Origin of the sequence: Streptomyces sp. NRRL S-340 (assembly GCF_000720185.1) — a bacterium.
Classification (GTDB): domain Bacteria; phylum Actinomycetota; class Actinomycetes; order Streptomycetales; family Streptomycetaceae; genus Streptomyces.
Genome location: NZ_JOIY01000014.1, coordinates 1 through 115,343 on the forward strand (window position 1 = coordinate 1; position 115,343 = coordinate 115,343).

Genomic DNA, 115,343 nt, shown 5'->3' on the forward strand with positions numbered 1-115,343 from the left:
TGGGCTGAGCGTAGGGCTGGACCGTGGTGGGATGACCACTGGATGCGGCGGACGGCCCGGTGAAGACACCGATGCCGCTGCTACCGGCACCGGGCATGCCCAATGGAGAGTCGTGGCGCCCGGAGTTGGTGATGGCGAAGCGGTCACTTGGCGCGTGTTCCGGTACTGAGGCCTCTGTTTCCGCGCCGGACTGGGTGAGAAGCGCGAAGACACTCTCGGCTCGCGCTCCGTCGCTCTGACGGGTGTCGTCGGACGGGGCGTCGCTGCCCCTGCCTGCGACGCCCGGCCCGGAGGCTTGCTCGGCGACCGCCATGGGCGGCGGCGTTCCGCCCTCCGGCTCGGCTGAGGAGCGCTCGACGCGCTCCGGGGGAACTTCAGGGAATCCGATCGGTGCCGGTGTGCGAGGGGCATCGCTCACGGCAGACACATCACCGTCCGCAGGGGAGGGCTCGGATGTCTGCTGGAGGCCGGTCATCAGGGCCTGGGCTGTGCGCTCCGCGAGGCTGAGCACCTCCTCGGCCGGTTCCGGCGTGCCAAGCACGTCTGCGGAGCCCTCGTGCGCCTCGCGATCGGCCGTCGTCCGAGGGAGCTCGTCGTGCCCGGCATCCGGTGTCCGCCTCGGGAGTGTCGCTCCTTCGGCGGGCGGTACCGGCAAGCCATCACCGCCGGGAAGTCGTTGCCCCGGCAGCCGGTCCAGTACGAACTGGGCAGCCTCAGCCCGCCGCGAGCGCGAGAAGGGCAGGCCGCGGGCCAGGTCGCGGAGGACCGCCAGGGCTTCCGCGCTGTCCGCGGAGTGCTCTTCTTCCGGTGTGCGGCCGAGCGTGTCCAGGGCCTCCGGGAGCCTCGGGTCGGTGGAGGCGAGCACCGAGTGGCGGCTGTCGATCTCCTCGCGCAGGAGGCCGGCCAAGTCCGCGCCGGTTCTCGTGGAGGTCTCGTAGAGCGCGCCCCACTCCTGGTCGTCCAGGCCCAGGAGGTCCGCCGCCGCGCGCTCCTGCGGCGTGATCAGGCCGGCGTCCTCGGCCTGTTCAGAGGTCAGTCCGCCGGGGCCGGCGACCGCCGGGGTGAGCGGGTCGAAGGCGTGGATCCGGCCGGAGGGTTCCACCCAGCGGGTCACCCGGCGGGTTCCGCCCTCGCCGTCCTGAAGCGTGAGGTCGGCCCGCAGGTGCGTGCCCAGTTCCTGGGCGACACCCCGGATCAACTGGTGGTGGTCCAGCGCCACCGAGCCCAGCACGGCGGGCAGTTGCGCCGGACCGAGTCCCGTGTCGCCGCTGATCTGCTCGCGTGCCTCGTTGACCCGGTGGATGATGGCGGTGACGGTCTCCGTGAAGGACTCGCCGGCCGGCGGGGCCAGCTCGGAGGGGCTGGCCGCCAGGTAGTCCCGGTAGCGGCGGAGGAACCGCGGTTCCTCGAACGTCGGGTCGGTGGACCGGGCCTCCCTGACCAGCGGGGTGAGGGTCCGCACGGCCCAGCGGTAGGTCTCGGCCAGCGCGCGCCGGTGCAGCGTGTCCTCGTCGAAGGTGAGGACCAGGTGCCGCGGTGTGCCGCCCTCGGTCTGCCGTACGGAGTCCGCGATCAGTTCGTGCAGGCGGCCGGGGGTGGCGTACGGCAGCCGGGCCGCCTCCGTGATCAGCTCGGTGAGGTCGTGCCCGCTGACGTCCTCCGGTGCGAACCTCTCGGCGCCCCGCAGGTCCCGCCACGGGGTGAGGGCCGAGTCGGCGAGGTGTTCGGAGGCGGCGAACCGGCGTTGCAGCTCGGCCACTTCGCTCTCGAACACCTCGGCGTACACGTCCCCGGTGAACGTCCGGCTGCGGTACTCGCCCTTCGCGGTGTCCGCGCGGAACAGGTGGCGGTTGAAGCGTTCGGCCTGAAGCTGCCCGCGGAAGCGGAGCCGGACGAGCTGGACGGGGCCCTGCTGCTTGATGTGCTCCTCGCGGCGGTAGTTCTCGGTGCCCGTCGCGGACCCGGAGGCACCGGTGGTCCTGGACTGCTCGGTGTCCGCTCCGGGGGACACGGTGTTCACGTGGTTCTCGCCCACGTGCAGGGTGTCGGAGCCCGAGTCGCTCAGTGCCTCCGTGAGGCGCGGGTGGTCCTGGGAGGCGCTGTGGGAGGTGCCGCTCTGGTGCTTGCTGTAGCGGCCGGTACCGGTGTTCTGGACGGGGCCGATCACCTGGAGGTCGAAGAGGTCGCCGGTGAGCCAGACGCGGGCCCGCCTGCGGGAGTCGCCCGGCACGAACAGGTTCTCGTCGAGCAGGTCCCGCTTGCCCGCCACCGCGTCCCGCAGGTGGTTGCCCATCTGGGTACGGCTGAAGAGCTGGCTGACGGGCAGCGCGCTGCGGGTGGTCAGGCCGTCGGCGTTCTTGCCGAACATCCGCACGAGCAGCTCGCGCATCGCGGGCAGCGCGTCGTCCACCATGGCGCTGCTGATGTACGCGTCGTTGGGCAGTTCGGGCAGGGGGCGCAGGTCCGGTCGCGGCTGCGGGCCGGAGAGGGGCTTGTGCTCGGCCAGTCCGCGGGGGATCTGGAGCTCCAGGACGCCCGGGACGGTCTCGCTGGTTCCCTCGGCACCCACGGCGTCGTCGTGGTGGAGCACCGCCTGCGCGAAGTTGTTCAGCGGCCGGCGGGCCATGGCCAGGCGCCGCACCCGCACGGTCATCGACTCGTCGACCTGCACCCGGTAGTGACCGGTCCAGTCGTACACGGTCTGTTCGGCGACCGCCGACTCGGCGCGGGTGACCCCGTGGTGCAGTCCCGCCCCGACGCCCAGCCGGGCGCCGTGGGAGCTGTGGCTCTCGCCGCCGCCCAGCCGCGCCAGGTTGGCCGACATCCCGCGGTCGTGCGAGACGCCGCTCCAGGTCTCGACGTAGTTGTGGCTGTAGTTCTCCAGACCGGTGCCGGGAATGAAGTCGACCACGCGGGGCGCCGACGTCAGGAGGGACTTCAGATTGACCTCGACGACGTCGGCGAGGAGCCAGCCCCACTTCCCCCTCTCCGGGTTGACGAAGTACAGCTTCCAGCCCTCGCGGTGCAGCAGGTCGTCCATGAACGACAGGTCGCGGCCCTTGGCGAGGAGGGCCTGCAAGGTGTTCACCCCGCCCTGCATCCGGCCGATCCGCCGGCCGTCCCCGACCCACACCTCCGCGTCGGAGAAGAGGCCCGGGGCGACCTGCTCCACGTGTGCCCGCACGATGTCGTACGTGGTCCGGCCGTCGTCATGGACCAGGTCGCGCACCCCGCTGTGCCCGAGCGCGCGGCCACTGGGGTCCTCACGGGTCAGGTACTCGGGGAAGACGAGGTCCGCGTACGGGTCGCGGGCTTCGGCCAGGTCGATGCCGAACCGCCGGCCGAACGCCTCCCGGACGGCGTCGTCGCGGATGATGAGCGCCCCGTCGCGGTGCAGGTCCGCGAGGACCGCCGCCAGTTCCTCCCTGGACGCTCCCATTCGGTCCGACAGCTCGGCAGGCAGTTCCGGGGTGTCCTCGGCCCACCGGGTGAGCACCGCAGCCAGGGTGTCGCCGCGCAGCCGCAGCTCCTCCCGCTCCCAGCGGTGGAGCGCGTCGGCGAGCTGCCGGTCGGGCAGGGGCAGTTCGCCCTGGCCGTACAGGTCGAGCGCCTCCGGCTCGGACAGCAGGAAGAGCATCGTCCTGCCGCCGACCGACTCCTGCGCCGACGCGTGCGCGGACGGAAGCAGCTTGCCGTGCTCCTCCCAGCGGGTGCGCACGGCGAAGTCCGCGGTCGTGAGGAAGGCGTAGGCGTGGTTGAAGTCGAGCTGGATGAATTCCTTCGCGCCGGTCCGTCCGCCCTGCTCGCGCACGTTGTGCTGCCGCGAGTGACTGATGTCGATACCGCCCTGGAGCGATCCGGGATCGTGGGCGGCCGGGTCCAGCGGGCCGCCGGCGGTGACGGAGACCGCCGGGACGGCCAGCCCGCGGGAGGCGGTGTCGGCCGACCGGACCTGGCCCATCGCCAGTTGGATGATGCCCAGCACGAACGGGTGGTCCGTGGCCCCCGCGAACCGCGAGACACCCATTTCACCGGAGATGTCGACCCCGGCGAAGGTGTCCCGCAGCAGGCCGCTGTCGAAGAACTGGTCGCTGCTGTACTGGCGGTTGAAGATCTCCTTGGCGAAGGCGCGCACCAGGATGGTGCTGGTGAACGACCTCAGCTCCTGGTCGGCGTTGCCGTGCGGTCCCGTCAGGCCGCCGAGGATGCCGGTGGCCGCCTCGTGCAGGCCGCTGGCGTCCAGGAAGAAGACGACACCGTGCTTGAGCACGTCCGGCGAGGTGTGGTCCGAGCGGTGCAGGCCGGGGTCGCTGTCGTCGCCGAGCGGCAGCAGCTGGGTGAGCGCGCGCTGACGGGGCAGGGTGATCGGCTCGGGGTCGCGGGCCCCCGGGCGCACCGTGCCCCGCACACCGCTGTGCTCGTACTCCACGGTCACCGTGTAGTCGCTGTACAGCTCGTGCTCGTGCAGGAGCCCCCGGTACTCCAGCAGTTCGGGCCGGTTGTGCAGGTAACTGACCTCCTGCGAGGCGCCGACCTGGCGGAACAGGTCGATGCCGAGGGCGCCCCCCTTGAGCTGGTCGTGCGCGGTCCTGACCCGGAAGGACAGGGAGACCCGCCTGCTGCCGCCGGCGCCCTGCCCGGCGGTGCCCATGCCCATGCCCAGGTTGACGGCGGCGTAGTTGTCCGTCGACCCCTTGTACGTGTCGGCGTCGCCCGGGGACCGGGTGGCCTTGATCGTGACCCGCGCCGCGTCCGAGGTGAAGTGGCGGGTCTTCCTGAACAGCGTGAAGCTGAGGCCGCTCTGGTGGATCTGGTCGTAGTGCGAGTCCAGACCGCGGTCGGAGACCAGCTTCTCGAACAGCTTGACGTTGTCCAGCAGGCTCTCCAGCTCGGTGTGGTCCGAGTACCAGTGCGACCGGGAGAGCGCCGCGGCGGGATCGGACGGCAGGAAGCCCTGCCGCACGAGTTCCTCGCGCAGCCCGTTCCGGATCGACTCGACGGTGCCGGTGTCGACGGAGACCAGCCCCATGCCGATGCCCTTGCCCTGCTTGATGTAGGAGGGCAGCGGGCGTTCGAGCGGGTCGCCCTCGCGGCGGCCGGTGCGGCGCAGGGCCTCGTCGGCGTAGGGGACGGTCCGCACGAGCGGTCCGCCGTCCGTTTCCGGCGGTTCCTCGACCCTGGCGGCGTGCTCGGGCTTGAGGGCCTCGGCCACCACCGGGAACCCGTGCCGGAACGCCTCGTGCTCCGGCATGCGCACCAGGCCCCGGCCGCGCACGGGACCGGACTCCACCGAGTCCATGCCCCGGGGCGTCACCCGTACGGTGTGCTGGAACCCCACCTCGTACGCGGCCGTGTAGCCGATGAAGCGGGGGACGAGCACCCACAGGCCGTTGCGGCCGGAGCTGAGGGTGTCGGAGGTCGACCCGCTGAAGCCGACCTCGGCGCTGATGCTGAGCGCCGTCACGTCGTCCGTGACGCCGACGTTGGCCCCGGCGACCAGCGGGGTCACACCCGAGGTCTGCGACAGGGTGTGGCTGCCGCCCCCGCCGTCGATGGCGGTGCGGACGTTCTCCACGGGGGCCTTGTCCGTCGTCGCGCCCACCGGCACGGCACCGGGCAGGCGTCGGGAGCGCAGTTCGACGAGCACGGTACGGCCGTCGGCCTTGATCTCGAAGCTGTAGCCGTTGGCCTTGTTGACGGCCTCGTCCAGGTGGGCGTCGAGGTTCCACAGCTTCTGGATCAGCTCGTTGCGCGCCGTCGAGCCCAGCGGCAGGCCGATGCCCTGCCTCTCCAGTTCACCGGCGACGGTGTCCAGCAGTGTGGGCAGCCCGGTCAGGCCCGAGGCGTAGTGGAACTGGGGCAGCCGGTCCGGCAGGACGTTCTCGCCCGTGGCGGTGACATGGGACCCGGCGTCCTGGAGGTAGTGCTCGGGCACGTACAGCATCAGGCGTTCGTCACCGGTGGTCCGGATCCGGGCGGGCGGCGTGTCCGCCCACTGCCGCGCCGGGTCGGTACGGAGCTTCACCGACCACTCGGCCTCGTAGGCGAGCAGCTGGGACTCGGCGTCGCTCACCTCGACGTGGCCGCCCTCGGCGTCCGCGATGTGCGTGGTGGAACGCGAGGACGCGTTCGCCGTGCCGGTGAGCCGCAGACCGCCGTAGAGGCCGTTCGGTCCCATCGGGAGGAGACCGACGTTGTACGTCACGGACGCGCCGAGGCGGGTGGCGCTGGTGTTGCCCGAGTGCGTCTGCGCGTGCGCGCCGGTGAAGTACGTGCCCTTGATGCTCTGGTTGGCGCGGAAGCGGCTGGAGGAGTCCGTCCGGGGACCGAACAGACGCTCCTGCAGCCTTGTTTCCTGGCCGTCCTGAGCGGGTGTGCCGTGCGCCGCTCCGGCGGTGCCCCCGTCGCCCTCCTCCGGGATGGTCTCCAGCCGCGGGGGGCGCGCCAGTCGGGCCGGCTGCTCCGGGCGGCCCACCGGTTCCGGCCGTGCCAGAGGTTCCGGCCGTTCCGGCCGTGCCTCGCCGGGCGCGTCGGTGCCGGTGCTCTGCGTCAGCGGGCGGTCGTAGGACCCCGCGGGGTCGAGGACCGCGCGCGGGGCGGTCGGGTTGAGGGTGATCAGCGCCTCGGCCGGGCCGAGCGGGACCACGAGACCGCTGCGCCAGCCGGCGTCCGGGGCCGGCGTCTCGCCCGGGGCGGGCAGCAGGTAGCGGTAGTTGCTCAGCAGCCGGTGCGGCAGGAGCGTCCACACCGACTCCTCGACCGTGAGGCCCTGCCCCTCCACGAGGTCCCGGAGCTGTCGCACGACCTGTGCCACGTGCGGCAGTTGCGACCGGGGGACACCGGTGGAGCGCACCGCGGGCGGCGCGTCGACCGCGTCACCGAGCACCAGGTTCCGCCGCGCGGGGCCGCCTTCGCGCAGCGGGGAGCCGTCCTCGGCCTGCCACGGCGCGATCCGTATCTGGTGGTCGACACCGAGGTCGAGGGGAAGGTCGTCGCCCCGCGTCTCCTGCGGGGTGTACACGCGCAGGCCGGTGCCCTCGCGGATGCCGTCCGGGTCGGGCCGCTCCGACAGGGTGCCCCGGGCCGGGTCCGCCGTCACGCCGAAGCGGCTGCCGATCACCGGCCGTCCCAGGTGGTGGGTCAGGCGGGCGGCCAGGACGTCGCCGTCCGGGCCCATCAGCACCGGCGTCTTGCCCTGGGCTTCGACGGCGAGGAACGTCGCCAGCTGGTCGACGGGCACGCCGGGAGTGTCCGGGCGCGCGTCGGGTGTGAAGACCAGGACGTGGTCCGGGTCCGAGAACCCGGCCGCCTGCTCCCACGCAGCGCGGTCGGCGCCGGGCAGCCGGATCGCCTCCGCCCGTGCCTCGAACCCGTGGCGGACGAAGGACGACTCGTCCATCAGCCGCTTGATCGCCGGCCAGTTGCCCGGCGCGGCCGCGGCGGAGTCCGGCCGTGCCGGGGACGGTGGCAGGAGATCCGCCGCGGTGTCCACGAGGGAGACGAGAGCCTCGCGCTCCGGCGGTGACTGCGTACGCACCACGGTGAGCAGTTCCGCCAGCGGATGGCGCGGCATGGTCTCCGGCGTGGCGGTGCCCTCCCCGGTCGTACCGCCGGGCTCGTGCGGCGCCTCCCCGGCGGCGCCGGCCGCCAGGGCCTCCCGCGCCCGGGACAGCAGGGCGGGCAGGCGCCGGTCGAGGGCCGCCAGCCGCTCGTGGCGGCTCGCGGTCTCCAGCCCGACGGCCTCGTCGAAGGTGCGGCCCGCCTGCCAGGAGGTCCGGTAGACCGTGGCCAGGTCCCGCTCGTCGAGGCCCAGCTCGTCCACCAGGGCCCGTCGGGCGGGGGACAGCAGGCCCGCGTCCTGCGCCTGCTGGGCGGAGAGGCCCGCGGCGCCGGGTGCCCGCTCGTCGAGCGGGTCGAAGGCGTGGACGCGCCCGTCGGGGCCGGCCCAGCGGGTGTGCCACGCGCCGTCGGGGAGGCGGACGTCCAGGCGCAGGTGGGTGCCCAGGTCACCGGCGAGCCGGTGCAGGAGGTGCTCCGCCGAGGCGAGGTCGCGGGGCATGCGCAGGACCGGGGGCCGCAGCGGTGGCAGCGCGCCGTCCGCGTCGATGCGCGAGCGGACTACGCCGAGGTCGCCGAGGACCGTGGCGAGCAGTTCCCCGGGGTCACCGGAGAGCGGTCCGCGCGCGGTCCGCAGGTCCTCGTAGGCGGCGAGCTGTTCGAGGATCGGCGCGTCGGGTTCGGTGCTGGTCTGCTCCAGATCCGAGCGCAGGGTGCGCTCCGCCCAGCCCGCGATGTGCCGCAGGGCGTTCTGCTCCAGCCGCCGGGTGTCGAGGGTCAGGACGGTGCCGTTCGTGCCCTCCCGGGCCGGCCGCCCGTCGGTCCGCTCGCGCAGCGCCTGGGCGACGAGCCGGTGCGGCGGCGCGGTGGCGGCGTTCGGGCGGTCCGAGACGTCGACGAGGAGGGCGGCGAGGTCCGCGCGGGGGGCGCGAGGTGCGTCCTCCGTGCTGTCGTGCGGTGCCCGAACGTCCGGCGCGAACGGCGCCAGCGGGTGCGGGAGGGAGCGGACGACCGGGCCCGAGTCCATGACGGCCTGGAGATCTGCCAGGTCCGTTGGGGAGATCAGAGGCCGCCCGTCCGGACTTGACGACATGATCGACCCGTCGTGGTGCACGGCGGACGACGCGGAGGTGTTACGGAAGGCGTGGCCGGGATCCTCGTAATGGTCGCCCAGTCCGGCGAAGTGCAGAGCCTCGTGCACGTGCTCGGCGGGAGAGGATTCCAGGTACCAGTCGGTGGTGGAAGTGGGCCCGGTACCAGGACGTACGTTCACCACATGGTGCGCGGCTGTCGGGTTGCGTACGAATTCGAGGTTCAGCCGCAGCAGGTCCCCGTTCGGCAGGCGGAAGTCCGGGTCGTTCAGGGCGCGCTCGTTGACGTGCTGCTCGATGACCCTGACGGCGCCGCCGGCCAGCAGCCGTGTCTCGTCCGTCGTCACGCCCTCGGCCGGCCGCAGATGCAGCCGGATGGTCACGTCCCGCATCCAGGCCCCCGACGCGAACTGGAAACGGCGCAGCTCGAACCGGGTGTCCCACTGCGCGCCCGCCAGGGTGCCGTCCCCGGTGCGCCCCTCGGTCCGTGGGTCGAACCTGGGCGTGTCCACCAGGGAGGGGCGGGCCGTGTTCCGCAGTTCCTCGTACGCGGCGTAGGCACCGGAGCCCACACGCTGCACCGGTTCGGGGCCACCGGCGGCCGTGTCGTCGTGAGCGGTGCCGGGAGATTCCTCGTGCGGTCCACCGGTCGTGTGGTCCTGCGCCGGCCAGGCCCGGGGAGCGTGCCACCCGCCCGACGGGCCCGCCACCGGCTGGTGACTCATCGAACTGCCGCTGTCCGAACCGTCGTCGGAGTCGTCGGACGAGAGGTCCACGTCCTCGAAATCCGACTCGGCCTCGGGGAACAGCCGGGCGAAGCTGCCGTAGTAGTCGGGGGTGAGGTAGTGGTGGACGGCGCGCGCGAGTTCGGTGTGGCCTTCGAGGAACCTCGGTGCCGCGGTGGCGAACGCCGGATCGGCCGCGTAGCGGGCCACCAGCCCGTTGAGCCGGCCGAGCAGTTCCCTGCGCGAGTAGCGGGAACCGAGGCCTCCCAGGTGATCCCACAGGTCACGGGCCAGGGCGCGTCGCACCGCGCGCACGTAGTGGCGGTGCAGCTGGTCGTCTCTCTCGCGCACCAGTGCGTCCGTCTCCTGCCAGGAGCGCGGCTGGGTCTCCGTGGGGTGCGGGAAGCTGTACGCGTGCCCCTCGGTGAGCAGCAGGACGGGGCGGAGGGGCAGCTCCCAGTCGCCGGTGGTCCAGCCCGCACGATGGTGCTGGTAGTCGGCTGTCAGGTCGTCCTGGACCCGCTCCAGGGTTCCCTGGAAGAAGGAGTACGTCGAGGGCAGACCGATGGCTTGCGCCCACTGGGCCACGGTGAGCGGTCCTCGGTCCAGGGCCGGGTCCAGCACCATGGGCACGGTACGGCCGTCCGCGCCGACCGCGTTGACGACAGGAGCGACGTGATTGTCCCACTCCACGGTCACGGGACGCCCATGGGTGGCGCCGCGGGCCGTGTGGCTTCGGGTGAAGAGACCGGGGTCGCCGGCGCGCGCCGCCATCACCTTCGAAGGCAGGGTGCCCCAGCGCATCAGCTGAAGCGCCCACAGGTGGGCGCGCAGGAAGCAGCCGCCTTCCGGGTGCCCCGCGGTGACGGGCACCGAACCGTGGTCGGGGTGATCGAATCTCACTGCGGACAGCCGCTGGTACCAGGAGGTCACCTGGCTCATGGGCACCGGTGAGTCGTCGACGCTGCCCAGTGCGTGCGACAGGGCCGGGGCCAGACCGGGCCAGCGCTGTGTCACGGCCAGGTTCAGGTCTTCCGGGCCAACGGGCAGGTGCCGGCTCCCGATGCGGGCCCGCCAGGCGTTCTGGACGGCCCAGATCTTGCGCATGTCCCGGTCGAGGGACTTCAGATGGGCGAGGGCGGCCCCGGCGTCGTTGGACTGATAGGCGTCGACGAGCCGGCTGACGAAGTGCTGCACCGACTCCGTCTGGTGGTCCGGCTGGTTTTCCCTCGGCGCCAGGTGGGGGATCGGGTCCGCGAAGCTGACACCGTCGATCAGACCGATCAGGCGCTTCGCCTCCAGCGCGTTGCCCAGGGACAGGCGGCCCGTCTGCACGGCGTGGTCGACGGTGGCTTCCAGCCCACCGCCGCGGGTGACGTGGTGGAAAGCCCGGGACAGGGTCAGCGCGCTGAAGAACTCCGGTGTGGAGGAGCGGCGTTGCAGCAGGCGCAGGAGGGCCGGCGCGTCCACCGGGCGCCCGCCCAGCAACTGGTGCACGCGCTGCGCGTAGCCGGTCTCGCCCGCCGCCCCGGCCGTCTGGTCCGTGGGCGCCTTGGGGGCCGTCCAGCCCGTGGCGGGCCGGTCCGTGTCATGGGGAACGGGCGCGGCCAGGACCTCGGCGACGGCGCGGGCGGCTCGTTCCTCGCCCGCCGTCCACGCCGTCACGAGGACGTCCAGATGCCATGCCGCATCGGATCCGGGCCGTGCCAGGTCCGCGTCGGAGGCCGTTCCCGCCGGGTGCAGTTCCTCGTGCAGGGACCGCACCGGCGCCGGGACGCTGGACGCGCCCGCGCCGCGGCCGGCGGTGACGTCGGCGCCGAGATCGCGCAGCGTCCGGGCGGCGGACACGAGCGCGGCCGCCGGCTCGCGCAGGGACTCGGGGGACCGGGCCGACGAGCCGGAGGCGGCCAGGGCGTCGAGCGCCGTGAGGTACCCGGCGGTGGCGGAGGCGAGCCGGTGCGCCCGGTCCACGACGGCCGTCTCGACGGCCGTGGGTGAGGTGAGAGCGGGCGCCCATGACGAGGACGGTCCCGGCTGTTCCAGGGTGTTCTGCCGTACCTGGCGCACGAGGTCTTCGGAGCGCAGCAGGTGGGGGTTGTTGGCGATGTGCTCCAGCTTCGGCGGTCCGGCGATCAGGTCGCCCGCCCCGTTCCACCGGTAGTCGTTGCCGCTCGCGCCGCCCCGGTCCGTGCTCTTCGCGTACACGACGGTGTCCACGAGCCCGTCGGGGGCCAGCGCGTAGAAGAACGCGACGCCGCCGCTGCCGCCGTTCAGGTGCGCGTGCAGGGGCCTGTTGACCGCCGGGGCCCCGCGTTCCCGGATGCCGCTGCGGTCGGCCAGCCTCCTGACCACGCCGAGTTCGAGCTCGGTGAAGCCGATCTTCTGCACCGTGTCCGTGAGGTGCACCCGGTCGCTCATGCTCCAGGTGGCGGGCAGGTGCGGGCGGAACGAGGCGAAGCGGCGGGCCCGTTCGCCGTGTGCCTCGTCCCATGCCGCCAGCCGGCCGCGGACCACCTCGCGCCAGCCGTGCCTGGCCGCGCCCTCGACCTCCCGGATCACCTCGTCGTAGACCCCGGGGTCGAGGACCATGTCGAGCTGCGAGACGAAGCTGCGGAAGTGCTGCTGGAAGGCGGCCGGTCCCAGCATCCGCTGGAGCGCCGGGATCTCGTGGTCGAGCAGGTGTGCGTCGGCCGCGGGAAGGTGGTGTTCGAAGTAGGCGCGGGCACTGTGCGCGGTGGAACCGCCTTCTGCGACCGTCCGCCAGTCCAGCGCGCCGGACCGCAGCAGCGGAAGCAGTGAGGGATCGTGCGCCAGGCGTTCGGCGACGGCCTTGCCCTGGGGACCGGACAGGGCCTCGGCCAGCTCTTCGGAGTGCTCGATCGGCTCGGGCCGGTCCTGCGGACGCGGGGGCCGGGGGGCGTCGGCAGGGGCGTTGCGCTCCGCCGGGACGGGCTGGGGCTCCTGGGCCTGCGGTGGCGTGGGACCGGTGACCGGTTCCGCTGCGGCCGCGGCCGGCGGGACGCTCGTGGGCCGGTCCAGCGCGGTGATCAGCCGCGCGGGATCGGTGCCGGCCAGTACCTCGTCGAACTCGGCGCCGGAGCGCATCAGGTTCCGCACGTCGGAGGCGAAACCCGGGTCGGTGTGGGCGCGCGTCTGCCAGGCGGGTTCCCGCAGGAAGCGGTGGGCGAACAGGGCGGCGCGCTCGTCCTGCTCCGCCAGCAGGTGCGCCAGGGCCGACCGCCGCAGCAGCGGCGCCAGGGAGCGGGCCTCCTCCTCGCCCATCCGTTCCATGCCGAGGACACGTTCCGTGAGCACCGGGCGGCGCAGCAGTTCCCGGCGGACCTGCCGGGTCAGCAGTCCGCCCAGTGCGGGGTGCCGCTGCACCAGCGACCACAGGGCGGGTTCCTCCTGCGCGACCTCGACCAGGGCGCGGTTGGCGTGGAACGCCCGGGCGAGTTCCGGCGTGGTGCGGACCGCGTTCAGTACGTCTTCGTTCCGCTCCAGCAGCCGCACCAGGCGCGGCTGGTCGATCAGCGCGCCGCGCAGGTCGTCCCCGCGGGCCAGTTCCTCGGCCAGGGCCGGGTACCGGCTGATGAGGGGGAGGACGCGGGAGGCGAGCAGCGCCTCGCGCGACTCCTGCGGGGTGCGGGCGAGCACGTCCACCAGGGCGGGGGCTGCCTGGGCCGTCGGCAGTACGTCCGGGTCCAGGACGCGGCTGATGAGTTCGGGGTGTGCCGTGAGCCGGCTCGTCAGGGCCCGGTTGCCGACCAGGTGGGTGAACCCCGTCTCGTCGGCCGCCACGTCCACGCGCGTCCCGAGGGCCGTGACGAGTTCCGGCAGGTCGCTCAGGGAGCCCACCAGGTAGCTCATCTCGGTCACGGCCGCCAGACGTCCCGGCGTGGCCATGATGGCCTGTACGACCGGCTCTCCGGCCTCCTCCAGCGCCGCGATGGTCTCCGGGGCCTCGGAGAGCGCCAGGATCTCACGGGGCCACTTGAGCATGGCCTTCGTCGCGGCGGGACTGTGCTTGACGAATTCACGCAGGAGGCCGTTCTCGTTCCGGCTCAGTTCCCCTCTTTCCACCGAGGCGTAGTCGGGGTTCTTGGTGAGGAAGTCGATCCGGCTCCGCTGGTAGGTGGACCATACCGACGAATCTTTTGTGAATTCGGCGAAGACGACGTCCTGCTGAGCCAGAAGATGGGGGAGACCGGAGAACTTCAGCAGATGCGGCAGGAGGGCCGGGTTCCCCTGGATCCGGCCCAGAAGCGACGGACGGACGGAGATGAGTTCCCGTATTTCCGAGTGGAAAAGCAGTGCCTCGGCCACGCCGGGGTTGGCGATGGCCGCGTTTCGCATGTTCTCGTCCGCCAGCACAGCGGAGTAGTTGCTCCGTACCTCTGTGGTGTCAGTGGTGCTGTCTGGTGGAAGCTGGGGTACGAGTTCTTCTGCGGGCGTTCGCGCGGACAGGCCGGCCGTGAGAAGCCGGACATGTTCGCTGCGTTCTAGGGTGAGCGGGAATCCCTCGGTCGTCAGGTGCGCGGGACCGCTCGCCTCTATCGCGGACAGCAGGTCGCCGCGTCGTGAAGGGTCTGCGAGGGCGGCCTGCGCGAGTGACTCCGCGTCGGTGGTGCCAAGGTCCCATGCCGTGGTGAACCCGGGGCGGGCGATGGCCTCGCGCAGCGCCTCGGGGAAGGTCAGAAGGGCTTCGGTCAGCGCGCTGTCCTGCCGCTCCGCCATCAGGACGTACATTCGCCCGCTGGTCAGGAGTCTGTCCCAGTGCTCCGCCGGGATCTTGCCGAAGGAAGGAGCCAGCTGTTTCAGCATGTCGGGTGCCGAAGCTATGTTTCTCACGTAATCGGCGAATCGGTCCACGATGCTGGGCCAGATGTTCGGGTGGCGGTACAGCAGCCGGATCAGCCCTGAGTCCCCGGCGGTCAGAAGCCTTGAGAAATCGGCGGGCATGGGGATGGCGATGGTGGGGGTGAAGCGGGCAGCCGCGGCCCACCAGGGATTCTCGTCGATCAGCGCCACGCGCTCGAGGAAGTTCGAACTGATGGAGATCCAGTAGCTGGCGGCGGGGCTGTTGTAGGCGGCCGTGCGCGTCCTGTTCGTCTCCAGGGCGATCATGTGGTGCTGGAACGCGTAAAGATGGGTGCCGCGGAACGCGTGGGCCGCCATTTCGTTGCGGGCGGCGTTCTTGAGGGCGAAAGCGGCCTGGGAGCCGTCCGCGGGCAGTCTGAGATCGCCCAGCGGGCGGTTGAGGATGCGGCGCAGGTGGTGAGGCCACAGCGGAGTGGGATCGGCCGGGTCGGGCTGGAGCTGCTGCACCGCTGTCATCAGCGGTCGCAGAGCGGCGGAGCGCGACTGCCCGGAGTTCTCCCTGAGTACCTTGGTCAGTGCGGCCTTCGCCGGTTCCAGAGCAGGGGCGACGGTGGCGGCGAGCCGGGCCGGCAGGTCTTCGTCGGCGACGTCGTCGTAGCGGTGCGGATCGTGTGACAGCGCGACGGCCACCTGCGGGTTGCGCGCCGCCACCGTGATACGGCTGGGGTCGGAAAGCAGCCGCAGCGCGAGGTCCGGAAGATCTTCGAGCACGTCTGTCAGACGCGAGTCAGGATCGAGGTTCTTCAGCTGGGTGAGAGCTGAAGGGTCCCTCATGACGGTCCTGAGAATCCTGATGTCCGACAACGCCAGAACGAGCTGACGCGGATGGTGCGCGAGTTTCTCGTCGACGTACTGGCCGTCGATTCCGGCGAGGACCGCGCGGAAGAGTTCGGGGGTCGCCCTCTCGGGGAAGCGTGCCACCACCGAGTGCAGCGCTGCCGGAACGGCCGTCACCTGGTGCAGCTGCCAGATGCGTTCGACGGGATCGTCCAGGCTCATCAGCACATCGGTGAATTCCCTGGAGTCGTTGACCAGATGGGCCATCACGCTGATGTGGTTGGCGACCTGAACGAGGGCGGAAAGGACGTCGATATTTCCGCCCGTACGTGCCAGCAGCCGAGGAGGGTGAGTGATGGTGGGGAAAGCGAACTCGCGGATCGTGGGGTCGGACTCGAGCCTTGATGTCACGTCATCGCGCAGGAGGACGCGCACGAGGTCGCGATAGCCGTTCTCCTGGGCGGCATGCCAGTCCGCCGGCACCCGCTCCAGGGCGTCCAGCACGTTGGGAGCGTTCTCCAGTACGCGAACGAGCGCGGGCTCGGTGCTCAGGATCGGCCACAGGAACCGCCCGCGGCGAGCGAGCGAGTACATGATGGGAGGGGATTCGAGAAAAACCTCGGGCCGGAATCCGGTGCCTTGGTTCCTGCTGGCGTGGTTGATGATATGGGCGATCATCGACAACAGGTGGGTGAATTCGACGCTGTCGGGCTTCGCTTGCTTCCGGACGATGTCGAGAGCCGCTCTCTCCATCTCGTTCCGGAAAGCGACCGGAACGTTCGTGAATACCCTGAACGCCTCCTGGATCTCGGCCAGAGTGGTGCTGGGGATCTCGCTCTCGGCCGGCCGTGCGGGCTGGGCCGGTGCGGCGGCGGACTGGGTCGCGGCAGCCGGGGCCGATGAGTTCGCGTTCTTGGCCTTGCCCTTCTTCTTTTTCTTGGTTCCGCTCTGGTGCTCCTGCTTCTCGGGCTGGTCAGGTGCCTTCTGGTCGGAATCTCCCGACGGCCGTCCATGAGTGTCGAGAACCTGTTGGATCCGGTCCCGTTCCCCGGGGGAGATGTCCTCTCGCCTCAGTTCCCGTTCGAGTACCTCCCTCTGCGGGCCCTGGTCGATGCGCGAGGCCATGACGGTGACGGTGCTCTGCCTCGCGCGGGAATGATGATGCGCGGCGGTCCATGCCTGAGCGATCAGGGGGAGCGCCTGCTGAAGACCCGCCCGCACCTCGGGCGGAACGGGGGTGGCGGACGGCCGGGGCCGGTCGAGGAGGGAACGGACGCGTTCGTGCAGCTGCTGCAGCCGGCGCGGCACCGACGAGGACAGTCCTCCGCCCTGGGCGACATACCTGGCGGTGAGTCCCGCGAGTTCGTTCCACTCGACGTTCGAGATCAACGGCTGGATCGGGTGGTCCGGATACGGGTGGAGTTTGTTGATCGCTCTGGCCACGGTGACCAGGGAGCTCACGAGGGGATGGCGAAGGATGTGCTCGGCCTGTTGCACCGTGAGCGGGGCGTACTGATTCTGTTCGACCTGCCTGTATGACTGTCGGGATACGTCTGCCATCCGGTTGACGACGTGGGCCATCTGGTCGTTGTCGAGGAGGTGGTCCGGATGCTTCAGGTGCCGGAGTTCCAGGAGGACCAGGGGGAAGCGGATGTTTCCGTTGTTGTCGTCCAGGGCGCGATCATGCATCCCCACCGAGCCGAACTGGGTGACGGGTCCTCCTCTGGAGGGCGCTCCCAGTATTCCGGTTCGGAAGTAGTCTTCATGCGTGGATCCCCAGTCCAAGTACTGGTTGAGGATGTCCTGTGTGTCGTCCGAGAAATTGCCTGAATAAACGCGTCGGTACTCGGCGATGGTGGCCTGGAGGTGTTCCTCGAATCTGGTGCGCAGCAAGTCAAAGTTCTGCCACAAGAAGACCTGGGCGGTCAGGTCGAGTGATTTCAGGACTTCGTTCACTGGTGTGCGCAGTGCTGCGGGGAGAAGGTTCTTGATCAGGTCGTTCTTGAAGAAACGCGACTGCAGGGGGCTGGCAGTGACGTGACTGGACAGGAGCCACAGGTGGCCGCGGAGACCGTCCATTCCTGGAAGGCCTGAGAGGAAGGGCAGTTCCTCGCTCGCTGCGCGGCGGCTCAGCCCGAGATGTTGCGCATAGTGTCCGGCGACCTCATCGGCGAATTCCTTGGCGGAGCGGAAGGCGTAAGCGTTCTGGGAAAGGAGGTTGTATTCTTCCGCGGCCAACTCGAGAGTCGAGATCATGCCTTCTGCGGGAAGACCGACGGTGAGCTGGGTGTATGCGGGGTGATGGGCCCCGTCGGTCGACGGGAGTACGGAGACGGAAGCGGCATCCGGGTGGAGACGCCAGTCCGGGTGGTTCAGCAGTTGCCGTAGGGGTATCGGCCTGTTCTCCGCGTCGGCCCGCCCGAGCAGCGAGCGGACCCATCTGTTCATTCTCAAGCCGTCATCTATGGTCATCCTTCCGTGATCACCCGGAATTGCGGCCAAGGGCGGCAGTATGATTTCCAGGATCGGGGTCGTCACCGATTCCGGCCGGAAGCCCGGTGTGGCACGCAAGGCCTCCGCTTCAGAAGAGTAGAGCCGACCGTCTCCGGCTCTGAAGAAGTAGCTGTAGTCCACTGCGATGACCACACCGGGTCCCTCGGGAGACGTCGGGGGGCCGACGTACTCCGCCAGTTTGGTGTCGCCGTGAAGATGGACCCCGGGGGCGACCAGGAGGGGGTGCTGGTCTTCGACCTCCGTTCCGACAGCCCCGTACTGATGGCTGAGCGCGGGGTCGGTCAGCGCCTCCGCGAGGGAGGCCGAGCCGGACTCCCGGCGGGGCGGCAGCACCTGGCCCGAAGGGTCGACGAAGAGCGCGCGCGCCTCCACCGGGGTCCACGGCGGCAGGCCCTCCGAGAGGATGCGCTGCGGTGCCGTCAGGTCGACCCAGACGACACGGGGGGCGCTTCCCGGGTTCTCGGGCGCCAGCGCGTAGGCGGCCCAGGCGTGCCCCACGCCGGCCAGGTGCCGGTTCAGGACGAACGCGGTGGTGCCCGGTTCGAGACCGACCCTGGCCGACACCGACTGCCAGGAGTCGACCGCCTGCCACCCCGGGCCGAGCGCCAGGGGGCTCTCCTGGGGGCGGACGCCGAGCACCGAGTCGTCGACGGTGCCCGACGGCCTGATTCCGCGCGGGAAGAGGTGGGCCCTCAGTTCGTGCAGCAGCGTCAGGCATTCCTGCACGGACATGTCGTAGGGGGACTGGGAGGACCACTGCGATCCGGGGGCGCCCTCCGGCGCGGCCGGTGTCCGCTGCTCGTGAACGGTCCGGATCGCGGTGAGCGCCGCCGTCGCCAGGCCGTCGGCGTCCAGCACCCGGTGGCGGACGGGGGCTACGGCGTCGTGTCCCGGCCGCGGTGTCACGGCTTCTTCTCCGGCGCCAGCGTGCTCCTGCGTCGGTGAGGCGGAGAGACCCGAGGAGAACCACGTGACGGAGTTCTTGCGGGTGTAGTGGTTCTTGTAGACGGGTTTCTGATGGGGAAAGACGACGATGACCTTTTCTCTCCCCTTTTCGATTGGGCTGTTGATCTTGTCGCGGATCGCTATTTCTTTAGGATTGTCTGTCTCCCACTGGCGGTGCGCCCCGTGCTGGACCTCGGGAACTGCGTTCATGGTCTCACTCAGAACATGCTGGTATGTTCCGGGTGTGAGCGGCGATCCAGTCGGCTTGTAGATGTCGAGCAGATCGATGTCGCTCGCGATGGGACGGAGAGTCCTGTCCTTGTCGTAGCCGTGGACGATGCCGCCGATCACGGGGAAATCCTCGGCGATCTCCTCCATGTGCTCGTGGAACTGCCTGAACTCCTGCTTGCGTTTGTCGTGATGCTTGCTGATCGCATCCCGGTGTTCGGGAGAGTGGTGCGAGAGGTCCGGGAGTACCGGGTCATAGAAGCCGGTGAGGCCGAGGTGTTTCGAATTGAAGCGCGACCGGACGGTTTCACCGGTGGTTGTATCGATTTCCTCGTACTCCAGGAAGAGATCGTAGGCAGAGATCGACTTCGACTTGATCTGGAGCGGTTTGGGCAATGCGCCTTCCTTTAGGCGCCTGTCGGCGAACTCATTGACCTCCCGGATGGCGAAGGCGATTTGCAGATCGCTGCTCAGCCGGCGGAATCGCGTCATGTTCTCTGCGGAGATGCCGCCCATACCCTCGGATTCGTCGTCCTGCGGAGACTTCCATCCGTCCCAGTCGGTGCCGAACCCGCTGCCGGTGGCCACGCTGAGACCCCTGGTGTTCCGCCGGGAACCGCCCTGCGCCGGTGGTGGCGTGAGAACCAGGTCGGGAGCTGCCGGTCGCGGCGTGAGAGCCGGGTCGGAGTCCACCGGCCGCGGCTCCGTCTCCAGCGGTGAGATCATTTCCCAGTGGAACGGTGCGGGTGCCCGGCGGGCCCGCGTCACAGGAGTCGTGGCCTCCTGCGGGCCGGCGTGTGAGTCGGTGCCGAAGGCGGAACCGAACTCCACGGAACCGGCCTCGTCGGCCGAGGGCGTTCCCTGGCCGCCACGGCTTCGCGACGCGAGAGCCGTGCGCAGGGTCTCGATGTTCTCGGGGCTGAGGTGCCTCGTGACATCCGAGCTGTTCAGGACGTTCGTGATCCCCGTTTCCATGGTCTCTTCGGCATCTGCCATGAAGACCTGTACGTCGGTGGGGCGCTGGACGGCGGCGGAGCCGTTGCTCTGCCGGACAGGGGCGGATCCGGCGGAGTCGTGCACCGCGTCGAACCCTTCCAGCGTCGTCAGCAGCTCGTGCAGGAGGCCGCGGTCCGGGGTGAGCGCGCCCCTCACGATGTCGGTGAGGTGGAAGACGGGCTCGCCCGGGAGCACGTGTTCCGCGTCGACGAGTTCCGTGGTGACGACGACGGGCACCCGGCCCGCGAGCGCGCCGACGCCGTTGAGGTAGGCGGAGAAGGCGCGGCTGATGTCCGTCTCGATGTCGTCGAGGCGGGACCAGTGCTGGGCGGCCCAGCGTTCGGCGGCCCAGTCGCCCAGGCGCGCGTCGTACCTGGGGCGCGCGACCTTGAGGTGGACGTGCGCGTGGGAGGTCGCGCCCTCGGTGACGTAGGTGTGGACCGTGTAGGGCCGGCTGAGGAGGGGGGCGAGCACGTCCCGGTCGAAGCCGGCCGTGTTCAGGTGGGTGTGCCGGCCGATGAGGTCGGCGTAGTCGGCGGGGGTGGCGTCCACCGGCCAGGCGGACGGCCGGGGCGCCTGGAGGAGGAGCATGCCCGCGCCGTCCTGCGGGTGACTCGTGTCGGTGAGGTCGAGCGTGAGGTGCGGGCGCTCGTCCGGGGTGACCTGACGCAGCGCGACATAGAGCTGGTCCGGGCGGTGGTTGAAGCGCCGTGCGACACCTGCGCGGGCCTGGTCCAGCACCGTGGCGGCGTGGGTCCCGGCCGCGTCGCCGGTGAACGCGACGCGGACCTCCAGCTCGGTGCGCTCGTGCCCGGTGGCGGTGTGGACGCGGCGCGCGTCGAAGAGGGGGCCGGGGGTGAAGGGCCCGCGACGTACCGGCGGCGGCGCGTAGGACCGGGCGGAACGGGAGGGAACAGCGGTCGGGGGAGCCGTCCGGTGGCCCGTGTCCTGGGCGTCGGCGGGGCGCGGGAGCTGCTCCTGGAGCTGGACGCCCTCCTGTTCGTCCACCGGTCCGCGGACGGTGTCCTCGTCAGCCGGTACCACGCCGGCGGTGTCCCGTTCCGGCGCGGGCTCGGGTGCCGGGGAGGGGGAGGGGGCGGTGGCCGTCGTCGGGGCGGTGACCTGGTCCTCGGCGGTGCCCGGGTCCGGTGAGGTGCCCGGACCCACGTGTCCCGGGGATTCGGTGATCAGGCCGTCGACGGGCCGGGGGGCGGGCTGTTCGACAGGCTGGGGGCCCGGGGCTCCGTCGCCGGGAGCGGGGCGCGGCGCGGGCTGCGGGGCGGCGGCCGCTGCGGCGGTGGCGGCGTCCAGAGCGGCGACGGTGGTGGTGAAGGTGTCTTCGTTGTCCTTGTCGTGGGTGAGCCAGGCGGTGATGTCGTGGTCGACCTGGGCCCAGATGGTGTCGTAGGCGGTGAGGGTCTTCTCGCGGAAGTCGTCGGCGAGCCGTTCCCGGGTGGCGTCGTCGAGGGTGTGACCGGGGTTGTCGCGGTGGTGGCCGGACAGGAGGGCGTGGAAGTCGCGGGCGGCGTCGGCGGCGGCGTCCGTCAGCCCGTGCTCGTGCTGGATCCGGGAGACCAGCGTGGCGTTGAGGTAGGCGGCCGCCTCGTGCCAGGGCCGGTTCTCGGGCGCGCGCCGGGGGCGGGCGCCCCCGGACGCCGGGGCGCCGGCCAGGTGCAGGGCGGCGGCGCGGAAGTCACGGTGTCCCAGGTGCCCGAACCAGTGGTCGGCGACGGCCTGGTCGACCGCCTGCTCCCACTGGAGGCGCAGCCGCCGCTCCATCTCGTCGCTGAGCTCCAGGCCGTTGCGCAGCCCGTCGAAATGCTCTGCGAGCGCTTCGGTCAGGACGGCGTTCTGTTCGTCCAGGCGGGCCTGGCGGAAGGCGGTGTACTCCAGGCGCTCGCGGAGGGCCTCGGGGCTGGTGTACGAGGCCGTGAGCCGGGCGATCCGGTCGCCCGGACCGTCCGGGGACGCCGAAGGCCCCTCGCCGTCCCGCTCGAAGAGGGTGTGCAGGTCCCGGTCGAGTTCGTCGCGCAGCAGGTGCCGTGTGCGCTCCGGCAGGTCCCGCGCACCGGTGAGGGCGGAGTCCTCCAGGTTTCGGTCGAAGGTCTCCAGTCCCTGGCGCGCCCATCGGGCCCGCACGTTCAGCCGGGAGACGGCGGGCCGGACGTCGGCGAGCAGACGGTGGTAGGTGTTCTCCAGGACGTGCCAGTCCGGCTCGGTGCGTTCGCCGCCGCGGCCGGTGTCGTTGACGTGCAGCCCGTCCGTCGCGTCCGGGTCCCAGCCGGCGGCCTTGTCCACCGCCCGGCCGGTGATCGCGTCCAGTTCCCTGGCGAAGTGCTCCTGGAGGGCGCGCACGTGGCGCAGCATCATGCGGTCGCGCAGCTCGGTCATCGTCCGGGGGACCGTGTGCGGTTCGCCTTCCCCGAGCGCCTCCCAGAACCGTTCCGAGCCCACGAACAGGCGGCCCTCGTCCGCGTCGGCGCCGTCGTGCCGGGCGCCCGACCCGTCCCGGCCCCCCTCGGGACCGGCGTCGGCCACGGCCCGGCGGAAGTCCGCGTGGAAGGCGTCGGCCCAGCGCACGGTCTCGGCGAGCTGGACGGCGTGCCAGCCCAGGTGCGTGCGCAGCTCCTCGGTGACCGTCCGCCACTCGTGCTCCGTCACCACCACGTCGCGCGGGTCGGTGCCCAGCCGCTGGGCCAGCCGGACCCGCAGCCTGGCGTGGGCGTCGGCCAGTTGCCGGCGGAACGACTCCTCCACCCGCACGGCCGCCACCTCGTGCGCGGCCTCCTGGGCACGGCTGTCCTCCCGCTGCTCGCCCAGCAGCGTCCGGGCGCCGAGGAACTCCTCGAACCGGGTCCCGCGCAGGGAGTCCACCGCCCCGCGGGTCTGCTCCCGCAGCGCGTCCCCGTCGAAGATCTCCGCCTCGTCGAACAGATCGTGCCGGGTCAGCTGCTCGTGGAGATCGGCGTCCCGCGCGGTACGGAACTCCTGCCACAGCCCATCGAGCCGTTCGCGCTCCGCCCGGCGGGCCCCGCGCAGCAGCTCGCCGCCCGCGTCCACGACGTCCGCGGGGCGCTCGTGCAGGTCCCCGCCGGGAGCGGCGCGCCGGGCCAGTTCCGCCAGGCCCGCCGTCACCTGGCGGCGCACGCCGTCCGACCCGTCCCCGGCCCGGTCGGCGAGCGCGCCCGCCCGTACGTCGGCCTGCCGGGCCGCCACCTCGTCGCCGCCGGCGTGGGCCTGGAAGTCGAACACCTTCGCACCGGAGGCGGCCGAGTCGCTTCCGGCCCACTCGAGGCCCCGGGGCAGCCCGTTCTCCGCCGCCGGGTCCACCAGTGTCTCCTGGGAGGCCAGGGCTGCCGGAGCGGGCGGAGCCGGTGCCTCGTCGTGCACCAGTGTCTCCTGGGACTGCGCAGCGCCGGGGAGCGGACCGGTCGCGGGGTCCTCGGAGACGGTCGGGAACAGGGCGGGGCCGGACCCGCTCCCGGCCGGCTGGTGCCGGACGTCGTCGGACGGGCCGGTGGACGTGTCGTCCGTGCGGACGGGGCCGGTCTCTGCCTCTCCCGGGACGGGTCCCCCGTCGGCCGGAACGGCACCCGCTTCGGCCGGGCGGGCCGTGCCACCGGTGAGGACGCTGGCCGTCGTGTCCGTGACGGAGGACGTCGTGCTGTGGGACGTCGCGTCCGGCGCGGTGCCGCGCTCTTCCGTGGAAGGAGCCTCCTGGGTGGCCGGTACGTGTTCCTGGCTGTCCTGGCTGTCCTGGCTGTGGGTGCGTATGGGGCGGCCGGACGCCGCCGTGGTGTCCGTGCCCGCGGGGGACACCGGGGCGGGTGTGCCGGACGCGGGTGTGCGGGGGACGGCGGGGCCGGCGTCCAGGGTGGTCCGTATGTGGTCGCGGAAGGCGGTGAGGTGGGTGGCGGCCTGGGGCCAGTCGCGGCGGGCGACGGCTCTGTCGGCGCCGGCGAGGAGACGGCGCTGTTCGGCGGGCGCGATACCCGCCTCGGTGGCGAGCTTCCGCAGGTGCTGCACCGCCTCGAAGGCCGCCGCCGGGCGTTCCAGGAGGAGGCGGGCCCGGTCGGCGTCGTCGGTGTCGTGCCGGGTCAGTTCCTCGGGCGCCTGCCAGCGGTGCAGCGACTCTTCCAGCCGGGCCCGCCGGTCGGCCCCGAGCGGCGGGCGGGCGGCGCCGGACTCGGTGGCCAGGCGCGGGGCGGGGGACGAGGACGCGGACTGGTCGCCGCCCGCCCGTACCGGGTCGGGTGTGTGGCCGACGGTGAGCCGCTCGGGGATGTCGAGGCGGACCTGCCCCGACCGGGGGAACTGGGCGGCCGGGGACATGGGTGACCCCGTGTTCCCGCCGGTGGTGGGCAGCACGTGTCCCGCCGGGAGTGTGCTCTGGCCGGGGCCGGGGGCGGCCCGGTAGGGCGGGGCCGTGCTGGAGCCGGCCTGCCTGGAACCGCCGTCACCGGGCAGGTCGCCGCCGCCCCCGGCGGGCCCGTGTCCGGGTGTCTTGTTGATCTGTGTGAGGTCGAGGTCTCCGAGGGAGGGTTTGTGCTGGGGGAGGTCGAAGCCGAGGCGGCCCTTGATCCAGTGGCCGAGCTTGGTGGCGCCGATGTGGCCGACCGCGCTGCCGAACGCGGCGCCCGCTCCTCCGGCGGTGGTCATCCAGGAGGTGGTGAACTTGCCCTGCTCGTCGAGGTTGAAGAAGCCTTCGGCGAGGTTCATCGCGCCGGCCTGCAGCCCGGCCTCCGGGAAGGCCCGGACGAACTTCATCCAGGACGACGACGGCAGCGCCCCGGCCAGTTCATGGGAGAGCGCGTTGCGCACGCCGCCCATACCCGGCGGCATCCAGTGCAGCGTGCTCTCCAGCTCCCGGCCCAGCGCCTTGGGACCGCGTCCCGCGTGCGCCATGAAGGTGTCCGCCCACCCCCGGCCCGCCTCCCGCGCCTGGCGCCAGCCCAGCCGCTCGCCGAAGGCCCGCGCGAACTGGTCGCCCACCGCGTTGCGGAACGTCTGGCGCCCCGCCCGCCCCACCACCTCGTTCTGCAGGCGCACGGCCATCGGGACCGTCAGACGCCCGATCTCGCGCCCGAACCAGTTCCCGCTCACCAACTCGCGGTTGAGCGGATCGTTCCACAGGTCGCGCAGCGCCTTCTCGTCGAAGGACTTCGCAGGACCGAGGAGGGCCTGCTTCCCGCCCAGGGCCGCCTTCCCCCCGCCGACGGCCGCCTTCTGCCCGCCCAGGGCCGCCTTCCCGCCGCCGGTGAGGGCGTTCTCCCCGCCGGAGACTGCGGCCTTGCCACCGGTGCGTGCCGGGGTCGCGGCGGGACCGTGCAGGCTCTCCCCGATGATCTGCTGGATGTTCTTGATCGCCTTCGGCCCGAAGAAGGGCAGCTTCCCGATGCCCTTGCCGATCGGTCCCATCACGAACGGCACCAGCGAGGACACCGCCCCCTGGATGGCGCCGAACTTCAGCGACTGGTTGCGGTACTCGTCCCCGTGGGCGGTGTGCTTGCCCTGCGCCGCCAGCACCCACCGCGTCAGGCCGTCCAGAGCCGCGGCGAGCACCACGTTCATCGTCATGATCGACGCGGTCTGCGCCGCGGTGCGGGCCAGGAACTGCGTCAGCTCCGTCGTGAACAGCTCTCTGAAGAACGTGTCCAGAGCCAGCTTCTCGAACGCCGCCTGGACCGGGTTGAAGATCTCCAGGACGGCGATCAGCGCCAGCTCCGCGAAGAACAGCACCACCTGCTCCACGATCATCATGTTCGTGTAGTCGAGCTGGTAGGCGAACTCGTTGCCGGCGTCCGCCAGCTGCAGCGCGGTGTCCTTCAGACCCTTCACATAATCGGTGCCGTTCCCCGAGGTGAGCTGCGAGACCGCCTGCGCGTACGCCTGCATCGCCTCACCCTGCGCCCCCTTGACCGTGGCACCGGTGATGTCCCCGAGGGCGCCCTCCAGACCGGTGAGGAAGCGTACGAGTTCCAGGTGCGGGACCACGATCTCCGCCCGCACCCGCTCGGCGGACCCCTCGGGGATCGACATCCCCGACAGCGCGATCACCAGACCATTGACCACCGGGTCCACAGCCACCGAAAACCACCCGCAAGCACACATCAGCCGACGGAACAGGCCGTCGCGTGATCGCGTCCACAGCGCCTGTGCCGTGGAGGGTAAGCACCCTCTTCACCTCACACGATTCTCGCCGCGGAAAAGTTCACGGCGGGGACACGCATGGATCGAGCCACGCCGCGAGCGGCGGTTCCACGGGGCGGTGGACATGTGTCCGGAGGAACGGCGAAGGGCGTGTCCCGGCGCGCGCGGAGCGGCGCCGGGACACGCCCGAACGAGCGTGGGCGGAGGGGTCAGCCGCGCGAGGCGCCTGCCTCGTCCGCGGTCGCGTCCTGCCGCTCCACCGGTTCGACCAGGGAGTACATCACCGACCGCTGCTGCTTGTGCCGCCGGATGCGGCCCTTGGCGACGAGCGCTTCGAGGGTGTTGCGCACCACCTGCGGCGTCGGGTTGCGGTCCGGGTGCTTCTCCAGCAGTTCGTCGCGCAGTTCCTTCGCGAGGCGCGGTTCCTCGTACTGGCCGAGCAGCTCCCGCAGGAGATCCCCCAGCAGAGGCTGACGCGACTTCCCCTTCGCGGCAGTCCTCGGGGCGGTGCGGCCGGTGCGTGCGGCGGGGGCGCCGCGCGAGACGGTACGGCGGGCCGGTGCGCCCGTCGCGGCGGGAGCGGGGCCGCTGCCGGACTCCTCGGGTGTGAGGGCCGGTTCCCCCTGGGCCTGCTCGGGCAGGCGGGACGGGTCCGACGTCGCCTCGTACCGCTCGGCGAGGGTCAGGATGTCGACCAGGAGCCCTTCCTCCTGCTTCAACATCTTGATCTTCTCGGCAAGTTCCTGCTGCCGACGGCGATTCTCCTCGAGGTCCGACGCGGCCTGCTCGACGTACCGCGATCGGAGGGTGGCGGCTGATTGGCTGGTCACAACCGTTCACTCCTTCGTATGTGGATGATGTTGCGCATGGTACCCACGCCGGGGGACCTGTGCTCTGGAGTGCGCCTCACGGAAACCGGGCGGACGACGTGTCGACCGTGTGAACCGGTGTGCCGTCCCGGGGGAACGGCCCCTGTTCCGCTGCCGCTGCGGTGTACTCGCCTGTGATTCGGAAAACCTCCTCCGGGAGAAACTTTCCCCCGAACGATGTCCCGGAACCAGCCTGCTCCGCCTCGCGCCCTCGGTGCCCCGTACCGGGCACGACCGTTCAGCGCCGCGCGCGCTCGTACGCCTGACCTGCGGCTTCCTTGGCGGATCCGTGGTGCACCGGGCCGTGACCGGGCACGACGGCATCCGCGTCGACACCTTCGAGTGCGGTCAGGGCGGCAAGGGCCGCGGCGCGGTCCGTGTGGAACATGTCGGGCAGCAGCTGGGGTCCGGCGGTCCTCGACGTCGGGTGCGCGGTCACCAGTGCGTCGCCGCTGATCAGGATGCCGCTGCGGGGCAGGTGGTAGGCGCAGTGACCCTTGGTGTGCCCCGGAGTGTGCACGGGAACCGGGGAGCCGGGCAGGTCCAGCCGCCCCGGCGCGGGAAACGCCAGGGGCCCGGCCACCGGGACGTGGTCCGTTCCGCCGGCCCGCAGCGCGTGCACCGCCCACGGAAGCACACCCGGACGCCACGCCTGTGCGAGCACCTGGCCGATGGACACCTGGTCCAGGAAGTCCCGGCGGGCGTGCGGCACCTCTTCCTCGTGCATCAGGACGGGCACGCCATGGGCTGCCCGGAGCCGTTCGGCTGCCCCGATGTGGTCGTTGTGCGCGTGCGTGACGAGCACGGCGGCCACCGCCTCCGGACGCAGTCCGAGCATGCCCAGCGACGTCAGCACGGCGTCGTGGTCGCCGGGATATCCGGAGTCGACCAGGACGCAGCTGTCCCCCTCCTTGACGATCACCCAGTTGGTGTTGCTCCCGGTGACCGCGTAGACCTCGTCACCGACGTGCACGACGTCCTCGTCGCGCAGTTCCTTCGGCACGTCTTCCCTTCCTCGGTGGGGCCGGCGGATCCGCGTGCGGTCCCTGCGGCCCGCCCCGCGGGAATCCGGCAGGTGGGCAGGGCCCGTCGTGCAGCCCGGCGGCCGGGGCGTGTGCCCGCCGCGGTCCTCGCGGCGGGCACGGGTCGTGCCGCACGTGGGCTCGGCGAGCGCGAGCACCGCATGCGGGGTGTGTCATGCGCGGTCCGGACCGGCGTGGCCGGCCGGGTTCTTCTCCAGGTCCGCGGGGACGGCCCCGGGCGGGCCGAGGATGATGTCGCCGAGTTCCTCGGTGACCGCCTGGAACAGGCCCATGTCCCATTCGGTCTCGGAGGTCGCCAGGTGTGCGGGGGTCCCGCTGCGGCGGATGAGTTCCGCGAACGCGGCCGGGGAGGTGATGTTGAGGGACCGCGCGCCCTCCGGGCCCGCCTTGATCGTGTGCGGGGTGTTCATCGGGATGGCGTAGAAGTCGCCGGACCGCAGCGTGAACGTGTCAGGGCCGGCCCACACGGTCAGACTGCCCTCGACGACCCAGATCCGCTCCTCGTAGCCCGTGTGCAGGTGCAGCGGCGTGCCCGCGTCGGCGGGCAGGACGATGTCCGAGAGGTCGTGCCGGCCGTCCGTCTCCTCCGCGGACGTCAGGATGGACATGCGCAGGTGCTGCCCGAGGACGAACTGGCGGTCCTGCGGTACCGGCGGCGGCGAGGGGAAGTTGTTCACGAGGACGGTCCTGACGGAGTGCGAGGATGACTGGAGGTCCCGACGGCGCGCGGAGTGTGCGCGGACGAACGTCCGGACCGAGTCGCTGATGACAAGGGACCCTATACCCCGGACACACCTCGCGGGGCGGAGAGGTGTCGAAGACACATATTTCCTGACCCGGAGAAACCTGGCAGGGTGTCTCCGGGACACGGTGGAGGATGCCCGGCCGGCCCGTGGTCCGGGCGGCGGCCACACGTCTCCCCTGGGACGCGGAGCGTGCCCGCGGCGCCGCCCAGCCGGATCCCCCGATTCCCGCGGGTCCGGGGTGCCTGCGGTTTCTCGGCCCCTGGGTGCCTGCGGTTTCTCGGAGGCTTGACCTTGCGGCCCTTCGGTCCAACCGGTGGTCCTTCGGGGCCAGGGTCCCTCCGGTCCCTCGGTCCTTTGGTGCCTGCGGTCCCACGGGTCCTTGCGGTCCCACGGGTCCTTGCGGTCCGTCGGGTCCCTGCGGCCCCCGGGCGCGTCGGCGGCGGTCCGGTCCCGCCATCGGCCGGGGCCTGGCCGGGGCGGGCAGCCGGGACCGGGGCCGCCGCCGGGGCTGCGGTGTGGCCGGTGGCGGACCTGGTCCGGCACATGCCGTCGCGGTCGTGAAGCCGACCGACCGCACGTCGGCGGTGCACCCGGTTCCGCCAGCTCAGAGTCCGCCGCACGACCGGCTCGCACCCGTACGCTCCGGCAACGAGCGCGCCGGACCCGAGCGCCGGTGAACCGGCCGCGCGGTCCCAGCTCTTGACAGATGCCCCGCCTCGCCACAGCCTATGGCCACACCTATGGCAACGTTGTCAGACCCGGGCGGGGCAGCCCCGCGCCAGGCCGCTCGTGCCACCCGCCCACCCTGTGATTGGACGACTCACATGGCCGACCAGGCGAGTCCATCGCACCGCCCCTCCCGGCGCACCGTCGTGGCCACCGGCTCGACACTGCTGGCCGGGTTCAGCCTCGGCACGGTGTTCCCGGCCGCCGCGGCCGGCGCCGAGCGCGCCGGGCAGCCGGCCGCCTCCGCCGCCGCCCCCGCCTCCGGTGAACTCGCCGCGTACCGCCCGGTCGAGGTCTCCTCGCAGGCGTACGCGCCCGCCCCGGCCGAGTTCGCGGTGGACGGCATCGGCGCACAGGGTGTGCGCGGCACCGGCTGGCGTGCGGCGGCGGGCGACCCGCAGTGGATCTCGGTCGACCTCCAGGCGGAGTGCCGGGTCGACTGGATCCGGCTGACCTTCGAGGCCGACGCGAGCGACCCGGTGTTCACCCCGCCGAGCGACGGCAACCCGCACCAGGGCACCACCGGCACGGAGATCCAGTCGAGCTACGCCACGGAGTTCGTCGTGGAGACCTCCCGGGACCGCGCGTCCTGGACGAGCGTGTACCGGACCACCGCGGGCACCGGCGGCCGGGTCGACATCCAGTTGCCGAGGCCCGTCACCGCCCGCTGGGTGCGCATGACGGCCCGCAGGCGTTCCAGCCCCAACCCGCTGGGCGTCAACGGCTTCGAGGTGTACGGCGCCGTCCACGGCAGGCGCCCCGACGCCACCGGCTGGACCGACTGGGGCACCCACCACACCCCCGCCCCGCCGCTCACCGTCGCCGCCGACGGCACCGTGCCCCTGGAATCCGGCTGGACCCTCACCCTGGACGACCGGGCCGGCGGCGACGGCGCCCACCTGTCCACCACCGGCGTCGACACCAGCCGCTGGCTGCCCGCCACCGTGCCCGGCACCGTCCTCGGCTCCCTCGTCGACCAGGGCAAGCTGCCCGACCCGGTCGCCGGACTGAACAACCTGCACGTCCCCGAGGCGCTTTCCCGCCACTCCTGGTGGTACAAGCGCGACTTCGAGCTGCCGCGCGGCCTGCGCACCGGCGCCGGACGGCACATCTGGCTGGAGTTCGACGGCGTCAACCACCAGGCGGACATCTGGCTCAACGGACGGCAGGCCGGCACCGTCACCTTCCCCTTCGCCCGCTGCGCCCACGACGTCACCGCGCTCCTCACCCCCGAGGGCCGCAACGCGCTCGCGGTGAAGATCACCCCCATGCCGGTCCCCGGCAGCCCCGGCGACAAGGGCCCCGACGGCTCGGCCTGGGTGGACGCCGGCGCCGACCAGATGAACCGCAACTCGCCGACCTACCTGGCCTCCTCGGGCTGGGACTGGATGCCCGCAGTCCGGGACCGCGGCGCGGGCATCTGGAACCACGTGCGGCTCAGATCCACCGGGCACCTCGTCATCGGTGACCCGCGCGTGGACACCGTGCTGCCGGAGCTGCCCGACCTTTCGGTCGCCGAAGTGACCGTCACCGTCCCGGTCCGCAACGCCGACACCGCCGACCACAGCACCACCGTCACCGCCGCCTTCGACGGCATACGTGTCTCGCGTACGGTCACCGTCCCCGCGGGCAGGAGCGTCGACGTCACCTTCGCGCCGGACGCCTACTCCCGCCTGCGGATCAGGAACCCCCGCCTGTGGTGGCCCAACGGCCTGGGCGAACCCACGCTGCACGACCTCACCCTCACCGCCGAGGCAGGCGGCACCGTCAGCGACCGGCGCACCACCCGCTTCGGCATCCGCCAGTTCGGCTACGAGCACCGCACCCCGCTGCCCTTCACCCCCTCCGCCGACGCCTGCACGCAGTCCGTCGACCTCGGCGCGCAGCACGCCCGGTACGTACGGATCCGCTGTCTGACCCGGGCGACCGACTGGGGCAGCTCGCTGTGGGCGCTGTCGGTGTACGACCGTGCCCGGCCGGGCACCGACCTGGCCCTGCACGCGCCCGCCGACGCCTCCAGCCAGGACCAGGACGACCACGGCGCGGGCAACGCCACCGACGGCGACGCCGGCACCCGCTGGGCCTCCGCCTGGCAGGACGACCAGTGGATCCGCGTCGACCTCGGCGCGTCCCAGGACTTCGACCGCCTCGACCTGGTGTGGGAGCAGGCGTACGCGCGGACGTTCGTCGTGCAGGTCTCCGACGACGGCACCGACTGGACGGACGCCAAGTCCGTGGACAACACGGCGGTGCCGCTGCCCTTCAACAGCGGCGACGCCAGTCTGCGGGTCACCGACTTCGCCCCGCGCACCGCCCGGTACGTGCGCCTGGAGTGCGGGCTGCGCAACACCAGCTGGGGCAACTCCCTGTGGTCGCTCGCCGTCGTCGACAGCGCCGCGCCCGGCACCGACCTCGCCCTGCACCGCACGGCGAGTGCCTCCAGCGAGGAGGACGGCCACCCGGCCGCGCACGCCACCGACGGCAACCCCGGCACCCGCTGGTCCTCCGCCTACGAGGACCACCAGTGGATCCAGGTCGACCTCGGCTCGGCCCGCCGCTTCGACCGGGTCGCGGTCCTGTGGGAGCAGGCGTACCCGAAGACGTACACCGTCAAGGTGTCCGACGACGGGAACACCTGGAGCGACGTCACCACCGTCTCCAACACACCCGAACCGCTGAAGATCAGCGTCAACGGGGTGCGGGTGCTGGTGCGCGGCGGCAACTGGGGCTGGGACGAACTGCTGCGCCGCATGCCCGCGGAGCGGATGGACACGGCGGTGCGCATGCACCGCGACATGAACTTCACGATGATCCGCAACTGGGTCGGCAGCAGCAACCGCGAGGAGTTCTACGCCGCCTGCGACGCGCACGGCATCCTGGTGTGGAACGACTTCCCCAACGCCTGGGGGATGGACCCGCCGGACCACGACGCCTACAACGCCATCGCCCGCGACACCGTCCTGCGCTACCGCATCCACCCGAGCGTGGCCGTGTGGTGCGGTGCCAACGAGGGCAACCCGCCCGCCGCGATCGACCAGGGCATGCGCGAGGCCGTCGAGAAGGGGGCGCCCGGCATCCTCTACCAGAACAACTCCGCCGGCGGCATCGCCACCGGCGGCGGCCCCTACGGCTGGGTGGAGCCCGCCCGCTACTTCGACCCGGCCACCTACGGCAGCAAGAACTTCGGCTTCCACACAGAGATCGGCATGCCCGTCGTCTCCACCGCCGCCAGCACCCGCCGCATGACCGGCGGCGAACCGGAGTGGCCCATCGGCGGCGCCTGGTACCACCACGACTGGAGCGAGCACGGGAACCAGGCACCGCAGAACTACAAGGCGGCCATCGAGGCACGCCTGGACACCGCCCGCGACCTGGACGACTTCACGGCCAAGGCGCAGTTCGTCAACTACGAGAACTTCCGCGCCATGTTCGAGGCCTGGAACGCCCACCTGTGGGACGACGCCAGCGGCCTGATGCTGTGGATGTCCCACCCGGCCTGGCACAGCACCGTATGGCAGACCTACGACTACGACTTCGACGTCAACGGCGCCTACTACGGGGCACGCACCGCCTGCGAGCCGCTGCACGTCCAGGCGGACCCGGTCAAGGGCGAGGTCATCGCGGTCAACCACACCCGCGCGGCGCTGCGCGGTGCCACGGTCACGGCCGAGACGTACGGCCTCGACGGCCGCCGGACCGGCCCGGCCCGCAGCACACGTGTCGACGTCCCGGCCGCCGCCACCACACAGGCCTTCACCGCTGCCTTCACCGACGACCTGCCCGGCCTGCACCTGCTGCGCCTCACGCTGCGGAGCGCCGGGGGAGGGACGCTGTCGCGCAACACCTACTGGCGCTACCGCACACCGGAGGCGATGCGCGCGCTCAACCGGCTGAAGCAGGTCAAGCTCGCCGTGTCCGCCTCCCACGTCTCCCGCCACGGCGACCGGCGCGAGGCGACGGCCACCGTCCGCAACCAGGGGTCCGCCGTGGCCGCGATGGTCCGGCTGTCCCTCCTGGACGCCCATGGGGACCGGGTGCTGCCCACGCTCTACGGCGACAACTACCTGTGGCTGCTGCCCGGGGAGGCGCGGACGGTCACCCTGTCCTGGGCCGCCCGGGGCCGGTCGTCCGGGTGGGAGCTGCGGGCGGAGGGGTACAACACGGGGCCGGTCGGAGTCCGCGTCTGAGGGGGCGGCCCGTTCTGCCGACAGTAAGACACATGCCAGGGAACCGGACTCCTTGTCTGTCGATCATGTGTTCCCTAGCATGTGTCTGCCCGGCAGCCCCTTCACCCCAAGAGGTGTATTTCCTTGTCTGTCAGATCCGTTTCCCTGCGTGCCGCCGCCACCTTCGTCGGAGCGGCGGCCCTGGCTTCCGGTGCCCTGCTGTCGAGCGGTCCGGCGCAGGCGGCGACCGCCTCGATCGGCGCGGGGCGCGTGCAACTGTGCGCCCAGGGGAACTACGCGGCCTACCTGGTGTTCAACACCGCTGAGCAGGACCAGTCGGCGACGGCCACCGCCACGGTCGCCCAGGGGACCTGCCAGACCTTCGACATCACGAACTACGGTGGCCACAGGCAGACCGGCATCAGCGTCTTCGGAAAGTTCAACACCAGCAACAGCTCCTTCTACGTCGACGGATTCAACGTCGACCCCACGGGCAGCGGCTGGAAGCTCTTCGCCAGGGGGACGACGGCCGACGGCGCCGCCGCCGCTTACCTGGTGATCGAAGCCCAGCCACGCAGCTGAGCCGGAAGCAGAGATCCCGCTCGGGCCGGGGGGCCGGGCGGGATCTCTGCTTTCTCCCCGTCAGCGGACGTGCTCGACAGGTGTCCGGTCCGCCGTGCCGGGCGTGCCCGCGGGCAGGTCCTCGGGCAGCAGCGTGGTCAGTGCCTCCAGGTCCGGCGCGGACAGGGAGGCGAGACGGCCCGCCTGACGGGTCATCATGGTCTCCATCAGCTGCCGGGCCAGGCGGGCGTTGCCGAAGGACCGGGTGCGCGGCAGGGCGTCCAGGTGGGCGCGCAGCGCCTCGCGGGTCGCGGGCGCGCAGACGTAGCCCGCCGCGGTGGCCTGTTCGTCGATGATGGACAGCAGTTCGTCGGTGGAGTAGTCCTCGAAGGAGACGTGGCGGGAGAAGCGGGACGCCAGGCCGGGGTTGGAGGCCAGGAAGCCCTCCATCTCCTCCGGGTAGCCCGCGACGATCACCACGACCTCGTCCCGGCGGTCCTCCATCAGCTTCAGCAGGGTGTCGACGGCCTCCCGGCCGAAGTCCTGCGGGGAGTTGGCCGGTGTCAGCGTGTACGCCTCGTCGATGAACAGCACACCCCCGACGGCCTCCTCGAACTTCTCCGTGGTGAGCTGCGCGGTGTGTCCGATGTAGCGCCCCACCAGGTCGGCGCGGCTCACCTCGACGAGCCGGCCGCTGGAGAGGACGCCGAAGGAGCGCAGCAGCTCGGCGTACAGGCGGGCCACCGTGGTCTTGCCCGTGCCGGGCGGCCCGGAGAACACCAGGTGGTGGCTGATCGCGGGCGTGGGCAGACCCACCGCCGCGCGCTGCCGGTAGGCGGTGAGCAGGTCGACGATCCCGCCGACCTCCCGCTTGACCGCCGCCAGACCGGTCATGGCGCGCAGCCGGGCCAGCGCGTCCGACTCACCGGGTCCCTTCCTGACCTCCGTGCGCACCTCCTCGGCCTCGTCGGCGCCCACGTCCTCGGGGACCATGAGCATCAGATCGGCCTCGCTCGCCTCCTGCTGGGTCGCCAGCCGCAGCGACTGCCGGTCGATCATCTCCTCGAAGACCTGGCGGGCGGCCCGGCCGTTGCCGAACGTCGCGTCCCGCCGCATCCGGGAGAAGCGGATGCCGAGCGCCTCCCGGGTCAGCGGATCCAGGACGTACCGGTGGGAGGCGCACATGTTCTCGGTGATGGTGACCAGTTCGTCCACCGAGTAGTTCTCGAACTCGATGGTCCGGGTGAACCGCGAGGCCATGCCCGGGTTCGCGGCCAGGAAGTCCGTCATCTCCTTGGGGTAGCCCGCGACGATGACCACGGTGTCGTCGCGGTGGTCCTCGATCAGTTTGACGAGGGTGTCGATGGCCTCCTGCCCGAAGTCGACGGAGGAACCCTTGCTGTCGGACAGCAGGGTGTACGCCTCGTCGATGAAGAGCACGCCGCCCTGGGCGCGTTCGAACACCTCCGTCGTCTTGATCGCCGTACCGCCGATCACCTGGGCGACCAGGTCGGCGCGGGACACCTCGACGATGTGGCCCGAGGACAGCATCCCGAGGCTCGCCAGGATCCCGCCGTACAGCCGGGCCACCGTCGTCTTGCCCGTGCCGGGCGGACCGGCGAAGACCAGGTGGCGGCTCATGGGCGGGGCCGGGATGCCGAGCCGGGCCCGCCGCTGGGCGAGCTTGCCCAGGCTGACGAGCATGCTGACCTGTTCCTTGACGTTGTCCAGGCCGATGAGCGCGTTGAGCTCCGCGACCAGCGCGTTCTCCGGCTCCTGGTTCTCCTGCCCGCTGCCGGTGGCCGGCTCGCCCGCGGTGGACGGGGTGTCCTCGGCGGGCGGTTCCGTGCCCACGTCGGGCGTCTTGTTGTCGAGGCTGGTCAGACCGGACAGGGTGAAATGCGCACCGGGACGGGCGTGTTTGACTCCGGCACCCCTGTTGGACCGCACGGTGCAGTCGGTCACCTCCACCGGGCCGTCCGACTCGATCCGGACGCCGTCGCCGGTGTTCCCGCTGAACTCGCACGCCTTGAGGACCGCCCGGCCGTCCGCCGCGACCAGCGCACCGTGCCCGCCGGACCCCAGCACCCGGGTCCTGACCAGGTGCAGCTCGCCCTTCGCCTCGACCGCGGCGCCCGACGCGGAGGAACCGGAGATCTCGCAGTCGCGCAGGGTGCCCTGACCCTCCGCGCCCACCGAGACACCCGAGCCGCCCGCGCCGCGCAGCGCCGAACTGCCCATGTGCGGGTTGCCGCCCCCCTCGATCCGCAGCGCGTGCCCGGCGCAGTCACCGACCTCGCAGTCCTCGAACCTGCCCCGGGCCTGCCCCGAGACCTGGATGCCCGCCCCGCGCGCCTCGGTGACGCGGGCGCGGCGCAGCAGCGGGTTCGCCCCCGAGGCCACCGACACCCCGGTGCCGCCCGCCCGCACCACGTCCAACTGGTCGAACTCGGCGGCGGACTCCCCCTCCAGCAGCAGGCCGGTGCCCTTGCTGCCGGTGACCCGGGCGCCGGTGAAGGACGGGGTGCTGGACTCCTCGACGTGCACGGCCGCCGCTTCGGCCCCGTCGAAGGCGCAGTTCACGAAGTAGCCGCGGGAACGCCCGGTGACGTACACGCCGCTGCCCTGCGTCGCGGAGGTCTCGCAGTACGACAGCTGCGGATCGGAACGGTCGGCGACGACGAAACCGTGGCCGCCCGAACGGTGCACCGCCACGTGGGACAGCTCGGTGCGCACCGAACTCGACACGTGCACACCGAGCGTGCAGTCCCGCAGCGTGGTCCGCACCACCCTCAGCGACGTGCCGCCCTCCAGCGCGATGCCCGGCTTCTCGGTGGTGGCGATCTCGCAGTCCTCGACGACCCCGCGCGACTGGCCGTTGGCCAGCACGCCGTTGCCCCGGGCGTCGCGCATGCGGCAGTTGCGCACGGTCACCCGGCCCTCCTCGCTGACCACGACCGCCGACGTGCCGAGGTTCTCGATGAGGCAGTCCTCGATGACACTGCCCGTCGAACCGGCCTCCACGATGCCCGCCCCGGTGGGGTTGGTGACCCGGCACGACCGCATCGCCAGGGAGCCGCTGCCCCGGCTGAGCAGTGCCGTCCAGCCCGCGCCCAGGACCTCGCAGCCGTCCAGGGCGACCTGCCCGCGCACCGCGTCGATCACCGGCAGCTCCCCCTCACCGGCCCGCAGCAGCAGGTCGGTGAGCATCACGGCGTCCGCCGCGAGGGTCACCGCCGCCCCCTTGGCGGGGGCGATCTCGACGCTGCCGCGCGGGCCGTCGGCGACGATCGTCACCCGGTTCTGCACGACCAGGGTCTCCTGGTAACTGCCCGGCCGGACGCTGATGATCGCTCCCGGACGGGCGTTGAGCAGAGCCGCGCCGATCGTCGCGTGATCGCAGCCGCCCTCCCGGCCGACGGTGATCAGATGGCGGGCCACGACTGCTCCTTCCCGTCGGGTGCGGACGGCCGGGACGCCCGGTCAGGGGCGCCGGCGGGCGGCGCGGCGGGACCCGCGCCGCAGGCACGGCGGTGCGCGCTCTGCATGGTGATTACCTCTTCGGGGTGGGGTACCCGGCCGGGCTGGTCGGCCGGGCCGTACTCAGTGCTGCGTCCCGGCGGCCCACAGAACGCGGCCGTCGGTGGCGAGGATCGTGACGTTGCCGTCGTTCTGGAGGACGAGCCGGGCGCCGTCGTGGCCGCCCGAGCCGGACGACCAGCGGGTCTGCTGCGCCGCCGTACGGACGACGAGGTCGCCGTCGGACTGGAGGACGGCGTAGTCGCCCTGGCCCGAGGTCTGCGAGGACCAGCGGACCGTGCCGTTCTCGTCCGTGATGACGAGGTTGCCGTCGGAACGCATCGTCAGGTGCGTCCGGTTGGAGGCGAGGCTCTGCCCGGGGCGCAGGACGTGCGTGCCGCTGAAGACCTCGGTGCCCCATCGAGGGGCGGGCTCGGGATCGGGGTGTGCGGCCGGCTTCGGGTCGGCGGCGGTGCCGTCGCCCTGCGCCGGGGCGCCGGGGTCGGTGCCGGTGTCGGGGGTGGTGGTGTGGTCGGGGGTGGTGGCGACCGCGCTCGAACCGGTGGCGTGGTCGTGGGGCGCGTCAGGGTCGGTCGTGGTGGGTTCGAGCGGGGTGAGGGGAGTCTCCGCGGGCGTGGCCGTGGAGGCGGAGGCGGCGGCGCGCGCCTGGGGCGCGGCGGGCTCGGCCGCGGACGCGGCCGTGGCACCGGCCGCGGTTGCTGTCGCGGCCACGCGCGCGCGGGCCGTGGCCGTCGCCGGTTCGGAGCCGGCCTTCGCCGGCGTGCCGGCCGCCGCCTTCGCGGTGGCGTTCTTCACGGCCGCGGTCTTCGTCGCCGCGGTGTTCGCGGCGGAGGCGGCGGTGGTCGTGCCGTCCGGCTTCCTGGCGGCAGCGGTGCCTGCGCCCGTGCCGGCACCGGTGACCGCGGTTTTGGCGGTCGCGGTTCCGGCCGGCGTGTCCGGGTGGGCCGCGGCCGGTACGGTCTGCCGCGCCGCTCCCTTCCCGGGAGCCCCGGCGGCCGTAGCGGTGTGCTGCGGCACGGCGGAACGGACCGGGGAGGAGACGTCCGCCGCCACTGCGGGCGGGGTGTTCGACGATGCCGTTCCCGTTCCCGCCGGGACGTTCCCGGCCCGGTCGGCGGTGTCCGCGGCGAGCGCCTGGGGCACGGCGGCGGGGGAGTTCGCCGCCGTCCGGCCGCCCGACGAGGCGGCCGGAGCGTGCCACGCGCCCGCCCCCGGGTCCAGCAGACCACCGGCGGAACCGTCGCCGTCGGACTGCGCGACCGGCATCTGGCCGGCGTAGGCGTCGGTGTGCCGGTCCGGGGTGCCGCCCTGGCGCTTGGCGACCGGGTCCCCGGCGCCCATGCCCTCGTAGTTGCGCATGTGGTCCTTGCCGTGGGAGGCGACGAACGGCGTGGCGGCGATGACGGCGCCCGCGACGGCGGCGGCCACCAGGAAGGGCCGTTCGGTGACCCGGGCGGCGAAACCCGTGCCCGGTGTCCGGCGGGGCCCCGACGGCGGGGCGGACGCCGCGGCCTCGCCGGCCGCCTCGGCGCCGGCCTGCCGGGCGTCGTCGCCCGTGCCGCCAGGCCGCCAGGCCTCCGGGTCCGCCTCCGGCGCCGGCTCCGGGCTCCGGGGCGCGGACAGCGCCGTGGCCAGCGCCCGCGCGGTCTTCTCGTCCTGGCCGGCGCCCAGCGGGTCGGCCGGGGCGAACGGGCTCATGCTGGCCCCGTCGGGCATCGGCAGTGCGGCGGCCCGCCGGATCCGCGGCGCGGTGGCGGAGGCCGCGTCGGCCGGGGCGGCCGGAGTGGCTGCGGTCCTCGGGGTTCTGGGAGACATGGGACTCCTTGTACGGGGCGGGCCGGTGCCGGAGCACCGGCGTGATGGCCGGGAGGGCAGGAGGGGGGCGGGTTCAGGCGGTGCCGGTGTGCGGCGGCACCGCCGTGCCCGCCGCCGCGGGTCGGGTCGTCGGTGTGCGCGCGGCCGTGCCGGCGGACAGATCCATGGCGGCGCGCAGCCGTTCGAGGAGGGCGACGTCGGAGGCGGTCAGCTCCGTCGTGCCGGACGAGCGGTCGTGCGGGGGCAGTTCGCGCAGCAGGCCGACCGTGGCCGGACCGCGCCGCGCGACACCGAGGAACCGGAAGCCGGAGTGGCGGGAGAACACGACCTCCCTGCTCTCCTCGTCCAGGAGGACACCGGCGCGGCGGCCCGTCACCGACCAGATGAGCACGTGATCGGTCGCCGGCGGTGGACCGGCGGCCTCGGCCGCCGTACCGCGGACCGGGAACTCGCCGTCCAGACGGGCCCCCACCAGGTCGGGCGTCAGGCGGGCGGTGAACTGCGGGCCGGCGCTGACCACGGCACCACGGTAGGAGGGAAGTCTGCGCAGCCCCCACTCCACACAGCGCAGCAACGCCAGCGTCGACTCGTCCCCGTCGGTCACGGACGTGCCCAGTTCCGACTCGTCCACGGCGGTCAAGTACACGTGTACGGCCGCCAGATGAGTGAGCGCGACGTCACCGGAGTCCTGCGCGCGCATGCCGGGCAGCCGCGTCATCGCCTGCAGGGCGGCCCTGGTGTGGCGCTCCCAGAACGGACCCAGGGAGGCCCGGAGCCTGTCGTGGTCGCTCCGCGCGTCCGGCGGCGGCTCCTGGGGGCGGGGCGTCGGCGCGGTCCGCCGGGGGGCGGGCCCGTGCTGCGGGGAGGAGGCCTGCGGAGCCGGCGGCCGGAGCCAGGTCTCCCTCGTCGAAGCGGGGGAGGGCGTCTCGCGCGGCACGGGCGGGGGCACCGCGGGCACGGCCGCCGACGTGGCTCGTGGAGGGGCCGCCTCGCCCGGGGTCTCCGTGGCGCCGGTGCCCGCCGTGGCGTACGCGGGCCGTCCGGAAGGCGCGTCCGGTGCGGCCGGGCGGTGGGGGGTGTCCGGTGAACCGGGCAGGTCCGGTGCGCTCGGTGCGGCCACCGCGCCCGGCGTGGGGGCGGACGTGGTCGCGAGCGGGACCCCCGGCGTGGACGGCTCCGGCTCAAGCACCGGTTCAGGCACCGGCTCCGGTTCAGGCACCGGCTCCGACTCCGGGTCAGACACCGGCTCAAGCACCGGTTCCGGCTCCCGTTCCAACTCGGGCGATGGGACGGGACGGCCTGCGGCCCCGGGCGCGTCGTCTCGCGCGGACTCGTCGTCAGGTTCCATCCCCGGCACCGCCCCCGGCCCCGCTGCTTCCACGGCACCGGCCTCCTCCGCCGTCCGTGCCGACGGATCCTGGGCCAGCAGCGAGAAGCCGTGCCGCACGGCCAGCCTGCGCAACTGGTCCATCCCGTTGGCGCCGAGGACACCGTGGACCCGCACCACCGCACGTTCCCGTTCCTCCGCCTCCATGTCCCGGAGGATCCCGTCGAGGTGCGGCCAGAGGGAGTCGTCCAGCGCGCGCCGGGGCGCGCCGAGGTCGACGGCCACGACGTCGGGCGCGACCGGCCGGTGCGCGGCGGCGTGCGGCGGACGGGTGCTGCGCGGACCGATCCACAGGCCCGCCGGGGTCACCGCCGCCTTCCAGCGGCCGTCGAGCACCAGCGCGTCCGGCTCCGCCCCCTCGCGGCGCAGCCCGGCCGGAGCGCGCCAGGCGGCCACCCGGACCGGCGGCCGGACCCCGTTCGCCATGGGCGGGCAGACCACGGCCTCCACGTACGGACGCCAGGAGGGCGTCCCGTCGGCGCCGACCATGCGGAGGGAGACGGACGCCTCACCGGGCGAGGCGCCCTCGGTGATCACCGGCACGCCATGGGCCACCTGCGTGTCGGCGCCGATCAGATCGGCCACCGCCTGCCCGGTGCCGATCAGGTCCCGGCCGTCGAGGGACAGCAGCCGCACCGACCGGCGCAGCCGTCCCGGCAGCGCGGCCAGCACGTCCGCCAGCGCTTCGGCGGGCACGTCCGGAGCGCCGAGCAGCACCTGCGGCCGGTCCGGGTCGGGCGGTACGGCGTAGGGCAGGGCGTGCACGACGGGAGCGGTGGCCTGGGCCGGGCGGACCAGCAGGCCCGCCGGGACCGGTTCGACGACGTGTCCGCCGGCCGCTTCCCTCCCCACCCGTTCCAGGGCGGACTCCCAGTCGGGGACCGGCAGCCGGCTGCCGACCCGGCGGGGCACCTCACCGGTGGAGAAGTGCCACCAGCCCCCGGGCGCACCGGGCAGGTCGGGCGAGAACAGGGAACCGTCCGGTACGACGACGGCGGCCCCGGCCGTGGCCAGTACGTCGAACCCCCAGCGTTCGCACAGGAGCCGGGCCACCGAGGGCCGGCCGCCGGCCTCGTCCGCACCCGCGGACATCACCAGGCGCAGCACACGTATGTCGGCCTTACGGCTCTTCTCCAGCGCCGGTGCCAGCTGTTCGCACAGGGCGTCCGCGCCGCCGTCGCCCAGGGACGAGCCGACCACGACGGCGACCTCCCCCTCCCCGGCGGGCCCCAGACAGTCGGCGACGTCCTTGAGCGGCGCGGGCGGGCGGTCGCCCCGGTGCACGAGATGGACCCGTTCGCCGCCGGTGGTCACCGTCAGCGGCCCGGCGGCGCGGGCACCGGTACGCCCGGCGCGCCTTCCGGCACCGCGCCGGATCATCGCCTGCTCCCTGCACGGCTGACGGTCATGCGGTCCTCGCAGCTCTTGGTCGCGTCGGTGGGGTCACGGTCACACCGGAACCCGTGTGTTCTTGACACATGGGTGAGTCCGGTACGGTGCTGACCGGCCGCGCCAGGCCGGAGGGACGGAGCGGGAAACACGGAGGTGTTCCGTCCGCTCCGGTGTGACATGTGGTGTCCGGTGCCGACCCGTCGCCACATGTGCTGTGCTGGACAAGAGTTTACCCGTCGCCGCCGAGACCGGCGACGGATGTCCCACGACCCGGAACCAACGGTCCACCACGCTCAGGGGTTTCAGCCTGTGAACGACGAGAGCACTTCATCCCACCTCGCCCCCGGACGTGTCCGCCGGCACACCCTGCGGTCCGCCGCCGTGCTGCCGCTCCTCGGCGGGCTGCTGGCCCTGACCCCGCCCGTACCGGCGGCCGCGGCACCTGACTCCGGTGCGGCCGTCGCCGACGCGTCGGCCGGGCCGCCGAAGCTGCCCCTGATGCCGCCGGCGCTCACCTCCGGCGCGACCGCGTGCACCAGACCCTCGAAGGTCCAGGTGAACGCGGTGCCCTGGGCACAGCAGAGCCTGAGCCTGGCACGGGCCGCGCGCTACAGCCAGGGGGCCGGCGTGGCGGTGGGCGTGGTGGACACCGGTGTGTCGGCCCACGCGCCGCTGCTCGCCGGGCGGGTGCAGGACACCGGGGACGCCGCCCAGGACTGCGTGGGGCACGGCACCTTCCTCGCCGGGATCGTCGCGGCGGCGCCCGCTCCCGGGGGCGGTTTCAGCGGTGTGGCACCCCTGGCCCGGATCATCGGCGCGCGAGGAACCGACCAGAAGGGCACGGCGAGCGCGGCGCGGGTCGCCGAGGGCATCGAGGCGGTGGTGGCGGCGGGGGCGAAGATCGTCGTGGTGTCGGCCGCGCTGCCCGGGTCCGGTGCCGCGCTGAAGCCGGCCCTCGCGGCGGCGAAGGCCCACGACGTGCTCGTCATCGCCCCCGCCGCACCCGACACCGCGCCCCCCGGCTCCGGGCAGGGCGCGAGCCCTTCTCCCACCGCATACTGGCCGGCCGCCGCTGACGGGGTGCTCTCGGTGGTGGACACCGACATCGACGGCGGCCGGCCCCAGGGCGCGGTTCCCGTCCCCGGGCACGCCGATCTCGCGGCCCCCGGCAACGGCATCACCGGCATCGGACCGTCCGGTCAGGGCTCCTACGTCGCCAACGGGCCGTCGGTCGCCGCCGCGTTCGTCGCCGGCACCGCCGCCCTGGTCCGTGCCCAGCGGCCCGGCCTGAGCGCCGAGGAGACGGCGGCCCGGCTGACGGCGACCGCCGCGCACGCGCAGGTGCCGCTCCTCGATCCCGCGGCGGCGCTCAGCATGGTGCTTCCTTCGGGGGGACCGGCCGCCGCACCGGACGAGACGGCCGTCCGCCTCCCGGCCCCGGCCCCCCGCAGCGGTGTCGTACGGCGTGCGGGGGTGCTCGCGGCGGGGTGCCTGCTGGTGACGGCGGCGGCGGTGGCCGCGATGGCCGTGGCCCGGATCCGCAGGACGCGGCGTGCCGCAGGACGCGGACCGGCCTGAGCGGACGCCGCCCCCGGCCCGCACGGGGCCGCCCCAGTGCCCGCACGGAGCCGTCCAGGCCCGCACGGAGCCGTCCAGGCCCGCGCGGAGCCGTCCAGGCCCGCGCGGAGCCGGGGCGGTCTCTCTCGCGGAGATCCGTACGGAACAGAGCGGGGCAGGGGCCCGGACGCGTCCGGCTCCCGGACCTCGTCCGGTCCCGCTCGGGCCCCGTCGTCCCCCCCGCCGCCGTTCCGCTCAGGGGGCCTCGGCCTACCCCATGCCGTCCTCCTCCGTCCCGTGCAGCAGTCCCAGCTGGATCTGCGTCGCACTGCGGCGCGTGACGTAGCTGCCGCGGCCGGGCGGCAGGATCCTCGGCCTGATGTTGTTGAAGAGGTATCCCTCGCTCGGCGGGCACGACATCAGCAGACCGGGCGTGTTCACCTCCAGCATGCGCCGGACCAGCGGGTCGTTGAGGCCGCGCATCGCGCCCGCGGCGGCCCGGGTGACGACCATGTGCAGACCCACCTCGTACCCCAGCGGCAGGTGTTCCAGCAGGGGCTCGAAGACCGGCCGCATCGGGTTGGCGACGAGGTCGTAGTCGTCGACGAGGACGAACAGCCGGGGGCCCGCCCACCAGTCGGCCTGCCGCATCTGGGCCGGTGAGATGTCCGGCCCGGGAGTGCGGGTCTTCAGGGCCCGGCCCACCCCGTCCACGTACTCGGCCAGTTGGTCGACGGACACCGCGTGGCCCAGCTGGTACTCCTTGGGCACCGCCTCGACGAGTTCGCGGCGGAAGTCGACCACCAGGATCCGGGCCTCGGCCGGTGTGAACCGCTCGACGACCCCCTTCGCCACCAGGCGCAGCAGGTTGGTCTTGCCCGACTCGCTGTCGCCGAAGGCCACCAGGTGCGGGGTCTCGGCGAAGTTGTGCCAGGCCGGTTCCAGCTGCGTCTCCTCGACACCGAGCGCGATGTGGAAGCGGCGTCCCTCGGGCGCGGACGGCAACTGGGCCGCGTCCAGTTCGGTGGGCAGCATGCGCACCGGCGGTGCGGACGGGCCCTGCCAGCTCTCCGCCACGGCCGCCACCAGGTCGGCGACGCCGTCGCTGAGACTGGCCGCGTCGTCGATGCCGTCGATGCGCGGCAGGGTGGTCAGGAAGTGCAGCTTGGAGTCGACCGTCAGACCGCGGCCGGGCACGGTCGGCACGGTCCTGGCCCGCCGCATGTCGATCGTGGAGTCCAGCGGGTCACCCATGCGCAGTTCCAGCTTGGTCCCCGACTGGTCGCGCACGGCCGTGGCCAGTTCCGCCCAGCGGGTGGTGGCGGTCACCACGTGGATGCCGTAGTTCAGACCGCTGGTGGCGAGCTGGGCGACCGTCTGCGTGTGGTCCTGGAACTCCTGCCGCATCGTCTGCCAGCCGTCGATCACCAGGAACACGTCCCCGTGCCGTTCCTCGGGGAACTCACCGGCCGCGCGGCGGCGGCGCAGCGTCGCCATGGAGTCGATCGAGTGCTCCAGGAACAGCCGCTCCCGGTGGGCGAGGAGCGTGGTCATCTCGGCCAGGGTCCGGCCCACCCGTTCGGTCTCCAGCCGGCCCACGACCCCGCCCACGTGCGGAAGGCCGGACAGCGAGGAGAGGGTGCCGCCGCCGAAGTCGAGGCAGTAGAACTGGACCTCGCGCGGGGTGTGGGTGAGGGCCAGGGCGGTGATCAGGCTGCGGACGAGGGTGGACTTGCCGCTCTGCGGGCCGCCCGCGATGGCCACGTGGCCGCCCGCGCCGGCGAGGTCCACCGTCAGCAGGTCGCGTACCTGCTCGAAGGGCTTGTCGACGATGCCGAGGGGGACCCGCAGCCTGCCGCGGCCCTCCCAGTCGGCCGTGGTCAGACCCAGTTCCGGATCGGGGATCAGCGGCGGCAGCAGCGCGTCCAGGGTCGGCGGCTCGCCCAGCGGCGGCAGCCACACCTCGTACGCCGGCGGCCCGGAGTCGCGGAGCCTGTCGAGGGCCACCGCCATCAGGCTGTCCGCCTCCTCCTCGTCCGCACCGGCCGTCGTCGCGGCCGCGGGTTCCTCGGCGGCGGTGTCGTCGCGTCCGCCCACCCAGTCCCCGGTCCACGGCACCACCTGACCGGCGATCTTCTCCTGGGCCAGCGCGCCCACCTTCTGCCGGTAGGGCCCGGAGACGTACGCGGCCCGGAACCGGGTCAGCGGCTCGACACCGCTCTTGAGGAATCCGGCGCCCGGCTGCGACGGCAGCTCGTAGGCGTCGGGCACCCCGAGCACGCCCCGGCTCTCCATCGCCGAGAACGTGCGCAGACCGATGCGGTAGGAGAGATGGCCCTCCAGCTGGTGCATCCGGCCCTCGTCCAGCCGCTGCGAGGCCAGCAGCATGTGCACACCCAGCGAGCGGCCCAGCCGGCCGATGGCCACGAACAGGTCCATGAACTCCCGGTGCGCGGCGAGCAGTTCGCTGAACTCGTCCACGACCACCAGGAGACTGGGCAGCGGCTCCAGCGGAGTGCCGGCCGCGCGCGCCTTCTCGTAGTCGAGGACCGAGGTGAAGTTGCCCGCGCTGCGCAGCAGTTCCTGCCGGCGCTGGATCTCACCGCGCAGGGCGTCCTGCATGCGGTCCACCAGCGACACCTCGTCCGCCAGGTTGGTGATCACCGCGGAGGTGTGCGGCAGCTCGTCGAAACCGAGGAAGGTCGCACCGCCCTTGAAGTCGACGAGCACGAAGTTGAGCGTCTCCGACGAATGGGCCAGGGCCAGTCCCAGCACCAGGGTGCGCAGCAACTCGCTCTTGCCGGAACCCGTGGCGCCGATCAGCATGCCGTGCGGTCCCATGCCGTCCTGGGCGGACTCCTTGAGGTCCAGCTCGACCGGCCGCCCGTCCGCGCCCACCGCGATCGGCACCCGAAGGCGCTGCCGCTGGCCGCCGCGCCGCTCCCAGTACTCGGCGGGGGAGAACCGGTGCAGGTCCGGGATGCCCAGGAGGGCGGTCAGCTGGATGTCGGTGGACAGCGGCTGCGCGGCCTCGGCGGTCGCCCCGGTCCGCATCGGGGCGAGCTGGGCGGCCAGCGCCCGCGCCGCGGCCGGACCGAGGCGGTCCGCACGGCCCAGCGGGATCGTCGTCTCCTTCCGGTCCCGGTCGGTGCGTACGATCTTCAGCTCGTCGTACGCCGGCTGCCCCGGCTCCGCCGGCTCGCCCTCCTCCACACGCAGCCGCAGCACCGTACGACCGGGCCGCCAGGGCAGCCCCCCGCCCAGGTCCACGACGACGGCGTTGCGGAAACCGGCCCGGGCCGCGCGATGCCCCTCGGGCACCTGACCGCCGTCCAGCACCACGACCACGTAGGGCTCGTCGGCGGTCGGCGAGGCACCCGCCTCGAAACCGGAGCGCTCGGTGAACTCCTCACCGAGCAGGTCCTCCAGTTCGGTGAAGGCCGAGGTGATCAGCCGGGCCGGGCCCGCGCCGTCCGTCTCGTCCGGGTGCAGCGCGTGCGGCAGCCACTTGGCCCACTCCCAGTCCGGGCGGTGCTCGGGAGCCACACAGAACGCGATCATCAGGTTCTGCGGGGTGTGGGCCACCGCCAACTGCCCCACCAGGGCGCGCGCGGCAGCCAGCACCTTCGCCCGCTCGCCCTGGAAGAGCACGCGGGCCCAGGCGCGCAGGAACAGCGCGATCGGCTGCTCGGGCACGGTCGAGTAGGCGTTGATGAAGGCCCGCAGCGCGTGCGCGGTCAGCGGGTCGAGGTCCTCCACGGGCTTGGTCGCCTTGTTCACCAGCTGGAGGGAGAGCCGCTGGTCACCGACGGCCAGCCGCACCTCCGCGAAGTCGGCGTCGGAGGCGCGGCGCTCCCACAGCCGGGTGGTGGCGGCGAACGACCACAGCTCCTCCGGCTCCGGGTGCCTCCAGGCCAGGGCGCGCTGCTGCTCGGCCACGGCCGCCCGTGCCTTGCGCCGCATCCCGCCGAGGTAGCGCAGGTAGTCGCGGCGCACCCCCTGCATCTTCTGCTTGCGTTCGGAACCGGACTTCACCAGCTGCCCGACCAGCATCGTGATCATGGACAGCAGCATCAGCCCGACCACGAGGTAGATGACCGGCCCGGTGCCGCTGCCGATACGTGTGTACAGCAGCACCATGCCGACGGACATGCCCGCCATCGGCAGATACGTCAGCAGGCCGGCCGACGAGGAGGGTGTGGCCTCCGACAGGGTCGGTGGCTCCTGGAGAGCCAGTTCGCCGTCGGGCAGGTCCGGGCCGCGCCGACGGACGGGCCTGCGGAAGAAAACCACGCTCAACTGGGTCTCTCCTTCACGTGTGCACGGGGCGGAAGAACCGGGGCCCCGGTGCTGAGGGGGGAGGGGCCTGGGCGGGGCTCACCGCGAGAGCGCCGCACCCGGTCCGCCCCGGCTGGGAACGGCGTGTGCGCCACGTGTCGCCGCGGCGGCACGCGCCGGTGCCGGGCACGGTCCCGGAGACTCACGGTGAAAACACGTTTGTGGCCATGAGAGTATCTGCTGTCAGGCACTGTTGGCGAAGGCACCCGGCATGCCCTCGACCGCCTCACGCTCCGCCCCGGCCCGCTGGCGCCCGCGCCGGGACGAAGCGGCTTCCCAGACCACCTCGCCATGCCCGGCGGCAGGCCCGCCCGCGGTCCGGTCATGGCCGTGCATGTCCCCCGGAAGGCTGTTGCCCTCATGAGCGAAGGCTCGATGAACGGGTTGTGCCGTCTCACGGTGCGCGCCCCTGAGAAGACCCTGGACCTCGCCGTACCGGCCGACGTCCCCATCGCGGACCTGCTGCCCGTGATCGCCACGCACGCCGGTGAGGACCTGGCCGAACAGGGCCTGGAGAACGGCGGCTGGGCCCTCCAGCGCATCGGCGGCAGCCCCCTGGACCTGGAAGGCACACCCGCCTCGCTCGAACTGCGCGAGGGCGAGACGCTGTTGCTGCGCCCCCGGCGCCAGGAGCTTCCGCCGGTCCGCTACGACAGCCTGCTCGAAGCCGTCTCCGCCGCCGTGCGGGGCCTCCCGCACGCCTGGACACCCGACGTCAGCCGCTGGGTGCTGCGGGCCCTGATGGGCGCGGCGCTGCTCGGCTGCCTGGTCCTGCTGGCCACCTCCGGCGGGGCGGCGGGCGACCGGGCCGTGCTCGCCGCGGGTGCCGCCCTGCTGGCCCTGTCCGGCGCCGGTTCGGCGGCGCGCGTCCTGGACGACCGCCCGGGCGGGGTGCTGCTCGGCCTGTCCGGCGCCGCCTTCCTCGCCGTGGCCGGAGCGCTGCTGACCGGCGCCGGACGGCCCGGGGACGGGGCGGCGCGCACCGTCGGCGCGCACCTGGTCGCGGCGGGCGCCGCCGGGGCGGTCGGGCTGGTGCTCGCCACCGCAATGGTGGCCGGGTACCCCGTGGTGTTCGCCGCCGCCGGCGTCGTCTGCGTGGCGGGGGTCCTCGGCGGCGGCGTCATGCTGGGGCTGGACGTGACCTTCCCGCAGGCCGCCTCGGCCGTCGCGGTCGGCGTCGTGCTCTTCGGAGCCTTCATCCCGATGATGTCCTTCTCCCTGTCCGGGCTGCGCCTGCCACCGCTGCCGACCAACCCCGACCAGCTCCAGGAGGGCATCGAACCGCGCACGGAGGAGGACGTGGCCGCCGGAGCGGCCGCGGTCGACCAGTGGATGACCGGCCTGTACGGTGCCGTCGGCCTGGTGTGCGCGGCCTGCCTTGCGGCCATGGCGACCCGGCCGGGCCTTCCGGAGACGATCACGTCCCTGCTCCTGGCTCTCCTGCTCGCCCTGCACGCGCGCACCCTGGGAACCTCCTGGCAGCGGATCGCCCTGGTCCTGCCGGCCGGTGCGGGAAGCGTGTTCCTCGCCGTCGAGCTCGCCCGCGCCCACGGCACCCGCGGTGAACTCCTGGGCACCGCCGCCCTGCTCGCCGCCGCCGCGCTCGCCGGAGTCGTGTGCTGGACGGTTCCCGGGCGCCGGCTGCTGCCCTACTGGGGCCGCGCCGGCGACCTGCTCCACTCCGCCGCGGCCCTCGCGCTGCTCCCGATGACGCTGTGGGTCCTGGACGTCTACCGAAGCCTGCGCGGCCTGAACGGCTGAACTTCCGAGGAGTGTCACCATGCAGTCCCGACGCGACCAGGTCATGGCGCACCAGTTCCTGGTGTCCCGGCTGACCTCCGGCTTGCTGCGCGCCGACCCCGACCTGGCCGAGCCGCCCGCCCGGCGGACCAACCGCGGCATGACCTACGGAATGGTCGTCGCCGTCGTCCTCGCGGCCGGTTTCCTCCTGTTCGGCTTCATCAAGCCGGGCGGCAACACCTCCTGGCGCAGCGGCAAGTCGCTGATCGTCGAGAAGGGGACGGGCACCCGTTACGTCTACGACGGCCGGCTCCACACGGTGCTCAACTACCCCTCCGCCCGCCTGCTGCTCGGCCCGGACATGTCGACCGTCTCGGTGTCCGCGCAGTCCCTGGCCGAGGCCCGTCACGGCAACCCGGTCGGCATTCCCGGAGCCCCCGACTCGCTGCCTGACGCCGCCTCCCTCAACGCGCATCCCTGGCAGGTGTGTGCCGCGACCGAGGTCACCGCGTCCGGGGCGCACAAGCCGCTGACCGTGCTTGCGGTCGACGCGGAGCACGACGGCGTGGGGGTGGGCTCCGACCAGGGTGTGCTGGTGAAGGGGCCGGACGGGGACCCCTACCTGCTGTGGCAGGACAACAGGTTCCGCATCCCCGGGGGCAAGTCCGCGCTGGCAGCGCTCGGTTACGGCGGCACCGACCCGCTCACCGTCTCGGCGGCCTTCCTGGACGGCGTCCCGGCCGGAGCCGACCTCACGGCGCCCGCGCTGGCCGGTCTCGGCTCGGCCGGACCGCATCTGGACGGACACGCGACCAGGGTGGGCCAGGTGTTCACCGTCCAGACACCTGGTTCCGCGCAGCGGTACTACGTGCTCGGCCGCGACGGTCTGGTTCCCCTCACCGCCACGCAGGCGGCCCTGGTGCTCGGCGACCACCGCACCAAGGAGAAGGCGTACCCGGCGAGCGCCCCCGCGGCCGTCGCGCTCTCCGCGCAGGCGCTGGGCGGCACCCTCGCCGCCACGGGCTCGGCCTCCGCCGAGGCCGTACGGCAGTCCGGAGCCCGGCTGCCGCAGCGGCCCCCCGCCCTGCTGACGGTGCCCGACTCCGCCGGCGTCTGCGTCGGCCTCGACGCACAGGGCACCCAGGCACTCCAGGTGACGCTCGCCCTGGTGCCGGTGCGTTCGCTCACCGACCAGGCCCTGCCCCCGCTCAAGGCGTCCGCGCCCGCCTGCCTCGCCGTCGACGGCATCGCCGTGGCCCCCGGCGGGGGCGGTCTGGTGCGTGCCCTGACCAGCTCGGGCGGCGGCACGGGCACCGCGACCTACCTCGTCACCGACAGCGGGGTGAAGTACCGCCTGCCCAGCGCGGACGCCGCCAAGGACCTCGGCTACGACCTCACCGCCGCCGAGGGCCTGCCCGCCGCGCTGCTGAACATGCTTCCGACCGGCCCCGATCTCTCCCCCGCGAGCGCCGCCACCGGCCATGTGTCGGTCACCGGCACACCTACCTGCGGCCGGGACGGCCGGGCCGCCGGCAAATCCGCCTGAGAAACGGTCCGTTGATGTGAACCCCAACCGCATGTATCTCGTGTTAGATATGTGGTGGGAGGTCTGTCGGCGCCACGACGTCTCCCGCCCCCATCCCTGCTCGTGGTCCGGTGTCACTGCCGAAGGACCGGACGGACGAGCCGTACGTTCGAGGTGAGGAGACGGTATGAGCCCGGTCCCGATGGACGCAGGTAAGAAGTCGTCGGACGAGACGTACAGCAGTATCCACTCGGAGCTGACCACGGCGAAGAGCACGCTCGACGGCGTGCACCAGGCCGTGGAAGGGCTCCGTGCGCAGCTCTCCAGCGGTTACGGCGGCGAGGACGGCCAGGCGTACCTCCAGGTCATCAACGGCTGGCTCCGCGAGTTCGAGCAGATCAACGCCGCCACCCAGAAGATCATCACCGTGGTGGAGCACAGCAGCGCGACGGACCGCAGGGCCCTTGCGGCCAACATCGAGGAGACCAACGCCTCCGGGCGGACGTCCGCGCTCGACGGGTCCGACTACTCCACGCACTCGTTCCACACGCTGGCGCCGGAACACGCCTGACCCCGTTGCCCGTGCCGCAGCCGCGTGGGTGCAAGAACAAGAGTGACGACACACTGGGAGAAGAAGGCAAGCCATGGGAATCGACGCGAATTTTCCTGCCGTTCAGTCCGTCGTGCAGCAGATGGAGGAGCAGGCGGCGATCATGAACAGGACCATCGACAATCTTCAGGAACACCTGGCCGGGTACACCCGAAGCTGGATCGGTGAGGACAAGGCCGCGTACGACGACGTCAACCGGACCTGGGAGCGCTGCCAGAGGAACGCCAAGGCGCTTCTGGACCGCCACACCACCACGCTGAACAACAACATGGTGACGCTCGCCCGCGCTTCGGCGTCGAACCGGGACGGCTTCCAGAGCATCACGATCTGACCCGACGGCAGTGTGCGATCGGCACCGGGAGGCATGAGTGGCAGCCGACGACTACCATCTGGAGCGGCTTGACTTCGCCGCTCTCCAAGCATTCATCGACGGCGGTGTCGCGAAGTTCCAGGAGGAACTGAAGAACATACGGCTCTCGGACACCAAGTCACCCAGTCTTTTCGAGCTCTCGACCAGGACCCCCGTCATGCGCCTGGGCTTCCTGGAGCAGGACGAGAGCACCGGCATGCAGGCGTTGTCCGGGCGGATGAAGAACGCCGCCGGCGCCGTCGACAAGGTCCTCAACAAGCACGTCACGGCCTTCGGGGAACTCCACCTCAAGCTGGATGACGTCATCACCACGATGAGGAAGGCGCAGCAGCACAATCTCACCGAGGTCGACGCACAGAAGTTCCTGACCGCCCTCGGTGGTTACGAGGCGGCGCTGGGCGGTGGCAACAGCAACGCGAGCCAGACGCCGCCGACCTCCAAGAACTGAGCACGTGACCGTCTGGACGGAGTAGGGGCATCATGCCGACGGACAATTGGGAACACACCATCACCCAGATGACCGGCTGGCGGATGCCCGAACGCAAGGACATCCAGCAACGCAACGGTGACAGCAATGCCGTCTGGGTGAACGTCGACGTCAAGAAGATCGGCGACGTCAAGCCGTCGGATCCTCTCGTGCTCCACCAGGAGGAGAAGGAAGACGGGTACCACCTGGAGTTCTTCCACGTCGAGAACTTCAAGCTCGGCAAGCTGGAGGGGACGGGGATCACCAAGTGGCAGGTGGAGATCCAGTACGTCGCCAACGACGCGGTCCATGACTACTTGACGAACCCGCTGCGCGCCCTGACGAACCTGGTGTCCCGGCACACCTCCGTCGAGGAGAACCCGTCCGTCTCCGGTGCTCCCACCGCGGACGAGGGTGTCGATCTGCTGAACTTCGTCAGGCTCGCGGAGGCGTTCGACAAGACGGGGCGATTCTTCAAGGATCACACCGACACGCTGGACAGGTGGAAGAAGGACCTCGGCGACGAGCAGGCCGCGTGGAAGGGGACTGCCGCCGGGGCCTTCTACCATCTGCTGGACGGCCTGCACGCGAAGTACGAGAACTACACCCGGCAGCTCATGCTCCCCGAGGGGGCACAGAGGTACAAGGCGGCGTCGGACCCGACCTTCGAACCGGCGACGCTCCACGCGAATTCGCTGATCGCGGCGGAACGTGCTGTCTACGAGGCGTTCTGGGAACTCTACCAGGCCTACTACAAGTTCCTCTGGGGGCAGGCGGGTGAGGTACCCGTGGTCTGGCCGGACAGCCGCGTCATCGGATACCGTCTGCCGGCCGACCCCAAAGACGTTCTCAAGATTCATTATCGGTCCATGGCGCAGTGGATCAACACGGTCAACGCCCACACCGTCGCCACGAACGGCAAGAAATTCGCGGTGGACACCGCCAACTACTCGGAGAGCTCCTATTACGGGGCTTTCGTGGACACGAGTACGTGGGCCAATGTGGCGGCATCGGCCCGGGACGCGTGGACGAAGAACCTCGAGATGAATCTGGACGAGCCCGCGCACCGGGTCGTCACCTCTCTCCAGCAGATGCTCAACCACGAGCTGGACCCCAACTGGAACACGGCGTTCGCCTTCGAGGACACGTCCAACACCTCGCTGACCAACGACGTGAACCAGGAGATCCAGGAGAAGAGCGGGAACGACCTCAACGAGAGCTTCAAGAAGCTCAACGACAACTTCAACACGGGGCTGAGTGATCTCGGTGGCGGGATCAAGGACGGGTTCGACAACTTCAACTCCGGGTTGAGTGATCTCGGTGGCGGGATCAAGGACGGGTTCGACAACTTCAACACCGGCCTGAGTGACCTCGGTGGCGGGATCAACGACGGGTTCAACAATTTCAACTCCGGGTTGAGTGATCTCGGTGGCGGCATCAGCGACGGGTTCAACAACTTCAACTCCGGCCTGGGCGACTTCAACAGTGGGCTGACCGGTGGCCACGGCGACCTCACCGGTGGTGGCGGCGACCTGACCGGCGGTGGCGGTGACCTGTTCAACGGACTGAAGGGGCCCGACGGTGGCGGTGCGTTCACCAACGGGGCGTCCGACCTCCTCGGCGGAAACTCACCCACGGGAAACCCGTTCCCGAACGGTCTCGGTCTCGGCCTCGGCACCGGTCTGCCGATCAGCAACATCGACGGCAGCACCACCACGCGTACCGGCACGGGTGTGACGACGACATTCCCCGACGGCACTTCCACGACACGCAACGCCGACGGCAGCCTCACCACGAAGTTCCCGGACGGCACCGTCCGCACGGTCACACCCGACGGCGCGGTGAAGACCGTGGACCCGAACGGGCACACCGTCACCAGCCACCTCGGTGTCGGGGAGTCGGTGAAGAACCCCGACGGCACCAGCATCACCCGCAACGCGGACGGCAGTCTGACGCAGACGGCGGGGGACGGCACAAAGACCACCACCTTCACCAACGGCTCCTCGGAGATCGTCAAGCCCGACGGGCAGATCCAGCTCACCTCTCCGGACGGCACGGTCTCCCACCTCAACCCCGACGGCAGCCTGACCACGAACGGCGCCAACGGCTCCCACGTGACGGTGCACCCCAACGGCGACGTGACCACGACCGACGCCCAGGGGCACACCACCACGAGCCACATCAAGCCGGGCCAGAGCATCACCAACGCCGACGGCAGTACCACCACCGTCGACAGCAAGGGCGACATCATCACCCGTCACCCGGACGGCAGCACCACCACGGTGCACCGGGACGGGACCGTCACCACCACGAACCCCACCGGCCCCGGCAAGGGCGGCAACACGCTGACGGGCCACTCGGACATCAAGGTGCCCGACCCCTACAGGTTCCCGACGATCGGGACCGGGGACCGGGTGACCCACCTGCCCAACGGCACGGTCGTGACCGACCGGCCCGACGGCACCTCGCACACCCGCTTCACCGACGGCAGCGCCATGGTCACGAGTTCCGACGGCCAGTTCCAGGCGCTGCCCAGTCCGGCCGGCGCGGCGGCCTCGGCGGGACTCGGCGCCGGTGCGGGCGAGGGCCTCGGCGCCGCTGCCGCCGCGGGAGCCGGGTCGTCGGCGGGGGGCCCGGCCGGTGCCGGCGTCTCGGACAGCCAGAACGCGCTCGGCCTCCTCTCACCGATGATGATGATGGCGGGCATGAACCGCATGGGCGGCCAGCAGCAGGGCGGCGGCGGCTCCGGCGGCGGCGAGCGCAACCGTGAGACGTACGACGACCAGAGCATGGACGGCGCCGTCTTCCAGCACGGGATGCCCGGCCCCGCCCCGGCCGGCGCCCAGGACGAGGCCGAGGACTGGGAGGAAGAGGAGAGCGACTCCGAGGAGCTGCTCGCCCCGCGGCGGCCGGCCACGGAATCCCCGTACGGAATGCCGAGCGCGTCCCGCATGTCCACGCAGAGCGGGACGTCCTGGTCCTCGGACGGCAAGGACGTGTGGGGAACCGAGGGCGGCGGGCTGCCCGCCTCCATCGGACACTGACCGGAGACCGGGATCACACGTCGGGAACACGTGTGGTCCCGCCGCCGGCCGTCCGCCGATGGCACCGGCCGGCACAGACACACAGGAGCGATCATGGACAGGCCCACGGGGAGCGAACTGCAGGACGCACTCTCCGCGTTCACCAGGAAACACGAGTCCCTGCTCAAGGCCAGGGAGGAGATGAAGACGATCTCCGTGACGGCCCGTTCCAAGGACGGCTCGGTGGAGGCGACGGTCGGGATCAGCGGTGAGGCGTCGGCGCTGCGGTTCCCGAACAACAAGTTCAAGGAGATGACCGGCAAGGCCCTGGCCACCAGCGTGCTGGAGGCCCTGACGAGGGCCCGGTCCGAGGCGACGGCCCGCGCCACCGCCATCCTCCAGGCAGCGGGCGGCTCCGCACCGGGCGAACAGGGAGGCAGCTTCCTGGACCGGCTCGACCTGGACCGGCTCCTGGACCCGAAGTCGTTCGCGGACGCGCTCTCGCCGCGCCGGGACGAGGGCAAGAGCCGTGGCTGACAGCGAACTGAAGGTCGAACCCAACCGGCTGCTGGCCGGCGGCGACGCCACCGACGAGATCGGAGGCGCGGCCCTCAAGGCGGCCGACACCTTCGCCACGGAGACGGCCTACGATCCGCAGGACCCGCCCTGGGGGAACGACCACTACGGGCACGAGTTCGCGGTGAACTACATCCCGGTGCACACCCAGCTCCGCGATGCCGTCGTCGCGCTGGCGAACGCGATCCACTCCGCCGCCGCTCTCACCCGGGGCGCGGGCGAGGACTTCAAGAAGGCCCAGGAGGACGCGTTGCGGCGCATCCAGGACGCGTTGAACGAGCCGCTGCCCACCTACGGCGACGGGCTTCCCGGCTACGGCGACGTGCCCCCGCCGTACTCGGGCCCGCACCACGGCGGCCGGGGCTGATCCCGTCCCCCGACTCGCCCACCGGGTCCGTGCGCCGCCGGACGGCGCACGGACCCGGCGTCGTTCAGGACGCCCGGTCCCTCACCGCTTGGACCACTTCTGGTTGGACGTGCCGGCGCACGACCACAGCTGCAGACGGGACCCGTTCGCCGTCTGCTTGTCCCGCACGTCCACGCACTTGTCCGCGAGTACGCTGACGAGGTCGTGCCGCACGTTGAGGCGGAACTGCTGCGCGGGGCCGCCGTTGCACCAGGCCAGCTGGACGGTCGTGCCGTCGGAGGTCGAGGCGCCCGCCGCGTCCATGCACAGGCCGAAGGCCCGTACCGTTCCGTCGGCGGCGAACGTCCACTTCTGCGAGGCCGCGCCCGAGCAGTCCTGGATGTCCAGCGGGGAACCGTCCTTGCCCCTGCCTCCCACGACATGGATGCAACGGCCCGACGCGTGGCCGAAGATCCCGACCCCGGAGACAGAGGCGGACGAGGACCCGGACGAGGACCCCGAGGAGGACGAAGTCCCCGACGAGGAGCCCGGCTTCGTGCCCCCCGCGGTCCCGGAGGAGCCCGAGGTGTGCTGGGACGAGTGGGCCGCCGGGGAGGACTTGGTCCCGCCGCCCTTGGCCGGCGCGCCCGCCGCGGGCCCGGAACCCCCGCCCTTCCCGGCCTTGCCGCCGCCGGACACGACGGCCCCACCGCCGGGCCCGGAACCCTTCCCCGAGCCGGCGGGACCCGTGACGGACTGCGGACGGGCCTGTCCCGGCGGGGAGCTGCCCGGGACGCCGGACGCGTGGGCGGACGGACTCGTGTCGGGCACCGGCAGGACGCCGGGGACGTCCGCACGAGGCCCGTCCCCGGCGTCGGGCGCCAGGACCGAGGCGGCGGAGTCCCGCGCGGCCGTGGTGTCGGTCGAGCCTGAGCCGCGCAGGCTCACCACCACACCGGCCACCAGGACGACGCCCGCGACCGCCGCCGCCGTGAGGACGCCGCGGTGCGTGCCGCGCAGGACCGCGCGGGGGGTGCGCCGCACGCGTGTGCCGGCCGGCGACGCGGAGCCGGCGGGTGTGCCGCCCGCGGCTGCCGCGGCCCCGGCCTCGGGCCCGGGACGGCCGGTGTCCGCCCCGCCGCGCTTCTTGTCGCCTCCCTCGCCGGAGCCGGCCTGGCCGGCAGCCCGGCCGGAGGCCGGCGACTTCGTGCCGGAATTCGTCCCGGCAGCGGACGAGGAGGCGGCGCCGGGCGTGGGAGCAGCGGCACCCTCGCCCGCCGCCGGGGTGTCCGGTGCGGCCTCTCCGGCCTTCGGGCCGGTGGCGCCGCCGGACCCGGCGGTGTTCGCCTCGGGGCGTCTGGCCCCGGCGCGTTTCGCGGAGCCGCGCTTCTTCGCCGCCGGTGCGGCGCCGTCCGGGGCGGCGGCGACCGGCACGCTCGCGGGCACCGCCCGAACCGGCCGGGACGGTTCGCTAGCTGTCATGAGCTTCCTTCCGGGGAGCACAGAACCCGTGCGGCGTACCGGGTCGCCCGGCAGCCCGGGAGCGGGGCTGCACACATGTATGGGGTGTTTCCGGATGGTGGTTCCGAGTCATGTGACATACGACTCATTCCGTGTGATGTGTTTCGGCCGCGGGTAGGGGAGGCGGTGCGCCGCGCGGGCGGTGGACGCCATGTGTGGCGGCGCCGTTCCCCCTGTGCGCTCCGCTCCCCGACCCGGATGCCGTGTCATACGTATGGCACGGCATGAAGGCGTCACAAAAGCGACAGTCTTCTGGCACCTTGGCTTGTTTATATGCGTATGCGGGGACCAGATCCGGTCCCCGGTCGCTGCATGACACAGAGCCAGGATGGTTCAGAAAATTATGGCTACGCCCCCCACGGCTGTAAACCGAGCAGACCTGCTCCGGGCCATTATGACGGAACACCGCGACGGACTCGTCTCCTACGCGGAGAAGATGCTGGGTGATCACGGGCTCGCCGAGGACGTGGTCCAGGAGGCCGTCATCCGCGCCTGGCGGAACATCGACCGACTGCTGGGGATGGAGGGCTCGATCAGGGGGTGGCTCTTCACCGTGACGCGGCACCTGGTCATCGACTGGGTGCGCAAGCCGCACGCCCGCAGAGAAGTGGTCGGAGCAACGTACAACGATCCGACAACCGGCGCCGACGGCACGGAGTCGGTGCACGACACATTGGTCGCCAGACCGCTGCTGCGCAGGCTGTCGCCCGAGCACCGTGCCGTCCTGGTGCACATATACCTGTGTGACCGGACCATCCAGGAGACGGCGGGCCTCCTCGGCGTACCGGCCGGAACGGTCAAGTCCCGCCAGCACAACGCGTTGCGCAAACTGCGCAGCGTGGCCCGGGCCGAGGCCGCCTGAGGGCGCCCGCCGCGGGCGGGGTGTCAGGGGGCACCGGGGGGTAAGGAGACTCCGAGGGCGTCGGTGAGCTGCTTGCGCAGCGACTCGTCCCGGGGACTTCGGTCGGGGTCCCGTACGAGCGCGAGCAGTGCCGGGCGTTCGGCGGCCGTCCAGGCCGCCGCGTCGGCACGCCCGGAGAACCGCTGCGGGCACACCCCGGGCAGTGGCGGCGGCAGGTCCGCGAGGCCGTGCCCGGGGGCGAGCAGCGCCACGGCCGCCTCCACCGTGTGCAGGTAGTGCTGCCAGATCCTGGTGTGCGCCGTGGAGCGTTCCGCGGGTGTGTCGCGGGTGCGGGCCAGCTCGGTGGCGTGGGCGCGCAGCAGGGGGTGCAGGGCGTAGTGCCCGAGGGCGGTCTCGGCGAGGAGGTGGTGATCGGCCAGCTCCGTGAGGTGCTGGTGGGTGGTGCCGGGGTCGGTCGCGGCCAGGCTGGCGGCCGTGGCGACGGTGATGACGGGCGCGGGGTGCAGGCTCAGGAGGCGGAAGAGGGCGGCGGCACCCGCGGTGAGCAACTGGTGGGTGCGGTCGAGGGCCTGGCGCAGATCGGTGTGCGGGTCCGGTCCCGTGAAGGCGGCGAGGGTGCCGGCGTGGGCTTCCAGGTGTGCGGCGAGCGCGGTGAGCGGGAAGTGCGGGTTGGTCTGGGCGCGGGTGGCGGCGAGGGTGAGCGCGAGGGGGTGACCCGCGCACAGGCCGGCGATGCGGTGGGCGGCGTCGGGTTCGCTACGGGTCCGGTGGGTGCCCAGTCGCCGGGCCAGCAGGCGCAGGCTCTCGGCCGGGCTCATGGGGTGCACGGGGATGATGCGGGCGTTGTGGGTGACCGCGAGACCTTCGAGGCGGCGTCGGCTGGTGATGACCGTCAGGGTGCCGGGGGTGGCGGGGAGCAGCGGTCGTATGTGTGCGCAGTCGCGGGCGTCGTCCAGGACGAGCAGGAGCCTGCGTCCGGCCAGGGTGGCGCGGTAGAGGGCGGTCAGCGCGCTGGTGCTGGTGTGGTGGTCGTGCGGGGTGCCGAGGGCGTCGAGGATGCCGCGCATGGCCTGCGGGGTGTCCAGGGGGTCGCGGGTGGGGTGGTGCCCCTGGAGGTCGAGGTGGACCCGGCCGTCGGGGAAGCGGTCGGCCAGTCGGTGGGCGAAGTGGAGTGCCAACGTTGTCTTCCCGATGCCGGCCATGCCGCACACGACCGCCGCGGCGCCCGGCGGGCAGTTCTCGCCGGCCGGTCCGAGCAGTTCGTCCAGTTGCGCCAGTTCCGTCTCCCGACCGGTGAACACCGCACTGTCGGCCGGGAGTTGAGCGGCACGCACGGCCTGTTCGCGCGGTGCGGGAAGGGGCAGGTCACGCGGGCCGGCACCGCGGATGTCGCCACCGCGTATGTCGCCCCCGCGGGTCTCGCCCCCGCGGGTGTCCGCGCCGCGGGTGTCCGCACCGCCGTCGCGCCGCAGCAGCCGCTGCCGGGCGGCACGCAGGACGGGCCCGGGTTCCACACCGAGTTCCTCGGCCAGCACCGTGCGGACCGCCTCGAAGTGGCGCAGCGCCTCGGCCTGCCTGCCGGTGGCCGCCAGCGCCCCGATGATCCGTGAGTGCAGTGCCTCGTCGAAGGGATGGCAGTCCACCGCCACCCGCAGCACGGTCAGCACCTCCTCCGCCCACTCCGGGGCCGAGGCGAGCACCACGTCCGTGGCCTCCTTCACCGCCGACACGAACTCGTGCCCCACCGCCACGAACGCCGGGTGCGCCGCCACCGGTGTCCCGGCGGCCACGACCGGGCCCCGCCACAATCGCAGCGCCTCCACCAGGCATCGCGCCGCCCCTGCCGGATCCCCCTCCCGCAGCGCCCGTCGCGCCTGGGCGCGCAGGTCCCGGAAACACAGCAGGTCCGACGTCGAGGCGTCCACCAGCAGCCGGTACCCGTCCGCCGCGCGCACCAGGTGTGCCGCCTCGGCCCGGCTGGACAGCCCCGGTTCCAGCACCCGCCGCAGCGCACCGATGTGCCGGTGCACCACATTGGCCGCGCTGGCCGGCGGATCCTCCTCCCACAGGACGTCCACGGCCTCGCTCAGCGTGAGCGGACCCGGTGCGCGCAGCAGCAGCAGGGACAGCAGCGCCAGCCGCTTGGGCGGGCCCACCATCAGCTCCGCCTCCCCGCGCACAGCGCGGACCGTCCCGAGAATCGAGTAACGCACCGCCGCGTTCATCCCGTCGCCGTCCTCGCCCTTCCTCGTCCGCCCGGCCGTACCGGCCAGCTCGTCGTCACCGCTTTAATCGGTGACGAAACGGTCCCACTGGTGGGTGCCGGCTGTCAACCGACCGGGGTGTGACGGATGTATGTGCCAATGGCTGCCGTTTCACTTTCCCCGCGCCGGGCGGTCGAGGCATCAGTCACTTGACCGTCAGTGGTGGAGCACTCATTCGTCACTGGCGAAACGGCGCCTGTGTGCGGCGCGGAACTCTACGTCATCCGGCCGCCTCCGAGTGACGTGTTCCGTGCCAGGCCATGCGGGTTGCCGACAAGTGTGCGGCTTGCTAATGTCCCCGATGTGTTTACCGAAGTCGACAGAGCCTAGTCACGGCGAATCGCCGACCGTACTGCTCCGGGTCTCCCTCGCAGAGGACCGTTGAGCGCAGGTCGGCTCCTCTCACCTGCTCGGCGTGCCCTCGCACACCGAGCCGGCCCGGCACATGTGCCGTGGATGCCGTGGACCCGCCGCCAGGCCACGTCGTCACATTCCTGTCGTCCGCCCGGCGTCGCGGGGCAGGCGGAGATGTGACGGACGGCCCTGGGGTTCCGTCGCAGTGCACCGAGGCGTTCGCCGTTCCGCAGCCACCCTGGACGAACCCCGCCTCCCCGCACCCCGTCCGGTGCCCCGTCGGCCTCGCAGGTCCCGGTACACCCGGACGTGCCCCGGGAGAGCACACACAGAACCGGAACACCGCTCATGATGCACAAGAAGTCCCGCGCCCGTACCCGTCACCGGCGGGCCCACTGGAAGGCCGCCAGGCCCGCCCTGGTGGCCTGCGCCAACCCCGCGTGCGGTCGGCCCACCCCCGGGCACATCGCCTGCCCGCACTGCGGAACGTACCGTGGCCGTCAGGTGCTTCCCCCCGCCTCCTGACGTCCCGCATCCTCCTCGTGCGGCAGGGGCCGGCCGCGTTCCCGCGGCCGGCCCCTGCCCCCGTCAACTCCCTTTCCTGCCTCGCCCCTTGACCTCATCGGCCCGGCCTCGGCCCCGGTCGGTCGGCACCTGCTGTCGTGGCAGCCTCCAGGCCGGTCCGGAGGAGTTCCGGCGCACCGCTGTACCCCACACGTGCCGCAGTCCCTCACACGTGGCGCACCGCACGAGGGGGAGCGGGCGCCGGGGAGTGAGGAGCCCGCCTTCGGGGGGGGGGGGGGGGACACTTACGGAAAGAGCCTCGCCCGCGGCCTGCCCGCCGAAGGGACCGGCGACGACCGCCCTCCCCTGTCACGACACGTCTGACCGGGGAGGGGCCGCCGGGCGGGCGTGTGTGGGCGCGGACCGGCACGGCGTCCGCCCGGGAGCGCCGGCCCGGCCCGCTCGCCACGCGGCCGTGCGGCCTCTCAGGCCGCCGCGGGCGCGCCCTTCTTGCGGGCGCGGTACGCGGCCGCCTTGATCTTGTTGCCGCAGGACTCCATGCCGCACCACTGGCGCCGCATGCCCCGCGAGCGGTCGATGTAGACGCGGGTGCACTCGGGGTTGCCGCACTCCTTCAGGAGCGGCACGTCCGGGCCGCTCAGCAGTTCGACGGCCGTGCGGGCGAGGGTGGACAGCACCTCCTGCGGCGTCGCCTCGGTCCGCCGGCCCTCCGGGGTGAGCTGCGGCACCGCGGACGGCGTGCGCGCCGTGCTGTTCACCAGCTCCAGGGCGTCGGCCTCGTACTCCTCCCCGAGACGGCGCGCGGTGACCAGGTGGTAGATGGCCTCGCGCAGGGCCGTCGCCTGGTCCACGTCGGCCTGCTCGCTGGGCGTGACGGCGTCCACGACGCCGGACTCCAGGAACCAGGCGTCCAGGCGATCGGGTGTCACGAACATTTCAAACTGCAGCGTACGACGGGCACGCAGTGTAGCGGCGAAATCCAGGACCGGATTGCCGCACACGAAGACATGGTCAAGATTCATGTCACCATTTTGACAGGTGACCGCCGCCTCTGCAAGAGTCGTCACCTGTTCAGCCGGTATTCAGTTGTGTGCGGGGTTCACCGTACCGCGCCGACCCGCCCTTCCCGTGCGGAGCCCAGCCGGATCTCCCGGCCCTGCCAGCGTTCGCGCAGCCAGCGGTCATGGCTGGCCAGCACGATCGCGCCCGGCCCGGTGCCGAGCGCCGCCTCCAGTTCGTCGCACAGGCGCGGCGAGAGGTGGTTGGTGGGCTCGTCCAGCAGCAGCAGTCGCGGCGGCCGGGCCACCAGCAGCGCCAGCGCGAGCCGCCGCCGCTGCCCCACCGAGAGCCGGCCCACCGGCTTGTCCAGGTCCGCCTCGTGCAGCAGCCCCAGCGAGGACAGCGGCACCGCGTCGGCCCGCTCGGCGCCCAGCGTCTGCTCGTACGTGTCCCGGACGGTGCGCTCCGGCCGGTCGAAGACGGTGTCCTGGGCGAGCAGCCCCACCGTCAGCCCGGCGCGCCGCCGGACCTCGCCCTCGGGCACGAGGTGCCCGGCGAGCACGGCCAGCAGCGTCGACTTGCCCGCGCCGTTGCCGCCGGTGACCAGCAGCCGGTCGGTCGCCGACACCTGGGCACACACCGGCGCGAGCCGTCCCGGCACCCCTGCGCCGTCCAGTGACACCAGCGGCCCGTCGTCCTCCTCCTCGGCCGCCGCTGCCGCCAGCGCCGTGCCGGCGAACCGCAGCGGCCTGGGCGGCTCACCGACCTGCGAACGCTCCAGTTCCTCCAGCCGCCGGGCAGCGTTGCGCACCCGCCGGGAGACCTGGCTCTGCACCCGGCCGGCCCGGTGGCCGTACCCCATCTTCTCGCTGTCGCGCGGCCCCCGGTCCGGGGCCACCCGGCGCGCGGTCACCTGGGCCGTGACCCTGAGCGCCGCCAGTTCCTCCTGTTCCTGTGCCCAGCGCCGCTCCCAGCGCTCCCGCTCGGCACGTTTCTGCGCCAGGTAGGCGCTGTAGTTGCCGCCGTAACGGACCGGCCCGTCCACGGCCGGGTCGAGGTCGACCAGGTCCGTGCACACCGCGTCCAGGAAGGCCCGGTCGTGGCTGGCCACCACGACGACACCGGGCAGGCCGCGCACCTGTTCCTCGACGAAGGCGGCGGCCTCGTCGTCGAGGTGGTTGGTCGGCTCGTCCAGCAGCAGCGCGGCGGGACGCCGGATCAGCAGCGCGGCCAGCGCGAGCCGTCCGCGCTGCCCGCCCGACAGCGACCCGAGGGTCCGGTCGTGACCGAAGCCGCCGAGGCCGAGGCCGTCCAGGACGAGTGCGGCCCGCCGGTCGGCGTCCCACGCCTCCCGCTCCTGGGCCTGTTCGAGCCGGGCGCCGTACGTGTCGAGCAGAACGGCGTACTCCGGCGCGTCCTGCGCGGTGCGCGCGAGCTGTTCGGTGAGCCGTTCCAGCTCGGCGAGGTCGTCGCGGGCCTCGCGCAGGGCGTCGTCGAGGACGCCGGAGATCGTCGTGCCGGGGTCGTAGGGCATCTCCTGCTGGAGGAAGCCAAGGTCGGGCGGGCGGGTGACGCTGCCGGCGTCGGGCTCGTCCGTCCCGGCCAGCAGACGCAGCAGGGTGGACTTGCCGACGCCGTTCTCCCCGATCAGACCGATGCGGTGGCCGGGGGCGGCGGTCAGGGAGACACCGTCGAGCACCCGGCGGTCGCCGAGGGTGCGGACGAGGTCATGGGCGAGCAGGGCGGGCTGAGACATGGGGACACCCTCCGGTGCGGTCGGTGCGCGGCCCGCGGGGCGGCGTACGCCTCACACGGGCCGGATCGGCACACCGGCGGCTCACACCTCGGGCGCTCCCGTCTCCTTCAGCTCGCCGCCGGCCAGCCGCAGCCAGCGGTTCACACCGATCTCCCGCAGGAACCGCTCGTCGTGGCTGACCACCACGAAGGCGCCCTGGTAGGAGTTGAGGGCGCTCTCCAGCTGGCCCGCGCTGACCAGGTCGAGGTTGTTCGTCGGCTCGTCCAGGAGCAGCAGGTGCGGGGCCGGCTCCGCGCACAGCACACACGCCAGGGTGGCGCGCAGCCGCTCGCCGCCGGAGAGCACCCCGACGGGCAGGTGGGCGCGCGCGCCGCGGAAGAGGAAGCGGGCGAGCAGGTTCATCCGCTCGGCCTCGGGGCGCTGCGGCGCGTAGTCGGCGAAGTTCTCGGCGACCGTACGGTCCAGGTCCAGCAGGTCGAGGCGCTGCGAGAGGTAGGCGATCCGTCCGTCGGCCCGCCTGATCTCGCCGCCGTCCGGTGTCAGGTCGCCGTTCAGCAGCCGCAGCAGCGTGCTCTTCCCGGCGCCGTTGGGGCCGGTCAGCGCGATGCGCTCGGGGCCCCGGACGGTCAGGTCGACACCCGGCCCGGTGAACACGTCCTTGTCACCGAGCCGGACGCGCAGCCCCTCGCCGAGGAACAGGTTGCGTCCCGCGGGCACGTTGGTGTCGGGCAGCTCCAGCGTGATGCGCTGCTCCTCGCGCAGTGCGCGCCCGGCCTCGTCCAGCCTGGCCTTGGCCTCGCTGACGCGTCCCGCGTGCACCTGCCCGGACCGGCCCGCGGACTCCTGCGCGCCGCGCTTCATGTTGCCGGCGAAGATGCGGGGCAGGCCCGCGTTCTTCAGGTTGCGGGCGGCGTTGCTCTGCCGGCGTTCGGCGCGCTCGCGGGCCTGCTGCATCTCCCGCTTCTCCCGCTTCAGCTCCTGCTCGGCGTTGCGGACGTTCTTCTCGGCGACCTCCTGCTCGGCCCGGACGGCCTCCTCGTACTCGGTGAAGTTGCCTCCGTACAGGCGCAGTTCGCCGCGGTCGAGTTCGGCGATGCGCTCCATGCGGTCGAGCAGGGCGCGGTCGTGGCTGACCAGGAGGAGGCAGCCGGTGAAGTCCCCGAGCACGTCGTAGAGCTTGTGCCGGGCGTCGGCGTCGAGGTTGTTGGTGGGCTCGTCGAGCAGCAGCACGTCGGGCCGCTTGAGCAGTTGCGCGGCGAGACCGAGGGAGATGACCTGGCCGCCGCTGAGCGTGCTCAGAGTGCGGTCCAGGGTGAGGGCGCCCAGGCCGAGGCGGTCGAGCTGGGCGCGGGTGCGCTCCTCGATGTCCCAGTCGTCGCCGATGGTGGTGAAGTGCTTCTCGTCGACGTCGCCGGACTCGACGGCGTCGATGGCCCGGATGACCTCGGCGACGCCCAGCACCTCGGCGACCGTGAGATCACCGGTCAGCGGCAGGGACTGCGGGAGGTAGCCGAGGGTGCCGGAGACGGACACGGACCCGCTGCCGGGCCGCAGTTCACCGGCGATCAGCTTGAGCAGGGTGGACTTGCCGGTGCCGTTGGGCGCGACGAGGCCGGTGCGGCCGGGGGTGACGGTGAAGGACAGGTCCTGGAAGACGGGCGTGTCGTCGGGCCAGGCGAAGGACAGGTTCGAGCAGACGACGGAGGCGTCGGACATGAAGGTGACCTCGTGAGGAGAGGACGGGGCGCACGCGAGACAGGTGTGCCCCGACGGAAGACTGGATGGCATGAGGGAACGACACAGAGACCACTTCGGCGGCGCCTCGTACGCACCGGCCGGTGGCCTGCCTGGTCCGGGTGATCACCCGGAGATGTCGTCGTCCACCACCATGTCTGGTCTCCTCAGCGAAGGATCAAGGTCCTCTCCAGTCTAACAGGACGGGCGGCGGGAGCCGGTCTCCCGCTCCCGCCGCCCGTGCGCGTGCGGCCCGCACACGTGTGCCGTCCGGTGTCGCGGCAGGTCAGGGCAGGAGCAGCAGCTTGCCGGTGGTCCGTCGCGACTCGATGTCCCGGTGCGCCCGCGCCGCGTCCGCCAGGGCGTAGCGGCCGCCGATGCGGACGGAGAGCTTCCCGGCCAGGATCAGGTCGAACAGCTCGCCGGTACGCCGGACCAGCGCCTCCCGGGTGGGCACGTGGTCGAACATCGTCGGGTACGACAGCAGGATGCTGCGCGGCATGTCGGTGGGCCGGAGCGTGGGGACGCCCATGACGGGGCCGTAGTAGGCGTGCACCCCGTGCCGGCGCAGGGAGTGCTGGGAGGAGTGGAACGTCTCGGTGCCGCCGCCGTCGTAGACGACATGGGCGCCCTCGCCGCCGGTCAGTTCCATGATCCGGTCCTCGAAGCCGCCGCCGGAGGAGACCAGGACGTGGTCGGCGCCCGCCTCCTCGGCGACGGCGACCTTCTCCTCGCGGGAGACCAGGCCGATGACGGTGCCGCCGCGGGCCTTGATCAACTGGGTCAGGAGCAGGCCCACGCCGCCCGCCGCCGCGTGCACCACGGCGATGTCTCCCGGCTTGACGGCGTAGGTCTCGGTGCTGAAGTGGTTGGCGGTGAGGCCCTGCATCATGACGGCGGCGGCCGTCTCGTCCGGGATGCCGTCGGGCACCTTGACCAGCGACGCCGCCGGGACGGCGAGCAGTTCGGCGTAGCTGCCCCGGTGGTAGAACCAGGCCACGCGGTCTCCGACGGCCAGGTCCTCGACGCCCGCGCCCAGGGCGGTCACGTACCCCATGCCCTCGGCGCCGAGGACGAGCGGCGCGGCCCAGCCGGGCGCGCCCTGTCCGCGGGCGCCCGTGTCCATGAAGTTGACTCCGGCGACACCCAGCCGGACCAGTACCTCGCCGGGACCGGGAACCGGGTCGGGCAGTTCGGTCCACTCCATGACCTCGGGGCCGCCGTGTTCCTTGATGTGGATCGCGTGCATGGGATTGACACCTCTCGGTGGAGAGAAACGTGTGGTGAAGCGGTCGTGGTACGCACCGTAGGAGCACCAATTTGGACCTGCAAGTCCAAAAAATGGGCAGGCCGCGCACCTTCGTCACCGGTCAGACGGGTGACGAAGGTGGTACAGTGCTGTCGTACCGGTCCCGGAACGGGCACGAAACATGTTTCTCAACCGTTCGGGACATGTGCACACATCGGTGTGCCGCCGTGCCCGCCGGCGCCGACCCGCGGCGGCGGGGGACCTCACCGTGACGCGAAGGAGCACTGACCATGGCAGTGGAACAGCCCGGGAAAAGGGCGGCCGAAGGGGCCCCGGTGGGACGCCGGGCGCTGCTCGGCATGCTCGGCGCGGGAGCCGCCGGACTCGCCGCCGCGCCCTACCTCCAGAGCGGCTGGGAGGGGTTCCTCGCCAAGGCCTCCCAGGTCGACGCCACCGGCCTGACCGGACTGCTGCCCAATCCGGGCGGCTTCCGTTACTACAGCATCGTCGGCTCGGTCCCGCACAAGGACGAGACGAACTACCAGCTGACCATCGGCGGCCTGGTCGACCGGCCGAAGACGTACACGCTGGCCGACCTGCGCGCGATGCCCCAGACCCGCGTCGTGCGCGACGTGCTGTGCACGGACGGCTGGCGGGTGGACGACACCCCCTTCGGGGGCGTGAGGCTCTCGCACCTCCTCGACGACGCCGGCGTGCGCGGCAGCGGCCAGGCGGTCCGCTTCACCTGCTTCGACGGCGCCTACACCGAGAGCCTCACCCTGGAGCAGGCCCGCCGCTCCGACGTGCTGATCGCCCTCACCATGCAGGACAAGCCGATCACCCACGAACACGGCGGGCCGGTCCGGCTCTACGTGGCCCCCATGTACTTCTACAAGTCGGCCAAGTGGCTGTCCGGCATCTCGGTCACCGACAAGGTCGTCCCCGGCTTCTGGGAGGAGCGTGGCTATGCGGTCGACGGATGGCTCGACGGCGCCGACCGGCACGCGGCCTGAACGGCCGGGCCGGGTCAGGCGGTTCACCGCCGCCGAACGGTGGGTCCACCGGGCCACCGGATACCTGATGCTGCTGTGCCTGGTCACCGCGGCCTGCCTCTACTTCGGACCGCTCGCCCAGCTCGTCGGACGACGGCACCTGATGGTCACCGTCCACGAATGGTCGGGCATCCTGCTCCCCGCCCCCGTCCTGCTCGGCCTGTTCTCGCCCGCCTTCCGCGCCGACCTGCGCCGGCTGAACCGTTTCGCGGTCTACGACAGGCGGTGGCTGCGCGCGGCCCGCCGCCGGCTGCGCGCGCCCGGAGCACGGCCGGCCGGCAAGTTCAACGCGGGCCAGAAGCTCTACGCGGGCTGGATCGCCGGCGCGGTGCTGGTGATGATGTTCACCGGCCTCCTCATGTGGTTCATGGGCCTGCTGCCCTTCATCTCCCGCACCAGCGCGATCTTCGTGCACGACGTCCTGGCCTGGGCGATCGCCCTCGTCCTCATCGGGCACCTGCGCAAGGCCTATGAGGACCCGGAGGCCAGGCTCGGCATGCGCACCGGCTACGTGGACCGCGCCTGGGCGACACGCCACCACGCCAAGTGGCTGGAGGAGGAACCCGTGGGTACCGTGTCCGGAAAGACACGTGAGCACCCGCACGACGGCGCCAACGTGCGAGGACGCGACGCCCGGCCGAGCGCCGCGACCGACGCGTACGACGGCTGACACGGCATCCCGGTCCCCCTCCCCTGGAGCAGGAAACACCTCCGTGAGCGGCAGCAGAGCAGTCGACGACGACCACGAGGGCGGCGCCGCCGGGACCCTGGGCGACGACCTGGCGGCGGCACTGCACCACGCCGTCCGGGAGGCCGCGCAGCGCCTGGACGCGGTCGCCGCCGCCGTCTACCTGCTCAGCCCCGACCGCACCGAACTGTGGATCGCCATGATCGGCGGCGGCCCGCCCTCCGTGTTCACCCTGCCCGGACGCATGACGCTGGACGCCCCCTACGCCTCCGCCCGCGCCCTGGCCGGCGACGAGGTGGCGGTCCTCGACGACCCGGACGCACCGCACGAGCGCGGGCCCGGCACGACCGTCTGCCCCTACCCCTACCTCGCCGCCGCGGCCCCGCTGGCCGCCGCCGGGCAGCGCTTCGGCAGCCTGACCGTGCTCCGCCCCGAGGGCACCGACGGCTACGGACCCGGGCGGCGCGCGGAACTGGCACGGATCGCCGGCCGGCTCGCCATCACGCTCGCCGCGCTGCACCGGCGGGGCACCGCGGTGACGGCCGCGAACCTGCCCGTCCTCGTCCCCGTACTGGGCGCCGAGTCCTCCGCCGACGCCGACCCCGACGGCCCCTGGGGCTCGCCGGGCGTTCCCGGATCGGCGGGCCGCAGTCTGATGTACCCGTTGCAGCGGCTGGCCGACCTGCTCAACCGGGCGACGACGATGGAGCACGTCACCGCGGCCGCGCGGTTCTGCGTCATGTCGCCCTTCCAGGCCCGCGCCATGGTGCTGTCCTGCGTGACCGAAGGCCGCCTGTGGGTCATCGGGCACAGCGGCGACTCCGCCGGCCTCGTCCGCGAACTGCACGGCTGCGGCCTGCACACCCGCACCCCCGCCGCGCGCGCGGCGCGCGGCAACGCGCTGCTGCTCGCCGACGACCCCGGCTCCGCGGCGCCCCGCCCGGCGCGGTCCGGCGCCGGCCCCGTCACCGCGCACCTCCCGCTCGTCGGCAGCAGACACGTCATGGACGTCCCGATCACCGGCGGCCGGCACGTCGTCGGCCTGTGCTGCCTGTCCTACGCCGGGCCCCGGGCCTTCTCGCCCGCCGAGCGGGCCGTGCTGACCATGATGGCCGGGCTGCTCGGCTCGGCGGTGGAGCGCGTGGAACTGAACGCCAGGCGGCACGCGCTCGCCGAGGGCATCCAGAAGCGGCTGCTGCCGCCCACCCTCGCCGAGGTCCCCGGCCTCACCACGACGGCCCGCTACCAGCCCGCCACGGCCACCGCCGAGGTCGGCGGCGACTGGTACGACGTGATCCGGATGCCCGACGACCGGGTCGCGCTCGTCATCGGCGACGTCGAGGGCCACACCATGGAGAGCGCCGCCGCGATGGGCCAGCTGCGCAGCGCCGTGGCCGCCTACGCCACCGAGGGCCACGGGCCCGCGGCCCTGCTGCAACGGACCTCGGGACTGCTGGCCCGGCTCGGCACCGACACCCTCGCCACCTGCTGCGTCGTCGCCCTGGATCCGGAGGACGGCACGGCCGAGGTGGCGCTGGCGGGCCACCCCGCACCGCTGCTGCGGCTGCCGGACGGCACGGTGCGGACGCTGGACGCCCCGGCGAACGTACCGCTCGGGCTGCCCGGCCCCGGCACGGGCGCCTACCGGGCGCGGGAACACACGATCCCGCACCGGTCGGTGCTGGTGCTCTACTCCGACGGCCTGTTCGACCCCCGCCAGGACGAGGCCGCCGCCCTGCTCGGCGCCGCCGGGGACGCCTTCGGCACCGATCTGGAGGGGCTGGCCGACCGCCTGCTCGGCGGGGCCGCGGGAGCGGGCGGCCGGCGCGACGACGCGGCGCTGCTCCTGGCCCGCTACGAGGGCCCGGACACCCGGCAGGTGCCGCGCACCGGACACCTCTCCATCCAGCGCCGTGACCTGCGCGGTGTCGGCCAGGCGCGGGCGTTCGTGCACGAGCGCCTGTGCGGCTGGGGCCTGGCGGACCTGTCCGACGACGTCGAACTCGTCACCTCCGAGATCGTCACCAACGCGCTCGTCCACGCGGGCAGCGACGTCGACGTGCGGCTGCGGGTCTACGAGGACCGGATCCGCCTGGAGGTGCGCGACTCCGCCAGCGATCCGCCCGTCCCGGCGCTCTACTCCCTCTCGGAGGAGGGCTGCGCGCGGGCGGAGCACGGGCGCGGGCTGTTCCTCGTCGACGCCCTGGCCGACACCTGGAACACCTCGCCGAACGGGCGCGGCAAGACCGTGTGGCTGGAGATGGACATCCCGCAGGCGCAGGAGCGACGGGCCACCGGCCCGGAGGGGTCCGGCCGGCCCGCCGAATGACTCAACACCTGACTCCGGCACACCTCGGTGACACACCCGTGTGCGGACTCCGGTGTCCGGCGACTGACCGTCATGTGACTGATGTGTCCCCGCCGCCACGGGGGCACAGTGGTCGGTGTCGCCCCCCGGGTGATGCGTCACCATCTTGACCGGTGACGAATTCCGTGTCAGTCTCTTCCCAGCCGAACGGGCGGGGGTCCCAGGCGGCGGACGAACACGGCCCGTCTCGCGCCCTGCCGCTGTGCCCGCACATGTGTGCCCACAGCCAGGCACCACACACTTCACGATAGGAACGTCATGAGACGACTTCTGACCGTCCTCGCGGCCGGCGTGCCGCTGGCGGCGGCGGTGTACCTGCCGGCCGGCGCCTCGGCGGCCACCGGGAGCCCCGCCTCCACCTCGCCCACCTGCTCGACCGTTTCCGTAAAGGCCCCGTCCGGGACCGAGGTGGAGTCCGCGACCGCGGTCAGCCGACCGGGCGGCACCATCACCGGGACCGGGATCCTGCAGGGCACGGTCACGGACGTCCCCGCCTTCTGCGAGGTCACGGTCACCCTCACCCACCCGGGCGACGACGACCACGCCAAGGTCCAGACGTGGCTGCCGCTCAAAGGCTGGAACGGCCGCCTCCAGTCGTTCGGCGGCAGCGCCTACGCCGCCGGTGACAACGGTGCCGGTCTCGCCGCCGCCGTCAAGAACGGCTACGCCGCCGCCACCACCGACGCGGGTGTCGGTGACGTCCTCGACTTCGGGTGGGCGCTGAACAGCAAGGGCCAGGTCGACACCGGCCTGCTGAAGAACTTCGCCGACCGCTCCCAGCACGAGGCCGCCCTCGTCGCCAAGCAGGTCATCGACGGGTTCTACGGCGCGGCCCCCGCCTACTCGTACTTCAACGGCTGCTCCACCGGCGGACGCCAGGGCTACATGGAGGCCCAGCGCCACCCCGGGGACTTCGACGGCATCCTCGCCAACGCGCCCGCCGTCAACTGGGACGAGTTCGAGGTCGCCACCCTGTGGCCGCAGATCGTGATCAACCAGGAGAAGAACCGCCCCAGCGACTGTGAGTTCAACGCCTTCAACCAGGCCGCCCTCAAGGCCTGCGACAAGCTCGACGGCGTCAAGGACGGCCTGATCTCCGACGCGGCGCACTGCAACTTCGACCCGCGCCGCCTGATCGGCACCAAGGTCGTCTGCAAGGGCGAGGAGGAGACGATCACGGCGGCGGACGCGGCCGTGGTCCGCAAGATCTGGGACGGCCCGCGGACCGCCTCGGGCAAGAAGCTCTGGTACGGCCTGCCGGTCGGCGCCGACTTCTCGGGCCTCGCCGGCCCCGGCCCGTTCCCGGTCCCGGCCGCCTGGACCGCCTCCTGGGTGGCCAAGCAGCCCGGTCTCGACGTCACGAAGCTGACGTACAGCCAGTTCACCCAGCTGTTCAAGCAGTCCCAGGCCGAGTACGACAAGATCATCGGCACGGACGACCCGGACCTGTCGGCCTTCCGCAAGTCCGGTGGCAAGCTCCTCACCTACCACGGCCAGGCCGACCCCTTCATCCCGACCCAGGGCACCGTGGACTACCGCGAGCGCGTCGAGCGCAAGCTCGGCGGCACGCACCGCGTCGACGACTTCTACCGTCTCTTCCTCGCCCCGGGCACGGCCCACTGCGGCCTCAAGGACGGCAAGGTCGACGACCTGGCGGCCCTGACCAAGTGGGTCGAGCACGGCAAGGCGCCCAAGACCCTCACCGCCACCCTCACCAACGCCGACGGCGTCACGCTCACCCGCGACCTGTGCCGCTACCCCCTCGTGTCCCACTACAAGGGCCACGGCGACCCGGCGGACGCCCGCAACTTCCGCTGCGTCCCCGCCGGCCGGCGCTGACCTGACCTTCCCCGACAAGCCACCCAGAAAGGCCGGCCCCTCATGACCGCGAACACCCAGGCGACCGCCACGGACGGCGAACGCTCCTCCCTGCTGAAGCTGTACCTCGGCCGTGGCGTCCTGGCCGTGGCCTGGGCCGTGGCCTTCGCCGGGGCCCATGACACCCTCGGCGCGGCGGCGATCACCCTGCTGGTCGTCTACCCGCTGATCGACGCGGTGTCCTCGCTGATCGACCACCGCGCCCTCCCGGCGGGATCGGAACGCAACGTCACGGCGTTCAACGGGGTGCTCAGCACCCTCGCCGCCGTCGCGGTGGGCGTGGCGGGGGCCGGCGGAGTGGCGGCGGTGCTCGCCACGTTCGGCGCCTGGGCGGTCGTCTCCGGAGTCGCCCAGGTGATCGTCGGCCTGCGGCGGCGCGGCCCCGAGCTGGGCAAGCAGTGGCCGATGCTGATCGCGGGCGGCCTGTCGGTCCTGGTCGGCGCCTTCTACGTCATCCAGGCCGCGGGCGAGAACCCCTCGCTCGACGTGCTGTCCGTCTACGCCACGGGCGGCGGCGTGTTCTTCATCGCCCAGGCCGGGCTGCTGGCCTGGAAGGCCCGCCAGCTGCGGACCCGGACGGCCTGACCCCGTACGGGTGACAAGCCCCTGACGGGGCGTCACCCGACTCACACGCCTCGGCCCGCACCGTACGCACGGTGCGGGCCGAGGCGTTCCGGCGTTCCCCGCGGACTTCTCTTCCCTGTTCCCTTCGGCGTCCGGCGTTCCCCTTGCGTTCCCTGCCGGCCGTCCTGCGCTCGCCCTCCCGGCCGTCCTTCCGGCGGCCGGACCCGGATCGTCCGGCCCCGGGTCAGGCCTTGCGGTAGCGCACCGGCAGGGACAGCACGCCGCGCATCATCCCGGACGGGATCCAGGCCAGTGACTCGGCGGGCACGGCGAGTTCCAGGCGGGGCAGGCGGGCCAGCAGCGTGCGCAGGGCGATGGCCGCCTCCAGGCGGGCCAGCGGGGCGCCCAGGCAGTGGTGGATGCCGTGGCCGAACGACAGGTGCCGCGCGGCGGGCCGGGTCACGTCGAGGACCGCGGGATCACCGCCGTCGGGCAGGGGGATGTCGTGACCGGCGGAGCCGAGGGCCACCGCGACGATGCCGCCCCGGGGGATGCGCACACCGCCGAGTTCGAGGTCCTCGGCCGCGTACCGGTTCGAGGAACGCTCCACGGAGGTGTCGTGGCGCAGGAACTCCTCCACCGCGCCCGGCACGAGGTCGGGGCGCTCGCGCAGCGTCGCGAGCTGGTCGGGCCGGCGCAGCAGGGAGAGCAGGGCGTTGCCCAGGAGGTTGACGGTGGTCTCGTGGCCGGCGACGACCAGCAGGATCGCGGTGCCGACGAGTTCGTCCTCGGAGAGCCGGCCGTCGTCCTCGTCGCGGACGGCGACGAGGGCGGAGAGCAGGTCGTCCCCCGGAGCGTTCCGCTTGTCCTCGATGAGCCCGCGCAGCAGCGTGTGCAGTCCCGCCAGCGCGGCACGGTGCCCAGGGTCGGTCACCTGGAGCGCGAGGGTGGACCAGCGGCGGAAGTCCTCGCGGTGCTCCGGCGGTACGCCGAGCAGCTCGGCGATCACCGTGACCGGCAGGGGAGCGGTGAACGCCTCCACGAGGTCCGTCTCGCCGGACGGCGAGAGCGCGTCGAGCAGATCGTTCGCGATCTGCTCGACGCGCGGGGCGAGTCCGGCGGTACGGCGCGGGGTGAAGGCGCTGGAGACGAGGCGGCGCAACCGGGTGTGCCGGGGCGGATCGGACTCCAGCATCTGTGCGCCGAGGCCGACCTGGGGCCGGTGGAAGACGAAACCGGCCGCCTCCAGGATCGGGGCGGCCGGTGTGGCGTCCTTGCGCAGTGCCGGGTGGGTCAGGGCCGTACGGGCCAGGTCGTGTCCGACGACCAGCCAGCCGTCCAGTCCCGGGGCGAACCGCACCGGGTGGATGGGGCCCAGGGCCCGCAGCCGTGCGTAGTGACGTGGTGCGTCCGCCTTGAACTCGGGGCTGAGCACCACCCGGCCGTCGGCTTGGGGGACTTCCCGGGCCTGCGTCGTCATACGTCTCTCCTTGTGCCGGACTCCTGTGGGTTCACCGGCAACACGGAGGGCGCGGCGGGGAAGGTTCACCGCGGGCGGGCCGGGGCGGGCCCGCCGTGGGCGGTCAGTCGTCGCCCTGGAGCAGGGACAGGACACGCAGCGCCTCCAGGTAGATCCACACCAGGGTCAGCGTGAGTCCGAAGGCCGCCAGCCACGACTCCTCGCGCGGGGCACCGTAGGCGACCGCGTCCTCGATCTGCTTGAAGTCCAGGGCCAGGAAGGCGGCGCCCAGCAGGATGCCGGCGATGCCGAAGACCACGCCGAGAGCACCGCTGTCGAAGCCGAGGCCGTGCCCGGCGCCGAAGGCGGAGAAGAGCAGGTCGGCCGCCATCAGCAGGAGGAAACCGGTGGCCGCCGCGAGGACGAAGCCGTAGAAGCGGCGGGTGACGCGGATCCAGCGCATCCGGTAGGCGATCAGCACACCGGCCGAGACCGCGAAGGTGCCCAGCACCGCCTGGACGACGACACCCGGGGAGATGTACGTCGACGTGGCACTGGAGATGACCCCGAGGAAGACACCCTCGAAGGCCGCGTAACCGAGGATCAGCGCCGGGGCGGGCCTGCGCTTGAAGGTCTGCACGAGCGACAGGACGAAGGCGACGAGCGCGGCGCCGGCGGCGATGCCGTAGGAACGGCCGATGCCGGCCTCGTCGACGGGGAGCAGGACCCAGGAGAGCACGGCCGCCAGGGCGACGGTGCCGAGCGTCCCGGCCGTGCGGACCACGACGTCGTCCAGTGCCATCGAGGTGTGGGCGGCGGAGGTGTCCTTGGCGGGGGAGAAGTCACCGCCGGCGGCGTACGGGTTGCCCGTCCACTCGTCGGCAGGGGGTGTGCCGGCCGCGGTGCCGACCGCGGCGGCGATCGGCTGCGGACGCGCTTGCCGCGCTGCCGGGTCCTGGCCGCCGCCCTCGCGGCGGAAACCCCTGCGGGAGAAGATCGGGTTGCTGGTCCTCATGTCGGTGTCCTCCTCGTGTGCCGTACGGGCGGCGGGTGTGCCGGGTACGGCGGCCTTTCCTTGCGTCACCACTCTGACAGGTGACGCAAGGAAAGGCAAGGGATGTCACCGGTCTGACTGGTTATTTTCCGGTGCGGTGCGGAAGGCGGCACCACGTGAACGCCGTGCCGCCCGCCAGAAGTTGTCGTAGGTCCGCTTGAGGAGCTCCGCGGCCCGGCACGTACGGCCGTCCTCCGCGCAGCGCGCACAGGTGCGCAGGTGTGTCTCGTAGGAGACGCGCGCCTCGTCGAGGAAGTCCCGGCCCGCTCGCACGTCCTTCTCGTCCTCCGCCGGGCCGCTCACAGGGCGGAGACTTCGAGGACGGCGGAGGCGAACGCGTCGGGCCGCTCCTGGGGCAGGTTGTGGCCGGCGCCCTGGATCACGTGGTGCACGCGGGGACCCGTGAAGTGGGCGGCGGACGAGGTGCCGTCGGTCCACGGGACGACGCCGTCCGCCGCGCCGTCGAGGGTGACGGCCGGCACCGTGACCGGCGGCAGACCGGCCAGTCTGCGTTCGATGTCCGCGTACCGGGGGTCGCCGGGAGCCGCGCCGAGCCGGTGGCGGTAGCTGTGGATCACGATGTCGACGTAGTCGGGATTGGTCCACAAGGTGGCGGCCTCGTCGAGTTCGGCCTCGGTGAACCGCCACTCGGGGGAGTTGCGGTGCCAGACCACGCGGGCGAGTTCCTTGCGGTTCTGCTCCAGGCCGGCCCGGCCGCGCTCGGTGAGGAAGTAGAAGAAGTACCAGTACCCCGACTCGACGGAGGGGGCCAGCGGCGTCTGCGCGGCGGCGATGTCCTGGACGAGGTAGCTGTTCACGGAGACCAGGCCGGCGCAGCGCCGCGGCCACAGCGCCGCGGCGACGTCGGCGGCCCGCCCGCCCCAGTCGTAACCGGCGAGGACGGCCCGGCGGACCCCCAGCGCGTCCATGAAGGCCACCAGGTCCGCGCCGAGCGCGCCCTGCTGCCCGGAGCGGAACGTGTCCCGGCGCAGGAAGCGGGTCCCGCCGTGGCCGCGCAGATAGGGCACGTAGCAGCGGTGGCCCTGGCGGACCAGCGCGGGGACGACCTCGGCGTAGGAGCCGACGGGGCTGAACGGCCAGCCGTGCAGGAGGATCACCGGGGCGCCGCCGGCCGGACCCGCGACGTGGTACGCGATGTCCAGCACGTCCGTACGCACATGCCGTACCGGGCCGAGCGCCGACGAGGTGTGTGTTCCGGCCCCGGCGTCGGCGGGGGTCCGCGCGCCGGGGGCGGTCTGCGCGGTGGCGGTCTGTGCGGCGGCGGCACGGCCGGCCGCCGGTACGATCCCCGCCCCGGACGCTGCCGTGGCCAGGATCCGGGTGAGCCTGCGTCTGCTGATCATTGTGCGCCCTCCTGACATATGTCCTCCTGGGAAACAGAGAGCTGCCCCGCTCCGGAAGGCATGGCAAGCAGGGAGCGGGGCAGCGGGGTCCGGGCGCGCGCAGAGCCGTGTGCCGCGCCCGGGTGCGGTCGGCGTGCCCGGCAGTTGGCCGCCGACCGCGGCGGCTCGGTGTGGAGTCCCAGGCACCGGCCGCACCTGTCGCGCTCCGACACAGAGGTGTACGGCGGAGCGCGCAGGATCCTGGAGATGGCCGCCATCGCTTCGGGGGAAGTGAGCGAAGGCGGCCATCCCGTGACCCCGCCGCCAGGCCAGCCAATTGATCACCATGGCGGCGGGGGGTCTCTATATGGCTCAACGGACCTGGTACCGGGCGGGGTTCACGTCAGGGGCAAGAAAAACCCGGTGATGATGAGCCCGGCTCACGGACGGGGCCGTCGGCCGTGAGCCGGGTGGGGCCTACAGGCCTAGATCGGCGGCCAGGCAGTTGAAGCGCACCTCCGGGTCGTAGGCGCCGTCCGGGGTGTTCCGCGGGCTCGCCTGCTTCTCCTCGACCATGTCGGCGTAGGAGATGCGCTCGGGGAGCCTGCCGAACCGCGCCTGACGGGCCGCGGCCGCACTGTCCACCGTGATCTTGATGTTCATCCTCGACCTCCGCTGGGTTCCGCGGCGGATGGTTCCGTCGTGTCCGGATGCCAGGAGTCTGACATCGTCCCGAGTCACCTGTCAAGGTGGTGACGCATGTCTCGGTGTGTGCGGAAGGTTTCCGCGAGGCCGCACCGTACTGTGGTGGTGAAACACGTGTCCCCACACCCACGTGTCCCCATGTCGTACGGAGGTTTCCCGTGTCCTCGGTTCCCGAGCAGGTGTCCGTCTCTCCCGACCCGGTGCCCGATCCGGTACTGCGGCTCGGCTCCAGTCCGGCCGCCGCTCTCGAGGCCGCCGCCTGGGCCATGGCCGCCTTCGTCGGTACCCTGCGGGACGCACTGGACACCCCGCTCATGGAGGTGCTCGCCGCCGACCCGCAGCGCACCGCCGTCCTGGAGAGCGCGGGGCTGGTGCGCCCGGACGGCACCGGGTTCACCGTGCACCCGTCACTGGTGCCGGCCGACGGGCCCACGGCGCGCAGCGCGGTCCAGGCGCGGCTGAGCGCGCTGCGCCAGGCGGTGTCCGCCGCGGCCGGCCCGGACGGCCCGAGCGGCCTGGACGGCTCGGCGCACGGCGGCTGGGCCGCGCAGAGCGACGAGGTGCTGCTGAACCAGGGCCGGGCCTCGGCCGCCACCGGCCGGGCCCTGGCCGGCAAGGTCGTGCCGCGGCTCACCGGGCTGCCGGAGCGGCTGGCCGCGCCGGGCGGCCGGATCCTCGACGTCGGCACCGGTGTGGCGGCACTCGCCACCGTCCTCGCCGAACGCTTCCCGCAGGCCCGGGTGGACGGCATCGACGTACTGGCCCGGGCGCTGGGCCTGGCCCGGGCGGAACTGGCCGCGGTGCCCGCGGCGGTGGCGGACCGGATCACCCTGCGCCGGCAGGACGTCGCGGAGCTGGCGGAGCGGGACGCCTACGAACTGGTCTGGCTGCCCGCGCCGTTCGTGTCCGAGCAGGCCCTCGCATCCGCGCTGCCCCGCCTCGCCGCAGCCCTGGTGCCCGGCGGCTGGCTGGTGGCGGGCACCAACCCGGCCTCCGGGGAACCGCTGCTGCGGTCCGTCGGCCGGTGGGTCGCGGTACGCAACGGCGGCAACTCCTACGACACCGCGGCGATGACGGCGGCCGTCGAGTCCGCCGGGCTGGGGCAGATCCGCACCTTCCCCACGGTTCCCGGTGGCCCGGTGCTGGTCGCGGCCAGGCGCCCGCCCGTGTGAGCCGGGCCGCCTCCCTCCTTAGTGGACCGATAAGTCCACTGATGTGGGATGATGGAGCGCATGAACAAGGGAATGACAGCCAAGGGCGCGGCGACGCGGATGCGCATCGTGGTCGCCGCCGCACTGCTGATCAGGGAGAAGGGCGCGGCGGACACGACCCTCGACGACGTGCGCGCGGCGACGTCCACGAGCAAGAGCCAGCTGTTCCACTACTTCCCGAACGGCCGGGCCGACATGCTCGTGGCCGTGGCGCAGCACGAGGCGGACGAGGTGCTCCAGGCGCAGCAGCCGTACCTGGACGACCTGTCGAGCTGGGAGGCCTGGCAGAAGTGGAGCCGGGCCGTGCTCGAGCACTACACGGAGCTGGGGCAGCGCTGTCCGCTGGGCAGCCTCACGACCGAGCTGGGGAAGTCCTCGCCCGAGGCGCGCGCGGTGGTCACGGGTCTGTTCGAGGCCTGGGAGGCGGCTCTGTCGCGCGGTGTCGAGGCGATGCTCCCGGGGGACGGCTCGGCGGCCGAGCGGGCCCGCGTCGTCCTCACCGCCGTGCAGGGCGGGGTCCTGATGCTCCAGACCACCGGCCGTACCGACTACCTCGAAGCGGCCCTCGCCGCCGCGATCGAGCCGCTGCGGGCGCGGGCGGGCGTACGCGGCTGAGCGGCACGGGCCGAGCTGCATCGGCTGAGCGGCGCCGGATGCGCGGCGCCCGGGTGCGGAGCGCCGGTCGCGCGCCGTGGGCGGGCGACCGGCGGGCGGCGGGGACGCGGCGCGTCACCCGGCGTCCAGCAGCTCCTGTGCCGCCCGCCGCAGCGTCGCCGCCGCGTCCTGCTGCCGGTCCAGGTGTCCGCCCGCCATGGCGCCGTCCCTCAGCAGGACCAGGCTCCGTGCCGGCCGGTCGGGCTCAGGATGTCCGGCGTCGCTCACGACATCGCGCAGGACGCCCCGGAACCACTCCCTGTGCTCCGCCACACACCTGCGCACGGGGTGTTCCGGATCCGGGTACTCCGCCGCCGCGTTGAGGAAGCCGCAGCCGCGGAAGCCCGGCCCGTCGACGGTCTCGCCGATCATGGCCATGATGCCCAGCAGGGCGTCCCGGCCCCGGTGCACGGCGAGGACGGCCGCCACGGCGTGCCTGACCCGCGCGTCCCGCTCCTGGAGACAGGCGAGGACCAGGCCCTCCTTGCCCGCGAAGTGGCGGTAGAAGGTCGCCCTGGTGACCTCGGCCTCCGCGATCAGCTGCTCGACGCCCACGGTGCGGATGCCGCGCGTGTAGAACAGCCGGCCCGCGGTGCTCAGCAGCCGCTCCCGGGGACGGGGCTTCTCGGTGGCGCCCGATGTCATGGCCACAGGGTACAGAGCAGCGGGTGCGGGGACGGTCCCCCGGCCGGCGGGGCCGCCGGGTCAGTAGGTGGTCACGAGCGGCTTCGTCTCGTCGACGACGTAGGTCGAGAGCATCATCGTCGTCACGGTTCCCACGTTGAGGGCGTTGTGGATGGCGCCCGAGGGGATGAAGAACGGGTCTCCGGTGCGCAGTCGCAGGGCGGGCGCGTCGTCGAACTCCATCAGTACGTCACCGCGGACGATGTAGCCGACCTCCACACCGGGGTGGCTGTGCCGGCCCGACTGCTTGTGCCGGGGGATCTGCACGAGGGTCTGTACGGCTGCCCAGCCCGGGGCGGGTGAGGGGTGCTGCTGGAGCAGGGTGCGGGTGACACCCGCGGTCGGGTCCGCGGGGTCGACCGGGCCGGCCGGGTGGTCGTGGGGGAGCGGCGGGGCCGCGGCGGCCTGCTGGGCGGAGGTGAGCGCGGCGATGCCGAAGGCACCGGCGGCGGCTGCTCCACCGGTACGGATGAGAGCGCGACGGTCGAACATGTTCATTCCCTCGGGTCGGCGGAGAAGGGGCGGAGAAGGGCCGTAGGACGGCGGGCGGCGGGCGCGAGAAGAGGCAGAACGACCAGGGGAGACGAAGGAAGACGGAGAAGGACCAGGTAGGAAAGAACGGTCGTTCCGACATCGAGAGAATACGTGTTCTCCCTTCATGCCGCGCAAGAGCACGATCCGGCCACACCGGCGGTGTCCGGTCGAGCTCAGGCCGCTGCCTCCGGGCCGGATCGGTCCGGCCTGGACGCGATGTCCCGCACGGTGGGCTTCCGTGCCGCTGCCTCCCGCACAGTCGCCTCCCGTGCCGCTGTCTCCCGCACGGTCTCCTCCCGCGCCGCGGGCTGCTGTCCGGCGTACGCCCTCTCCAGGGCCTGCCGCCACGACACCACGGTCGGGTTGCGGCGCAGCAGGGCCCTGCGCTCGCGTTCCGTCATGCCGCCCCACACGCCGTGCTCCATCCGCCGGTCCAGCGCGTAGGACAGGCACTCCATGCGCACGGGGCAGCGGTAGCACACGCTCTTCGCCCCGTTCTGCGCGGCGCCCTCGGCGAACATCTGCTCGGCGCTCCCGCGGCACGCTCCCCTGACAGCCCACTCCATTGCGGCCTCACCTCATGGCTCGTCCATGCGCGCACTAGGCACATGTTTCTGTGGTGCAGATATGTGTGACCCTAACGCAGATATGGTGGGACCGGACGCCAGGCGATTGACCGGATTTCGCTGGTCGTTGTGGCTTTCGCGGTCCCTGTGAGTGTGTTCCGTGCCGGGTGACCGTCCCTGCCCCTCGATTGACCGGACTTTTGCCGTCTGATTAGTCTGACCGACAAGGGTGACTTTCCGGCCACTCTGGATGACGTGCACCCTTTGGTGTGCTTACGCTGCTCGACGTGTGCGGGTTCGAGGGGGAGGAAGGCGGCCATGCGGCACAACCGCCGCTCGGGGGCACAGCGAAGAGACCGGTTCTCCGCCCAGGTCCGCGCCGCGCGAGGCGGTGCGGACGCGGGATCGCGGAGCCGGTCCGGCGGGGAAGGGAGTGGGGCGCCGTGAAGTCGCTCGTCACCATGATCGGACGGGACGACGAGCGGGCCCGGCTGGCCGGTCTCGTCACCGCCGCCGCGGGACAGGCACTCGTCCTGCGGGGGGAGTCGGGGGTCGGCAAGAGCGCCCTGCTCGACCATGTCGCCGCCCTGGCGGCGGATCAGGGGCACGAGGTGATCCGGGCCGCCGGGGTCGAGGCGGAGTCGGATCTCCCGTTCGCCGGGCTGCACCAGATCCTCTATCCCCTGCTGCCCCACATCGAGGCCCTGGACGAGGGCCACCGGGCCGTCTTCGACGCCGTGTTCGGGCAGACCGAGGGCAGGCCGCCCTCCGTCATGACCCTCGGCATCGCCGTGCTCGACCTGCTCTCCCTCGCCGCCTCGCAGAAGCCGCTGCTGGTGGTCCTGGACGACGGCCAGTGGCTCGACGCCTCCAGCGCCGACGTGTGCGGATTCGCGGGACGCCGGCTCACCGGCAGCTCGGTGAAGCTGCTGATCGCCCTGCGCTCCGACGTCCCCTCGCGCTTCGACACGGCCGCACTGCCCGAGGAACCGGTCCCGGCGCTCACGCAGACGGCCTCCGAAGAACTCCTGGACGCCTGCCACCCCGGGCTGGACACACATGTCCGCCGAATCGTCCTCGACCAGGCCCGGGGCAATCCGCTGGCCCTGCTCGAACTGCCCCCCTTCCTCGGCGGCGACCGGACCGGCCGGGGGCCGGCGGGCACCTTCGCCTTCCAGAGCATCCCGCTGCCCCGGCGCCTCCAGCACGTCTACGGCACACGTGTCGAAGCCCTCGGTGACGCCGTGCGCCAGGAACTGCTGCGCGGCGCGCTCGACGGAGTCGGCACCTCGGCGGCCGCGCACACCCCGGTGCGGCGCTACCGCATGCGCGACGCCGACGAGGCGGTGGCGGCCGGGCTCCTGCAGACGGACGCGGCCGGCGGCGACTTCGTCTTCCGCCATCCGCTCGTGCGCTCCACCGTGGTCCAGCTGGCCACCCCCAACCAGCGGCGGGCCGCCCACGCGGACCTCGCCCGCATCCACCACGACGACGTCGAGCGCCGGGCCGCCCACCTCGCGGCGGCGGCGATCGACCCCGACGAGGAGGTCGCAGCCGCCCTGGAGGCCGCGGCGGACTCGGCGACCAGGCGCGGCGCGGCGGTGACGGCGGTGGCCTGGCTGACCCGTGCCGCGGAGCTGAGCGAGAGCCACGACGGCCGCTCCCGCAGACTCAGCAACGCGGCGTTCACGGCCGGGTACGCGGGGCTGCTGGACCAGGCGCAGCAGCTCCTGCACGCCGAGCTGCCCACCGGTCGCAACGAGAGCCCCTCGTCGGTGGCCACCGCCGCCTACATGTCGTGGTACGAGGACGGGGACGTGCGGTCCTCACGGCGCCAGGTCGCCGCCGCCATCGAGAAGCTGCGCGCGAACGGGGGTCGCGAGGCCCCCGAGATCCTGCTGCGGCTGGTGAACCTGCTGCTCGGGATCGAGCAGTACGCGGGCGAGCCGGATTCGTGGCGGCGGACGCGCGAACTGCTCGACTCCCTGGGCGACCTGGTGACGGAGCGCTCGCTGATCTACCGCGACGCCTGGGGCGACGTCGTCCTGCACGGCGCCGGCCTGGCCGGACGCGTGGAGCGGGCCCTCGCCGACCTCTCCGAGCTGGAGCCCTGGGACGTGATGCGCCTGGCCGTCTGCGCCTACCACGTGGACATCCTCAGCCAGTACCGCCCGCACCTCCAGCGCATCGTCGAGCGGGAGCTGGAGACGGGCGCCATGGGGGTCGGGATGACCATGCTGCACCTGATCATGCTCGACCAGATGGCGATGGGCGAGTGGGACGAGGCGGAACGCACCGGTCAGCGCGGCCTTGACCTGATGGGGTCCCACGGGTACACGCTGCTGGCCCAGCAGACCCGGGCCTATCTGGCGCTGGTCGCCGCGCAGCGGGGCCGGGCCGAGCAGGCCCGTGAACTCCAGGCCATGGTCGACGCCTGGGCGCGCCCGCGCGGTATCGGCTTCCTGACCCAGCTCGCCGACGCCGCCGGTACCGCGGCGGCCCTGAGCGAAGGTGACTACGAGGCCGCCTACCTGCACGCCATCGGCATCACCTCGCCGGGCACGTTCACGCCGTACGGGCACCAGGCCGCGCGCACCCTGCTAGACCTGGTCGAGGCCGCGGTGCACACCGGCCGCTCCGAGCAGGCCAGGCGGCACGCGGTGGCCGCGCGGGAGGCGGGACTGCCCGCCGTCTCGCCCCGGCTGGCCATGATCACCTACGGGGCACTCGCGATGACGGCCACGGACGAGACGGAGGTCGCCGAGATGTACGAGCGGGCCGAGACCCATCCGGCCACCGCCCACTTCCCGTTCGAGGCGGCCCGGATCCGGCTCGCCCACGGCATCCGGCTGCGGCACACCCAGGGGCCCAAGGCCGCGCGCCGGCTCCTGACCACGGCGGCCGAGACGTTCGAACGGCTCGGTGCGGCGACCTGGACGGAACGGGCCCGCGCCGAGCTGCGCGCCTCGGGTGTCTCCGCGCGCGCCGCGTCCGCGCACCTGTCCACGCTCACCTGGCAGGAGCGCCGGATCGCCGACCTCGCCGCGAGCGGGCTGACCAACAAGGAGATCGGCGAGCGGATGCACCTGTCGCCGCGCACCGTCAGCTCCCATCTGTACCGGGTGTTCCCCAAGCTCGGCATCACCTCGCGCGCCGCGCTGCGGGACGCGCTCGGCAAGGCCCAGGAGACCGTGGAGAGCTGAGCCGCGCACCGCGCCGCTCCGGCCGGGGCGGGCAGGCCCCGGGGGCCGGCTGCTCACCGGACCGGTCCGGGTACGGGGGCCGGCTGTTCCTCGGTCCGGTCGGGTACGGGGGCCGGCTGCTCACCGGGCGGTCCCGTCCGGGCACGGGGCCGGCCGGTCACCGGACCGGCCCGCCCGCGTGGATCCCCTGCCCGGCGAGCCAGTCGAGGACGTGGTCGGCGACCGCCCGCCAGCCGCTGTCCACGGTCAGGGTGTGGCCGCGGTCGGCGAACTGCTTCAGGTCGCTCACCGCCACCGAGTCGCCGTACAGCTTGTAGGCGGCCCGGGTCAGGGAGTCGGGCACCACCTGGTCCTCCTGCCCCGAGATCAGCAGCAGCGGCCCGCGCGCGGCGTTGCCGACGTCGGCGACGCTGCGGGGGTGCGGGGCCGACCCGCCGCGGCCGAGATCGGCGAGCAGTCGGCGGGGCGCCGGGACGACGTACCGGTCGTAGAGCCGGGCGGACTCCTCCGCGCCGACGGTGTTGGCGAAGACGTGCCGGAACTCCTCGGGCGACAGGGGCACCGCAGTGTCGTCGTACGCCGCCGTGCCGCCGTCGGCCGTGGTGTCGCGGTACGTCGCTGGGTGGCCGGATGCCGCCGCCGCTCCGGCGTAGGCCGTCGTGCTGTCGTAGGCCGTCGTGTCGCCGTACGGCGCTGTGCCGGCGGCCGGCACCGTGCCGCCGTCGGCCGCACCCGCCGCATCCGAGGCAGCCACCGCACCCGCCGTACCCGGCGCACCGGCCGCACCCTCCCCGCCCGCCGCACCGGTCGTGCCCAGGGGCCCGGGCCGGCCCCGGCCGGGCTGGGGTGCCACGTTCGCGATCGGGGCCGGCGCGACGGCCACCGCCGCCCGGCCCAGACCGCGGCCCAGGAGGTGCTGCACGACGAGACCGCCCACCGAGTGCCCGATGAGCACGGGCGGTTCGTCGAAGGACGCCGCGAGACGTCCGAAGTGGTCCGTGAGGGCGTCGAGGCCGAGACCGCGCAGCACGTCGGGGCGGCGGCGCGCCTCGCGCACCGAGTCGGGCTCGCCCGGCCAGCCCGGTGCCCACACCGTGAAGCCCCTGCTGGTGAAACGCTCGGCCCACGCCTCCCAGGACAGCGCGTGGAACCACGCTCCGTGGACGAAGACGACGGGGGTACTGTTCACAGCTGGGTCCTCCGAACGGGGAGCGGACATCCGGCACCGGCATGCGGGCGACCGTCCAAGCATCGTTCAGGCCGCCGGACGGCCGGAACAGTCGAATGACTTAATGTTCTCCGCCGCCCGGCCGGGGGCCGGGCCCCGGCCGCCGCGCGGGCACCGAAGTCCAGGCCTGTTCCGCCTCCGGTGCCACCGGCGCCGCCCGGGTCGCGCGAGCGCCCGGCAGGTCCCGCCGCGGACGCCCCGCCGTCTCTCACCGTCAAGTGACTGATGTGCCCGAGCGGCGACCGGGGCGAGAGTGAAGGCCGCCAGCCCCCGCTTCACGGAAGGACTTTTCGTCATGAGCGGCGATCACCACGACGTGCGGACCCAGCACACCGCATCCGCGACCCCGTCCGGACCGGTCCCACAGAGCCTGCCCCTGCTCCGCCTGGACATCCACCGGATGCTGGACATGATGGAGTGGCAGGAGATCCGGGCCGAGTTCTCGTACGACCCGGACTCGCCGCTGGTCGTCACCGTCACCTTCCTCATCGAGGGCGGACCCCGTGCCACCTGGCGCATCGGCCGCGACCTGCTCTACCAGGGCCTCCATTCGATGAGCGGTGTCGGTGACATCCAGGTGTGGCCCTCACACCTGGAGGAGCGGGCGACGGCCTGGCTGCAGCTCATGTCGAAGGACGTGGGAGCCCTCTTCGAGCTTCCCGTCCCGCCGCTGGCGGAATGGCTCGACGGCACCTACCGGCTCGTCCCGGCCGGTACGGAGACGAGCCGGCTGGATCTGGACACCTTTCTCGCGGGTCTGCTCGACGGTCCCGAAGTGCCGTCCGACTGACCCCGGGAGATAATGAGTCACCTATTTGACTGGTGACGAAGCTTGTGTGACAGTCATCGCGCAGATCCCGCGGTGATCCCACGAACGAGCCTCGGCCGCCGATTCCCGTGCCTGCCGGCGCGGCGGGCGGCGAGGGCGCACGACGAACGCACGACGGAGGATTCACATGATCAACAGGCGGAACTTCAGCAAGGCCGTGGGCCTGGGAACGGCCGCGGCCTCGCTGGTCGGGCTCCAGGGCGTCCAGGCCGCCTCTGCCGCCCCGCAGCAGGGAGGCGGCGCGCCGGTGCCGGTCATTCCCACGGTCGAACCCGGTACCCACACCTCCTTCGAGCGGCTGAAGCACGTCAAGGCCGGGCTGCTGGACGTCGGCTACGCCGAGGCGGGGCCCCACCACGGCCCCGTCGTCATCTGCCTGCACGGCTGGCCCTACGACATCCACAGCTACGTCGACGTCGCCCCGCTGCTCGCGGCGCAGGGCTACCGCGTGATCGTCCCCTACCTGCGCGGCCACGGCACGACGCGCTTCCTGTCCTCCCGAACGTTCCGCAACGCCCAGCAGTCGGCGATCGCCCTCGACATCATCGCCCTGATGGACGCCCTGAAGATCGAGAAGGCGGTGCTCGCCGGCTTCGACTGGGGTTCGCGCACCGCCGACATCATCGCGGCGCTGTGGCCGCACCGCGTGAAGGCGCTGGTGTCGGTGAGCGGGTACCTGATCACCGATGTGGAGGCGCAGAAGACGCCGCTGGCGCCCAAGGCCGAGTACTCCTGGTGGTACCAGTACTACTTCGCCACCGAGCGGGGCCGCCTCGCCATGGAGAACAAGGACGACCGGCACGACCTGTGCCGTCTGGTCTGGGACACCGTCTCCCCGACCTGGGGCTTCGACGACGCCACTTTCGAGCGCACGGCCCAGGCCTTCGAGAACCCCGACTACGCCGCCATCGTGATCCACAACTACCGCTGGCGGCTCGGCCTCGCCGACGGTGAACGCCGCTACGACCGGCTGGAGAAGCAGCTCGCCGCGCAGCCGTACATCTCGGTGCCCACCGTCACCCTCGACGCCGAACGCGATCCGTTCACCCCGGCTCCGGGCGACGGTTCGATGTACCGGAAGTTCTTCACGGGCAAGTACCAGCACCACACGCTCAAGGGCATCGGCCACGACCTGCCCCAGGAGGCCCCGACCGCCTTCGCCCAGGCCGTCGTCGAGGCCGACCACCTCTGAGCGGCCGGCTCTGAGCCGGCCATCCCTGAGCCGGTCGCCCCTGAGCCGGTCACCCCTGACACGTGTCTCCCGGCCGGCCTCCGGCCGGCCGGACGCACCCTGTCCGGTCCCGGTCCACCCGCCCGCCCCTCTCCGAAGGAGCCCTCCCGACCATGAGCGAAGTCCAGTGGAACCGCATGACCGCCGCCGAGCTGCGTGACCTCGCGGCCCAGGACGCGGTGGTGCTGCTGCCCGTGGGGTCCACCGAACAGCACGGCCCCCACTTGCCCACCGGGGTGGACGACCTGCTGGCGGCCGAGGTGTCCCGCCGGGCGGCCCACCTGGCCGCCGAGCACACACGTGTCGTGGTGACGCCGTCCGTCTGGGCGGGCCTGGCCGAGCACCACATCGCGTTCGGCGGCACCTTCTCGCTCAGCCTGTCCACCTACCACGCGCTGCTGCGGGACATCTGCCGCTCCGTGCTCCGCGCGGGTTTCTCCCGGATCATGATCGTCAACGGCCACGGCGGCAACATGACCGCCCTCAACGCCCTCACCAACGAACTGACCGCGGAACTGGCCACGCCGATCGCCTTCGCCAGCTACTTCAGTGCCGGCCGAGACGTGGTGCGCGACACCCTGGAGACGCAGAACGCTCTCATGCACGCCTGCGAGGGGGAGACGTCCATGATGATGGCCGCGTTCCCCCAACTGGTGCGCGAGGAGCACCTGGACGCCGCCTGGGGCCCGGAGATCACGCTGCCGGCGGAGTCCATCGACCCGGTCTACCTGTTCGTCCCCTTCGACCGCATCACCGAGTCCGGGGTGGCGGGCAACGCCCGGGTGGCGACGGCGGACAAGGGCGAGCGCATGCTCGCCGGCTGTGCCGCGGCGCTCGCCGACGTCATCGCGGACGACCCGTGGGCCAAGACGCGGGACCGGTGACCGTCGTCCGGCCGGAGCGACAAGCGGGACGACCTGAGGCGGCCTTCTCCCGCGACTTCATCCTCAGCCCGGCCACCGTCTTCCGGGCGACCCGGTCCATCGGCACCTCCGTCGCAGGTGCGCGGACCTCAGGACAGGCGGGCCCGCCCCGCCGTACCCCCCCGGGGTGGTGTGCAGCAGCCCACGCGGACCGGGCCGACCGGCGCGGCCCCCCGTCAGTCCATGAGGGCGGACGCGGCGGAGTCGACGGCCGTCGCCCGGCCGGACGGGGGTCCCGCCGCGCACCGGCGTCCTGCCTGCCTGCGGTAGTCGCGCGGAGACATACCGGTGACACGTTTGAACGCCGCACTCAACGCGCTCTCGGAGCCGTAGCCCACGGCACGGGCGGCGGCTGACACCGTCTCGCCGCCCTGGAGCAGCCGTTTGGCGGCCAGCTCGATCCGCCACTCGGTGAGGTACTCCTGCGGCGCCCGGCCGACGTACCTCTTGAACCGTTCGGCGAGCGTCGAGCGGGACACCGAGGCCGCCCGGGCCAGCTCGGACACGGTCCACGGACGTGCCGGGTCGCGATGGACGCAGGCCAGGGCCGTGGCGACGGCGGGGTCGCCCAGACCGGCGAGCCAGCCTGTGCGGATGTGCGGCTCGCGCGCCAGATGCAGCCGCAGGACGTGGACCAGCATCACGACCGCGAGGTGTTCGCTGACCAGGGTGGCACCGAGGGCCCGGTTCCGCAGTTCGCGGTCGATCGCCGAGAGCGCCCAGTGCAGTGTCTCGGCCTGGCTGGTACCGGCGGGGATGTGGATGACCGGCGGCAGGCTGTCGAGCAGCAGGGCCCGGGCCCGGGAGTTGAAGGTGAAGCGGCTGCCCAGCAGGAGGACGTCGTCGCCGCTGCCCGTCCGTGCGACGCCGTTCTCCGCCCGGGCGAAGACGGGTTTCGCGGCGACCGGTGCCACGTCCGGTCCGCTGCTGAGGGTGAAGGCCCGTTCTCTGGTCAGCAGATAGCAGTCGCCCTCCGCCAGGAGTACGGGCTCCGGGACGCCGTCGACCTCCAGACGGCAGCTTCCGCGCCGTACGGCGTTGAACTTCACGTCCGCGGGCGGCGCGAACCGCACAGCCCAGTTGCCGCCCGCGGCGAGGCTGACGGAGATCCGGCCGCGGGTGTCGAGGAGGGCCAGCACGTCCTCCAGCGGGTCCATGCACTCTCCTGTGACGTGCGGCATATGTCGGTCCGGCTAAGAGCTGCGAACAAAAGGGGCGCCCGGCTCGCGGCGTCCGGCACGCGCCCTCGCGGCGTTGCCGAAAGGTCCTGGTAGCTCCGCTACAAGGACCTTCCGGCGCCTTGCGATCGCACGCACCGGACGCCGCGAGCTGATCGGACTCCCCTTTTGTTCGCAGCTCTAAGGCCGGCCCGGGACCGCAAGCGGAACGGGAACCGATGGTACGCCGCCGGAATCGAGCCGGTCGGGCCGGTCCGGGGCGGACGGCGAGCGCCGTCGGACGGGGAACCCGTCAGACGGACCGCGGGCGGGGGGCGGAGCGCCCCGGCACCGGCCCGCCGTCCTCCACCGCCTCTTCTGGCCGCGCGAGCGCGCGGTAGCGCCCGCGGTGGAAGACGAGCGGCTCGCGCGCGGGGTCCGCCCCGAGCGAGGCGACCCGGCCGACGACGATGGTGTGATCGCCGCCCTCGTACTCGTCCAGCAGGTCGCAGCCGATCCAGGCGCAGGCTCCGTCCAGCGACGGTGCGCCCCGGTGTCCCGGCGTCCAGGGGACCTGCCGGAACCTGTCGCCGTCCGGCCGGGCGAAGGCGGCGCTCACCCCTTCCTGCTCCTCGCCCAGCACGTTGACGCAGAAGGCGGCGGTGTCCCGGATGAGCGGCCAGGTGCGGGATGTCCGTGCCACGGCGAAGGAGACCAGCGGCGGGTCCAGGGAGAGGGACGTGAAGGACTGACAGGTGAAACCCACCGGTCCGGAGGGTGTCCGCGCCGTGACCACCACCACGCCCGTCGCGAAATGTCCGAGGGTTTCACGGTGGGGCCTGGAACCGGCGGGGTGAGCGGTGCGGACACCAGGGGCGGTGTGCCGGGTGGAGTCGGACATGCGATGTGCCTCGTCTGTCGGTTCGTGTGGGGGCAGGGGCAGGGGCAGGGGCGGGGGGGCAGAAGCAGGGCCGGGGGGAGGGCGGGACGGCCGGGCGGCGTCGCGGCGTGCGCCGCCCGGCCGTCCCGCGCGGGGCTCAGACCATGGGACTCACCGGCCGGGGGTCGCCCACCAGTGCCCGGCCGTACATCTCCCGGGCGAGGCCGGGGTTCAACGTGGGGTGGCGGGCGCCGGTCTCCAGGTCGTGCCAGTAGCGCTGGATGAGCCTTCCCCGGGCGAAGCTGCCGGCGCCGTTCACCGTGAGCAGCGACTGCACCGCCTCGCGCAGACACCGGGAGGCGTGTCCCGCGTCCATGCGCACCCGGGCCCGGTCGAGGAGAGCAGAGGTGCCGGCCGCCGCCGCGGCGTCGACGGCCTCGGCGGAGCGGGTGAGATGGAGGGCGGCCGAGTCGATCAGGGTGGCGGCCTCGGCGAGCGCGGCCTGGACGCTGGGGGAGTCGGCCAGCCGGGGATGGAGCGACATGGCCATCGGCTTGCCGCCGTCGACGGCTTCCATGGTCAGACGGAAGACCGCGCGCGCGGCGCCCAGCAGCGGGCCCAGGGACGCCAGGGTCATCGAGCCCGGCGGGATCCGGTACAGCGGAGCCTGAGCGGCGCCCGGCCCCTTGATCACGTCGGCGAAGGGACGCAGTCTGTGGTACGGCACGAAGACCGAGTCGGCGACCAGGGTGTCGCTGCCCGTGCCGCGCATCCCCGCCATGTCCCAGGTCCTCTCGACGGTCAGGTCCGCGACCCGGACGAGCGCCAGCCCGCGCTCGGGTTCCGTGCCGGGCCCGGCCAGGGGCACCCCGAGGAGGGCCCAGTCCGCCTGGTGACAACCGGACGCCCATCCCCAGCGGCCGGAGACGAGGAGGCCGCCCTCCACCGGTTCCGCGGCGGCGCCCGCGCCGCCGAACACGCCGCACATCGCGACGTCGGGTCCGGCACCCCACAGGTCGGAGCGTGCCCCCTCCCCGAAGGAGGCCGCTATCTGCTGCGACACGTAGGTGACCATCGTGACCCACGCGCTCGACGGACAGGCCAGGGCGATCTCGGCGGTGACGTCCAGGGCGGCGGCGAGGGGAAGTTCGAGGCCGCCGAGGTCCCGGGGGACACCGAGCCGGAACAGCCCCGCGTCCCGCAGGGCCTGCGCGGCCTCTGGCGTCAGCCGGCTGTCGCGTTCGGCGTCGTCCGCTTCGGCGCGCAGCACGGGGGAGAGCGCGCGGACGGCCCGGAGGAGGTCCGGCAGGGGGGTGGTGGCGCCAGGGAGTTCGGACTGGCTGGACGCGTGCATGGCTGCGCTCCAAAAGGCTTGATGGATCGAGGGGGTCGACGGATCGATCGATCGAGACACCGAGAGACCGAGGGATCAAGGGATCAAGGGCATCGAGAGGATCGGGACTAACCGGACCCATGGGTCCGGTTGTGTTCCGACACTATAACCGGACTTGCGGGTCCGCTTATTTCCCGGTGGGTCCGTCCGCCGTGCCGGGCGGCATCTGCGTGCCGGGGCCCGTACCGGGGCGGGGAATCCGGTGCGCCGTGCGACGGGCACAATGGGACCGTGAAGGCAGTGGAGACGAGTCCGGAGACCGCCGGGCCGCAAGCGCCCCCGCGCAGGGCGGACGCCCGGCGCAACCAGGAGCGGGTGTTCGCCGCGGCGCTGGAGGTCTTCGGCGAGGTCGGCCTCCAGGGCACGGTGCCGCAGGTCGCCGCGCGGGCGGCGGTGGGCAAGGCCACGGTCTACCGCAGCTACCCCACCAAGGAAGACCTCCTGGCCGCCGTCGTCGGCCACCGGCTGGCCGAGCTGGACCGGGCCACCGCCCCGGCGCTCGAACTGCCGGATCCCTACGAGCGGTTCCGCGCCTTCGTGCTCCGCCTCTTCGAGACTCTCGCCGGTGACCGGCTGCTGTCGGAGGCGCTCGCCACCGCGGAGTTCCGGGACGACTCGGACCTGCTGACCCGGCTGTCCGACCTCATGCAGGCGGCGAAGGCCACCGGGCAGGTGGGTGCCGACGCCACCGTCTGCGACCTGCGCGTGGTGCTCTGCGGCGTGACCCTCCAACTGATGCGGACGGCCGAGCGTGATCCCGCGCTGTGGCGGCGGTACGGCGAACTGACCCTCAAGGCACTGCGCCCCTGACGCCTCGGATCCGCCGGCGGCTCCTCCGCCGGACCGCGGTTCTCCGCGGACCGCGCTTCCCCGCCGGGCTGTGCTCCCCTCCCGGACCGCGCACCCCGGCAGGGTGCCGGCACCCGCCGCCGGACGCCCGCGCAAGTTCGCCGGAGTCCTGGACATGGCACCTGGCCGGCCCCTTCTCCTAGGATCGCAAGCGAGACATGTGTCGTGCAGGCATGTGCACACATGCTCCGTGCCCCGGACGCATCCGCCGGGGCGTCCGCTCCGCCCGGCCGCGCCGCCGCGCCGGCTCTCCCCGAAGGCACGTCCATGACCATCAATGCACCCGCCGCGGCGTCCGGCCGTCCCACGATCCTGCTCGTCCACGGAGCCTGGCACGGCGCGTGGTGCTGGGAACTGCTCGCACCCGAACTCAGGGACCTCGGATGGCGGGTGGAGACCGTAGAGCTGCCGAGCGCGTCCGCCGACCCGGACAACACCGCGGGCATGTACGACGACGCCTGTACCGTCCGGAACAGGCTGAGCGACCTCGGCGGCGAGGTGACCGTCCTCGCGCACTCCTACGGCGGCCTGCCCGCGACCGAGGCCGCCACGGTGCCCGGGGTGACCCGCCTGGTCTATCTCGCCGCCATGCAGCTGGAGGAGTGCGAGTCCCTGTCGAGCCTGAGCGGCGGCGCGCTGCCGCACGGGGAGACGGGCACCCTCAAGCCCCACGAGGACCCACGCGACCACCTGTACGCGGACGCCCCCGACGACGTCGCGCAGTGGGCGGCGGAGCGACTGGTGCTCCAGAGCGTGAAGTCCTTCAGCGAACCCCTCACCACGGCGGCCTGGAAGACCGTGCCCTCCACCTACATCGTGTGCGAACGGGACCGGGCGATAGACCCCGGCTTCCAGGAGGTCATGGCGGCCCGCGCCGAGCGGTCGTACCGCATCCCGGCGAGCCACTCCCCGTTCCTGTCCATGCCCGCCGAACTGGCCCGGCTGATCACGGCGGACGCGGCCCTGTGACCGGCCGGCGAGGTCGTCCGGCGGAACGCGAAGTGAGAGAGGCGAGAGTCTTCCGCGGACGTGCGTGGCGTGTGGTGCGGTTCGGCGCCCCCCGGGACGCGGTCGCACTCCAGGAGCTGGCCTGGGGCCCGCCCGCGCCGGGCCAGGTGCTGGTCAGAGTACGGGCGGCGGGCGCGGGCCACCCCGACGCGATGATGACGGCGGGCGAGTTCCCGCTGCTGGGTGATCCGCCCTTCGGCCTCGGGGAGGAGGCGGCCGGCGAGGTCGTCGCCGTGCCGCCGGGCTCGCGGTTCGCGGTCGGCGACCGGGTCGCGGGCATCACGTGCTTCCTGGACGGCTGGGGCGGATACGCCGACTACACGTATCTGCGCGAGACATCGGCCTTCCGCGTACCCGACGGCATGAGCGACGAAGAGGCCGCCGGCTTCCCGATCGGCTTCCGGACCGCGTACGCCGGTCTCGTGGAGCGCGCCCCGGTGGAGCCCGGCCAGACCCTGCTCGTCCTGGGCGCCGCGGGCAGCAGCGGGTCCACCGCCGTCCACCTCGGCAAGGCACTCGGAGCGAGGGTGATCGCGGTGGCGGGCGGGGCACACAGAACCGCCTTCTGCGCACGCAACGGCGCGGACCAGGTCATCGACCACCACACCGAGGACCTGACGGCCCGTATCACCGGCCTCACCGGCGGACGCGGCGTGGACCTCGTCTACGATCCGGTCGGCGGCGACGTGGCCGCCGCGGCGGCAAGGGGTGTCGCGCGCCGGGGCAGGATCGTCCTGATCGGCCTGGCCAGCGGCACGACGCTGCCGCTGGACTCGATGGACCTGCTGCTGCGCGACTACACGGCGGTCGGCGTGCTCGCGGGACCCGACGGGGACCCGGCGGCGGAGGCCGCCGTGTGGGACCGCCTCCTGCACCTGGCCGGCAGCGGGGCAATCAGGACGCCGCTCGGCACGGTGCACGCCTTCGCCGACGTACCCGCCATGATCGCCGGCCGGCGGGCGTCCGAGCCGGGCAAGTCGGTGGTGCGGGTGGCGCCCGCATGACAGCGGGGTCCCGCGCCCGCCGGTACGGGCGGCAGGCAGCAAGCTGCATGCCAACTGCCTGGTTCCGCCGGTACCCCGTCGGGTGGGATGGGACCAGGCAAGGCAGCGCTCCCGTGAGTCCGGTGGGACCGTTCGCCGCAGATCGGGGGTCATCCATGAACGCGCAGGTCGAGATCTCCCCTCGCACGGCCGGGACGGGGAGCCGGCAGGCACCGCTGCCCGCCCCGGCCCCGCCCGGCACACTGCCCGGGGAGGCGGGACTCGTCGGCCGGGACCGCGAAGTGCGCGAACTCGGCGGCTTCCTGCGCCAGGCCATGGAGAACGGCGCGGCCCGGGTCCTGCGCGGGCACGCGGGTTCGGGCAAGTCCGCACTGCTCGACGCCTGTGTCGAACGGGCCGCGGCCAGCGGGATGCGCGTCCTGCGCTGCACCGGCATCCGCGGGGGCAACCCGTCCGACCTGTCCGGTCTGCTCCAGATCGTCTGGCCGGTCCTGGCGAGCCCGGGCTGGCCGTCGGCGGCCGGACGGCTCCGCGCCCTGGAGATGCTGCTGCTCGACGGTGCCGCCTCGCACCAGGGCGACCGGTCGCAACTGCCGTTCGCCGTACTCAGGGTCCTGGAATCGGTCAGCGCCGACCAGCCGCTCCTGATAGCCGTCGACGACTGGGACGCACTCGACCGCCCCAGCCGGGAAGTGCTCTCCTTCGTGGCCCGCAGGACCCAGGGCCACGCGATGGGCTTCCTGCTGACCGCACGTCCGCACCGCACGCGTCTGGCGGCCCTCGCGGGCCTTCCCGAACTGCCGCTCGGCCCGCTGACACCGGCGCAGTCCGCCGCGCTGCTGGCCGCGCGCAGGCCGGGCAACGACGCGCAGGCCGTGCGCGAACTGCTGGCCACCGCCGCCGGCAACCCGCTGGCACTCCTCGAACTGCCCACCCGCTCCGAGGACGACTTCCCCTACGTGCCCGCCTCCTCCGACCGGCTGGCCTCCGCCATGGCGCCCGGCGTCTCGCGGCTGCCCTCCGGCACCCGCGACCTGCTGCTCGTGGCGGCGCTCCACCCGGCGGGCGACCTCCCGCTGCTGCTGTCGGCCGCGTCGCGGATCGCCGGCACCGAGCTGGACTTCGCCACGGCGGAACCCGCCGAACGCGACGGCCTCGTGGTCTTCGACGGCATGCGTCTGCGGTTCAGCCATCCCGCCACGGCCGGAGCCGTCGTCCACGACGTCGCGCCGCCGCGCTGCCGTGCCGCGCACGCGGCCCTCGCCGCCGTGCTGGCCCCGGACTCGGTGGGGATGCTGTGGCACCTCTCGCAGGCGACGGAAGGGCCCGACCCGGAGCTGGCCCGCCGCCTGGAGGCCGCGCACCGGCACGCGCTGGAGCAGTGCGAGCCGCCGATGGCCGTACGCCTGCTGCGGCGCGCCGCCGACCTGCACCGCACGCCCGAGGAACGCGGCCGGTGCACCCTGCGCGCCGCCCAGCTCGCCCACGACCTCGGTCTGCAACGGGCGGCGCGGACGCTGGCGCACCGTGCGCTGCGCCACCCGCTGCGCCCCCTGGGCACGCTCTGCGCGCAGGCCCTGACGTGGCCGGGCGGCGGCCCCGTACGGCTGCCGGCCGGTCCCGGTTCCTGGCCCGTGCCGGCCACCGCGGCCGAGCAGGAGAGCGCGCTGGAACTGATCCGGCTCACGGCGCCCGACGTCGCGGGCGACCCCGAACGCACCGAGGAGCTGCTCGCCTTCGTGGACACCCTGCCGCAACGCCCCGACGATCCCCGGCTGCTGCACGCCCTGGCCACGGTGGCCCCGGTGCGCCGGGCCGCGACCGTCGTCTCCCGGCTGGCCGCCTTCCAGGGGCTGACGGACACCTCCGTACGGGACCTGGAACGGCTGGGCGAGGCGGCCCTGCTCGCCGGTGACCCGCTGCGCGCGCTGGACCTGCACCGGCGGGCCGAGCGCCGCTACCGCTTCCACGAGCTGCCCGAACCGCTGGCCCGTGTCCTCCTGCGGCAGGGCCTGGCACACCTGGCCGTGGGCGACTGGGGTCAGGGCGGGCAGGCGTTCGAGCAGTCCGAGCGGCTCGCCGAGGAGCACGGCCGGCGTCACCACGGGGCGGCGGCCCGCCTGCTGGGAGAACTCACGCGGGGCCTGCGCACCGGAACGGTGCCCCGCGCCGATTCCCGGGGACTGGAGGAGGCCCGGCGCTCGGTGCCCTGGATCGACGAGGTGCTGGCCGTCGGCAGCGGATGGGCCCAGGTCGAGGGCGGCGACTTCGGCGCCGGGTTCGCGGCCCTCGCGTCTCTCGTCGCCGCCCCCGGCCGGCGTACGGCGGTCCTGTCCGCCCTGGTGCCGTTCGCGGAGGCGGCCGTCGCCGTGAACGCGGCCGGGGAGGCACGGGCAGCGCTGGACAGGCTCGCCCGCGACCTGGGCGCGCAGTGCGCCCCGCTCGTCACCGCCCGGCTCGCGGTGGCCCGGGCCGTCCTGGCCGACGACCAGGACGCGGAGCCGCTGTACGAGCAGGCCTTCGCCATGGAGGCGGCCCGGCTGCCCTTCCTGGAGGCGCCGCTGCGCCTGGCGCACGGGCGCCGGCTGCGCCTTCGGCGCCAGTTCGCCGAGTCCCGGGTCGGTCTGCGGCAGGCGGCGGCCCTCTACACCATGATGGGCGCCGACGCACGGGCCGCGCGGATCGCCGCCGAACTGCGGGCGTCCGGTGAACGCCAGGAGGGCTCCGCGCCCGGCGCGCAGCGGCGGACCCCGGTCCGTGAACTGCTCAACGCCCAGGAGCTGCGGATCGCCGAACTGGCGGCCCGCGGGCTGTCCAACCGGCAGATCGGTGAACTCCTCCACCTCTCGCCGCGCACCATCGGCGCCTACCTGTACCGCATCTTCCCCCGGCTGGGCGTGACGGCGCGGGCCCAGCTCGCCGAGGTGCTCAGGGACGGCCTGGCCGGCTGAGCGGCCCCCGGCCCGCTCACCGGGCTCCCGTGCGACGGACGTGCCGGGCCGCACCATCGGCCGAGGTGCGCCGCACCTGCTCCGCCCGCACCGGGTGACACACGTGCTCCTCCCGCGTCCGGCGCCCCGTAGGTGTTCAGTACACGCCGGACGTGTCTGATCCCGCCGGGCGCCGCACGGGTTCCATCGCGCGCCGGACCCCGTACGTGTTCAGTCCGCGCCGGGCCCCGTACGTGTTCCAGTGCGCGCCGGGCCCGTACGCCTTCAGTCCGTGCCGATCCGTGCGGCGAGCTGGGCGCGGGAGGTGACTCCCAGCTTCGGGAAGATCTGGTACAGGTGCGAGGCCACCGTGCGCGGGGACAGCCGCAGTTGTTCCCCGATGGCCCGGTTGGACAGGCCGCGGGCGGCGAGCCGGGCGATGGTGAGCTGCTGCGGCGACAGCAGCCGGGAGACGTCGCTCCCGCCGGGCTCGGCCGTCGGCCGGCCGGCCGCCCGCAGCTCCGTCTCCGCCAGGTCCGCGCGCGGCCCGGCGCCGAGCGCGCGGAAGAGGGTCTCGGCCGCGGCGAGCGGCTCGCGCGATTCGATGACGCGCCGCCTGCGCCTGAGCCAGGCCCCGTGTCCGAAGAGGGTCATGCCGTGCAGCAGCGGCCAGGTCTCGATTCCGGGCCCGAGCGCCGCGCGGTAGCGGCTCTCCGCCTCCTCGTCGGGGGCGAGCACCGCGTCCGCGTACGCCAGGATCCGCCGGAGCAGCGGCGTGCGGCCGGTCCGGGTCAGGGACTCGACCTGCGCGACGACGGCCCTGGCGTCGTCCGGTTCACCGGCCGGCGGCGCCGCCTCCGCGAGGAAGGCAAGGCCCCAGAACTGCTCGTAGGAGTAGGGCGCCGAGGGTTCGGTGACCATGGAACGCAGCTGGGCGTAGGCCTCGGCGTACCGGCCGGTGCCCGAGGCCGTCAGCGCGCGGGCCAGCGAGGCGAGGCTCAGCTGCCGGCTCTGGCCGAGGCGCAAGGAGGCCTCCTCGACCTCCGCGGCGAACTCCAGCGCCCGCTCGTGGCGGCCGCGCAGGGCCTCGACGACGCCCAGTGTCCCGGTGGCCCGCGCCACCCAGTCGGTCTGGCCGGTCCTGGCGGCGATCCGACGGCCCTCGTCGGCCAGTTCCTCGGCGGTACCCCACTGGGTGCCCAGCCAGATCTCCTCCAGCGCCCTGGGCACGAGGATCTGCGGCAGCCGCCCGTAGCGCCCCTCGGCGCGGGCCGTCCGCTCCGCCTCCCGGAACAGCAGCGTGGCCCTGCCGAGGTCGCCGACGAGGTGGGCGAGCTGACCGAGCAGACCGAGGTCTTCGCCGGCGGGCCGCCGCAGCACGCGGTGCGTGTCCTCGTCGGGCACCGACTGCGGTTCCGCCAGCGCCATGACGGCGATGTCGCGGGCGTCCCACGGCCGCGGTCTGAGGTCCTCGACCGTGCGGACGAGCAGGCGCCGGTCCTCGGGTCCGGCCTGGTGCCACCAGCACCTGCGGGCCGCCGCGTGCAGCAGCTTCCGGCTGAGCGCGGGATCCTGCGCGGCGACCGCGCGGGCCGCCTCGCACAGGCCCGCGATGCCCTCCCGGCCGACCACGAAGTTGCCCGGCAGGAGTTCGTGCACCCACAGCAGCAGGGCGCGGCCGTAGGCGCCCAGTCCGGCCGGGTCGATCCCGCGGGCGAGCCGCAGGGCCTGTTCGCGCAGGCCGTGGTCGCAGGCCAGCTCGGTGGCGCGCAGCAGCCGGGCCGCCCGCCGCGCCGGGTCGGGGGAGAGGCGGGCCGCGCATTCGAGAGCGGCCAGCGCGGTCAGGACGGCGGTGCCCGGGCGGCTCTGCCCGGCCAGGTCCTCCAGCAGCGCGGCGAGGTCCTCGTCGGTGCCCACCGCGCACTGGGCCGCGTGCCAGGCCGCGTGGGGCGGGCTGGTGACGCTGCGGCCGAGGGCCGCGTGGGCGGCCAGGCGCCGCGCCGCCGACTCCAGGTGCAGCACGGCCGTGCGCACGAGCGGCCGGGGAAACCTCAGATGGCGGCCGTCCTCGACGAGCAGTCCCCGCCGGACGGCCTCGGTCAGCCCCTCGCGTGCCGCGTCGCCGCTGCCCAGCACGTACCGGGTGGCGCCCAGCACGTCCCAGGTGAGGGAGGAGGTGCTGAGCGCGGCGGTGAGGAGCGCGCGGCGCGCGGCCTCCGGCAGTTCCGCCAGCTCCTGCGCGTACGCCTCGGCCATGCGCGGGGTCGCGGGCAGCGTGCCGAGCACGGCGGCGTCGCCCGGGGCGCCGTCGCTCAGGGACAGCTCGGTGAGGGCGAGGGGATTGCCCTCGGCGGCGGCGAGGACGAGTTCCGTCTCGGTGTATCCCGTGGCCCGTCCGGCGCGTTCGACGAGTGCGCGGGCCTCCGGCTCGGGCAGCGGCCCCAGGGTGGCGGCGAGCGCGTCGGGGGTGAGCGGAGTGACGGCGGGTGCGGCGGGCACGGTCCGTTCGGTGACGACCATGGCCACCCGGGTTCCGGCGCACAGGCGGGCGATCTCCCGTACGGCGTCCCGGCTCGCGGCGTCGATGCGGTCGAGGTCGTCCACGCAGACCAGGACCGGTTCCGGTGTCCGGGCGAGCAGGGTGAGCACGGCCGCCGCCAGCCGGTGGGGCGCCGGGTCGCTGTCGCCGCCGAACGCCGCCTCCAGCGTCTCGTGGTCGGCGGCGGGCAGGTCGTCGAGCGGCACCGGGTGGGAGCGCAGGAGGCCGTGCAGGGCGGCGTGCGGGACGTCGCGCTCGGCCGGTGCCGAGGACGTCGTGAGCACGCGTACGCCCCGGCGTGCCGCGGTGCGGGCGGCGTACCGCAGGAGGGCGGACTTGCCCGTCCCGGGGGCTCCGCTCAGGTGCAGCACACGCCCGCCGCCGCCGGGCGGACCGGCAAGCAGCGCGGCCACCAGGTCCTGTTCGTGGGCGCGGCCGAGGAGGCGGGGGTCGTCAGAACCGGGCCGCGCGCTCATCCGGTTCCCTTCTCCGACATCCCTCCAGCAGGCCGCTGTGCGCTCCCGCCCGGCGCGGCACGCGCCCCGGGGGCCGCGAAGGCCGCCGCGCGGGCTGCTGTCACGTTACCGTCCGACGCCGAAAGGGCAGGCCAGATGCTAACACCCGGTCGGCGCACCGGCCGGTCCGGCTCCGGGGTCGGCGGCGGCGTAGAGACCGCGGATGCTGACGTCGTCCCCGCATTCGAGACGGTGGAAGACCCAGTCGATGGGGCAGCACCGGCGGGCACCGGGCAGTTCCACGACGAGGGGGGCGGCAGTCGGGGGGGACCCGGGTACGTGACGCCATACCCCCCCGGCCCGGCGGGTCAGTATCTCCCCGATGTAGCAGCCGAAGGCGACGAGCGACTCGGCCATCTCCTCGCCCGTGGCGCCTTCGGCGCGGAAGCCGTCGACGATGCCCTCCACCAGGTCGAGGCTCTCGGGGGTGTAGTCGAGTTCCGCGCCGCTGATGTCGGCTGCGGTCGCGACGATGGCAGCTGCGTGCCGGGGCGCGCTGTCGGGCTCCAGTGGGTGTTCAAGGTGCAGCTGCATGTTCGTCCTCGGGCTGATGCCGTCACTGTCTTCGAGGCTAGCTTGATAACACCCGCGCAGCATGCCCCTGTGTCTGCCGGTCCGAAACTCAGCCGGTTCCCTTGTGCCGGTCCCGGCGGCACATGGTGCACCGTGGTGCCGGGCACGTCGAGTCATGACGGCGCCGCGCCGGGTGGACACATCGTCACATATGCGGTGCAGAGGGGTCGTGGACGCCGTGCCCGGCTCCAGGAGGACAGTCGATCGACTCATGCCTTCCGGTTGTCCTTCTGCCAGAGTCGGACCGTGTTCCGTCGCCGGCTCCAAGGGTTTTCCCTGTGTGCCGTCAGGGCCCCAGAGCCCTCCGCGCTCGTCCGGATCCGGCCGGACACCACCGGATCCCGTCCGTATGCGCACCCCCGGCGAAGGAAGGACTCAGCCATGGCACGCCCCCGCGCGTTCGACACCGACCTGGCAGTGGAACGGGCCATGAGCCTCTTCTGGACGAAGGGTTACCACGGCACACCGCTGCCGCTGCTCACGGCCCGGCTCGGCATCGGCAGCGGCAGTCTGTACGCGGCCTTCGGCTCCAAGGACGGCCTCTACGCGCGGGCCCTGGAGCACTACTGCGCCGGCCTGGTCGCCGATGTCGCCCGGCGGATGGGGAGCGGCACCGACATCCGTACGGCCCTGCGCACCTTACTTCTCGCCCTGGTGACCGACGACCTGGCGGACCCCGAGCGCGGCTGCCTGCTGGTCAACGCCGCGACGGAGCGCGCGGCGCACGAGGGCACGGTGGCCAGGGTGAGGGCGGCCATGGCCGCGGTCGAGGCCGTGCTGACGGGTGCCCTGGAGCACGCCCGGGAACGCGGTGAGCTGGCCCCCGGCCGCAGTCCGGTCGAACTCGCCCGGTTCCTGGTGACGTTCATCCAGGGCCTGCACGTGATGGGGAACGCGCGTGCCGACCGGGGTTTCCTGGAGAACGCGGTGTCGGGAGCGCTGAGGGTGCTGGACTGAGAGCTGCGGACAAAAGGGGTGTCCGATCGGCTCGCGGCGTCCGGTGCGTGCGAGCGCAAGGCGCCGGAAGGTCCTCGTGGCGGAGCTGCCAGGGCCGTTCGGCAACGTTCCGAGCGCGCGTGCCGGACGTCGCGAGCGGGACTCCCCTTTTGTTCGCAGCTCTGAGAGGGGCCGCGCCCGGTTTCCGCTCCTGCGGGGCCCCGGTCCGCGACCCGTGGCCTGTCTCCACGCCGCACGTCACCTCTTCACAGCGCGGCGAACGCGGCGTGGACCGCCTCGCACGTCGCCTCCAGTTCCGCTTCGGTGACGCCAGCCGGGACGAACCAGCAGGCCATGCCGAAGGCGTTGGTGTGGATGCCGCGTTCCAGGAGTGCGTGGCGGAAGGCGTCGTGCCGGGCCTGGTCGGCGGCGAAGAGGTCGCGGTACCCGCGGGTGGGTGTGCCGTCGGGCGTGAAGACGGCCTGGAACATGGCGCCCACGCCCTGGACCGCGCACGGGATGCGCCGGTCGTGCGCGGCGCGGCGGATCGCCTCCATGACACGTGTGCCGCTCTCCTCGATGTGTGCCACGGTCTCCGGCTGGTTCAGCCGGCGCAGGGTGTGCAGTGCGGAGGCTGCGCACAGGGGCGAGGCGTTGTAGGTGCCGCCGTGTTTGACCCGGCCCTCGGCGAGGGCTTCCAGTACGTCCCCGCGTCCGGCGAAGGCAGCGACGGGCAGGCCGCCGCCCAGCGCCTTGGAGAAGACGGCGAGGTCCGGGACGACCCCGAACATGGCCTGGGCGCCGCCGGGTCCGGTGCGGAAACCGGTGCACACCTCGTCGAAGACGAGCAGGATCCCGCGTGCCGTGCATTCGTCCCTGAGTAGGTCCAGGTAGCCGGGCGCGGGCATGGTGCAGGCGTTGTTGGCGACGATCGGCTCGCAGATGACGGCGGCCAGTTCGCCGCGGTGGGCGTCGAGCGCGGCACGCAGGGCCGCCGGGTCGTTCCAGGGGCAGACGACGACGTCGTCCAGCACCCCTCGGGGGATCCCCGGCGAATGGGGCACCGCGGCCGGGGTGCCGCGGGGGCCGGCCTCGGCGGCCGTCGGACGGTTGGAGACGGCGAGGGTGTCGGTCCAGCCGTGGTAGTGCCCCTCGAACTTGAGGATCTTCGAGCGTCCTGTGTGCGCGCGGGCCGCGCGGACGGCGCCCTGCACCGCCTCGCTCCCCGAGTTGGCGAACCGGACGAGTTCCGCGCAGGGCACCATGGCGCGGATCAGTTCGGCCAGCTCCACCTCGGCGGTGTTGCAGGTGCCGAACATCGTGCCGGTCCGCAGCACGCCGGTCAGCGCCTCGGTGAGGTGCTCGGGAGCGTGACCGAGGACCGCGCTGCCGTAGGAGATCAGGTAGTCGATGTACTCGTTGCCGTCGACGTCCCAGATGCGGCTGCCGGATCCGCGGACCATGTACAGCGGATAGGGGTGCGGCCCGGTCGAGGTCGCCCGGGAGGAGGAACTGACACCGCCGGCCAGCGAGGCCCGGGCGCGCTCGAACCAGGCACGGCTGCCTTCGGTTCCGGGCAGCGCCGGTACAGGGGTGTTCATGGGGACTCCGCTCTGGAGAGGGACGATCCGCCGGTGCGGGTTCCGTCGCCGAGCCGCGCGCCGTCCGGCGGCGGTCCGGCCACGTACGCCTCGAACCACCGGCCGCGGGTCAGCCGGCCGGTCGTGGCCCAGGCGAGCATGCGGTGCAGGCCGTCCAGGTGGATCAGCCCCTGACGGGTCGTCAGGCGCTCGTGGTCGGGGCCGCTCACCGGGCGGGTGCTCAGGAACAGCGGCAGGTGAGCCGCCCGGCGCTGACGGGCGAGTTTCAGGGCGCACAGGGGGTTGGACCGCTCGTAGGAGTCACCCAGGGCGGCCAGCCGGCCCGCCGCCTCGGCCACGGTCAGTCCGGTGGCGGGGACGAGTTCCCGCTCGCCGTCCTCGCCCAGGTGCCAGGGCAGCACCACCTCCCGTACTTCCGGCCCCTCCAGCAGAAGCCGCCGCCAGGGGCCGGGAAACTCCTGCCGGGCGGTGCGGATGTGCCGTTCGGCCCGGTCGTCGAAGTCGGTGGGGTCGTCGGGATCGTGGGTGTGGTGCCGTAGGAAGCGGCGCAGTACGGCCTCGAACGGCAGGGTCTGCACGACCTTCACCGTCCGCGGCCCTCGGCCCGCTCGTACTCGCCGAAGTGCCGTTCGGCGAACAGCTCGGGCCGTCCCGCGTCCAGTCCGCGCGAGCGCGCCACGGCCAGCACCTGCCTCCAGTACGGTTTGACCGGCGGCCACAGGGTGCCCGTGCGGCAGTAGGAGCCGTCGATCATGTAGCGCGGTCTGGCGCCGGAGTGCGGGGTCCGGGCGGGCCGGCGCGTGTGGAAGAGCGCCGAGTGCAGGACCACCGTGGAGCCCGGTGGCAGCGTGTCGATGACCGTCTCGCCCGCAAGGACGTCCGTGCCCCGGTGGCTGAGGGCGCCCTTCTCCGCGACCTGCCGGTGCGACCCGGGCAGGACCGCGAGCGGACCCTGTCCCGGCTGGAGACCGCGGATGTAGTGCAGGGCGTGGACCATGGGGAGGCACCGGTCCCGCTGGGGCCGCTGCTCGTAGTCGTGGTGCCAGCTCTTGCCGGCGGCTCCGGCGGGCCGCCGGTCGCTGTGCAGGTGGTGGAAGACGAAGGACTCGCCCAGCAGGGCGGGGTGGCCGAGCAGGTCCATCAGCGGCGGGTGCACCGCCAGCTCCCCGTGGGCCTCCAGGTCCAGTTCGACGGTCAGCGGGGGCCGTGCGCCGGGCCGGCACGCGTCGATGGATTCCTGCCGCCGGCCCGAGTCCACCCACCGGTCGACCTCGGGCACCAGGCGGTCGACGAGGGCGGACGGCAGGAATCCGGGGAGGACGAGGAACCCGTCCTCGGTGAACTTCTCCACCGGGGCATCGATGGCACGAACGTCTGTCATAGGTGGGAACCCCTGGTTCAGTCGGCTGTCCTCACGCCGCCGGAGTCCGTCCGCGGCGCCGTCCTTCAGGACCCGGCACGGCGGTCCGGGCGCTGGACACATGTGTTTCACCGTCCCCGGGGTGCGCGGCCTGACCGCTCGGCGCGCACCCCGCCCTCACCCGCCCAGCAGGACCTGGATCTCCTTCATCAGGTTCTCCTCCAGCGGGCCGTGCTCCAGCGCCCCGGCGTTCTCCTCGACCTGCGCGACCGAACGGAACCCGGGGATCGGCAGCGCCCGCGGGCTGCGTGCCCACAGCCAGGCGAGGGCACCCTGGGCCGGCGTCCGCCCCCCGCTCGTCAGCACCTCCCGTACGGCCGTCACGCGCCGGGCCCAGTCGGGTGCGGGTACTCCGCCGGGGCCGTACCAGGTCAGCCAGGCGGGCGGCACCGCGCGGATGTCACCGGCGCCGGCCCCGCTCCTGGCTCCCGCCGCCTTCGCCAGCAGCCCCATCGCCAGGGGGCTGCGGTTGACGCTGGTCAGTCCCCGGGCCGCGCAGAGGGCGAACAGTTCGGGGGCGTCCTGGAGGACGTTGGCCGCGTGCTGGACGGCGAGGCAGTTCGCCCCGTCGGCGAAGAGCGCGGCACGCCGCGGATCGTCGGTGCTCCAGGCGTAGCCCCGCACCAGGCCCTCCTGGACCAGGTCCTCGCAGGCCTCCCGCAGCGCGAGGGCCCGCTCGGGCGGCGTGTCGGACAGATGGAGCTGGTACAGGTCGACGTAGTCGGTGCCCAGGCGCTCCAGCGAGGCGAGGAGCGCGCGGCGCACGTGTTCGGGTGAGTCGTCGGTGCCGGTCAGGGTCTTCGTCCGCTCGTCGAAGACGTTCCCCCACTTGGTGGCGATGACGGCCTCGCTCCTGCGTCCCCGCAGCGCACGGCCGAGGACGCGCTCGCTGTGCCCGGCGCCGTAGGCGTCGGCGGTGTCGAAGAAGGTGATGCCGAGGTCCAGGGCCCGGCGGACGGCGGCCACGGACTCGTCGTCGTCGACGGCTCCCCAGCCCAGCGGGTTGCCGTCCCGGTCCTGCCACGGGCCGCCGATGGCCCAGCACCCCAGGCCGAGCGGCCCGGTGCTGATGTCACTGCCGCCCAGTCGTGTGTCTCTCCAGGTGTCCATGGCCCGGCACATTACGTCGGGAGACACACACATATGCAAGTGGCAGGTGACCTTCCGTGATCACGCGGTTCCGATCCGGCCACTCTTCGGCCGTCTTCCGCGGGTACCGGCCGGACGCCTTTCGGTCACTCCCCGCACCACCTGCACGGTACACGCGCTCTTTTGAGTGCGCGGGACGGCGAGAGGCCCGAACATTCTTCGCACTTGTTCCCTCACGCGGCGGTGCGGCCCGGCAAGGCCGAGGGCACCGGAGCAGCGAATTCCGGCTCGCCAGGCTGACCGGAAGATTTTTCTGACGCTTCATCAGATCATGACGTGTCTTCACTGGGCACTGAGTGCCATGCCATCGTTCCGACACGTGTCTGACCGACTCCGGCACGGCTCGCACCCGGTGTTGAGCTGGCTTTTCCGTCCGATTCACTGAACGGAAACATCCATGAAACAGTCCGCGTTCACACGTATCCCCATACCCTCTCCTGAGCGGGAGGTGACTCTGTGCTCCGTCGTGTGGTGATCACCGGCAGCAGCGGCATGCTCGGCACCGCGCTGGCCCGGCGGCTGGCCGAGAACGACTGCGAGGTCGTGGGCCTCGACCTCACCCACCGCGCCGACGCCACGGCCGGCCGGCTGGTGACGTGCGACATACGCGACGGTGCCGCGGTGCGGCGCGCCGTACGCGGCGCCGACCTGCTGGTGCACAGCGCCTCGGCCCTGCCCAGCTACGCCACCGCGCAGATCGACTCGATCGTCGTGGAGGGAACCCGTACGGTCCTGGCCGCCGCCGCGAGCCAGGACGTCCCCCGCGTCGTCCACCTCTCCACCGGCTCCGTCTACGGTCTGCCCGCGCAGGTCCCGACGCCGGAGACCTACCCCCGCAGCCCGATCGACCCCTACGGCAGGGCCAAGGCCCGGGCCGAGGAACTCGTGGAGAAGGCCCGGGCCGACGGCCTGGTGGTGCCCGTGCTCCGGCCCAAGACCTTCCTGGGCCCCGGCCGCCTGGGCATCTTCGCCATGCTCTTCGAATGGGCCGCCGAGGGGCACCACTTCCCCGTGCTCGGCTCCGGCCGGGTACGCAGCCAGATGCTGGACGTCGAGGACCTCGTCGACGCCATCCTGCTGGCCGCCGAGGCCCCGGCCGACGTGGCCAACACGGAGTTCAACGTCGGCGCGGCCCGGTTCGGCACCCTGCGCGAGGACTTCCAGACCGTCCTGGACGCCGCCGGACACGGCAAGCGCGTCATCGGACTGCCCATGCGGCCGGCCGTCGCGGTGCTCGAACTGCTGGCGCGCGCCCGTCTGTCGCCGGTCTACATGCGGCTCATCCACAAACTCCGCGCCGACAGCTGCATGGACATCTCCCGCATCCGCGACCGGCTCGGTTTCGAGCCCCGCTACTCCAACCGCGAGGCGATCTCCCGCAGCTTCGAGTGGTGGCGGACCGAACACCGCGGCACCGGCGGCCACTCGGGCGGCCGGACCAGCCGTGACCCCTGGCAGCAGGGCGCCCTGCGGCTCGCCAAGGCGGTCTTCTGAACCGTCGCGAGAACGGGTCAGCAACGCACTCCCCCCTCCCGCCGGTTCGAGGAGAGCCATGCACGGTGTCAACCCGGTGGCCCCCGCCGCCCGTCCGTCGTCCCCCACCGTCCCCCCGGCTTCACCCCCCATCGCTTCACCCCCCATCGCTTCACCCGCCCTCTCTTCCCCCGCCACCGCCGGCCCGCCGGCCACCGCCTCCCCCGCCCCGGGGCAGACACCCGCCGGCGAGAAACACGCGCCGGGCACGGCCCGCGCCCTGCTGCGCCTGTCCCGCCCCTACCAGTGGGCCAAGAACCCCCTGGTCATCGTCGTACCCGCGGTGCTCGTCCACCGGAGCGCGGTCCACGCGGCGCTCGCGGTCCTGTGGGCCACCGCCCTGTTCACCCTCGCCTCGGTCGCGGTCTACGTGCTCAACGACCTCACCGACCGCGAACGCGACCGGCTCAACCCCGCCAAGAGCCACCGCCCGCTCGCCTCGGGCGCCCTGTCACCCCGTGCCGCCTGGACCTACCTCGCCGGGGTCGCCACCGCGCTGGCGGCCGGCGTCGCCCTCGCCTCACCGGCCAGAGCATGGCCGGTCCTGGCGTACCTCGCACTCAACCTCGCCTACAGCTACCACCTCAAACACGTGGCGCTCGTCGACTCGTTCGTGGTCGCACTCGGCTTCGTCCTGCGCGCCGTCCAGGGCTACCTGGTCATCGGCGCCCGGCCCTCCTCCTGGCTGCTGCTGACGGTGCTGAGCAGCTGCATGCTGCTCGTCCTCGGCAAGCGGCGCAGGGAACTGCTGGACGTGGCAGGTGAGCACCGGCCGGCCCTCGCCGGGTACTCCGTGCAGCTCATCGACTGCCTGACCATGATCAGCGCCACGCTGACCGCGGTCGCGGTGGGCATCTACCTGACGGCCGCCCCCGAACCGAGCGGCGCCGCCACCGCGTTCGCCTTCCTCACCCTGACCGTGTCGGTCTTCGCCGTCTTCCGGTACCTCCAGGTGCTGCTGGTCGGCGGCGGCGGCGCGGACCCCGTGCGGACCCTGCTCAGGGACCGGCTGCTGATCGGCTGCGGCGTGGCATGGGCGGGCCTGTTCGCGTTCCTGTCCTGACGGACCCGCGCCTTTTGGCATCCGCTCCGGCGCGCCCGCCCCCGGCCGCCGGCCCGGGAGCCCGCCGGCACCGACCCGAGAACCCGGAAAGGACCACCGTGGAAGAACCACTGGTGTCACTGATCATCCCCAACTACAACTACGCCCGGTCCCTGGGCCTGTCCATCCAGTCCGCCAAGGACCAGGACTACCCGAACCTCGAGATCATCGTCGTGGACGACTGCAGCACCGACGGCTCCTTGGAGATCGCCCGGTCGCACGGCGTGCGGGTGGTGAGCACCGGAACCAACAGCGGCGTGGCCACCGCCAGGAACACCGGGGCGGCGCACGCCCGCGGCAGCATCCTCTTCTTCCTGGACTCCGACGTCGCTTTGCGGCCCGGTGCCGTGCGGGCCGCGGTCGAACTGCTCGCCGCCCACCCGGAGGCGGGCGCGGTCTGCGGCATGTACGAGCCCGAGCCGCTGATCCGGGACAGCCTCGTCGAGGAGTGCCGGTGCCTGCAGGCCTACTACTGGCGGACCAGCTCCGAGGGCACGGTCAGCTTCCTCATCTCCGCGATGTGCGCCCTGCGGGTCGAGGTCTTCGAGGAGATCGGCCCGTTCAACCCGAACCTGCGGCAGACCGAGGAGGTCGACTACGGGCAGCGGCTGAGCCAGCGCTACGACCTGCTCCTGACCCCCGTCATCCGGGGTTTCCACGACGACGACCACGAGATGTGGCCGCTGGTCCGCAAGATCTTCACCCGGGCCCGGCTCCGCATCCCCCTCTACGCCCGGCGCAGGAGGTTCGCCAAGGGCTTCGAGACGGCCTCCCGTTCCTGGGCCAGCCTGGTCTCGCTGCTGGCGGCGGTCTCCCTCGCGGCCCCCGCCCTGCTGGGACCTGTCGCCTGGGCGCTGCCGGTACTGCTGCTGTGCACCGTGATCGGCCTCGACTTCGGCATGTACCGGTTCGTCGCCGCCCGGCGCGGCCTCGCCTTCATGCCCAGCTTCATCGGTGTCCAGCTGGCCTTCAACCTCACCGTGGCGGTGGGTGTGGTCTTCGGGGTGGTGCACTGGCTCTGCTCGCCCTCGTTCCGCAGGCTGTACGACCGCGACCGGACGGTCCCGTCCGTCGCGCCGGCGCTGTGACGCCCGCCGAGGGGGCGGCGGTGCGGGCCACCGCCGCCACGCGGACCGGGACGGCGGCCGGCCCGGCCGGCCGCGGCACGAAGCGGAAGACGGGCGCCGACCGGGTCCGGCGGCGCCGCCGCCCCCGGCTGCTGATCGCCCTGGCCGTGCTCTGGACCTGTTTCACGCTCGTGCAGCGCCTGCTCAGCGGCCGGTGGTGGGTCATGCTGGTCCCCGACCTCATACCGCCCGTCGCCTTCCTGCTCGTCCCGGTGCTCCTGATGCTGGGGGCCGGTGTCAGCGGGCTGAGGCGGCGCGGGGGGCGGGCGGAGCGGAGCACGCCCGCCGCTGCCGAGGAGCCCGGTGCGCACGCCACCGCCGGCTGCGGTGACCCGGCCGCCGGCCCGGGCCCGGAGCGGGCGGCCGCGAGCGCCGGCGGGCCCGGCGGTCCCCGGGGGGCCGGGCGCCCGGTGCCGTGGTTCGCTTCCCGCCGTACCGCCCTGCTCCTGGTGTGCGCCCTGGCGCTGGTCTCCGCCTGCGTCAGCTGGTCGCGCAACGGGGTCCGGCTCGCCGCGCTGACCCACCACGTGTCCTCCACCGCCGGGGACCTGCGCATCGTCTCCTGGAACACCACCTGGTGGGGACAGGACGTCGACAAGGACAGCTTCTGGCGGACCCTGCGGGCCCAGCGGGCCGACGTCTACCTGCTCCAGGAGTACCTCCACGGCATCGACTACCGGCAGGAGAACCTCCGGCCCGTCGACGACCTGGCGCGTATCCACCGCGAGTTCCCGGGGTACCACGTCGTGACCCGCGGGGAACTGATCACCCTCTCGCGGTACCCGGTCATCGGCTCGAAGCTGGTCGGCACGGGCCAGTCGGTCGCCGGCCGGCCCGACGCGCCCTGGCTGGAGGTGTACCGGGCGGTCAAGACGCTGCGCGTCGACATCCGGGTGCACGGGCGGCCCCTGTCCCTCTACAACGTCCACATACCCGTACAGATAGATCCCGGCCCCCAGCTCCTCTCCCCCAGCGTCTTCGGCATGCTGCGCGACCGTCAGCGCACCAGGACGGCACAGTTCCGGGGACTGAACGCGGAACTGCGCGAGCAGCGCGCGAAGGGCGCGGCCGCCCTCGTCGCGGGGGACTTCAACAGCAGTCCCGCCATGGGTGAGCTGCAGGAGCTGCGCAGCACCATGCGGGATGCCGCGGACAGCGGCACCGACCTGTACCCCCATTCCTGGAACGAGCTGGTCCCCGTGCTCGGGCTGTGGCGGCTGGACTGGGCGTTCTCCACCGGCCCGGTCACCGTCGACCGTTACCGCTTCGACGACATGCACCACCTGTCCGATCACCGAGCCCAGGTCCTGGAGGTGTCCCTGTGACCGGATCCGGCCCGCGCCCCGCCTCGCCGGAACGCGACGACGGCGCCCCGCCGCCCCGCGTCTCGGTGGTCATCCCGAACTACAACTACGCCAAGACGCTGCCGCTGTGCCTGGAATCGCTGCGCCGGCAGACCCTCCCGCCCTTCGAGATCATCGTGTCGGACGACGCCAGCACCGACGGGTCCGCCGACATCGCCGAACGCTTCGGCTGCCGGGTGCTGCGCGCGACCACCAACCAGGGGGTCTCCGCCGCACGGAACGCGGGGGCCGCCGCCGCACGCGGCGACATCCTCTTCTTCCTCGACTCCGACGAGGCCCTCTCGCCCCGGTCGCTGGAGAACGCCGTACGGCTCCTGGCCGAGGACCCCGGACTCGGGTGCGTGCACGGCGTCATCGCCCCCGAACCACTCGTGGACGACGGCCCGGTGGAGTGGTACCGCACCCTGCACGCCCACCACTGGCGGCTCAAGGGCGTGGGCCCCACCCCCACCGCGTTCTTCGCGGCGGCAGCGGTGCCCCGACGGGTCTTCGAGGAGATCGGCCCCTTCCACCCCGCGCTGCGCGACAGCGAGGACGTGGAGTACAGCGAGCGGCTGTCCGCCCGCTACCGCATCCTGCTCACCGCGCAGGTGGAGGCCGCCCACGACGAGGAGTACCGGCTCGGCCCGATGCTGCGCGAGCAGTTCCGCCGGGCCCAGTACCTGCTCCCGTTCGCCGCCGCCCACCGGCGCCGGCCGGGCGCGCTGCGGGCCAACAGCATGGCCGGGGTCGCCGCGGCGCTGTTCACCGTGGCCACGCTGCCGGCCCTCGCGGTCCCTCCGCTCGCCGTGCTCCCCCTGCTCGGACTGCTCGGCTTCGCCTGCGCCGATCTGCCGCTGCTGCGGTTCGTCCGGCGCCGGCGCGGGACCGGTTTCGTGCCCCTGTTCGTCGGCCTGCACCTGCTGGTCAACCTCCAGATAGCGCTGGGCGCCGGCACCGGGTGGCTGCGCAGCAAGTTCGACCGCGACTTCGGCGCTCCGCCCGGCCGTCGTCCCTCGGCGGCCGGCCCGTCCCCCGAGCCGCGCGACGCGGTGCCCGTACCGGCCTCCGAGCACGCGGAAGGGGGCACCGGATGACCGTGGTCCGCCGTGACGAGAGCGCGGCCGGAGCCGAGTGCCCCGAGCAGTCGGTGACCCCCGGCCTCGGCCGGACCGGGGAAGACGGTGGCACCGGACGGAAACCGGCGGGACCGCGCGTCGCGGCACCCGGCCCAGGCTCGGGTTCTGTCCCCGGCTGGGATGCCGGCTCCGCGCCCGGCCCAGGCTCGGGTTCCGGCCCCGGCTCGGACGCGGACTCTGCGCCCGGTTCAGCGCCCGGCCCCGGCTCGGACGCCGGTTCCGCGCCCGGTTCCGGCTCGGACGCCGGCACCGGTACCGGGTCCGGGAGACGGAAATGGTCCCGGCCCGTGCGGCGGTCGCTGGCCGTGGTGCTGGTCGGCGGTGCCGCGTACGGCATGTGGCGGGCCCTGGACGGCAGCGGCCCGGTCATCGGGGACCTGCTGACCCGCGAGGGCGCGGTCCCCTGGCTCGTCGGCTCGGCCGTGGTCAACCTCGCGGGACTGGCGCTGAGCATGGCGTCCTGGCGCAGCACGCTGGCCGGCGTGGGGACCGCCCTGCGCTGGGGGCCCACCGCCGAGATCTTCGGCGCGACCGTCCTCGGCAAGTACCTGCCCGGCCCCTTCTGGAGCGCCCTGGCAGGGGTGCACCTGGGGCGGCGCAACGGCGTCCCGGCGCAGCGCATGGTCACCGCGTACGTCCTCAACTCGGTGGTGGTGCTGCTCACGGCCGCCGTGGTGGGAGTCCTCGCCGCCCCCCGGGTGATGGGCGAGGGCGCGTGGTGGCTGCTGCCGGTGGCCGTCGCCCTCGCGGCCCTGCTGTGGAGACCTGGTGCCGTCCTGCGGGCGGCGCGCGGCGCGGCGAAGCTCCTGCGCAGACCCGCGCCCGACCTGCGGGTGGCGGACGGCGACCTGCGCCGGGCCGTCGTCTGGGAGGTGCTGTCCTGGGTCGTCGGCGGCGCGCACCTGTGGATGATCTCGGTGGTGCTCGGAGCCTCCGGCGCCGCCTCGCTCGGTCTGTGCGTGGGCGGGTTCGCCCTGGCCGCCGCGGCGGGCGCCGCCGCTCTGGTCGTCCCCGGCGGAGCGGGCGTGCGCGAGGTCGTCCTGATGG

At 72.9% G+C, this 115,343-nt stretch carries 67 protein-coding genes (1 of these 67 running past the window's edge); 35 read left to right on the plus strand and 32 right to left on the minus strand.

Going from position 1 to position 115,343, the window contains the following annotated elements:
* From IG64_RS12970 to IG64_RS12985, 4 genes are all read right to left on the minus strand, one after another.
* On the minus strand, positions 1-25,801 hold a 25,801-nt coding region (locus IG64_RS12970), incomplete at its 3' end, for a protein-glutamine glutaminase family protein (protein WP_267883404.1).
* Positions 25,802-26,073: 272 nt separating this feature from the next.
* Positions 26,074-26,694: a hypothetical protein gene (locus IG64_RS12975; RefSeq protein WP_051812787.1), complete on the minus strand. Its 621-nt coding sequence runs from the start codon at positions 26,692-26,694 to the stop codon at positions 26,074-26,076.
* 277 nt (positions 26,695-26,971) lie between these two features.
* Entirely contained in the window at positions 26,972-27,736 is a 765-nt protein-coding gene (locus IG64_RS12980; protein ID WP_078883960.1) for an MBL fold metallo-hydrolase, read from the minus strand.
* A 192-nt stretch (positions 27,737-27,928) separates the two neighbouring features.
* Positions 27,929-28,453, minus strand: coding sequence for a cupin domain-containing protein (locus IG64_RS12985; RefSeq protein ID WP_051812789.1), 525 nt, complete (start codon positions 28,451-28,453; stop codon positions 27,929-27,931).
* 893 nt (positions 28,454-29,346) lie between these two features.
* Between IG64_RS12985 and IG64_RS12990 the strand changes: the two genes are divergently transcribed.
* Both IG64_RS12990 and IG64_RS12995 read left to right on the plus strand, forming a co-directional pair.
* On the plus strand, positions 29,347-33,435 hold the full coding sequence (locus IG64_RS12990) for a discoidin domain-containing protein (protein ID WP_037855219.1): 4,089 nt from the start codon (positions 29,347-29,349) through the stop codon (positions 33,433-33,435).
* Between the two features lie 123 nt (positions 33,436-33,558).
* A complete protein-coding gene (locus IG64_RS12995) occupies positions 33,559-33,996 on the plus strand; it encodes a hypothetical protein (protein ID WP_037855220.1) in 438 nt (145 codons plus the stop codon).
* A 60-nt stretch (positions 33,997-34,056) separates the two neighbouring features.
* On the opposite strand, the gene IG64_RS13000 is transcribed toward IG64_RS12995, so the two are convergent.
* The 3 genes from IG64_RS13000 to IG64_RS37575 all read right to left on the minus strand — a co-directional run bounded on the left by IG64_RS13000 (position 34,057) and on the right by IG64_RS37575 (position 42,097).
* Entirely contained in the window at positions 34,057-37,416 is a 3,360-nt protein-coding gene (locus tag IG64_RS13000) for a right-handed parallel beta-helix repeat-containing protein (protein WP_051812792.1), read from the minus strand.
* A 162-nt stretch (positions 37,417-37,578) separates the two neighbouring features.
* Positions 37,579-39,330, minus strand: a complete 1,752-nt coding sequence (locus tag IG64_RS37910) for a hypothetical protein (protein WP_063758791.1) — start codon at positions 39,328-39,330, stop codon at positions 37,579-37,581.
* A 73-nt stretch (positions 39,331-39,403) separates the two neighbouring features.
* Entirely contained in the window at positions 39,404-42,097 is a 2,694-nt protein-coding gene (locus tag IG64_RS37575) for a hypothetical protein (RefSeq protein ID WP_051812794.1), read from the minus strand.
* Between the two features lie 321 nt (positions 42,098-42,418).
* Between IG64_RS37575 and IG64_RS13015 the strand changes: the two genes are divergently transcribed.
* Positions 42,419-43,687 carry a S8 family serine peptidase gene (locus tag IG64_RS13015; RefSeq protein WP_051812796.1) on the plus strand — a complete coding sequence of 423 codons (1,269 nt, stop codon included), beginning with the start codon at positions 42,419-42,421 and terminating at the stop codon, positions 43,685-43,687.
* A gap of 249 nt (positions 43,688-43,936) precedes the next feature.
* Here IG64_RS13015 and eccCa read toward each other — a convergent pair whose 3' ends face one another.
* A complete protein-coding gene (eccCa, locus tag IG64_RS13020) occupies positions 43,937-47,959 on the minus strand; it encodes a type VII secretion protein EccCa (protein WP_078883962.1) in 4,023 nt (1,340 codons plus the stop codon).
* A gap of 405 nt (positions 47,960-48,364) precedes the next feature.
* Between eccCa and eccD the strand changes: the two genes are divergently transcribed.
* The 8 genes from eccD to IG64_RS13060 all read left to right on the plus strand — a co-directional run bounded on the left by eccD (position 48,365) and on the right by IG64_RS13060 (position 56,681).
* Positions 48,365-49,765, plus strand: coding sequence for a type VII secretion integral membrane protein EccD (eccD, locus tag IG64_RS13025; RefSeq protein WP_037855222.1), 1,401 nt, complete (start codon positions 48,365-48,367; stop codon positions 49,763-49,765).
* 19 nt (positions 49,766-49,784) lie between these two features.
* Positions 49,785-51,290: a type VII secretion protein EccB gene (eccB, locus tag IG64_RS13030; protein ID WP_037855223.1), complete on the plus strand. Its 1,506-nt coding sequence runs from the start codon at positions 49,785-49,787 to the stop codon at positions 51,288-51,290.
* Between the two features lie 166 nt (positions 51,291-51,456).
* The gene (locus IG64_RS13035) at positions 51,457-51,840 is read left to right on the plus strand and encodes a WXG100 family type VII secretion target (RefSeq protein WP_037855224.1); all 384 of its coding nucleotides are present in this window, start codon (positions 51,457-51,459) and stop codon (positions 51,838-51,840) included.
* Positions 51,841-51,913: 73 nt separating this feature from the next.
* A complete protein-coding gene (locus IG64_RS13040) occupies positions 51,914-52,210 on the plus strand; it encodes a WXG100 family type VII secretion target (RefSeq protein ID WP_158771549.1) in 297 nt (98 codons plus the stop codon).
* Between the two features lie 37 nt (positions 52,211-52,247).
* On the plus strand, positions 52,248-52,697 hold the full coding sequence (locus IG64_RS13045; protein WP_037855227.1) for a type VII secretion system-associated protein: 450 nt from the start codon (positions 52,248-52,250) through the stop codon (positions 52,695-52,697).
* A gap of 32 nt (positions 52,698-52,729) precedes the next feature.
* Positions 52,730-55,759, plus strand: coding sequence for an AAWKG family protein (locus IG64_RS42840; protein ID WP_037855228.1), 3,030 nt, complete (start codon positions 52,730-52,732; stop codon positions 55,757-55,759).
* 93 nt (positions 55,760-55,852) lie between these two features.
* On the plus strand, positions 55,853-56,275 hold the full coding sequence (locus IG64_RS13055) for a YbaB/EbfC family nucleoid-associated protein (RefSeq protein ID WP_037855230.1): 423 nt from the start codon (positions 55,853-55,855) through the stop codon (positions 56,273-56,275).
* A complete protein-coding gene (locus tag IG64_RS13060) occupies positions 56,268-56,681 on the plus strand; it encodes a hypothetical protein (protein ID WP_037855232.1) in 414 nt (137 codons plus the stop codon). The genes IG64_RS13055 and IG64_RS13060 overlap by 8 nt, the downstream gene beginning before the upstream one ends.
* Positions 56,682-56,762: 81 nt before the next feature.
* Here IG64_RS13060 and IG64_RS42140 read toward each other — a convergent pair whose 3' ends face one another.
* On the minus strand, positions 56,763-58,142 hold the full coding sequence (locus tag IG64_RS42140) for an RICIN domain-containing protein (protein WP_234438497.1): 1,380 nt from the start codon (positions 58,140-58,142) through the stop codon (positions 56,763-56,765).
* Positions 58,143-58,524: 382 nt separating this feature from the next.
* On the opposite strand from IG64_RS42140, the gene IG64_RS13070 reads away from it, so the two are divergent.
* A complete protein-coding gene (locus IG64_RS13070) occupies positions 58,525-59,043 on the plus strand; it encodes a sigma-70 family RNA polymerase sigma factor (protein WP_063758797.1) in 519 nt (172 codons plus the stop codon).
* Between the two features lie 23 nt (positions 59,044-59,066).
* Here the strand turns inward: IG64_RS13070 and IG64_RS13075 are convergent, their stop codons facing one another.
* The gene (locus IG64_RS13075) at positions 59,067-61,256 is read right to left on the minus strand and encodes an AfsR/SARP family transcriptional regulator (RefSeq protein WP_078883983.1); all 2,190 of its coding nucleotides are present in this window, start codon (positions 61,254-61,256) and stop codon (positions 59,067-59,069) included.
* 753 nt (positions 61,257-62,009) lie between these two features.
* Between IG64_RS13075 and rpmF the strand changes: the two genes are divergently transcribed.
* Positions 62,010-62,186, plus strand: a complete 177-nt coding sequence (gene rpmF / locus IG64_RS38725; protein WP_078883963.1) for a 50S ribosomal protein L32 — start codon at positions 62,010-62,012, stop codon at positions 62,184-62,186.
* A gap of 464 nt (positions 62,187-62,650) precedes the next feature.
* Here rpmF and IG64_RS13080 read toward each other — a convergent pair whose 3' ends face one another.
* The 4 genes from IG64_RS13080 to IG64_RS13095 all read right to left on the minus strand — a co-directional run bounded on the left by IG64_RS13080 (position 62,651) and on the right by IG64_RS13095 (position 67,924).
* Positions 62,651-63,208 carry a CGNR zinc finger domain-containing protein gene (locus IG64_RS13080; protein ID WP_037855236.1) on the minus strand — a complete coding sequence of 186 codons (558 nt, stop codon included), beginning with the start codon at positions 63,206-63,208 and terminating at the stop codon, positions 62,651-62,653.
* A gap of 77 nt (positions 63,209-63,285) precedes the next feature.
* The gene (locus tag IG64_RS13085) at positions 63,286-64,941 is read right to left on the minus strand and encodes an ABC-F family ATP-binding cassette domain-containing protein (RefSeq protein ID WP_037855237.1); all 1,656 of its coding nucleotides are present in this window, start codon (positions 64,939-64,941) and stop codon (positions 63,286-63,288) included.
* An 81-nt stretch (positions 64,942-65,022) separates the two neighbouring features.
* Positions 65,023-66,657, minus strand: coding sequence for a ribosomal protection-like ABC-F family protein (abc-f, locus tag IG64_RS13090; RefSeq protein ID WP_037855239.1), 1,635 nt, complete (start codon positions 66,655-66,657; stop codon positions 65,023-65,025).
* 304 nt (positions 66,658-66,961) lie between these two features.
* Positions 66,962-67,924 (minus strand): quinone oxidoreductase family protein, encoded by a 963-nt coding sequence (locus IG64_RS13095; protein ID WP_037855242.1) that lies wholly within the window; start codon positions 67,922-67,924, stop codon positions 66,962-66,964.
* 290 nt (positions 67,925-68,214) lie between these two features.
* On the opposite strand from IG64_RS13095, the gene IG64_RS13100 reads away from it, so the two are divergent.
* The 5 genes from IG64_RS13100 to IG64_RS13120 all read left to right on the plus strand — a co-directional run bounded on the left by IG64_RS13100 (position 68,215) and on the right by IG64_RS13120 (position 74,495).
* Positions 68,215-68,937 (plus strand): molybdopterin-dependent oxidoreductase, encoded by a 723-nt coding sequence (locus IG64_RS13100; RefSeq protein WP_051812798.1) that lies wholly within the window; start codon positions 68,215-68,217, stop codon positions 68,935-68,937.
* Positions 68,891-69,646: a cytochrome b/b6 domain-containing protein gene (locus IG64_RS13105; protein ID WP_051812800.1), complete on the plus strand. Its 756-nt coding sequence runs from the start codon at positions 68,891-68,893 to the stop codon at positions 69,644-69,646. The genes IG64_RS13100 and IG64_RS13105 overlap by 47 nt, the downstream gene beginning before the upstream one ends.
* 43 nt (positions 69,647-69,689) lie before the next feature.
* Positions 69,690-71,993, plus strand: a complete 2,304-nt coding sequence (locus IG64_RS13110) for an ATP-binding SpoIIE family protein phosphatase (protein WP_051812802.1) — start codon at positions 69,690-69,692, stop codon at positions 71,991-71,993.
* A gap of 297 nt (positions 71,994-72,290) precedes the next feature.
* Positions 72,291-73,871, plus strand: coding sequence for a DUF6351 family protein (locus IG64_RS13115; RefSeq protein ID WP_037855243.1), 1,581 nt, complete (start codon positions 72,291-72,293; stop codon positions 73,869-73,871).
* A gap of 42 nt (positions 73,872-73,913) precedes the next feature.
* The gene (locus IG64_RS13120) at positions 73,914-74,495 is read left to right on the plus strand and encodes a DUF308 domain-containing protein (protein ID WP_037855244.1); all 582 of its coding nucleotides are present in this window, start codon (positions 73,914-73,916) and stop codon (positions 74,493-74,495) included.
* A 223-nt stretch (positions 74,496-74,718) separates the two neighbouring features.
* Here IG64_RS13120 and IG64_RS13125 read toward each other — a convergent pair whose 3' ends face one another.
* From IG64_RS13125 to IG64_RS13145, 5 genes are all read right to left on the minus strand, one after another.
* On the minus strand, positions 74,719-75,954 hold the full coding sequence (locus IG64_RS13125) for a cytochrome P450 family protein (protein WP_037855245.1): 1,236 nt from the start codon (positions 75,952-75,954) through the stop codon (positions 74,719-74,721).
* Positions 75,955-76,057: 103 nt separating this feature from the next.
* On the minus strand, positions 76,058-76,948 hold the full coding sequence (locus tag IG64_RS13130) for a Bax inhibitor-1/YccA family protein (protein WP_037855247.1): 891 nt from the start codon (positions 76,946-76,948) through the stop codon (positions 76,058-76,060).
* A gap of 105 nt (positions 76,949-77,053) precedes the next feature.
* The gene (locus IG64_RS13135) at positions 77,054-77,290 is read right to left on the minus strand and encodes a hypothetical protein (RefSeq protein ID WP_037855249.1); all 237 of its coding nucleotides are present in this window, start codon (positions 77,288-77,290) and stop codon (positions 77,054-77,056) included.
* The gene (locus tag IG64_RS13140) at positions 77,287-78,351 is read right to left on the minus strand and encodes an alpha/beta fold hydrolase (protein ID WP_037855251.1); all 1,065 of its coding nucleotides are present in this window, start codon (positions 78,349-78,351) and stop codon (positions 77,287-77,289) included. Before IG64_RS13140 ends, IG64_RS13135 begins: the two co-directional genes overlap by 4 nt.
* Positions 78,352-78,807: 456 nt before the next feature.
* Entirely contained in the window at positions 78,808-78,993 is a 186-nt protein-coding gene (locus tag IG64_RS13145; RefSeq protein WP_037855253.1) for a hypothetical protein, read from the minus strand.
* Positions 78,994-79,193: 200 nt separating this feature from the next.
* Between IG64_RS13145 and IG64_RS13150 the strand changes: the two genes are divergently transcribed.
* Both IG64_RS13150 and IG64_RS13155 read left to right on the plus strand, forming a co-directional pair.
* Positions 79,194-80,207 (plus strand): SAM-dependent methyltransferase, encoded by a 1,014-nt coding sequence (locus IG64_RS13150; RefSeq protein WP_234438499.1) that lies wholly within the window; start codon positions 79,194-79,196, stop codon positions 80,205-80,207.
* Between the two features lie 60 nt (positions 80,208-80,267).
* Positions 80,268-80,861, plus strand: coding sequence for a TetR/AcrR family transcriptional regulator (locus tag IG64_RS13155; RefSeq protein ID WP_037855566.1), 594 nt, complete (start codon positions 80,268-80,270; stop codon positions 80,859-80,861).
* A 114-nt stretch (positions 80,862-80,975) separates the two neighbouring features.
* Here IG64_RS13155 and IG64_RS13160 read toward each other — a convergent pair whose 3' ends face one another.
* The 3 genes from IG64_RS13160 to IG64_RS43075 form a co-directional block, all read right to left on the minus strand.
* The gene (locus tag IG64_RS13160; RefSeq protein WP_037855255.1) at positions 80,976-81,545 is read right to left on the minus strand and encodes a TetR/AcrR family transcriptional regulator; all 570 of its coding nucleotides are present in this window, start codon (positions 81,543-81,545) and stop codon (positions 80,976-80,978) included.
* 60 nt (positions 81,546-81,605) lie between these two features.
* Complete coding sequence (locus IG64_RS13165; RefSeq protein WP_037855257.1) at positions 81,606-82,076, minus strand: cupin domain-containing protein; 471 nt, start codon at positions 82,074-82,076, stop codon at positions 81,606-81,608.
* 215 nt (positions 82,077-82,291) lie between these two features.
* Positions 82,292-82,684, minus strand: coding sequence for a WhiB family transcriptional regulator (locus IG64_RS43075; RefSeq protein ID WP_051812804.1), 393 nt, complete (start codon positions 82,682-82,684; stop codon positions 82,292-82,294).
* A 461-nt stretch (positions 82,685-83,145) separates the two neighbouring features.
* On the opposite strand from IG64_RS43075, the gene IG64_RS13175 reads away from it, so the two are divergent.
* Complete coding sequence (locus tag IG64_RS13175; RefSeq protein WP_037855569.1) at positions 83,146-85,887, plus strand: helix-turn-helix transcriptional regulator; 2,742 nt, start codon at positions 83,146-83,148, stop codon at positions 85,885-85,887.
* A 157-nt stretch (positions 85,888-86,044) separates the two neighbouring features.
* Here the strand turns inward: IG64_RS13175 and IG64_RS38730 are convergent, their stop codons facing one another.
* Positions 86,045-87,076, minus strand: coding sequence for an alpha/beta hydrolase (locus IG64_RS38730; protein WP_037855259.1), 1,032 nt, complete (start codon positions 87,074-87,076; stop codon positions 86,045-86,047).
* Between the two features lie 334 nt (positions 87,077-87,410).
* On the opposite strand from IG64_RS38730, the gene IG64_RS13185 reads away from it, so the two are divergent.
* The 3 genes from IG64_RS13185 (at position 87,411) to IG64_RS13195 (ending at position 90,059) form a co-directional block, all read left to right on the plus strand.
* Positions 87,411-87,905 (plus strand): SsgA family sporulation/cell division regulator, encoded by a 495-nt coding sequence (locus tag IG64_RS13185; protein WP_037855260.1) that lies wholly within the window; start codon positions 87,411-87,413, stop codon positions 87,903-87,905.
* Between the two features lie 166 nt (positions 87,906-88,071).
* The gene (locus IG64_RS13190) at positions 88,072-89,136 is read left to right on the plus strand and encodes an alpha/beta fold hydrolase (RefSeq protein ID WP_037855261.1); all 1,065 of its coding nucleotides are present in this window, start codon (positions 88,072-88,074) and stop codon (positions 89,134-89,136) included.
* A gap of 152 nt (positions 89,137-89,288) precedes the next feature.
* Complete coding sequence (locus IG64_RS13195) at positions 89,289-90,059, plus strand: creatininase family protein (RefSeq protein WP_037855262.1); 771 nt, start codon at positions 89,289-89,291, stop codon at positions 90,057-90,059.
* 215 nt (positions 90,060-90,274) lie between these two features.
* Here IG64_RS13195 and IG64_RS13200 read toward each other — a convergent pair whose 3' ends face one another.
* The 3 genes from IG64_RS13200 to IG64_RS13210 all read right to left on the minus strand — a co-directional run bounded on the left by IG64_RS13200 (position 90,275) and on the right by IG64_RS13210 (position 93,489).
* Positions 90,275-91,255: an AraC family transcriptional regulator gene (locus IG64_RS13200; protein WP_051812806.1), complete on the minus strand. Its 981-nt coding sequence runs from the start codon at positions 91,253-91,255 to the stop codon at positions 90,275-90,277.
* Between the two features lie 313 nt (positions 91,256-91,568).
* Positions 91,569-92,156: a flavin reductase family protein gene (locus tag IG64_RS13205; protein ID WP_037855264.1), complete on the minus strand. Its 588-nt coding sequence runs from the start codon at positions 92,154-92,156 to the stop codon at positions 91,569-91,571.
* 136 nt (positions 92,157-92,292) lie between these two features.
* On the minus strand, positions 92,293-93,489 hold the full coding sequence (locus IG64_RS13210) for an acyl-CoA dehydrogenase family protein (protein ID WP_037855266.1): 1,197 nt from the start codon (positions 93,487-93,489) through the stop codon (positions 92,293-92,295).
* A 270-nt stretch (positions 93,490-93,759) separates the two neighbouring features.
* Here IG64_RS13210 and IG64_RS13215 point away from each other — a divergent pair, with 270 nt between their 5' ends.
* From IG64_RS13215 to IG64_RS13230, 4 genes are all read left to right on the plus strand, one after another.
* Positions 93,760-94,338: a TetR/AcrR family transcriptional regulator gene (locus IG64_RS13215; protein WP_234438500.1), complete on the plus strand. Its 579-nt coding sequence runs from the start codon at positions 93,760-93,762 to the stop codon at positions 94,336-94,338.
* Between the two features lie 306 nt (positions 94,339-94,644).
* Positions 94,645-95,346, plus strand: coding sequence for an alpha/beta fold hydrolase (locus IG64_RS13220; protein ID WP_037855571.1), 702 nt, complete (start codon positions 94,645-94,647; stop codon positions 95,344-95,346).
* 32 nt (positions 95,347-95,378) lie between these two features.
* On the plus strand, positions 95,379-96,389 hold the full coding sequence (locus IG64_RS13225) for a zinc-binding dehydrogenase (RefSeq protein ID WP_037855269.1): 1,011 nt from the start codon (positions 95,379-95,381) through the stop codon (positions 96,387-96,389).
* 155 nt (positions 96,390-96,544) lie between these two features.
* Positions 96,545-99,340 (plus strand): AAA family ATPase, encoded by a 2,796-nt coding sequence (locus IG64_RS13230; RefSeq protein ID WP_037855271.1) that lies wholly within the window; start codon positions 96,545-96,547, stop codon positions 99,338-99,340.
* Between the two features lie 264 nt (positions 99,341-99,604).
* Here the strand turns inward: IG64_RS13230 and IG64_RS13235 are convergent, their stop codons facing one another.
* Both IG64_RS13235 and IG64_RS13240 read right to left on the minus strand, forming a co-directional pair.
* On the minus strand, positions 99,605-102,334 hold the full coding sequence (locus IG64_RS13235; protein ID WP_037855273.1) for a helix-turn-helix transcriptional regulator: 2,730 nt from the start codon (positions 102,332-102,334) through the stop codon (positions 99,605-99,607).
* A 138-nt stretch (positions 102,335-102,472) separates the two neighbouring features.
* A complete protein-coding gene (locus IG64_RS13240; RefSeq protein ID WP_037855274.1) occupies positions 102,473-102,907 on the minus strand; it encodes a hypothetical protein in 435 nt (144 codons plus the stop codon).
* A 420-nt stretch (positions 102,908-103,327) separates the two neighbouring features.
* On the opposite strand from IG64_RS13240, the gene IG64_RS13245 reads away from it, so the two are divergent.
* Positions 103,328-103,903 (plus strand): TetR/AcrR family transcriptional regulator, encoded by a 576-nt coding sequence (locus IG64_RS13245; RefSeq protein ID WP_037855275.1) that lies wholly within the window; start codon positions 103,328-103,330, stop codon positions 103,901-103,903.
* Positions 103,904-104,148: 245 nt separating this feature from the next.
* On the opposite strand, the gene IG64_RS13250 is transcribed toward IG64_RS13245, so the two are convergent.
* From IG64_RS13250 to IG64_RS13265, 4 genes are all read right to left on the minus strand, one after another.
* On the minus strand, positions 104,149-105,483 hold the full coding sequence (locus IG64_RS13250; RefSeq protein ID WP_037855276.1) for an aspartate aminotransferase family protein: 1,335 nt from the start codon (positions 105,481-105,483) through the stop codon (positions 104,149-104,151).
* Positions 105,480-106,061, minus strand: a complete 582-nt coding sequence (locus tag IG64_RS13255; protein WP_199811581.1) for a DUF6309 family protein — start codon at positions 106,059-106,061, stop codon at positions 105,480-105,482. Before IG64_RS13255 ends, IG64_RS13250 begins: the two co-directional genes overlap by 4 nt.
* Positions 106,062-106,066: 5 nt before the next feature.
* Positions 106,067-106,864, minus strand: a complete 798-nt coding sequence (locus IG64_RS13260) for a phytanoyl-CoA dioxygenase family protein (protein ID WP_051812810.1) — start codon at positions 106,862-106,864, stop codon at positions 106,067-106,069.
* A 156-nt stretch (positions 106,865-107,020) separates the two neighbouring features.
* Entirely contained in the window at positions 107,021-108,013 is a 993-nt protein-coding gene (locus IG64_RS13265; protein ID WP_037855278.1) for an aldo/keto reductase, read from the minus strand.
* Between the two features lie 495 nt (positions 108,014-108,508).
* On the opposite strand from IG64_RS13265, the gene IG64_RS13270 reads away from it, so the two are divergent.
* The 6 genes from IG64_RS13270 to IG64_RS13295 form a co-directional block, all read left to right on the plus strand.
* Positions 108,509-109,546, plus strand: coding sequence for an NAD-dependent epimerase/dehydratase family protein (locus tag IG64_RS13270; RefSeq protein ID WP_037855279.1), 1,038 nt, complete (start codon positions 108,509-108,511; stop codon positions 109,544-109,546).
* A 58-nt stretch (positions 109,547-109,604) separates the two neighbouring features.
* Complete coding sequence (locus tag IG64_RS13275) at positions 109,605-110,648, plus strand: UbiA prenyltransferase family protein (RefSeq protein WP_078883965.1); 1,044 nt, start codon at positions 109,605-109,607, stop codon at positions 110,646-110,648.
* Positions 110,649-110,746: 98 nt separating this feature from the next.
* Entirely contained in the window at positions 110,747-111,775 is a 1,029-nt protein-coding gene (locus tag IG64_RS13280; RefSeq protein WP_037855280.1) for a glycosyltransferase family 2 protein, read from the plus strand.
* A 20-nt stretch (positions 111,776-111,795) separates the two neighbouring features.
* Entirely contained in the window at positions 111,796-113,139 is a 1,344-nt protein-coding gene (locus IG64_RS13285; protein WP_158771553.1) for an endonuclease/exonuclease/phosphatase family protein, read from the plus strand.
* The gene (locus tag IG64_RS13290) at positions 113,136-114,254 is read left to right on the plus strand and encodes a glycosyltransferase family 2 protein (RefSeq protein ID WP_063758794.1); all 1,119 of its coding nucleotides are present in this window, start codon (positions 113,136-113,138) and stop codon (positions 114,252-114,254) included. Before IG64_RS13285 ends, IG64_RS13290 begins: the two co-directional genes overlap by 4 nt.
* 329 nt (positions 114,255-114,583) lie before the next feature.
* Positions 114,584-115,343, plus strand: partial view of a lysylphosphatidylglycerol synthase domain-containing protein gene (locus IG64_RS13295; RefSeq protein WP_051812814.1) — the 5' portion only. The gene runs 182 nt beyond the window's last position; 760 of the gene's 942 nt are visible here — the first part of the coding sequence; its start codon is at positions 114,584-114,586; its stop codon lies beyond the right edge, outside the window.

Bases quoted from the DNA above. Each gene is read 5' to 3' on its own strand.
- IG64_RS12990 (WP_037855219.1), top strand. From the start codon at position 29,347: ATGGCCGACCAGGCGAGTCCATCGCACCGCCCCTCCCGGCGCACCGTC.
- IG64_RS37910 (WP_063758791.1), bottom strand. From the start codon at position 39,330: ATGTCTCCCAGAACCCCGAGGACCGCAGCCACTCCGGCCGCCCCGGCC.
- IG64_RS37575 (WP_051812794.1), bottom strand. From the start codon at position 42,097: ATGATCCGGCGCGGTGCCGGAAGGCGCGCCGGGCGTACCGGTGCCCGC.
- eccD (WP_037855222.1), top strand. From the start codon at position 48,365: ATGAGCGAAGGCTCGATGAACGGGTTGTGCCGTCTCACGGTGCGCGCC.
- eccB (WP_037855223.1), top strand. From the start codon at position 49,785: ATGCAGTCCCGACGCGACCAGGTCATGGCGCACCAGTTCCTGGTGTCC.
- IG64_RS13035 (WP_037855224.1), top strand. From the start codon at position 51,457: ATGAGCCCGGTCCCGATGGACGCAGGTAAGAAGTCGTCGGACGAGACG.
- IG64_RS13040 (WP_158771549.1), top strand. From the start codon at position 51,914: ATGGGAATCGACGCGAATTTTCCTGCCGTTCAGTCCGTCGTGCAGCAG.
- IG64_RS42840 (WP_037855228.1), top strand. From the start codon at position 52,730: ATGCCGACGGACAATTGGGAACACACCATCACCCAGATGACCGGCTGG.
- IG64_RS13055 (WP_037855230.1), top strand. From the start codon at position 55,853: ATGGACAGGCCCACGGGGAGCGAACTGCAGGACGCACTCTCCGCGTTC.
- IG64_RS42140 (WP_234438497.1), bottom strand. From the start codon at position 58,142: ATGACAGCTAGCGAACCGTCCCGGCCGGTTCGGGCGGTGCCCGCGAGC.
- IG64_RS13070 (WP_063758797.1), top strand. From the start codon at position 58,525: ATGGCTACGCCCCCCACGGCTGTAAACCGAGCAGACCTGCTCCGGGCC.
- rpmF (WP_078883963.1), top strand. From the start codon at position 62,010: ATGATGCACAAGAAGTCCCGCGCCCGTACCCGTCACCGGCGGGCCCAC.
- IG64_RS13080 (WP_037855236.1), bottom strand. From the start codon at position 63,208: ATGAATCTTGACCATGTCTTCGTGTGCGGCAATCCGGTCCTGGATTTC.
- IG64_RS13085 (WP_037855237.1), bottom strand. From the start codon at position 64,941: ATGTCTCAGCCCGCCCTGCTCGCCCATGACCTCGTCCGCACCCTCGGC.
- abc-f (WP_037855239.1), bottom strand. From the start codon at position 66,657: ATGTCCGACGCCTCCGTCGTCTGCTCGAACCTGTCCTTCGCCTGGCCC.
- IG64_RS13095 (WP_037855242.1), bottom strand. From the start codon at position 67,924: ATGCACGCGATCCACATCAAGGAACACGGCGGCCCCGAGGTCATGGAG.
- IG64_RS13100 (WP_051812798.1), top strand. From the start codon at position 68,215: ATGGCAGTGGAACAGCCCGGGAAAAGGGCGGCCGAAGGGGCCCCGGTG.
- IG64_RS13105 (WP_051812800.1), top strand. From the start codon at position 68,891: ATGCGGTCGACGGATGGCTCGACGGCGCCGACCGGCACGCGGCCTGAA.
- IG64_RS13115 (WP_037855243.1), top strand. From the start codon at position 72,291: ATGAGACGACTTCTGACCGTCCTCGCGGCCGGCGTGCCGCTGGCGGCG.
- IG64_RS13120 (WP_037855244.1), top strand. From the start codon at position 73,914: ATGACCGCGAACACCCAGGCGACCGCCACGGACGGCGAACGCTCCTCC.
- IG64_RS13125 (WP_037855245.1), bottom strand. From the start codon at position 75,954: ATGACGACGCAGGCCCGGGAAGTCCCCCAAGCCGACGGCCGGGTGGTG.
- IG64_RS13130 (WP_037855247.1), bottom strand. From the start codon at position 76,948: ATGAGGACCAGCAACCCGATCTTCTCCCGCAGGGGTTTCCGCCGCGAG.
- IG64_RS13140 (WP_037855251.1), bottom strand. From the start codon at position 78,351: ATGATCAGCAGACGCAGGCTCACCCGGATCCTGGCCACGGCAGCGTCC.
- IG64_RS13145 (WP_037855253.1), bottom strand. From the start codon at position 78,993: ATGAACATCAAGATCACGGTGGACAGTGCGGCCGCGGCCCGTCAGGCG.
- IG64_RS13155 (WP_037855566.1), top strand. From the start codon at position 80,268: ATGAACAAGGGAATGACAGCCAAGGGCGCGGCGACGCGGATGCGCATC.
- IG64_RS13160 (WP_037855255.1), bottom strand. From the start codon at position 81,545: ATGACATCGGGCGCCACCGAGAAGCCCCGTCCCCGGGAGCGGCTGCTG.
- IG64_RS13165 (WP_037855257.1), bottom strand. From the start codon at position 82,076: ATGTTCGACCGTCGCGCTCTCATCCGTACCGGTGGAGCAGCCGCCGCC.
- IG64_RS43075 (WP_051812804.1), bottom strand. From the start codon at position 82,684: ATGGAGTGGGCTGTCAGGGGAGCGTGCCGCGGGAGCGCCGAGCAGATG.
- IG64_RS13175 (WP_037855569.1), top strand. From the start codon at position 83,146: ATGATCGGACGGGACGACGAGCGGGCCCGGCTGGCCGGTCTCGTCACC.
- IG64_RS13185 (WP_037855260.1), top strand. From the start codon at position 87,411: ATGAGCGGCGATCACCACGACGTGCGGACCCAGCACACCGCATCCGCG.
- IG64_RS13190 (WP_037855261.1), top strand. From the start codon at position 88,072: ATGATCAACAGGCGGAACTTCAGCAAGGCCGTGGGCCTGGGAACGGCC.
- IG64_RS13195 (WP_037855262.1), top strand. From the start codon at position 89,289: ATGAGCGAAGTCCAGTGGAACCGCATGACCGCCGCCGAGCTGCGTGAC.
- IG64_RS13200 (WP_051812806.1), bottom strand. From the start codon at position 91,255: ATGGACCCGCTGGAGGACGTGCTGGCCCTCCTCGACACCCGCGGCCGG.
- IG64_RS13205 (WP_037855264.1), bottom strand. From the start codon at position 92,156: ATGTCCGACTCCACCCGGCACACCGCCCCTGGTGTCCGCACCGCTCAC.
- IG64_RS13210 (WP_037855266.1), bottom strand. From the start codon at position 93,489: ATGCACGCGTCCAGCCAGTCCGAACTCCCTGGCGCCACCACCCCCCTG.
- IG64_RS13220 (WP_037855571.1), top strand. From the start codon at position 94,645: ATGACCATCAATGCACCCGCCGCGGCGTCCGGCCGTCCCACGATCCTG.
- IG64_RS13230 (WP_037855271.1), top strand. From the start codon at position 96,545: ATGAACGCGCAGGTCGAGATCTCCCCTCGCACGGCCGGGACGGGGAGC.
- IG64_RS13235 (WP_037855273.1), bottom strand. From the start codon at position 102,334: ATGAGCGCGCGGCCCGGTTCTGACGACCCCCGCCTCCTCGGCCGCGCC.
- IG64_RS13240 (WP_037855274.1), bottom strand. From the start codon at position 102,907: ATGCAGCTGCACCTTGAACACCCACTGGAGCCCGACAGCGCGCCCCGG.
- IG64_RS13245 (WP_037855275.1), top strand. From the start codon at position 103,328: ATGGCACGCCCCCGCGCGTTCGACACCGACCTGGCAGTGGAACGGGCC.
- IG64_RS13250 (WP_037855276.1), bottom strand. From the start codon at position 105,483: ATGAACACCCCTGTACCGGCGCTGCCCGGAACCGAAGGCAGCCGTGCC.
- IG64_RS13260 (WP_051812810.1), bottom strand. From the start codon at position 106,864: ATGACAGACGTTCGTGCCATCGATGCCCCGGTGGAGAAGTTCACCGAG.
- IG64_RS13265 (WP_037855278.1), bottom strand. From the start codon at position 108,013: ATGGACACCTGGAGAGACACACGACTGGGCGGCAGTGACATCAGCACC.
- IG64_RS13275 (WP_078883965.1), top strand. From the start codon at position 109,605: ATGCACGGTGTCAACCCGGTGGCCCCCGCCGCCCGTCCGTCGTCCCCC.